Here is a 113,711-nt window from a genome sequence, read left to right as displayed (position 1 = left end):
TCGATTCTGCATCGTCTATGCCCCCATTGACAGAGCATGCTTTAGCGAATGCCGCGCATTTCCGCAATTACTAGCGTATAGATTGTGGAGGCTTCGCCTTCATGTTTGTGACATTGTGAAGGAAGCCGTCAATTTTTCTAGGATCCCTTCCATTGATGCTTGTTTTGACAGGTTTTGTCTATCGAAGCAGGAGGGGATTTCTATTGTCCAAACTATTGCGAAAGAGTCTTCGTTTGTGATTGACACTGCCATTTACTTTTTATGTTGCCGTGCCAACTCTTTATGCGACAATTACATGTATAGGTTGGTGCTGCTTCGTCGAGAGCGGCACGGTGTAGGGGAGTTGGTCAATGCGCTGGCAAGGCCGTAGGCAAAGTGACAATGTGGAAGATCAGCGCGGGGCGCAGGGCGGTGGCATAGGTGGCGGCTTCGGTCGCGGCGGGGGCCTTGGCGGTCCCGGCTTTCGAATCGTTCGCGGTGGCGGCATTTCCGGTATTCTCATTCTGGTGGTGATGTTCTTCGTGCTGCGTGCGGTTGGTATCGATCCGCTGCCGATCCTGTTCGGCGATGGCAGCATGGGGCCAAGCGTAACCCAGCAAGCCGGTCAATCCGGACGGACCGCTGCCGAGGGGGGCGCGGTTGCCAATGATGAGACAACGCAGTTCGCCCGCACCGTGCTGGCCGAGACGGAAGACGTCTGGAGCGGCATTTTCAAGTCACGCGGCCAGACCTACACGCCGCCGACCATGGTGCTCTTTTCCGGACAGGTTCGTTCGGCTTGCGGCTTTGCTTCCGCGGCGTCCGGGCCGTTTTATTGCCCCGGCGATCGCAAGCTCTACATCGATCTGAGTTTCTATAAGGAACTGGCAAACCGTTTTGGCGCTTCCGGCGATTTCGCACAGGCCTATGTCCTTGCGCATGAGGTCGGGCACCATATCCAGAACCTGCTTGGCATTCTGCCCAAGTTCAACCAGATGCGTCAGCAGATGAGCGAAGCGCAGGCCAACCAGATGTCGGTTCGTGTTGAGCTTCAGGCCGATTGCTTCGCCGGTGTATGGGGTTACTACACGGAGCAGAAGGGTATTCTGGAAGCAGGCGACCTTGAAGAAGCTCTGAATGCGGCACACCAGATCGGTGATGACACGCTGCAGCGCCGTAGTCAGGGTTATGTTGTTCCGGAAAGCTTCAATCATGGCACATCCGCCCAGCGCGCCAAGTGGTTCCAGCGCGGCTTCGATAGCGGCAAGCTGGAATCCTGCGATACATTCAGCGGTGATGTTTAAAGTCGTTCTGATACTGTAGAAAAAGGCGGTTTCGACCGCCTTTTTCTTTGTGGAGGAAAAACGCCCGTTCTTTTTGTCGAAAGCCTGCAATATTCGCCTTGTCGTGAAATAATTTTCCAGATAAATGCATTCGCACCGGCGCGGCCTTTTTCCGATTTGCAAGCGTGACGCTCAATTTTGAGCGGCGATGGCGCGCGAGTTCTCCAATCAACACAATTTATGAATGTTCCACCTTTTCAGTCGTGGAGCATATTTCAGGTGTCCCATGCATGATCCCCAGTTTGTACGGCGGGGCTTGTTACTCGTCTTTATGACACTGTTCCTCGACATTATCGGCATTGCGATCATCATGCCGGTTCTGCCGACTTTTCTCGAAGAGCTGACCGGCGCGGATATCAGCACTGCAGCCGTCGATGGTGGCTGGCTTTTGCTGGTCTATGCCGGAATGCAGTTCCTGTTCGCGCCGATGATCGGCAATCTGAGCGACCGTTTCGGGCGCCGGCCGGTGCTGCTCGCCTCGATTTTCACCTTCGCACTCGACAATCTGATCTGTGCGCTCGCAACCACCTATTGGATGCTGTTTGTCGGTCGTGTGCTGGCAGGCATCAGCGGAGCAAGCTTCGCGACGGCATCCGCCTACATTGCCGATGTCAGCGATGACAGCAATCGTGCGCGCAATTTCGGCCTGATCGGCATTGCTTTCGGTGTCGGCTTTGCGCTTGGTCCGGTGCTGGGCGGCTTGCTGGGGGAGTTCGGTCCGCGCGTTCCGTTCTACGGAGCGGCGTTCCTGTCGTTCATCAACTTCATCCTCGCCTATTTCCTGTTGCCGGAGACGTTGACGCGTGAAAACCGGCGCACCTTCCAGATCGCCCGCGCCAATCCGCTGGGCGCGCTCAAGCAGATGCGAAGCTATCCCGGCATCGGCTGGGTGGTGCTGGTCTTCTTCCTGTTCTGGCTGGCCCATGCCGTCTATCCGTCCGTCTGGGCCTTCGTCGGTGCTTATCGCTATAACTGGAGCGAAGCCCAGATAGGTCTGTCGCTGGGGCTTTTCGGTATCGGCGCGGCGTTCGTGATGGCGCTGGTTCTGCCAAGGGTCTTGCCGGTGCTTGGCGAGCGGCGCACAGCGATCACAGGCGTGCTGTTTTCCTGTCTTGGCATGATTGGATACGCCATCGCATGGGAAGGCTGGATGGTTTATGCCGTCATCTTCCTGACGGCGCTGGAAGGTCTGGCCGATCCGCCGCTGCGCAGTATTGCGGCAGGCAAGGTTCCGCCTTCCGCGCAAGGCGAATTGCAGGGTGCACTGACAAGCGTGTCGAGTATTACGACCATCATCGGCCCGCTCATCTTCACGCAGCTTTTCGCCGTGTTCACCGGCATGAATGCGCCGTTCGTCTTCGCTGGAATGCCCTATGCTGTGGGAGCCGGACTGGTTTTTCTGGCACTGGTCATCGTGGTGGCGCGGGTGCGTCCAACGCCCTTGGCCAAGCCCTCAGAGGTTTGATCGATACGGAAAATGAAAAGGCCGGAGTTTTTACTCCGGCCTTTTACTTCGATAATTCTTTTGGATGGCTTAGAGCGCGTTTCGATCTGATTGAATCAGATCGGCGCTCTAACTGTTTGTTTTGACGCGCATCTCTTCCGAAAACCGTTTCACACTTTTCGGGATGCGCTCTAAGCCGCCTGTTCGCGTTCCGGAAGCGGCGTTTCGCCCTTCTTTTCGCGGATCAGGTTGATGAAGCGGCGGAACAGATAGTGCGAATCCTGCGGGCCGGGCGATGCTTCCGGATGGTGCTGCACCGAGAATACCGGCTTGCCGACGACGCGCAGCCCGCAATTGGTGCCGTCGAAGAGCGACACATGCGTTTCCTCGACATTTTCCGGCAGCGAGTCTGAATCGACCGCGAAGCCGTGGTTCATCGATACGATCTCGACCTTGCCGGTCGTGTAGTCCTTCACCGGATGGTTGGCGCCGTGATGGCCCTGATGCATCTTCTCGGTGCGTCCGCCAAGGGCCAGCGCCAGCATCTGGTGGCCGAGGCAGATGCCGAAGACCGGAAGGTCGGTTTCGACAAGCTTCTTAATGGTTGGAACGGCATATGCGCCGGTCGCTGCCGGATCGCCAGGACCGTTGGACAGGAAGACACCATCCGGGTTGTGGGCCAGAACGTCCTCAGCCGTTGCCGTTGCCGGCAGCACGGTGACCTTTGCGCCGAGGCCGGTGAGCAGGCGCAGAATGTTACGTTTCACGCCGAAATCGAGCGCCACCACGTGATATTCCGGGGCGTCCTGTTCGCCATAGCCGTCTGCGAGCGTCCATGGCGTTTCTTTCCATGTGAGGCTCTGGCCAACCGTGACGTCCTTGGCGAGATCGAGATTTTCAAGACCGCTCCATGCGGCGGCGCGTGCCTTGAGTGCTTCGAGGTCGAACTTGCCGCTCGGATCATGAGCAATGACTGCGTTTTGTGCGCCGCGCTCGCGGATGAGCGAGGTCAACGCGCGCGTATCGATACCGGTCAGTGCAATGACGCCGCGGTGCTTCAGCCACGCATCCAGATCTTCCGTTGCGCGGAAATTCGATGGTGACGTGATGTCAGCCTTGAAGATCGCGCCGACTGCGCCGTGGCGATTGGCCGGCGTCAGGTCTTCAACGTCTTCGGCATTGGTGCCGACATTACCGATGTGCGGGAAGGTGAAGGTTACGATCTGACCGGCATAAGACGGGTCGGTCAGGATTTCTTCGTAACCGGTCAGCGCCGTGTTGAACACGACCTCGGCTTCAATCGCACCGATTGCACCGAGGCCTTTGCCTTCGATCACGGTTCCGTCTGCAAGTACGAGGATGGCGGTTCGCTTCTCAACAGTCCAGGGTGCTGTTTTCGGTGTGGTTTCTGTCATGGTCTGCACTCCTGATTGTTAGCCGCGCGCCAGCGTGTGCTGTCATTTCGTTGTCAGCTAGAGCGTCGAACTGATGGAATCAAATCGACGCTCTAACTGTTTGTTTTCGTGCATGCCGTTGTCCCAAAACCGGTTCCCACTTTTGGGCGGCATGCTTTATGCGGCACGCGTTCGTGTTTCAACCTGCCACCGGAAGGGTGGCTTGAAAGATGAAGCGTCAAGGGTCATATATGCGCCAAAAGGCAGCGGGGATTTTAAACCTCCCGCCGCGAGCACGTGCCGATGTCCTGCTAAGCCTTGAGCAATAGAGAAACTTGGACGCCGGGTCAATCGTCCGAGGCTATGCTTTCCTGAAATAATGACGATAATCGTCGTATTATTATTTCTCGGGATGGTGGTTCGGACAGCTCGGCGATTCTATTCGCTTGTTGTATAGATGCAGGAAACGAACAACAAAGAACTTACACCGTCAGGAGAGACGTTATGCTTCGCCAGGAGATTTCCCAGGCCCTCACGACCGCGCTGAAAGCACAGGAGAAGCGTCGCATGTCGACGCTGCGTTTGATCCTGGCTGCGGTAAAGGACCGAGATATCGCCAACCGTACTGCTGGCAAGGACCCGGTCGGGGATGAAGAATTGCTGGGTATTCTCGGCAAGATGGTCAAGCAGCGCGAAGAATCCGCCCGCATCTATGAAGAAGGCAGCCGTCTTGAGCTCGCTGAAGCGGAGCGGGAGGAAATCACGATCATTTCCGAATTTCTGCCGCAGCAGATGAGCGAGGATGAGGTCAAACAGGCCTGTGCGGATGTGATTGCCGAAATCGGTGCTCAAGGTCTGCGCGACATGGGCAAGTGCATGGCCGTTCTTAAAGAGCGCTATGCAGGCAAGATGGATTTCACCAAGGCCAGCGCCATCGTGAAATCGCTTCTGCAGTGAAAGCGTGAGGCATAAGTGCCTTTCGCTTTTGTTTCAGCCCCCGCTCTGACGGGGGCTTTCTATTGTTTGGCGCTATACTCAGCCCTGCTTGACGGCTTTCAGTCGCGTATCGCTGAGAAGGCCCTGTTCTTCGAGGACCGGATAGGCCATTGAAGCGAGAAGCGAGTTGATCTGCTTGAGGTCGCGGATCGTGTCGAGATGGATGCTGCTGGTCTCGATGCTGCGGGTGGCGCCTTCGCGCAGTCGGCTGAAATGGCGCATGCTGGTCTGCTTTTCCAGTTCACGCAGCTGGTCCTTTTCCTGCACGAGCTGACGGGCCGTACGGCCATCGCGTGAGACAATCACATTGAATGCCAAGTGCGCATTGGCCAGAACCATGGCGTGGAAATGGCTGAGTTCCTTCCAGCCTTCTTCGGTGAATTCCAGCTTGTGATCCATCTTCTTTTGAACATGCGCCAGCATGTTGCGCACGATGATGTCGCCGACCTGCTCAAGCTTCACACATGCGCCCAGCAATTCCTGCATGCGCAGCGACTCGAAATCGCTCAGCTCATGGGTTGCAAGCTTGGTCAGATAGAGCTTGATGGCAGCATGGCGCTTGTCCACGCGGTCATCGAGAGCTTCAAGTTCATCGATCCGCACCTGATCGGGCTTCTCATAAAGCTCGATGATCCGCCGCAGCATGACTTCGATCGTGTCGCAGACGCCGACCACTTCGCGGGTTGCATTGGCAAGCGCCTGCGAGGGCCGGTCGAGCACGGCAGTGTCGAGCGCGCTATATTGCTCGATCTCGATGGGCTGCTGCGAGGCGGGGCTGCCCTTGTCCGCATTGAGATTGACCAGAGCCTCGGTTGCGCGCAGCACGAGGCCAGAAAGCGGAATACCGGCAATCATCACGATGACATTGAACAGGATATGCGCATTGACCACCTGCGAAACCGGATCGGTGCCGAGAAAGGCGACCGATGGTTTGAAGGTCTGGTAAAGCACGAGCATGATGAGTGACCCGGCGCCGCGCATCAAAAGGTTGCCGAGTGGCACGACGCGGGTTTCAGGTGGCGCATGCCGGGTCAGGATCGGGGCGATGATCGAAGACCCCAGATTGACGCCGAGAACCATCACCACGGCGAGCTCTGGATGGATCAGCCCGCGCGAGGCAAAGGTGGTCAGCAGGATGACGGCGGCAACGCTGGAATGAAACAGCCATGTCATGAGTGCTGCGAGCAGATAGGCAGTGATCGGGTCGCTTGACAGATAGTCGACGATGACCGGCAGCAATTCGCTTTGCCGCAGCGGCTCGGTGGCCTGTCCGGTCATTTCCAGTGACATGATGAGCAGGCCGATACCGACCAGAATGCGTCCGATCTGCCGCCAGTCGCGGCGTTCGGTGGTCATGAAGATGCCTGTGCCGATGACAAGGCAGAGCGGTACCAGAAGCGTGAGGTCGTAGCTCAGGATCTTGACGACGAGGGCGGAGCCAAGCTCGCCGCCGCGCACGGCCATGAGGCCTGCAACGCCGCTTACGAAACCTGAACCGACAAATGAACCGACGAGAAGCGTAACCGCTGTCGAGCTTTGCAGGGCGACAGCAAGGGCAAGGCCGAAGGCGACGGAAAGCAGCGGGTTCTGCATCTGGTTGCGCAAGCGTCTGCGCAGCCGGTCGCCATAGGCACGCTCCACCCCGGTCCGGACCATGCGTGTCGCCCAAAGCAGGAGCGCAACTGCACCGGCCAGATGCAAAAGGACCAAAGAACCATTCACGGCAAAATCCCTTCGGGTTGGAGGTTGACATCTGTGATTGAGCTAACGCAACAAATGAAGAAAAAATATGTTCCGGCTAATCAATTCTTCAAGAGATATGGGCTTGTTCGCAATTAAAAGCAATCCATTCCCGCAGCGTCATGACGGATATATGACAGTTTTGTGACAGCGGGCTTGTTTGGCAGCGACATGTGATTAGCGGGGAGGGACATGCCTGCACGATGGACTGTCAGAACGGGCGCGCCTATATACTCTAAGGAATACACTCCCGCTGTCTGAACGAACTGAAAGTGAAATCTGTAATGCGTTTTCCGCCCTCCTTTCTCGATGAGATCAGAGACCGCGTCCCGATCTCGACGCTGATAGGAACGCGCGCTTCGTTCGACCGCAAGAAGAGCAATCCTCCGAAGGGTGATTTCTGGGCCTGTTGTCCGTTTCATGGCGAGAAGACACCAAGCTTTCACTGCGAAGATCGCAAGGGTCGCTATCATTGTTTCGGTTGCGGTGTGACCGGTGATCACTTCAAGTTTCTAACCGATCTTGAAGGCCTGAGTTTCCCGGAAGCAGTGGAGCGTGTGGCCGATATGGCAGGCGTTCCGATGCCTGCGCGCGATCCGGAAATGGAAAAGCGTGAGGCACAGCGCGCGACGCTTTATGATGTCATGGAGCTGGCTGCGCAGTTCTTCGAAAACCAGCTGCAAAGCGCCGTTGGAGCCAAGGCACGCGCCTATCTGCGGGATCGCGGACTTTCGACCGCAACGCAGCAGTCGTTCCGCATTGGCTATGCGCCAGAGTCGCGCAATGCCTTGAAGGAGTTTCTGGCTGGCAAAGGCGTGTCGCGCGAGCAGATCGAGGCGTGCGGCCTTGTTGTGCACGGCGAGGGGATTGCCGTTTCCTACGACCGTTTTCGCGATCGCGTCATGTTCCCGATCGAGGATTTGCGCGGGCGGATCATTGCTTTCGGCGGGCGTGCGCTTTCTGCGGACGCTCCGGCCAAATATCTGAACTCGCCGGAAACCGAACTCTTTCACAAGGGGCGGGTTCTCTATAACGGATTGCGGGCGCGCAAGGCCTGCCAGCCGCAAGCTGGAGAACCGGCCAAATCCATCATCGCTGTTGAAGGCTATATGGATGTGATCGCGCTTGCGCAGGCGGGTATCCATCAGGTGGTGGCTCCGCTCGGTACGGCGCTGACGGAAGAACAGCTCGAACTTCTCTGGCGCATCAGCCCTGAACCCGTTCTGTGCTTCGATGGCGATGGTGCGGGGCTTCGCGCTGCCTATCGCGCCGTCGATCTTGGATTGCCTGCCTTGCAGCCCGGCAAATCGCTGCGCTTTGCACTATTGCCGGAAGGGCAGGACCCGGACGATCTGGTCAAGGCGGAAGGCCCAGCCGCATTTCATGTGGTCCTGCGTGACGCCAGACCGCTGGTCGATATGGTGTGGACGCGGGAAACGACGGGCGGTGTGTTCGATACGCCGGAACGCCGCGCCGAACTGGAGGCGCGGCTGCGTGAAATTACCAGCCGCATCGCGAATGAGGATATCCGGCGCCACTACAGTCAGGATATGCGCGACCGGGCACAAGCCTTTTTTGGCCAGGGGCGTCAGGGGTATCAAGTCGGCGGACAGCGCAATTCGTCTTTCAACCGCAGGAATGATGGCGGACGGGGACGCGGCGGACCGGCGGGCGGCAATGGCCGCCTTGCGATTTCCGACAGTCTGGTGCGCTCCACGCTGGTAAAGGGCGGCAGGCCGGGCGCTGGATCACATGCCCCCTTGCGCGAAACTGCCATCGTGCTGACGCTTCTCAATCACCCACGGCTGATTGAAGAGGATTTCGAGACGCTGGCGGCACTCGATCTGGGACATGAGGCACTCAAGTCGCTGCATCTGGCCATGCTGGATGTGCTGGCTGCCGGCCATATGGAAGATGGTCACGCCATGCGGCACGCACTGGTCAATGCCGGTCATGGCGAGCAGATTGAAATGCTCGAACTCGTGGTGAAGGGTGCGAAACTCTGGACTGCGACGGCTCTGGCCGCAGAAGACGACGCGCGCGAAGCCCTTCGTCAGGCGCTTCACTTGCATCAGCGTGCGCGCACACTACATAAGGAGCTGCGGGCCGTTGAGGCCGCACTTGAAACAGACGAGACGGGCGAATTGTTTGCACGTCTCAGAGATATACAAAATCAGATTTTGAAAGCTGATGCGACTGAAGCTCTGATCGACGGTTTTGGACTGTCTTCGGGGCGCCCACCCGGCGGTTTCTGATTCGGATTTCCGAATCAGTTCTGCGAGAACAGCCGGAAATGCGGGGTTGCGATCCGGAAAACGTGCTCTATCTGGCCAACGAAGAGGTCGCGACAACAAATGATTCGCTTTTTAAGCCCGAATCATGTGAGTCGCTCTTGACGTGTGGCGTAAATGACGGAATCACGACAGTTCGAATAAGGAAAAGAACAGAAACCGGTGATATCCGATGCTGCAAGGCAGCAAGCCGGATTTGGGCCGGAAAAGTGGCCCGGAAAGTGGCGTTGTCTGGTTGACCGCCTGATCTGCCCACAAGAAATCGGAGATGAAGAAGCCCGATACCGATGGCAAGGTTAATCCGCCATTAACAGGAAATCGGCTACTCGCAGAATCAACTGACGGATTGCGACCTCGCAAAACTGTCCGAGAACTCTATATATCTTAGAAGCGACCGGGGTCGCCTGGAGAAGAACATATGGCAACGAAGGTTAAGGAAAACGAAGAAGCCGAAGTCGAGCGCGAAGGTGCTGCCGACGGTCCGCTTCTCGACCTTTCTGACGATGCTGTCAAGAAGATGATCAAACTCGCGAAGAAGCGCGGCTACGTCACCATGGACGAGCTGAACGCCGTGCTGCCTTCCGAGGAAGTGACATCCGAGCAGATCGAAGACACGATGTCGATGCTTTCCGATATGGGCATCAACGTCGTTGAAGATGACGAGCAGGACAACGACCGCGAAGAAAACAACGACGACGACTCGGAAGAGGGCGGCGATCTGGTCGAATCCGGCGGTACGGCTGTTGCCACCACCACGACCAAGAAAGAGCCGACCGACCGTACCGACGATCCGGTGCGCATGTATCTGCGCGAAATGGGGTCCGTCGAGCTTCTGTCGCGCGAAGGCGAAATCGCGATTGCAAAGCGCATCGAGGCTGGTCGCGAGACCATGATCGCCGGGCTTTGCGAAAGCCCGCTGACCTTCCAGGCGATCATCATCTGGCGTGACCAGCTGAACGATTCCAACATTCTGCTGCGCGAAATTATCGACCTCGAAACCACCTATGCCGGTCCGGAAGCCAAGCAGGCTCCGGTGATCGAGCGCGTGGAAGAGGAAAAGCCGCGTGACGACAAGCCTCAGCGCCGCCGTGACGACGACGACATTACCAATGTCGGCGGCGACATGCCCACGGAAGAAGAGGAAGAGGACGAAGACGAAGCCAACCTGTCGCTGGCGGCCATGGAAGCCGAACTGCGTCCGCAGGTCATGGAAACGCTCGACCTCATCGCCGATACCTACAAGAAGCTGCGCAAGCTGCAGGATCAGCAGGTCGAGGGCCGTCTGGCCGCGACGGGCGAACTGTCGTCGAGCCAGGAACGTCGCTACAAGGAACTGAAGGATCAGCTCATCAAGGCAGTGAAGTCGCTGTCGCTGAACCAGAACCGTATCGAACAGCTCGTCGAACAGCTTTACGACATCAACAAGCGTCTGGTTCAGAACGAAGGTAAGCTGCTGCGTCTGGCCGAATCCTTCGGTGTGCGTCGTGAGGAATTCCTGAAGGAGTATCAGGGCCACGAGCTGGACCCGAAATGGGTAGAGCGCGTGAGCACGCTTTCAGCCCGTGGCTGGAAGGAATTTGCAGCCAAGGAAGAGCGTGCCATCGACCGTCTGCGTTCTGAAATCCAGATGCTGGCGACCGAAACCGCGATTTCCATCGGTGAATTCCGCCGCATCGTCAATCAGGTGCAGAAGGGCGAACGCGAAGCAACTATCGCCAAGAAGGAAATGGTGGAAGCCAACCTTCGTCTCGTCATCTCGATTGCCAAGAAGTACACGAACCGTGGCTTGCAGTTCCTTGATCTCATTCAAGAAGGCAATATCGGTCTGATGAAGGCGGTCGACAAGTTCGAATATCGTCGTGGTTACAAGTTCTCGACCTATGCGACTTGGTGGATTCGTCAGGCAATCACCCGTTCGATTGCCGATCAGGCGCGCACCATCCGTATTCCGGTGCACATGATCGAAACGATCAACAAGATCGTCCGCACGTCGCGCCAGATGCTGCATGAAATCGGTCGTGAGCCGACGCCGGAAGAACTGGCTGAAAAGCTCGCCATGCCGCTCGAAAAAGTGCGCAAGGTGCTGAAGATCGCCAAGGAGCCGATCTCGCTCGAGACGCCGGTTGGCGACGAGGAAGATTCACATCTGGGCGATTTCATCGAGGACAAGAACGCGCTTCTGCCAATCGATGCAGCGATTCAGGCCAATCTGCGCGATACGACGACCCGTGTTCTGGCTTCGCTGACGCCGCGTGAAGAACGTGTTCTGCGTATGCGTTTCGGCATCGGTATGAACACCGACCACACGCTGGAAGAAGTCGGCCAGCAGTTCTCGGTTACCCGCGAACGTATCCGTCAGATCGAAGCCAAGGCGCTGCGCAAGCTGAAGCATCCGAGCCGTTCGCGCAAGCTGCGTTCGTTCCTCGATAGCTAGGGCCTGGATAGCTGAACTGAACAAAAACATACGGGAAGGGGAGGCGATATGTCTTTTTTGAAGCGTCTTTTCGGTGGAGGCTCTGCCTCCGAGACACCGGCAGAGCCGAAAGAGGCGGGTCGCCTTGAACACAAGGATTTTCTGATCATTGCCACGCCCTATAGCGAGGGCGGGCAGTATCAGGTCTGCGGCGTCATTTCCAAGACGATCGATGGCGAAGTGAAGGAATATCGCTTCGTTCGTGCCGACCGTTGCCCCGGCATCGAAGATGCCGCCAGCATTTCGCTGAACAAGGGACGGCAGATCGTGGATGAACAAGGCGAAGCTATTTTCCGCTGAGCCGCCTGCAAGAGAATTGAAAAAGCCGCGCATCAAGATGCGCGGCTTTTGCTTTTTTAGAGCATAATCCGACCGGAGTGAAACGAGGATCGATAAGATTATGCTTGAAATAGAAGACGTTAGAGTGCCGATCTGATCTTATCAAATCGAAACGCGCTCTAACTGTTAATGCGGGTCGCACACCATGGCGACCATTCTGCGCACGATGGGCAGAATGGCGAGGAGAACTGGAAAGGCGACCACCCACGAAAGGGCCCATGCCGACATCCAGCTGGATGCGAGATTGGGATGGGCAATGCCAAGGCTCTTGGCGGTTGCAATCAACGACACGATGAATGTCATCATGATCGATAGGATGAACGGCATCACAATAGATGCATAACGTGCAGGCAGCTTCCTGCGGCGTGCGCATTCAAACTGAGACATGTGTATTCCTGTATATTCTGCGGGGAAGGCGCAACGAAACATCAATGCGAATTGCCGTTCCCGGCGAGATTGATGCGTTGCCTAACGTAAGACGCTTACGGTCATGATGATGACGAGGGTCTAATAGCCCGATCCGGATCGAATATCAAGTGTTCTGAAATGGCGGCGATTTGTCCACGCCATTCCCGACATAATTCCATTATACGCTGCATTATGAACGACAAACCATTCTGGCGCACCAAGACCTTGAACCAGCTCACCCGCAGCGAGTGGGAGAGCCTGTGTGACGGTTGCGGCCAATGTTGCCTGCATAAATTGCAGGATGACGACACAAACGAGATTTACTGGACCAGCGTTGCCTGCACGCTGCTCAACCCGGACAGCTGCCAGTGCCGTGATTATCCGAACCGCAAGAAGACGGTGCCGGACTGCGTTTTTCTGACGCCGGAGATCGTTGACGAGGTGGACTGGCTGCCTGTGACGTGCGCCTACCGTCTGGTTGCAGAAGGTTCGGATCTCTATTGGTGGCATCCGCTGGTTTCGGGTTCACCCGACACGGTGCATGAGGCAGGTATTTCCGTTCGCGGCAAGGTGACGGCTTTCGATCACGATCTGGAAGATGACGACGATTATCTCGATCATATGGTGATGCCGAGCCACCGCTGATGGCTCGTTTGCGTTTTTCAAACATTGCGTAAATTTAATCTATGCTTCAAATATCGCAGTGTGGATTTTGTTTCCTTATAATACATTGAATTTATTCAGTTTATAAAATCAGTGAGCAGGCATCCCTTCTACTTCATATGAAGCTGAACGGCACATGAACGTTGGTTTTTCATTCTGTTCATCTATAGGGCGCTACTTCTCGGGTGCCTCAGGCAAGACCTGAAAACAAATCGAAGAGGTTCAAAGATGTCTGCTATTTCGCTCAAGTCGTTCGTCGTAACCGCTGCTCTTGGTGTTGCCGCCATCTTCACGACGGCAGCTTCCGCCAGCGCTGCCTCGCCGGTTGTCGCTCCAGCCATCAGCACGTCGGCAAGCTCTGCCATCGTGAATATCGATTACCGAGGCTACCACCATAGCCGTCCAGCTTATCGTGGTCGTGCCTGCTCCATCGAAGGCGCCAAGATGAAGGCTAATCGCATGGGCATCCGCAATGCGCGTGTCGTCTATCGCGGCAAGTCGGTTCAGGTTCGTGGCTTCCGTCATGGTCGCCCCGCCGGTGTCGTGTTCGCAAATGTTCGTGGTTGCCCGATCATTCGCTAAGGCGCACGGCTTAAGTTTCAAAAGCTCCGGCCTGAGTAAATCAGGCCGGAGCTTTTCTTTGTGGCGGGTAAAAGAAAAGGGGCGCTGGAGCGCCCCTTCGCAATTGCCAATTGGATTGCCGTTATTCCTTGATTTCGAAAACGACATTGACCGAAACGTTATAGCTGTTCTCGCCAGCTGCAACGGGCACGGCATCTTCCGGCGCTGCTGCGGCCATGGTCTTATACTGAGCACGAGCGATTGGCATCGGCATGGGTGGGCGGCTCTGCTCGTTGATCTCGACAACGCGGCCAATGCCTACACCGGCAGCATCGGCAAGGGTCTTTGCCTTGGCGATGGCGTCGGCAACGGCACGCTTGCGCGCTTCATTGATCGTGGCTGCCGGATTGTCGTTGACGAAACTCAGATCGCCACCCTGATTGACGCCGAGCGTGACGGATTCATCAAGCACATTGCCGACCTTGGCCAGATCGCGCACGCGTACAGTCAGGCTGTTCGAAACCGTATAGCCGGTAATGCTTGGTTCTTTCAGACCATTCTTGTCGTCCGGATAGACGTAGCGTGGCTGGATGTTGATGCCGCCGGTCTGAAGATCGCGATCTTCGATACCGGCTTTCTTCATGGCTTCGAGTACTTTCGCCATGGCTTCGTTGTTGGCGGTCATAGCTTCGCGAGCGGTCTTCGCCTCGCGCAATACGGAGAGATTGAGGATGGCCATATCGGGCGAGGCGGTCATGGTGCCTTCGCCAGTGACGGCGATACGCGCAGGCTGCTTCGTCATCTGATTCTCCTGTGCCAGAGCTGGCAGCGTCAGCGCGCCTGCGAGCATGATTGCAGAAAAGGAGGTTGCAAGAAGAGTGGTAGCGCGGTTGTTCATAAAATCTCCTGTAGAGAAAGTTGAGGCAGCTCTGGCAAAGCTGGTTGCACCGGAGCGGCTGGCCACTTTGCCTTTGAAATCGCTTATTTCTTAAGTTCCCTCTTATGTATGAAGCCGACGATATCAGATTCGAATTGCGTGCCAATTACAACTGCTGGTTCAAATCAGAAATACCGTGATTTTAGAGCGGTTCCAGTTAAAGCGGAGTCGCTGGAACCGCTCTAACTATCTGTTTCGTCGCATTATCCTAGGCAAAACCGCTTCGCACTTTTGCAGGAAATGCTCTAGGTTGTATGCATCGCAACTGAATATGTGCGCATTAGGGCAACTGATGCATTTGACAGCTTGTATCCCGGCTTTCTTTAGGGTAGGTCAACGTTGCGTGGGGCCTGTAGCTCAATTGGTTAGAGCCGGCGGCTCATAACCGCTTGGTTGGGGGTTCGAGTCCCTCCGGGCCCACCATTTTCTCCCTCAGTAATTTATTTGGCTTATCTTTGGCGAGTTCGCCGTTCTGTGCGTTCGTTTGCAACGCTAAACGAGGCTCAGCCGAACCATGTCCAGTTGGTACAAGTAAAGCGGCTATTCAAGTTGATATTTACAGCAATTAGTGTTTGCATATGATTGAGCATATTCAAGCTCCTTTAAAGAGTATTATGCTGGACTGATACGGATGCCGAATAATCGTTTTCGCTGATCCCGCAGATTCGTATGAGAAGCACTGATTTCGTTGAAACAGACAGATGAAACATCCGTTCTGATTAGCAAAGTGGCTTTGGGTGACAAAGACGCTTTCGCCTCACTTTATAAGGATACTAGCCCGAAACTATTCGCGATTTGCCTTCGTATATTGAAAGACAGATCGGAGGCAGAGGAAGCTCTTCAAGACGTCTATATCAAGATTTGGAAACGTTCGAGTACGTTTGGGATTGGTGAAAGCGTGGCTTCAGCTTGGTTGGCTACCATCGCCCGCAATCATTCAATAGACGTCATTCGAGCAAGAAAACCTGTTACGGAGGATCTTGACGAAATTCATGATCTGGCTGACGACGTCAATCCAAGCCCCGAGAAGGAGGTGTTGGCAAGAGACGAAGGACGCCGGATAGATGATTGCATGCGAGAGCTCGATCAAGTTCATGCGAAAGCGGTTCGGCAAGCTTATGTGGAAGGTCTCAGCTATCTTGAGCTCGCCCAGGAATTACAAGTGCCTTTGAATACTGTACGCACTTGGTTGCGACGCAGTCTATTGAAACTGAGAGAGTGCATGCAGCGATGACATCAAGCGAGCAAAATCATGGCAAACGCGGTCAGGATGACGTGCTGGCTGGTGAATACGTGCTCGGCGTTTTGTCAAATGAGAAGCGTCGCCAAGTAGAGCAAAGGATGCTTCATGACAAGGAATTCGCGTTACTAGTTGAGCGATGGCAGATCAGTTTCTCGCGTTTCAATGACGACTATCAAGAATTGCCAGTGAATGAAAATATATTCGGAGAGATAGAGAATCGATTGTTTGGATCGACACAGGATGCAGGGCATACTGTGTCGTTATGGAGTTCTGTTACCTTCTGGCGATGGGTTTCTTTGGCAACAACAATCGCTGCCGGTGTAGCGATTATCTTCGCTTTCGGCGGTAATCTAACATCTAAGAACAGCGGTCCTCTGGTTGCCGAACTGTCAGCAACAGACGTACGTGTGAATTTGCTCGCTTCCTATGATCCGGCCAGCGGATATCTTCAAGTCATCCCTGTTGCAGCTGGAGCCTCCGGCGAGAAATCGCTTGAACTTTGGTTGGTACTGCAAAAAGGCAACCCCGTTTCGCTGGGTATCTTTAAGCCAGGCAAACAAGGGGAACTTACCATTCCGCTTGAACTACGCGACGATATTACAGCGGGTACGACACTCGCCGTCAGTCTTGAACCATTTGGCGGGTCTCCAACCGGGGTACCATCTGGCCCAATCGTGGCTAGTGGTATTGTGCGCCCATTGTAAAGTGCCGCAAGTTTGGCTTGGCTCCTGAAACTTTTCTCTTTCTAATCTCGTCTTCCTCATTGGCTACCTTTTCAGGAGCTTCTGGGCAGGTGTTATCTCCCAGAATTGTTTGCTTTAGGAGGAGACAGACTATGAACCCCTTTACGTTCCGTGCACTTTCAGCAGCAACTGTAATGCTGGTTGCTGCCACATCTGCTTATGCCGAAAACCCCAATGTCGGCGGCTCGCCAATGTATGCGAACAAAAACATAGTTGAAAATGCGATGAACTCCAAAGACCACACTACATTGGTTGCAGCAGTAAAGGCCGCAGACCTTGTGGAAACGCTGAAAGGTAAGGGGCCATTTACAGTGTTTGCACCAACAAACGAAGCGTTTGCCGCACTTCCAAAAGGCACTGTTGATGATCTGCTTAAGCCTGAAAACAAGGCAAAGCTAACCAAGGTTTTGACTTGCCACGTCGTTGCAGCGGACGCGATGTCAAAGAACATCAAGAAGATGATTGCCGATGACAACGGCTCGCATGATGTGAAGACAGTCGGTGGTTGTATTCTCAAGGCAAAGGAAAGCGGCGCTAAGATTACGTTAACCGACGAGAATGGCAATGTTGCGAACGTAACCATTGCTGATGTGAAGCAGTCAAATGGCGTTATTCATGTAATTGATAAGGTCTTGCTGCCAAAGTTGTAATCAACGCGTAACATTGAGATATGCCGATCTACATATATACGTGGTCGGCATGTCTTCATGGACTTTTTTGAACTTAACTGTATTCGCAACTGTCGGGTGCCGCGTTATCCTGTGCAATGCAGGTAAAAACGGCAATGTGGTACCAGACCAAATATTTCGGGAGGTCCAAGGCGACTTCTTGGGGATTGCGATGTCTCCTTCAATCAATTTTGTCGCGATGCGCAATATTTCCATTGGAGCTGTTACCTTGTGCGGTATCCGGTCTGTTCCAACAGACCGGTGTTTTTGGTTTCCATCGCAAACTTTCAACAAATTTTAGCAGTTCGTTAAGAAAATAGTAACGCAATGAAACAATTTTTTAAGTGACGTGAACTGGCGACAAAATGGAGGTTTTGGGCGATGAGAAAAAATGCAACCACCGTTGCGCTGGCATTGGCAGGGTTGGTGGCGAGCTCTCTCGCGGCTTCAGCGAAGACGAGTTATTTGGGTGAATTCCGCGATTGGGGCGTTTACCAGAACACCGAGCTTGCGGGTAACAAATGCTATGCTTTGACTGTACCGATCAATTTTCAGCCGACCGGCGTGCAGCACGGTGATAATTTCGTGATTATTTCCAAGGCGGATGGCCAGTATAGCCCTCAATTGGTGATGGGATATCAGCTGAAAGCCAACAGTTCGGTCAATGTGATGGTGGATGGCGCGCGCTTTCCGTTCTTCAGCGAGGGCAATCGCGCCTGGGCGGAAAATGTTGCCGACGAAGCGAAGCTGATGCGGGCAATGCGCGCGGGCAAAACGCTCAATGTGCAGGCAACATCGGCACGCGGTACGCAGACCCGCTATACCTTCTCCCTGATGGGGCTTTCCGCCTCTCTGCAGCGCGTGGATGGCTGCCGGTGATAATTGAAAAAGCCCTGCCAATGGGCAGGGCTTTCTCTTGAAGGATGCGGCTTTATGAAAGCCAGGTCTGGCGATTGTACCAATCATCCAGTTCAGAACGTACGCGGTCTTTTTCTATGCCGTAGCGTTCCTGGATTTTGCCTTCCAACTGCTCGCGCCGGCCATTGATCTGGTCGAGATCGTCATCGGTGAGTTTACCCCACTGTTCCTTGATCTTGCCCTTGGCCTGTTTCCAGTTTCCTTCAACGCGATTCCAGTCCATTGGTTGGTCCTCCGTTCTGGGTTGGTTATGGATAACTAACGCAACGGAGCGTGATTGGTTCAGCAAAAAACTGTAGAACCAGCTCAAAGACCGAGGAACTTGAAGGGCTCGCTTTCCTTGAAACTGTCGTTGACGACGCCATTGAACGTGTTGGTCTGATTGACGCCGAGGTCGAGTTTCTTGACCTTGCCGGTTTCTGGCGAAAAGTCGATTTCCTTGAGATCAACCCAGAAGACATTGGGTGTCAAAGCCGATTCGAAGAAATACAGCATGCGCTTCTGGTCGGCCACCGTCCGCCAGCGTGTCGAGGAAATGTTCGGCTGGTCAGGTGTTGTCAGGCCGAAAGGCACCGAGGTGTTCCGGATGACGCTGAAAACACTGGCAATCGACTCAACAGGGTCGTCGGTTTTCGGGACGGCGTTTACATAGAACGATGCGCGCGCAAAACGGTCGGCGGCGCGATTGGTGCCCGGCAGCATGACAGTGCCGCCGATCTGGGTCCAATAGGAGTTGAGCGCAAGCTGCTCGTCGAATGTCGGCGAATTGGTCATCACCTGATATTGCTTGCCGTGATGGATCACCTGCTTGCCGTTGATATATTCGATGACCGCGCTGTCGCCGCTGGAATCGGATATGGCCAGATGCAACGTGGCCAGTCTGTCTTCACCGGGGACCTTGTCCGTCACGATGGTGAAAGGTTCTGCGCGCAGAGTTTTGACCGCCTCGTCGACTGTGGCAAAGTTATCAAGCACATATTGCGCCCAAGCCGCGATGCTGAGGCCCGGTGTGGTGCCGTCATATTTCGGATATTCCGATTCAACGAGCCACAATGCGCCAACGGAAAGTCCTGCTTCGTTCAGTCCATCTGTCGTGGAAATGTCGTAACCGGAGGCGATCACACTGCCATATTTGGATGTCCACTGAAGCGAGTTCTTGCCGGCCTCGCCGGAACGTTTCATGCCGCGTGGAAAGACCCAGAGATTGGTCGCAACATCCACTTTCCAATCCATGGATCGGGCGGTCATCACCTGATCGTTGGCCCCGTGATACACGAAACGTGTGCAAGCTTCGGCAATCGGTGCGGCGAGCATGCTGCCTGCAACGAGCGCTGTAGTGCAGATGCTGGAAAAAGACCGCTTCAAAATCGGCATAGATCGTCCCCTCTGTGATGCCCGGTAATCTCTAGGGCAGGATGCCCGTTCGCTATTGAGTGAATGCCCTTCGCAGGGCGATATAAGGCAGTGATTGTAAGTGGAAAGACGGGCGAACGGGTTTTAACGCTCGCCCATATAACCGCGCTGCTTCCATTGCTGCAGCGGCATGATGTCTGGCGGTCCGCCGCCTGCCTCATACCAGGAATCGACGGCCCATTTCTGGCCCTGCTTGTCTTCGACAACTGCCGTCCAGTGCGGATATCGTCCATCGAAGAAAGCGCCGCGGGACGTGCGTCGCGCGACAGTGTGGTGCTTCAGCCAGCCGCCTGATTGCAGGTAGCGCAGGAAGTTATCGGTATTGGTCGATTCATCGATGCAATCCATCTGGCCCTTGATTCGGGCCTTGCCGAATTGCATTCTCGGCTTGTCCCGGACGCCAATCGCTGCGGTGCCGCGCTGTTCGAAGATAGCAACTGCCGTTCGCAGTGCTTTCCGTTCGCCATCTGCGCTGCGACTGCCATTTTGCAGAAGGTTCCGGATACGCTGTTGGTCCTTCGCGGTCAGCGTAACCTTGGTCCGGTAATGGCATTCATAACCGTGGCAGACGCTGAAGGTTTGTGCAGAAGCCATTCCGACCGGGAAGGCCAAGCCTATGAGGGCGCCAGCGCCCAGCAGTTTCATCAAATCGCTGCTCCGCGTTCGATTGAGAAGATTTCCCTGCAATTTCAGCAGGATAAAATAAATCGAATCTTCAGCTATCTTAACCGTGCTTGTGGCTGGTGAAAAGCAGGGACGGTTCAAGGCGTTCCAGCCCCTGATAGGGATTGGCGTGGATTGCGAGAATCCAGAGGCAGAATGAGGCTGTCAGCGAATAAATGACGAGCGCCTTTACACCAGCTCGCACACGGTCCGCATGGGTCGCTGCAATGGTTATCGCCGTGAGGAATGTAAGAGAAAGCACGAGATACCATTTGTAATAGTCGATTGAGGTTGATCCGACAGCCAGACGGGTATTGCGCGCGTCCTGCAATTCATCGAAATCGTTGATGAGTTGGGAGATAACGGGTGACGGCACGTCGGCGCGTGCCAGATTGATGATCTCGCGCCGGATACTCTGCAACGCCGTTTCAACGGAAGCTGCTGGCTCGACATTGATCTTTTCGCGCCATTCGTCATCGATTACGGCAAGGCGATAGCCGGTGAGGGCGGCAGTAAGTTCAGGCGCATTCAATATCTCGGCCCTGGACGTTCCGATCAGACGGGAAATGGCCGAGCGTTCTTCACTGATCGCCTGATCTGCCCGGGAATTGACGCTCCAGATATCAGCGGCAACAAAACCGAGCGACAAGGCCCAGGCCGTCGCAATGGTGCTGATGAAAGCACCGATCGGAATGGACAGAACGTCGCTGGCTGCATGTTTGGACAGCATGTCGAGCGCGAAACGTCCAACCGCATAGAACACAATTCCAAGTACGGCGAAGGCCGTAAAAGAAAGATAGATCGGCAGCTCGAAGATATAGGTCATTCATTCCCCCACATTATTCCCCGCTTATTATTACCGGAAGTCGTTGAATTTTACTTAGAGCTGATCAAGGGGAGAGAATAGCAAAAAACCCGCCGGTTTTGCCGGCGGGTCAAACAACAGAAACTAATTTGTTGTGAACTAGAACGAGACGGAGAAACCAACGACTGGCCCATGCTGGGTCACGTCATACTTGAAATTCTCAACCGTATCGTTGTCCTTGTAGTCCTGATAAAGCGCCCGGTAGCCGACACGGAATGTCGTGGGAATATCGAAAACCATTGTTCGATATCCAAGATAGATTTGGCCATTGGCGCTGAGTTTGGTTCCAGCTCCGAAACCACCAATGTCGGCTTCTGCAAAAATGTTCCACCGGTCGTTGATGTCGTAGAAGACACGCGCGCCTACGAAAGGATCAGTCCATTCTACCTTGCGCGATCCGCTGTACGGACCGACTTCAAGTCCGGCTTCGAGCCTTGTCCAGCGAACGCCGAGGGTTGGTTCAATCGCGAAGATACGCTGGTTTCCGAAGAGCGTCGTTCCCTCGAGCTGCTGTTCATATACGCGATAATAAGCGCCAGCTGCCAAGGTGGTTGTCTTGATATCGAGGGCGAGTTCGTTGTCGCGGAGGTTTTCATCCTGACTGGTCTTGACGTACTGACCGTCGATGAAAAAACCAACCGTGCCGTTGCTGATATCGACATTGCCCATGAAAGTCATATCGAGATTATCGAAAATCTCGCGGAATGGGACGTTAACATCCGTGCTGCGGCCCAGCAGACCTGCAGTGCCGTTCAACGATGCGCCCCAGACATATGGGCTGAAAATCACGCGCCAGCGCTGCTGGTCCTGAATTTCTGGTTGTGGTGTCACGGCATCTGCCGCGAACGATGTCGCTGACATACCTATTAAAACAGTTGATGCTAATATAATACTTCTGGAAAATTTTAACAGTAAATTCCCGTTCTGGTTACGCGATCTTCCGTCTTTCACCGAAAAAACCCCCTGGATTATGTATTAGCAATTTCGATAATACATCAGATTTAAATCTTTCTCCATATATATGTTAATCATTCAGGGAAATAAACTGAAAATTGATACTTATATTAAGGTTTGTTCTGTTGACTTTCATCAGGTGCAACCATTTATTCGGAATGGGAGCGGCGCCTCTTTTCTCATTGAGGTGAGGCGAGGAAGTTATTTTGGCAATTCTTAATATGACAAATCGTGGAGTAACGAGGTCATCATGAAAACGAAACAATCTATCTGGAAGTCGTCTCGCCGGATGTTTGCGCGGGGCGCTGCAACCGCTCTCATCGCTGCAGCTCTGGTCGTTCCTCAGGCAGCTTTCGCCTGCACCAGCTTCGTTCTCCCGACGAGCGACGGTGGTATGGTCTATGCGCGCACGATGGAATTCGGGTTCGAACTCAAGTCCGATATGATCGTCGTTCCGCGAAACTATGCTTTCACGGCGACCGCCGCCGATGCGAAACCCGGCAAGCAATGGAAGAGCAAATATGCCGTGATCGGCATGAATGCATTCGGCATTCCGGCTCTCACGGATGGCATGAATGAGAAGGGACTTGCGGGCGGCATCCTCTATTTCCCGGATTACGCCAAGTTCCAGGATCCTTCCACGGCCAAGGCGGAAGACAGCCTTGCTCCTTGGGATGTTCTGAGCTGGGCCCTGACCAATTTCTCCACCGTGGCGGAAGTGAAGGCAGCTCTTGGCAGCATTGCCGTCATTGATGTCAAGCAACCCAATATGGGTTTCGCACCACCGGTGCATTATACGCTGCACGATGCGACGGGTGCATCGATTGTCATTGAACCCATCGACGGCAAGCTGAAGGTTTATGACAATCCGCTCGGAGTGATGACGAATTCGCCGTCCTTTGACTGGCACATGACCAATCTGCGCAATTATGTTCACCTGTCGCCGGACAATACCAAGCCGCTCAAGGTCAATGGCGCTACTTTCACGCCATTGGGTGAAGGATCGGGTATGCTGGGCGTGCCTGGAGACACGACGCCTCCATCAAGGTTTGTGCGCGCAACGGCTTTCGTTCTGTCGGCGGCAAAGGTGCCGAGCGGGCCGCAAAGCGTTCGTCTGGCCGAGCATATCGCCAACAACTTTGATATTCCCAAGGGCTGGATCGTGGACCCGGCAACGCCGCTCGAATACACGCAGTGGACGACCATTGCCGACATGAAGAACATGACTTACTACGTCAAGACCTATGACGATCAGGTTCTTCGCGGTGCTGCTTTCAAAGATTATAATCTTGAAGCCAAGGATCTGGTGACGATCAAGATGCAGGAGCGTCTGGATCCGCCGGCCCTGACTGACAAGTAAGTCTTTTCAGGAATTGAGAGTCTGGAGCGCCGATCTGATTGAACCGGGTCGGCGCTCCAACTATTTACGCGGTCGTTTTCAGGACGCGCTATCGAAAAGCCTGCGCTTGCTACGGCACCTCGTCGGAGGCAGTCGGGCCGCCCTCGTTCTCCAGATTGGCAATGCGTTTGGTCTCGGAGCGATTGAATTTCAGGCGTACCCCGACACCGCCACCATTTTCGGGAATGAATTGCGCTCCGGCTTTTTCCAGCGCATTGGCCAATGCCTGTATCTGTTCGCCTGTTGGCGTACCGAGCTTGCGCTCAAACTGCTCGATGGTCGCTGCTTCAATCCCCGATAGTTGGGCCAGACGGTCGCGTGAGAATTCCACAAGCGCTCTGGCTGCACGGCATTGAGGTCCGGTTATCATCATCTGTGTCTCCCCTTGCAGTCATGTATCGAAAGAAAATACTGGAAATGCGCTCTAAATGTTTGTTCTAACGCACATCTAATGATGGTCGGAGTTACCGACCTTTTTCCCAGCGCCATTGATAATCGTTTCGAGCAGCCAGGGCTTGTGGTCGATTATTTCGGAAAGCTCCTGCAGACCTATTTGCGAACCGGCTTCCTTCAGCAGTGCGTCGGCCACCGAGGCTGATCCGTTCTTGCCTTCCTGCGCTAAACGATGCGCCCGCCGGATCAGAAGTTCCGGTTGTGAAAAACTGCTCTCGGCAAGTCTTTTTTCTATTCGGCGCTGTAGCTCTTCCGGAGCAATCATCTGTTGAATTCCCTTATTCCTGAAAGGCCCGCAACCGGCAGCGGTGCGCAGCCCACATTATAAATCTATGTTGTGATGAAGTTTTTGCCACGTGATAATTCGTACAAATCTGACGTTCCGGCAGATTTTACTATGAGGGCGAGTAGGTGGAGCTGTGAGGCTGTTCTACTTTAGTATCACGGAATAGTAACGAAATATTTCAGCACATCAAATCCGCAAATTGGCCAAATTATTGCCACGCTTTCTCTTGTTTGCATCTGGCAAGCTACTTACATAGCCGGTACGCCTTGGCGGGAAGAGCAGTGGTCAGGTAGAGCGCGCGACGGGAAGCGGATTTCGCTTCACGGCAGTGTGCTGTAGCGGCCAGTGTCTGTTTCCGTTTGATAAACAATAAGAATTCAATGGTTTGAAATGGCCACTCTTCGTTACTTTATTTGGCCCATGGTTTTTACCGTACTGGGTCTCGCTGGTGCCGTTTGGCTCGGTTTCGAAATGACCGGCACTTTTGGGGGAATGGTCTCCGTCTTCATCATCTGTGCAGTTTTGAGCGTTCTCGAAATATCGCTTTCTTTCGATAACGCTATCGTCAATGCGCGCATCCTGCGCGACATGACGCCGGAATGGCAACATCGCTTCCTGACTTGGGGCATTATCATTGCCGTTTTCGGCATGCGCATCATCTTCCCGCTTGCCATTGTCGCCGTTGCCATGTGGACCGATCCGATCTCTGCATTGAAACTCGCGATCTGGCAGCCGGATGAATATGCTCGCGTGATCTCGGAATCCCATACAGGTATTGCTGCCTTTGGCGGTACATTTCTGCTGATGGTCGGCATGAAGTACTTCTTTGATGTCGAGAAGGACGTGCACTGGATCAAGGCCATCGAAAGCCGTATGTCGAAGTTTGCTTCGGTGCAGGGGGTCGAGATCGGTGTGGCAATCGCTCTGATCATCTTCTTCTCGTACCAGCTTGATGCCGAACATTCGCACACCTTCCTGATCGCAGCCCTGTTCGGTCTCCTGACCTTCCTCGCTGTCGAAGGACTGGGCGAGGTTCTGGATGCGACGCAGGAGCAGATGGATATGGTCCATCGCGGTGGTCTCGGCGCCTTCATCTATCTTGAAGTGCTGGATGCCAGCTTCTCGTTCGACGGTGTTATCGGTGCGTTCGCGCTGACCACGAACCTGTTCATCATCGCTATCGGTCTCGGTATTGGTGCATTCTATGTGCGTTCGCTCACTATCATGCTTGTCGAGCGCAAGACGCTGGGTCAGTACCGTTACCTCGAACATGGTGCTTTCTATGCGATCCTGGTTCTGGCGGTCATCATGTATGTCCAGACGCTGGTACATATTCCGGAAGTCATTACCGGCCTTATCGGCGCGGCTTTGATCGGTCTCTCGTTTATGTCTTCGCTGCGCTACAACCGGCTCAATCCGAACTGGCAGGAAGAAGCCGAAGAGGTGACAGGGCACTAGTTGGCCTTGTATCCCTGGATTAGAAGGGCAGCTTCGGCTGCCCTTTTTGTTGGCCTTGACCGAATCGCCGGAGTTGAGGACCATCACCGGACGCGACTGACATCGCGCTTTCATGCTGCAGATCGTTTTCAGGGGATCATGATCGGCGCGCTGCGGCTCATTCGGGGAAGGGGATTTCCATGATCGTAACACGTTTGAGCAAAACCGCCTTTGTGGCGGCTATAGCCTTTTTCGCAACGCTGGTTTCGTTCGGTAATATCACCGATTACGACACGAATTTCGGCTTCGTGCAGCACGTCCTGATGATGGATACCATCTTTCCCGATGCCACGATCAAGTATCGCGCCATCACTAATCCGATGCTGCACAATGCCGCCTATATTCTCATCATCGCGGCAGAGACGCTGACGGCGATCCTGTGCTGGATCGGGGCGTTTGCGATGCTCGGTCGTCTGACTGACCGGGCGGTCAGCTTCAACCGTTCGAAGAAATGGGCCATTGCCGGTCTTGCACTCGGTTTTCTGGTCTGGCAGGTCGGCTTCATGTCGGTTGGCGGCGAATGGTTCGGCATGTGGATGTCGCAAACCTGGAACGGGATCGAATCCGCGTTCCGGTTCTTCATCACCATCATCGCTGTGTTGATCTTCGTCGTGCTGCCGGACGGCGAACTGGTGGATTGAATTTGACGTTTGAATCCCGACTTCATGAGATGCTGTTTCAAACGCCAAATTCGAAAAATCCACTAGATACATGAAGTTACCAGTGGTCTTTGCGATTCCGACATTTGCTCAGCGCCTGTATCAGAGGGACGCAAATGTCGGAATCAGACCACTAGAGTAAATGTGATGCTGAAACAGGCTCGTCAATCAACTCGACACCAGCCTGTTTCATCTTCTGCAGCATGATGTCCATTGAGCCATTAAGGTTGATCCCGCGGCACGCATCCAGACGGACGCGCACCTGAAAGCCTTCTGCAATGGCGTCGAGCGCCGAATAGGCGACGCAGAAGTCGGTGGCCAGTCCCGCCAGAGTGAGCGAACCAATGTTACGTTCGCGTAAATACCCGCCAAGACCGGTCGGCGTACTGCGGTCGTTTTCGAAGAATGCAGAATAGCTGTCTATGCCGATGCGAAAGCCTTTGCGAATGACGAGTTGTGCCCGCGTCCACTGCAAGTTGGCGTGAAAATCTGCGCCATGACGACCCTGAACGCAATGGTCGGGCCAGAGCGTCTGCAGGCCATAGGCCATCTCGATCGTATCGAAAGGCTGGGCGTGGGCATGAGTCGAGGCGAAGCTTGAATGATTGGCCGGGTGCCAGTCCTGCGTGAGGATCACGTGTTCGCTTTCATCGATCAGCCGGTTGACGGTGGGAATGATTTCGTCACCGCGATCGACGGCTAGCGCACCGCCGGGGCAGAAATCATTCTGGATGTCGACAACCACAAGTGCATGACCGATCATAGAATACTCGCTTTGCTTATTCCGTAACCGACTATAGCCAGACAGGGTTCACGAGACCAGCAATAAGCCGCGTTCTGGTATAACATCGGCAAGAGTGCTACGGACGGCTCAAATCAGACACCAGACAGGAAACCATCATGACAGATGTTATCGTCCGCGACAGCAATGGAACTCAGTTGAATGACGGCGATTCCGTTACCTTGATCAAGGACCTGAAGGTCAAGGGAACCTCCACGACATTGAAGCGGGGAACACTGGTCAAGGGCATTCGCCTCACCGGGAACCCGGACGAAGTCGATTGCAGCACCAAGCAGGTCAAGGGACTGGTGCTGCGGACCGAGTTTCTGAAGAAAGCCTGATTTTCAGAGCGCGCATCTTATTCCAAAAACCGCTTCGCACTTTTCGGGATACGCTCTAAGCATCGATCTCCACGCGACCGCGTGGGCGGCTGCAGCAGGCGAGGATATAGCCCTCGGCAATTTCGTCGTCGCGAATGCCGCCATTGTGGTTCATCTCGGTCTCTCCGCCGAGGCACTTCACCTTGCAGGTGCCACAGATTCCGAACTCGCAGGCGCTCGGAATCTTGAGGCCGCCACTACGGGCGGCAAGCAGGATTGTGTCGTTTTCCGTACATTCGACTTCCACGCCGGAAAGGCTGAAGACGACGCTGGCTGCTGCCACGGCCGGGGCGATGGGTGCTGTCGCTGTGCTCGCCGGTTCGGAGAGCGTGGACGGCACCGGAACCGACGAAATCTCGCTGGCCGGATTAAAGCTCTCCTGATGATAGTTGGCCATGTTGAACCCGGCGTCTTCCAGCAGGCCACGTACACCGTTCATGAACGGCTCCGGTCCACAGCAGAAAACCTTGCGATGCAGGAAATCAGGTGCCAGCAGTTCAAGCCGGGCACGGTCTATTCGCCCGTGCAAGCCCGGCCAGACATGGCGTGCCGATGATTGCTCGACAATGAAGGCCAGATGCATTGCTTCCATGCGACCGGCAAGCAGCTCCAGTTCACGGCGGAAAATGATGTCGTCCGGCGTGCGTGCGCAATTGATGAACGCGACGTCGGTCGCAGGGGCACAGTCGAAGAGCCAGCGCGTCATGGAAACCATCGGCGTGATGCCGGAACCGGCAGAGACGAAAAGATACTTTTCGCCCGGATGATTGGCGAGTGAGAAATCGCCGTTCGGTCCGTAAGCCTTTATCTTCATCGGTGGACGCAGATTGTCGAGCATCCAGCGCGTGCCGATGCTGTCCTTCTGCGCCTTGACGGTGACGGAGACGTGGTAGGGGCGGGAAGGGGTCGAGGAAAGCGTATAGGTCCGCAGCACCGGGCCGAGGCCATCTGCCCGTTCAATCGGCAGTTCCAGAGTAACGAACTGGCCCGGCGTATAGCGGAACCAGTTGTCCTCGGCGGTCTTGAAGGAGAAGGTCATGACGTCTGGCGCTTCTTCGATGGCCGAGATGCATTCCAGCATCTGCAACCTGTCGTTCCACGGCAGCATCTCGTCCAGATATTTCAGAGGCTGCATGACCTTCTCACTTCTTCAACTGCATTTCAAAAATCAGGCGACGCGGCTGAGCTTTGCCGCTTCACCACGCAGGCGCGGCGTAATGGTGTTGGTGTACCATTCGAGGAACTGCATCACGCCGCCTTCATGTTCAACCGAGTAAGGGCCCGGCTGATAAGCGGGCGAGCGAATGCCCACCGCATTTTCTTCAACGATCTGCCGGTCCTGGTCATTGGTCTGGATCCACACATGGGTCAGTTCATCGAGATCATAGTCCACGCCTTCGACGGCATCCTTGTGGACGAGCCATTTGGTGGTGACAAGCGTTTCCTCGGCGCTGATCGGCAGAACGCGGAAGGAAATCGCATGATCTGCCATCAGGTGGTTCCAAGTTGATGGATAGTTGAACATCAACATTGCACCGATATTCGTGTTACCAGCTACCTGATCGCTCAAAGGCTTCTTGACAGCCGCCTTGCCAGACATGGTGTAGCTCACCGCGTCGCGCAGAAGTGGGATGCGGGTGATGCGATAGCGCCCATCTTCGGACATGTTGAATTCTGCAGGCAGACCGATGCTGGCGCAATTCTTCCAGAGCTGGTTGATCTCCGGATCTTCCATCACGCCCTGCACGCCGGTTGCCGACGGAGCTTCCGGATAGGTGCGGCAGAGTTCTGGATGGTTCGCGGCGCAGTGATAGCACTCGCGGTTGTTTTCCCAGACGAGCTTCCAGTTGCCCTTCTCGATGATCGAGCTTTCGAAGGCGACCTTTGCATCCTTGATATTGTGCGGTGCGAGATAAGGCTCGACCAGATTGCGGAATGCACCGAAATCGGGCGCTTCCTCGGCGACGCAGACATAGATATAGCCGGCGACGGTTTCGCAATGAACCGGCTTCAGGCCGTATTCGGCAGGCTTGAAGTCAGGGCCGACCTGACGCGCGAAAAGCAGACGCCCGTCCAGTTCATAGGTCCACTGGTGATAAGGGCAGACGAGCTTTGCGGCGGTTCCCTTTTCAGCCGCGCAAATGCGCGAGCCACGATGGCGACAGGAATTGTGGAAAGCACGAATGCCGCCCTGCGCATCGCGAACGATGACAACAGGATAAGCGCCGATTTGCACGGTCATATAGGAACCGGTCTTCGGCAGCTCGCAATCATGGCCGACAAACAGCCAGTCCTTGTAGAAAATGTTCTCCAGATCCAGCTTGTGATATTCTGGATCGGTGTAGAATTTCTGCTCCAGGCTGAAATTGGGGTCGCGCCCGGTCAACAGCCCCAGCATTTCGTTGCGAACGTCCATAGCCTCGAACCCTTGCTTTCCATCTTGGATCTGCCTTCTGCTGTTCTCCCAGCGACTATGGCTCGATCCGGTGTTCCCTTTGTCTTCCGGAAGCACGGCTTGTCCCGTTATCTCAATGGCTTGCTCACATCTCCCGAGGTCTGTGAACTAGCTTCCGTTATCCCGATTCAATCACTGAACTATTCTAAACGCGCATTGGGATGCGACATGGTTTTCGCGTAAAGACGACACGCCAAAATGTCGCTTTTGCGGCGTGATCAGATCGTCGCAAATATGTGTTACATCCGCCTTCGGAGCGTTTCCGGGATTGCAAATTGGTTTAAAAGCCAGTTACCACGTCAACCACATCCCAATCTGTTTCATTCCATGGGAGGCTCGGTGGCCATGAAACGTTCTGAAATCAACGAAATCATCCGCGAAAGCGACGCTTTCATCCGCTCTTTCGGCTATGTCATGCCGCCTTTCGCATATTGGTCGCCCGAGGAATTGAAGGCGCGGACCTCTTCGGATGCGCATGCCATTCGCGATGCGCGCCTTGGTTGGGATATTACGGACTACGGGCAGGGCAAGTTCGCCGATCTTGGCCTGTTCCTCTTCACCACGCGTAACGGCAACGCAGAAGACCTCAAGCGCGGCGGTGGCATGCTTTATGCCGAAAAGATCATGATCTCGCGCAAGAACCAGCTTTCTCCGATGCACCGGCATGTGGTGAAGGCCGAAGACATCATCAATCGTGGTGGGGGCACGCTGGTGCTGGAACTGTTCAACTCGCTGCCGGATGGCAGTGTGGATGAGCAAACCGACGTGACTGTTGCCACCGACGGACGCCTTGTGACGCAGAAGGCTGGTGCTCATCTGAAGCTGCAGCCGGGCGAAAGTGTGACGCTGCTGCCGGGCAATTGGCATGCTTTCTGGGGGGAAGGCGGCGATGTGCTGATCGGCGAGGTTTCGACCGTCAACGACGACCTGACCGACAATATTTTCCGCGAGCCGATTGGCCGTTTTTCGAATATCGATGAAAACGAGAAGCCGCTGCATCTTCTGGTATCCGACTACGACAAATGGCTGTGAGCCTACCGATATTTCGGTTCTAGCCGCCTGCAAATGGCGTTGTTTGACGTTTCCGGTCTGCATGTAACTTTAAGTGAACGATGCTCCGGTTCTCTAACGCTGCCATTTCCGGCAAACCGGGGCCGGAATCTCACGCGAAGCCAAACTGAAGGACTGAACATATGAAGCTGGCGATGATCGGAACGGGCTATGTGGGTCTGGTTTCAGGTGTGTGTTTTGCCGAATTTGGTTTTCACGTTACCTGCGTCGACAAAAACCCGTCGATCATCGAGCGGCTAAAGGCCGGGAAAGTCACCATCTTCGAGCCAGGGCTTGATGAGTTGATGACCCGCAATATTCGCGATGGTCGGCTGGAGTTCAGCACCGATCTTCCGGCAAGTATCGCCGATGCCGACGTCATCTTCATCGCTGTTGGCACGCCATCCCGTCGTGGTGATGGCGAGGCGGACCTGCAATATATCGAAGCAGCTGCGGATGAAATCGCCGCCGCCATGAAGCCGGGCGCCGTGGTCGTCATCAAGTCGACGGTCGTGGTTGGCACCAATGCGCGCATACGCGACCGTATCAAGGCTGCCAGTCCGGCTGTGTCGTTCTCGATGGTGTCCAATCCGGAATTCTTGCGGGAAGGCTCGGCAATAGAAGATTTCATGCGACCCGACCGTGTTGTTGTTGGGGTGGAAGACGAGCGCGGCAGGGCCGCGATGCAGCGCCTCTATCGTCCGCTTTACCTGCGTGAAACGCCGATGGTCGTCACGTCGCTGGAAAATGCGGAAATCATCAAATATGCGGCCAATGCTTTTCTGGCCATGAAGGTGACGTTCATCAACGAGGTTGCGGACCTTTGTGAGAAGACCGGCGGCAATGTGCAGGAAGTCGCGCGCGCCATCGGTATGGACAATCGCATCGGCTCGAAATTCCTGCATGCCGGTCCGGGCTTCGGCGGATCGTGCTTCCCGAAGGATACGCGGGCCTTTGCTGCGACGGGCAAGAAATATGATGCGCCGCAATCGCTGATCGAACAGGTCATTGCGGTCAATGAGACGCGCAAACAGTCGATGGCCGAACGGATCGTGACTGCGGCCAAGGAAAACGGTGCAGACACGGTTGCTGTCCTGGGCGTCGCCTTCAAGCCGAACACCGATGATATTCGCGAGTCTCCTGCGCTCGACATTATCGCGGCCATTCAGAAAGCCGGGATCAAGGTTCAGGCGCATGACCCTGAGGCCATGGACGCTGCCAGGGCGGTGCTTCCTGATGTTGTCTGGTGCAATTCAGCTTACGAAGCGGCGAAGGGCGCAGGCGTCGTTGCCCTGCTGACCGAATGGAACGCTTATCGTGCGCTGGATCTTAAGCGAGTGGCCAATGTCATGGCCGGAAATGTGCTGATTGATCTGCGCAATGTCTACAAGGCAGAAGATATTGCAGGCACCGGGCTAGATTATCGTTCGGTTGGGCGGACGCTTCGGGCCTGACTGGTGGTCTGATTCCGACATTTGCATCCCTCGGATATGAGCGCCGAGCAAATGTCGGAATCAAAAAAAACACTAGTAACTTTATGAATCTAGTGGATTTTTCGAATTTGACGTTTGAAACGGGATTTATATCGGACGGGTATCAAACGTCAAATTCAATCCACTAGAGCATTTCCAGCAAAAGTGGAAACCGGTTTTGCGTCCAGAAATGCTCTGGAAACGACCGGGGAGTTTACTCCCCGGCTGTCAGCCGCTTCTTCTCATTGGCGATGAGCCAGAGATTGCGAACATAGACGATGAGGCCAAGTCCTTGGCCAGCGATGAAGACCGGGTCTTTACGCTGGATCGCATAGATCAGCAGCAAAGTGCCACCGAAGAGTGAGAAGAACCAGAAGGCAACCGGCATGACGCTGCGTTTTGCCTTTTCGGAAGCCAACCACTGCACAACGAAGCGCATGGTGAAACAGGCCTGAGCGACGAAGCCCAGCACGATCCAGCCATCCCACTGGGCCACGAAAACCTCGTGCAGCCACTGTGACAGGCTGTTGAAAATATCAGTCATGGGTGATCTCTCTCACACGCGGAACGACCTTGCGGCGCTTCCGCAGCCACCAGACGCCATAAAGGTCCAGAATGCCACGCACTCCACGGTCTAGAATGCCGTAATTGGATTTGCCGTGGCGGCGTTCGCGGTCGACAACATCGACATGCACGACGTCGAAACCTTCGCGGATTGCCAAAGCAGGCAGATAGCGATGCCATCCGTCAAAGAAAGGCAGTTGCCGGAACAGGTCAGTGTGCAGCGCTTTCAGGCCGCAGCCGGAATCGCGGGTCTTGTCCTTGAGGATCGCGCCGCGCAGATTGTTGGCAAAGCGAGACGAAAGCTGCTTGAGTTTCGTATCCGTGCGCTTGAGGCGCTGTCCGGCTGCAATGCCGTAATCAGGCCCGGCCTTTAACAGTGCATCTGCCAGAACCGGGAGATAGGCGGGGTTGTTCTGTCCGTCGCCATCCATAGTCACGACGATCTTGCCGCGTGCCGCGAAAACACCGGAGCGCACAGCAGCGCTCTGGCCTGACGACCGGTCATGGCGCAGATGGCGGAGTGGCTTGCCGGCATGAATGCGGCCCGCGAGTACATCGCTGGTCGAGTCCGTCGAACCGTCGTCGACGACGATGACTTCGTATGCGCGGCCCTGCATGGCGGCATCGACTTCATCCAGCAAAAAGGCAAGATTGTCGGCTTCGTTGCGGCAGGGGATAACCACAGAAATCGTCGGTGTGTCCAAGCGGAGTGTTCCTTTATTCCTCGCGCTATCTGCTTAAGCTCGGCTTTCCTGCCCGGAAACCCGATAACGCGCAAGGCGCGCTCCATAGCATTGATTGGATGGCAAAGCCAAGACGGTTCAAGTAAACGTGAGTTCTGGCCCGGATAATAGCTTGATTGATCGGTTGACTGCCGTTTTTTAGCCGGACATTGCCGAATACGGAAGAGCCTCCGCCAGCCAGTCCAGAAAATTCTGTGTCACCTCGTCCCGGTTGATTTCATTGAGGCTCTCGTGGCGGGTGCCGGGCAGGATCGTGCAATTGATACGCTCGAAACCCATTTTCCGCATTCTGTCTGCCAGTCTGCGCACGGCGGCACCGTTCACCGTTGCAGGGTCTTCGGTCCCACCAACAAGATTGAAGGGCATGTTTCGCGGGATATTGGAAAAGTTCCGGTCGTCGGCGCCACGGCGGATCAAGCGGAAAATGTCGATCCATAACGCCACGCTGGCATCGAAGCCGCAAAGCGGATCTGCGACATAGGCGTCGACCTCTGCCGGGTCGTGCGAGAGCCAGTCGAATAGCGTGCGGTGGCCCTTTATGGATCGACCCCAGGCGCGGAAAGTCATCTTTGGCAGAATGGTACTCGGAACATCCGAGCCTTTCAGCATGCGCTCCATATAAAGAAGTGCGAGCGCTGCAGCGCTTTCCGCGCCACCATCGACATTGGCATTCCAGATCGCGGCGGCATCGACTGTGTCAGCGTAGTCCAGCACATAGTTCAGCGTGATCAGCCCGCCCATGGAATGTCCGAAAAGCACGACCGGAAGGCCCGGATGGTTCTCGTGAATATTCCGGTTAAGCGCCCGCACGTCCTCGATAGCCACGATATGGCCCTGCTTTTGTGCAAACATTCCTCTTGGCGCATGAGCGCCGATATTGGCGCCGTGGCCGCGATGGTCGTGGATATAGACGTGGTAGCCTGCTGCGACCAAGGCGGACGCGAAGCGTTCATAGCGTGCGGAATGTTCGGCAAGGCCGTGGCATATCTGGACAACGGCTCGCGGTGTCCCGGCGCGGACGGTGCGGAACGGGAGTTCTGATTTGTCTGAAACCGGCAGATGATGAATGGTTTTGAATGTCATTTCGCCATCTGATTTTATGCCGTGCAAATAGTCAATCTCCTCCGTTGCGGCGTCGCTTAAACAGGCACTGGAACGGAGTGTGAATGAATTTTAGGCAATTGCGTTTTTTGTGCAGATTCCGCTTGAAAAGCGCAAAAGCTTGGGCAAATCTAGCTTTGCAGACGGGGTTTTTGAAGGGCAATCAGGGGCGTTTTAAACGGGATTCCACGTCATAACTTGCAGGCCGTCCGATGAAAGGGAGGAAACTTTCGCGGACGGTGGCCAGAGGGGAAACCGGGTGACGGAAATATCCGCGCCCGGTTTCATTATTTATGGTTTTCATCAGAGTTTGATTTGCGGTTCCGGCTGCTTCCGTTTGGTGGGTTGCCGTTTGCGTCCGGGGCATATTTGGCCTACATACGCGTCAGCAATTTCCGCGCGGTTCGGCAATGTTAAGACCGATCGCGCTTCTCAACCTGCGGAGACGACGCGCTTTATGGCACGCCAGTTCATTTATCACATGTCCGGCCTCAATAAGGCCTATGGCAACAAGAAGATTCTGGAGAATATCCATCTCTCCTTCTATCCCGACGCGAAGATCGGCATTCTCGGCCCGAACGGCGCCGGTAAGTCGACCATCCTCAAGATCATGGCCGGTCTCGACAAGGAATATACCGGCGAGGCCTGGCTGGCCGATGGCGCGACCTGCGGTTATCTTGCCCAGGAACCGGAACTCGATCCTTCCAAGGACGTGCTCGGTAATGTGATGGAAGGTGTGGCCGCCAAGAAGGCGATCATCGACCGTTACAACGAACTGATGATGAACTATTCTGACGAAACTGCGGATGAAGGCGCGAAGCTTCAGGACATCATCGACAGCCAGAACCTCTGGGATCTCGAAAGCCAGGTTGAAATGGCCATGGAAGCGCTGCGTTGCCCTCCGGGCGATGCCGACGTGACCAAACTATCGGGCGGTGAAAAGCGCCGTGTGGCACTTTGCAAGCTTCTGCTTTCGAAGCCTGATCTGCTGCTTCTCGACGAACCGACCAACCATTTGGACGCCGAAACGACTGCATGGCTTGAAAAGCACCTGCGAGAATATCCGGGTTCAGTGCTGATCATCACCCACGATCGCTACTTCCTCGACAATGTGACGGGCTGGATTCTCGAGCTCGACCGTGGTCGCGGCATTCCTTATGAAGGCAATTATTCCGCCTATCTGGAAGCCAAGGCCAAGCGCATGCAGCAGGAAGGCCGCGAAGAGGCTGCCCGTGAAAAGGCGCTGTCGCGTGAACGTGAATGGATTTCTGCAAGCCCGAAGGCCCGTCAGGCCAAGTCCAAGGCGCGTATCAAGGCCTATGACGAACTGGTCAAGAGCGCGGAAGAACGCCGCCCCGGCGATGCGCAGATCATCATCCCGGTTGGTGAACGCCTCGGTCAGGTGGTCATCGAGGTCGAGGGTCTGTCGAAGGGCTATGGCGACCGTCTCCTGATCGACGATCTGAGCTTCAAGCTGCCAGCAGGCGGCATTGTCGGTGTGATCGGCCCGAACGGTGCCGGTAAATCGACGCTCTTCAAGATGCTGACGGAGCAGGAGCAGCCGGATAACGGTTCGGTTCGTATTGGCGATACGGTTCATCTTTCCTATGTGGACCAGAGCCGCGACGCGCTCGATGCCAACAAGACCGTCTGGGAAGAGATTTCCGGCGGCAATGACGTCATCAAGCTCGGCAAGTTTGAAATGAACTCCCGAGCCTATTGCGGTGCGTTCAACTTCAAGGGCGGCGACCAGCAGCAGAAGGTCGGCAATCTTTCCGGCGGCCAGCGCAATCGCGTTCACCTTGCCAAGATGCTGAAGTCCGGCGGCAATGTCCTGCTGCTCGACGAACCGACCAACGATCTCGATACGGAAACGCTCGGCGCGCTTGAAGATGCGCTGGAAAACTTCGCTGGCTGCGCCGTTATCATCAGCCACGATCGTATGTTCCTCGACCGTCTGGCAACACATATCCTCGCATTCGAAGGCGACAGCCATGTCGAATGGTTCGAAGGCAACTTCGAGGACTATGAAGCTGACAAGATCCGTCGTCTTGGACCGGATAGCGTCAACCCGAAACGGGTGACCTACAAGCCGCTCACACGGTAAGGTTCGAGATGTTCAGGCTCTGGCGGTCTGCAAATGGTGTGGTTCTGCGCTTCAGGTGCTCACGTACGCAAAGTACGCTCCGCTCCGGTTCTCGAACCTCACCATTTTCGTCTCGCCATAGCCAGAACCTCAATGAACCTTTGGCGCTTTAAAGTTAAGGCCGGTGCATTGCACCGGCCTTTTTATTTGATGAAGGGAAACATGATGAAAGATTGGTCTGCAAAGCAATATCTGAAGTTTGAAGACGAACGCAGCCGCCCGGCACGTGATCTTCTGGCCCAGATACCGGTCGATAAGCCGCGCAAGGTTGTCGATATCGGCTGTGGACCGGGTAACTCGACGGAGCTTCTGGTTGAGCGTTGGCCGGAAGCTGATGTTTCCGGCTTCGATACATCGCCAGACATGATCGAGAAGGCCAAGGTCCGCCTGCCGAAGGTGGATTTCACCATCGGCGATGTGGCGAGCTACGAGCCGGATGCGGAAACCGATGTCCTCTTCTCCAATGCCGTTTTCCAGTGGCTGCCGGATCACATCAAGCAGATGAAACGCCTCTTGTCGCTGCTTCGTCCCGGCGCGGTGCTGGCCGTCCAGATGCCTGACAATATGGGCGAGCAGACCCATGTCGGTATGCGTGACGTCGCAAAAACAGAGGCCTTTGCTGCCAAGATCGGCGCCAAGGGCAGGGGACCTCTGCCCCCGGTGATGGAATATTATAATGCGCTCGCCGGTCAGGCCGCCCGGCTCGATATATGGCACACGGTCTATAACCATCCGCTGGATGGCGTTGATGCGATTGTGGAATGGGTAAAGGCGACCGGATTGCGACCGTTTCTCGATCCGCTCGATGAACAGGAGCAGGCCGACTATCTGAAGGCTTACAAGGCGAGGATTGCGCCGCATTATCCGGTGGCAGTAGACGGGAAAGTCCTGCTGCGTTTTCCGCGTATTTTCTTGGTTGTTCAGAAGAGATAGTTGCCCGAAGATCGCTCTACACGGGGAATTGATCGATTGCCCGTGTAGGAAAATACAATTATTTTATAATTATTTCAATGTCTTATATTGGCAGCTCATCGCTCGGCAACGTCAATCGTTCATTTGAGCAATTTCTAATATTGGAATAGATTGCATGCAAACGATTTTGTTCCTATGGTCTGGCCGCGTCCTGAAACCGCTCTAAATATGAGCCGTCATGATCGTAACGCCGCGATGCGCGCCATCCCCGTTGCGATTTCGTTCAGGAGGCCGGTTTCGATGCTCTTGCTCCGTTTTTATTTTTCAATGGGAATGAACGCCGAGGCCGCCGGTTCAAGGACTGTTTCAGGCGTCTTTGCGTCTTCGCAATAGATCCAAGCAGCGTGATTTCGACCGGGAGGACATTTCAAATACGAGCCTGCTTTCGGGTTGAAATGCAGTTCGTAGTTTTATGTTTACGAAGTGAAACAATCGCCGATTTCGGTAATCCCTGCTTGGGGTCGGCGGCTTGCAGGCTGTTTGAGAACCGCCTGCTATCGGGAGTTTTCAGAATGAACAATGCAGAAATGCATGCTGACGCCAATGGCGAGGTCGAAGCGGCACATGATGCCCATGACACGCGCCGCCGCGTCTTTGCCATCGTGGCCAGCGCATCGGGTAATCTGGTGGAGTGGTACGATTTTTACGTCTATTCCTTCGGTGCGCTTTATTTCGCATCGCAGTTTTTCCCTGCGGAGGACCAGACCAGCCAGTTGCTGAATGCGGCTGCGATTTTTGCGGCTGGCTTCCTCATGCGCCCCATCGGTGGCTGGCTGTTTGGTCGCATTGCCGACAAGCTTGGTCGGCGCACATCCATGCTGATTTCGGTTACGATGATGTGCCTTGGCTCTTTCGCCATCGCCATTTTGCCGACCTATGAAACGATAGGTGTTCTGGCGCCATTCCTGCTGTTGATCGTGCGCCTCTTGCAGGGCCTTTCCGTGGGCGGCGAATACGGCACTACCGCTACCTATATGAGTGAGGTGGCGCTGGCCGGGCGCCGTGGCTTCTTCTCCTCGTTCCAGTATGTCACGCTGATTGGCGGGCAGTTGCTCGCTGTTCTTGTGATCGTGGTCCTGCAGTTCTTCCTGACATCGGACGAGCTTCATGCCTGGGGCTGGCGCATTCCATTCGCCATTGGCGGTGTTGCAGCCATCGTCGCGCTTTTTCTGCGGCGGACCCTTCACGAGACCTCGACGGAAGAAACCCGCAACAACAAGGCGGCGGGCAGCTTCGCCAATATCTGGAAGAACCATCGCAAGGCCTTCCTTGTCGTCGTCGGCTTCACGGCTGGCGGTTCGCTCGCCTTCTATACTTTCACCACGTATATGCAGAAATATCTGGTCAACACGGCTGGCATGAGCAAGGAAACGGCCAGCGAAACCATGACCTTCGTGCTGTTGGCCTATATGTTGATGCAGCCGCTTTTCGGCGCGTTGTCCGACAGGATCGGCCGCAAGACGATGATGATCGGCTTTGGCGGCATTTCAATCTTGACCACAATCCCGCTCATGACGTTGATCGGTTCGGTGCAGAGCTCGACCTGGGCATTCATCTATATCGTGATCGCTCTGGCGGTTGTCAGCATGTACACCTCCATCAGCGGCATCGTGAAAGCGGAATTGTTTCCGGCGGAAGTGCGGGCGCTGGGCGTCGGATTTTCCTACGCCATCGCCAATGCGATCTTTGGCGGCACGGCTGAATATGTGGCGCTCTGGTTCAAGCAGCAGGGCATGGAAAGCGGCTTCTTCTGGTATGTGACCGTGATGATGGTGATCGTCTTCGTCGTCAGCCTTGTCATGCCGAACCCGCGTGAACATGGATATCTGCAAGGCCACGGCACCGAATAGCCGGTGTTCTATCGCGTATCAAACGCCGCCTCCGGGCGGCGTTTTCACATCTCCACGGCTTCGTCGTCTTCGGGCGACAGAAGGCGCGTGGCGCGCCATTCGGTCAGCTTGGTGTTGATCGCATCCAGCACGAAGAAACGCGCTGAATCCTTGTCATATCCATCATCCCGCAGTGCATCGTAATCAGTATGCGTGTGGCGCACATGCGCGACTGTCGCCAGCCACACGGCAGTAGATGGTGGCAACGTCTTCATATGGGGGCTGAGCGCCGCAGCGCGGATCGGTTCTGAATCCGAATAGGGTACTGCCGGAAGCAGGAGCGTCAGCGATTTGGCGATTGCCTTCTGGCGCATTGTGCCTGCACGCATGGCTTATCCTTACAGTCAGTTATTGAGGCGAATCCTTCGTCTGCTTCATTGTGCCACGAAAATCGCTTGCGCAGGAATTACTTTTCATATAAACATATCTTTATATCTTTACGGATTGCCGCGATGGGCCGTAAATGAGGTGATGGATCAATCAAGAGCGGAAGGCATGACCGGTTTGCAACTGCAACTCGATCTGATGGTAGATGTGCTGAAGGCGGTGGCTGAACCAAGCCGCTTGCGTATTTTGGCGCTTCTTTCGCGCGGTGATCTCACCGTCTCCGACCTGACGACGATATTGGGGCAATCCCAGCCGCGGGTTTCGCGCCATCTGAAGCTGCTTGGAGAAGCCGATCTTATCGATCGCTATCAGGAAGGCGCGTGGGCCTATTTCCGTCTCGCCGACAATGCGATCAGTGGCGATCTTGCACGTGGGCTTTTGGCTCGTCTCGACAAGGCGGATGCGCTGGTTGAGCGCGACATGGAACGCCTGTCGCAAGTGAAGTCCAGCCGTCAGGAAAAGGCGGCCGCCTATTTCAGCGCCAATGCCGGCAGCTGGGATCAGATTCGCAGGCTGCATGTTTCCGAGAATGCGGTTGAAGTCGCGCTTAAGAAAGTTATCGGTGACAAGCCGTTTCAGGCGATGCTGGATGTCGGCACCGGCACGGGTCGGTTGCTGGAGCTTTTTGCCCCGCTTTACCTTCGTGGTGTCGGCATCGACATCAATCGTGACATGCTGTCTGTAGCGCGAGCCAATCTCGATCTTGCAGCCATCGGCAATGCGCAGGTTCGCCAAGGCGATGTCTATGCGCTGCCTGTAGAACGTGAGAGCTTCGATCTGGTGACTATTCATCAGGTTCTGCACTTCCTTGATGATCCGCTTGCAGCCATTCGTGAAGCGGCGCGGGCTTTGCGCCCCAACGGACGGTTGCTGATCGTCGATTTTGCGCCGCACAAGCTCGAATTCCTGCGTGAGGAACACGCCCATTTGCGGCTTGGATTCAGCGACGAGCAGATGCTGGGCTGGATGAGAGATGCCGGTCTTGAGCCGGAAAAGACACTGGAACTGGAGCCGAAGGCGGCCAATGGAGAAGAGGGGCTGACGGTGAAGCTATGGCTCGCCCGCGACCCACGCCTTCTCATTGCCGATCCGGCTTCGCATGTCTCCCAAAAGTGGGAACCGGTTTTGGGATAAAGACAATGCGACAAAAGCAGATAATGAGCATGACGGAGACAGTTTGATGGGTTTTTACGGTCTTTCCCGCCGACCGGATGTTGGCCAGACCACCCGGGTATCGTTCGAATTCTTCCCGCCCAAGTCGGAGGAAATGGAACAGCGTCTCTGGGATACGGTGACGCGGCTCGCTCCGCTACAGCCCGAATTCGTCTCCGTGACTTATGGTGCCGGTGGTTCCACGCGTGAACGTACGGCGCGTACCGTGGCGCGCATCCTTAAGGAAACCGATGTCAAACCAGCGGCGCACCTGACTTGCGTGGATGCGACACGCGAGGAAGTCGATCGTGTCGTGCGTGAATTCGCGGCTCTCGGTGTCAACCGCTTCGTGGCGCTGCGCGGCGATCCGGCGGCGGGTATTGGTGAGAAATATGTGCCGACGCCGGGTGGTTATCAGAATGGCGCTGAACTGGTTTCCGGTTTGCGCAATATTGCCGATTTCGACATTTCGGTTTCCGCCTATCCTGAAAAGCATCCGGAAAGCCCGGATTTTGCGACCGATATCGATATGCTGAAGCGCAAGGTCGATAATGGTGCGACGCGGGCCATCACGCAGTTCTTCTTCGAGAATGACCTTTACGAGCGTTATGTCGAGCGCGTGCGCCGTGCCGGTATTTACATCCCGATCGTTCCAGGTGTCCTGCCGGTGCATAATTTCAAGCAGGTCAAAAACTTCTGCGCGCGGTCGGCGACGCATATTCCGAGCTGGCTGGCGGAGCGTTTCGAAGGACTGGACAATGATCCGCAGACGCATCAGCTGGTCGCCGCGGCAATTGCCGCCGAGCAGGTGATGGATCTGATCGAACGCGGCGTGCAGGATTTCCATTTCTACACGATGAATCGCGCCGATCTGCCCTTTGCGATCTGTCACATGATCGGCATAAGGCCGAAGACGGAAGCAGCTCTGGAAGTTGCCTAAGATAAAGAAAGCCCGGCGGTGACGCCGGGCTTTTCATTTTCGTGCGGGTCGGCCTATCCTCAAAACCGAAGCCGCCGTAATGGTTTAGGCTAATTCCCCTAAGGGATGACGCCTGCTATCAACGCTGCAACAAATGCAAATGCCGCACAGATCATGAGGACATTCAAAGATCGCGTAAGTCCCATTGGTCTGTCTCCTTCATATGCGCCCGGGTGACCGGACGCGCGCTGGTAGGAAGCTGGAATCTAAGCGCAAAACGCCTCGAACAAAAGAAGATTTCGTGCTGCAATCTGGCGTGATGGAGAAATAAACCTATCGTTTACCACCTAAACTATTGAAATATTTGACTAGAAAAATTTGTTCACATTTCATGAAAAAGACACCGAACTGCCACGTTTGGTACTGTTTTCGCCGTAGTTGCCACCGGCTTTTGGCGATGTTTTTTGCGCTTTTTAGCGAATTAGCGCCAAATATGCCGACAAGGTGAGGATAGATATCACTGTCGAGTAGAGGATGACGTTGGAGGTTATCGCCGCCTCGCGACGATAATGCTCAGCCAGCATGAAGGGGCCCGTGCCGGTCGGAAGTGCGGCAAGAAGAGCAGCGCTTTGTGCGAGCAGGGGAGGCAGTCCGAATACATAGACCGCCAGCAGCCAGGTTGCGAGCGGCTGGACGATGAGCTTGACCGAAACAAGAAAAGCGATGGCATTGACGCTTTCGCGTTCGATCTTGCGCGGCTGGGCGAGGAACAGGCCAAGCGCCACCAGTGCGCAAGGAGATGCGGCACCACCGAGCATCTTCAGGAAGGTTTCGGCCGGGGCAGGGATGGTGAGTCCCAGAAAGGACACCAACGCGCCGAGCGCCGGAGCGACAAGCAGTGGATTGCGGATCAGGGACCGCATGACTTTCCAGATGAGATGAAGCGGCTTCTTCTCTGTCTGCAGGCCGATTTCGATCAGCACGATCGCAAAAGCAAACGTGACGCAGACGGTGATGATGATCGAAATGGTGGTTGCTGCCAAAACGCCTGACCCGAAGGCGATCATCGAAAGCGGAATGCCCATATAGCCGGTATTCGGGTAGGCGGCGTTCAGCCCGTCAAGCGCGGTATCCGCCAGAGGTAGCTTTCCACGCCGTCGCACCAGAAAGGGCAATGCGAAAGCAATGGCGCTCGAAAGCAGAAACACTGCGATGAAGCCCGGCTGCCAGAGTTCGCTGCCATGCGTATTGGCCATGATGTCGAAGAGAAGAGCAGGCAGCGCCAGATAGACGACGAAACGGTTCAGCTCCGCTATCGCATGAGGCCCGAGTATTTTCAGCTTGAAGGCACCCCAGCCGGAGAAAATCAGCGCAAAAACAGGAAGGACGACAATCAGCGTTGTGAGCATGGGGCGCATTTCACTTCAGGAAAAGAAAAGGCGCGGTTTTTTGAACCGCGCCTTGTCGAGTTAGAGCCTATCGAGAAGCTCTTGTGTCGGCCATGAATCGGCAGGCATTCCAAGGCGCATCTGTTCGGCGCGCACGGCATCGCGGGTCAGGAGACCGAACACGCCGTCGATCTTTTCGCCCATGTCGTAACCGCGGGCCTGGAGTTTGGTCTGAAGTTCCTTTAACTGGTCCTGTGTCAGACCCGGAACTGGATTACCCGGATCGAAGGCAGGTGCACCAGCCAGACGTGTTGCGAAATAAGCAGCCGTTGTGGCGTAGACGATGGACTTGTTCCATTCCACGAACACGTCGAAGTTGGGATAGGACAGGAAAGCCGGTCCCTTGCGGCCCAGCGGCAGTAGAAGCGACGCGTCGCCATCATCGGGGCCGAGTGGACCGTTGAGGCCCATCACACCTTGCTCAGCCCACCAGGAATGTGGCTTGCGGTTGGTGCGGATCGCTTCTTCCCAAGGCAGATCCTTGGTCAGGCGAACTTCCTCCAGCCAAGGTTGGCCACGCTTCCAGCCGAGTTCCGAAATCATGCGGCCTGCGGTCATCATGGCATCGGGAACGCTGCTCTTCAGATCGACCTTGCCATCGCCGTCGCCATCGACGCCACGTTCAAGATAATCCTTCGGCAGAAGTTGCATCATGCCGATTTCGCCAGCCCATGCGCCGGTTGTTGCTGCATCGACGACGCCTTGATCGAATAGCTTGAGAAGGGCAATCAACTGCGGGCGGAACAGATCCGGACGGCGGCAATCATAGGAGAGGGTGACAAGTGCATTCAGCGTGTCGAAATCACCCTGAATGGCGCCATAGTCGGTTTCAAGCCCCCAGAACGCGGCAAGGACTGGCCCCGGAACGCCATAGGTATCTTCAACCTTCTTGAAGACGTCGGCATATTTGGCCAGATTTTCACGACCCTTCTTCAAACGCGCTTCCGAGATGAGGCGCTTGGAAAACTCGGTGAAGGTCAGGTTGAAAACAGTCTGCTTGCGGTCGCGATCAAGCACCTTTTGCTCAAGCATGGCCTTGTGCAATTCGGCGATGCCCTTTTCGCCGACACCGGCGTCGCGGGCTTCCTTGGTCAGATTGTCCATCCACTGGCCGTAATCGATCTCGCATTCCGGCTTGGGAAGATTGACGGTGTTTTCAGTTGGCGTCGCAGCAGGCGCCGGAGACGCGGCGGCCTGTGCACCCGACATGGTTGTCGATGCAAGCAAGGCGGCTGCGATAACTGAAGCAAAAAACTTCATTGGTAACTCACACTAATAGATTGGGAGCAAAAGGCTCCCTTTCGGGGATTGTTTTAGCTATTGCCCCAACAAGCCCCGGAAATGAAGCAAAACTTGGTGTGAACTGCCAAACTGCGCCGTGTTAGCGGACCTTGTTGCTTTCCAGCCACTTTTTCCACGAGTTGGTATCGCCTGCGAAGACATTGATATCGGCGTCGCCCTTAATGCCGGGAATGGAGCCGGTGCCGGTATATTGCCAGAACGTCCACGGATGCGGGCCGTACTTCTCGTCCGGATGACCGGCAACGGAGCGCAGCCAGAACGGATAGTCTGCCATCTGCCGCAAGTCGTTGTCATCGAAGAAATCGACCGTCGTGTAAACAATCGGGCGTTTGCCGTAATGCTTTTCCAGCGCCTGCAGGAAGATGCGCATTTCCTTGCGCACAACGGCTGCGTTGGGGCGCAGCTTGCAGGTTGGCGATTGCGGGTTCCACTCCATATCGAGAACGGGTGGAAGCGCGCTCGGATCACGCGGCACGTTCTGGATATACCAGCGGGCCTGTTCGATGGCCGGGCGGCAGAAATAGTAGAAGTGATAGGCGCTCCGTGCGATGCCTGCCTGATGGGCGCCGTTCCAGTGTTCCTTGAAACGGTCGTCGACGCGGTCACCGCCCTCTGTCGCCTTGATGAAGGCGAAGGAAATGCCGCTGGCGCGCACGGCGCTCCAGTCAATGTTGGTCTGATATTTGGAAACGTCTGTGCCGTGAATCGGATAGTGCCAGGGCGTTTTGCCGGTCCAGTCGTGCGGGTCGCGATCACCGAAGCGCGGTGCCTTTACCGAGCCGGACGGCGGTGCGATCCGGGCCACCGAGCTGCCCGATTTCTTTACGTCGGAAAAGTCGTAATCCACCGTCGTGCAGGCGGAGAGAAGTAAAGCGCCGAGGGCGAGAATGCTGCAGCTGGCCAGACGGTTCATATAGTGGTTCCGTGTCGCGAATCAGTCCTCTAACGGTTACGCGATCCGGAGGCGGACGTCACCAGTCTGGCGGGCAAGTTTGGTGCTAATCTGTGGCAGAGGGTGGCATTGTCGAACGAACAACCGTTATCCAGGCAAAGCCGCGATAAAGAATGCGCTTCTCAACGACAGCACTGCGTTCCTGCGCAAGCTGGTCGCAAACCGCGAACAAGTCGCTGCGCGGTGTGACATGGAACCATTCCAGCCATTGGAAGAGTGCCTTTCCGAACCAGCGCGGCAGCCGGGCCTGATCGCCAAAATCGACGATATGCAATTCTCCGCCCGCATTGAGGTGCCGGATGCTTTCACGAATGACCGACTGCCATTGCGGTATCATCGATACGGCATAGGAAATGAAAATCCGGTCGAAGCCAGCTTGCCCGAACAGTCGTTCTGGATCGAACTGGGCCGCATCCGCACGATCAAGCCGGACGCGATCTTCGATGCCAGCGCGCTCCGCCGCCCGGCGTGCCGTATCCAGCATTTCTGCTGAAATATCGATGCCGAAGAGTTTTGCATCGGGGTAGTTTTCTGCAGCTTTTATCAGATTGCGGCCGGTGCCGCAGCCGATCTCCAGAACTGTGCCGTCCTTGGGTACGGACAGTCCTGCGATCATGGGGTCGCGACCCAGAAGATAGTATTTGCGGGTCGCGTCATAGAAGTGTCGCTGACGACGGTAGACCCGATCCATGAGGTTGGCATGGTCTATACCCTGAACGCTCCATGGGCTGCGCGACATGTCAGGCATCCTTCAGCGCATAAAGATGGAACCCGCCATAGATCGACGAGCGATCGCGGTCGTGCAGGGTGCGGGATTCGTCGGCTTGATATTCCCAGCGATCCAGAATCTGCGGTGCCACCCGTCCTGGAAGCAGGCTCGGTTCGGCTGCGGTACGAAAGATGACACGGGCATTTGGTGCTGCCGTACGGGTGATTTCACTCCAGAGGGCATTGAGCTGCTCGTCATTCATCCAGTCCTGCGCATCCAGCAGGATATAGCGGTCGACGGATGCCGCAGGCTTGGCAGCGAGAAAATCGGTATAGCTTGCGTTCTGTACGGTCATGCGATCAGCGCGTGTGCGTACTGTTTCAAAATTGGAGCGTGACAGATAGGGCGGGAGAGGCCCGGTTTCCTCATTGCCGCTATAGCCGCGCCCGAACGCCTGCCAGGCGAAATAATTGTCGGTAAGGGGGAAACCGCAAGCGAGTTTCTCAAGACGACTGCGCAGGACAAGCGCCATGTCGCCGTTTCCTGCAGTGGCAAGGGCATCATATTGCTGTGGCGGTATGCCCAGTCCGAAAAGGGATGATTTGCGGGCCGTGGCCCAGCGCACCATGCGTTTTTCAAAGAGCGGGGCAAGCGCCGTGTCGAAGAAGCTACGCTGCTCTTCCATTGTGCGCGCCTTCAAGATGTCGCGCGGATCGATCCCGTAGAGGCGCGCCACGCGATGGCCCATGCCGATGAAGACGCCAAGCAAGCCGTGGCGATAGAGGTCGCGCCAGAAAATGGAAATACGTTGGCGGCCATTCCATTTGCGTTTTTCCCAATAGTCGCGGCTTTCGCTGTCCAGATGCGGGCGGATGAAGCGCTTGTAGGCGGCAAGATTGGTCTTGTCGTCGGCTTTCCCGTAAAATCGGTAGAATGCATCGTAGTCGGGCAGGTTTTTGACAGCCGCAAGCTTCAGCCGGTTGAACGCGACGTGTGCCTGATTGAGATCGACCGCCTCCACACGTGCCGGATCGGCGGTCAGGTAGGACATGGCATTGCATCCGCCGGACGCGATGGTGACGATGCGATGGTCCGGCTCTATAGCCAGAGCTGCCATATCAACTTCCGGGTCTTCCCATATCTGCGGATAGACCAGCCCTTTGAACAGCCAGGCAAACAGCCTTTCAGAAAAGCCTGCCCGCGAGAGGGCGCTGTTCTGGGTCACGGCCTGCTTTAGAATTGTGTCGGCTGATGCTTGCTGTGTCATCAAAAATTCCCCTAATGCACGAATCCCGACTTTGATTTTGCCAAGTTAAACATCGTCCAATGACAGGGGCGTGACGAATTAATTGCGGGTTTTTAAACCAGATGAATGCGGCTATACGCCTGTAATACTGTCGCTTTATTACGGTCGGTAAGACTATTTGAGAGAACTTTTTCGCGCCGTTGCCGTTTTCTTGTGTGACGGTCCGAGTCGACGGGATTTCTGTGTCGATGAGTGACCGTAAAGGTGATTGGCCGGATCAACCGGTCACGCACGGAGAAAACAGAGAGAGGCGTTTGGCAATATTGCCATTTAATGCCTGAAACCAGGCCAACGAGCCTGATCTAGGAAGGAGAGCCAACGTGAAGAAGTTTCTGATTGCTTCTGTCGCCGCCGTATCGCTTCTCGGCCTTGCAGCGTGCAATGACAAGAAGGACGACACGAGCAACGCACCGGCACCATCCGCGCCGGCAGCGCCCTCGAACAATGACACGACGACGACGCCAGCCCCGGCAACTCCGGCACCGGCTACCCCGGCGCCAGGTACAGGGACAGCGCCTTCCAACTAAGGTTGGGAAGTCGTGATGCACTAGCATGCGGGTGGCGATCCGGTTTCCGGGTCGCCATTCGTGCCAATAGGCTTCGGTCAAAGGCTTTAGACCAATGGCTTTAAGCCAATGGTTTTAGGATTGAGATGAACGTTAAAGCAACCATGTCGGGAAAAGACGGGCATTCTGCGTTTTCCGTGTTTCAACGCAGGCTCGGTTCGGTTATGGCTTTTGTCATGAACCGTAACTTCCTGTTTTTCATCTCTGCGATTGTTCTTGTTGTGCTTGCCGCTTGCGGCAAAGGAGACGACGAGATTGCTGCCACTACGAATGGCAGCGAGCAGGGCGCCGCTGCTGTATCGCAGCCTGCCAAACCGGCAGAAAGTGGAAGCACGGAGAAAGGCCCCGATCTGGTCAAGTCGCTCCGCGACAGTTCCGGTGTGGTGAGCCCGGAAGAGAAGGCAGCAGCCATTGAACGCGCACGGACCAATGCCGTTGCCGCGGCAAAATCTGTCGGTCAAACGGATCAGCAGGCACAGACGGCTGGACAAGCAGCAGCCACGGCCGCACAGCGTTCCTTCGACGAACGCGAACCCCAGCAATAAGCGTTCGTTGCGGAACTCGGCAACAATCTAAGCCAATGTCCTGATATTCTTTCTAAATGTTTGTTTTTTAGACTTTCGCTCGCCTGGGCGGTTTTCAGTTCATTCGGAATTCTATAGAAAAGTCCCATGTCGATTTGGGTTCGCATCGGTGAGTTTGTCACTTACGTGGCGTCGAATGCCATTACTGGCGTTATCGAAGCCGTGCGCACCGTTTTCGAAGGTGACGCCGATACACGGCGCCGGGTGGCCTTCTCCATTGCGATGATCGCGCTTTCAGCCAAGATGGCCAAGGCCGACGGGGTCGTCACACAGGACGAAATCCGCGCCTTTCAGGATATATTCGCCGTGCCGAAGGAAGAGACGGCGCATGTTGCGCGGCTCTACGATCTCGCCAAGCAGGATGTCGCTGGCTATGAATCCTATGCGCGTCAGCTCGCCGGATTGTGTAGTGAAGGACAACCCGATTGCCATCTGCTTGAGGATATCCTCGACGGTCTTTTTCATATAGCCACCGCTGACGGCTATGTGCATGAAAAAGAGATGGCCTTCCTTGCAGGCGTTGCGGATATTTTCGGCTATGATGAAGTCGCTTTCGATCGTATCTCGATCCGGCATGTCCAGCGCGGTGCTGACGATCCTTATGCCATTCTGGGGCTGGAGCGCGGCGTTTCCTTCGAGATGGCCCGCAAGCGCTATCGTTCGCTGGTCAAGGAACATCATCCGGACCGGCTGGTGGCAGAGGGCTTGCCGCTTGAATTCATAACCATTGCCAACAGGCGTCTGGCAGCGATAAACGCTGCCTGGGCAAGCATTGAGAAGAATCTGGAGGCTGCATGAGCAGCGTGCGCGAAATCGAGAGCGAGTTGTTGCGGGAGCTGGCGCTTGACCGGCCCGATTTTGCCGGTGCAACGCTTGATCCGTCACCCAATTTCGGTCCGCGTCGCGACGGCAAGGTGCCCGCCTTTCTCATTCTCCATTATACCGGTCTGGCGACTGCCGAAGAGGCCGTGCAGGTTCTTAAATCGCCAGATATGGAAGTTTCCGCGCATTACCTTGTCCATGAAGACGGGCGGATCGTGCAGATGGTTTCGGAAAAGGCCCGTGCCTGGCATGCGGGCAAGAGCTTCTGGAAGGGCGAAACGGACATCAATTCGGCCTCCATCGGCATTGAGATCGTCAATCCGGGTAATCTTGAAGACTATCCGCCGTTCAAGGATGCGCAGATCGATGCGGTCATCCGCCTCTGCCGCGATATATGCGAGCGTTATACCATCAAGCCGGAAAATATTCTGGCCCACTCCGATATTGCACCTTCGCGCAAGACAGACCCGGGCCATAACTTCCCCTGGAAGCGGCTCCACGAGGCGGGTATCGGCCACTATATCGAGCCGACGTCGATCCGCGGCGGGCGGTTTCTGGCACGTGGCGAAAACGGCCAGCCGGTCGAGGCGTTGCAATCCATGCTGGCACTTTATGGCTACGAAATCGCCATCACTGGTGTCTTCGATGAAGGCACCGAGACTGTGATTAAGGCCTTTCAGCGACATTTTCGGACACAAAATGTGGACGGGGTGGCTGATGTATCTACTATAGATACCCTCTACAGGCTAATTTTTTCCCTGCAGAATGTTACCGCCTGACGAGATGCAGGCGGTTAATCTCTCTATCCAGCGTTGATTCGTATTTCTGTAATGATTTCATAAAAATAGATCGATCCAGCCCGGTTGCAGAAGGGTTGTGACGAAGGTTTACGCCGCGTTTGCGTGAATCACGAATGTTACAACCTGTAAGACTATTTTACTTTTACAACCAATCTTCGGCTGCATTTGCCCGGCACTTCATCGCTCAATCCCAGCGGACAAGGGCCTGACAACCCATATCGGGCGGGATCAAAAAACAGGACTGTTTTTACCCAAGACAGACAGTCTGAGAAAAGAAACGTTCCAAGACGGTAGGTTATGAAAATTAAATTTGTTGTTGTTTGCGCCCTTGTTGGCGCGATGAGTTCGTTTGGCCTGAATCCAGCACTGAGTGCCCCTTCAACTGAACCGACCAACCTCGCAGCTCTCCTCAAGGCACGCCAGCAGAACAAGACTGCCGAGGCGGAAAAGCCAACCAAAGCGCCGAAGAAGGCATCGGTCGTCAGCCGCCGTGCGGCTCCGACTGCCAAGAATTCTACGGGCAAGGGTTCTGCTGCTAAGCGTTCGCAGTCGAAGGACACGACTGCCCGTAACGCCAAGAGCGGCGGCGCTTATTCAAGCATCATCAATCGTTACGCATCGACCTATGGCGTGCCTTCCGCACTTGCCCATGCGGTTGTGCGTCACGAAAGCAATTTCCAGCCGAATGTGCGTGGCAAGGCCGGTGAAATCGGCCTGATGCAGATCAAGCTCTCGACCGCACGTGGCCTCGGCTACACGGGTTCAGCCAAGGGTCTCTATGAGCCTTCCACGAACATCCAGTTCGGCATGAAGTATCTGGCCCAGGCGCAGAAGCTCGGCGGCGGCAGCACTTGCGGCACGATCCTGAAGTACAATGCCGGTCACGGCGCAAAGCGTATGAACCCGACCTCGGCGAAATATTGCAGCTCGGTCAAGGCCTATATGCGCGCGCTCTGATGCATTTTCAGGATGCGAATGCAGATTTACGTCGGCGGTCGCGTAGAGTACAGGCCGCCTGATGTGAACGGAAAGCCGACAGTGGAGACACTGTCGGCTTTTCTGTTTCCGGTGACTGCAGATTTTTTCCGGAATCCGGTTCCACTGTTCCGCTATCGTTGCTATATGCGCGCTGTCAGTCGGTCGGGCAGCCGCGCTTGTCATATGCCGAAAGGCGGCAGGTGAGGAAAGTCCGGGCTCCATGGAAACACGATGCCGGGTAACGCCCGGCGGGGGTGACCCCAGGGAAAGTGCCACAGAAAGCAGACCGCCCCGTCTTCCGTACCGTTGCGCAACGAAACGGCAGGGATGACGGGGTAAGGGTGAAAGGGTGGGGTAAGAGCCCACCGCGTCTGCAGCAATGCAGACGGCACGGTAAACCCCATCGGGAGCAAAACCGAATAGGGACGGCGCGCTGGCTCGCAAGGGCCGGCAATCGGTTTCCGGATCAGCCGTCCGGGTGGGTTGCACGAGGCGGGTGGCGACATCCGTCCCAGATGAATGGCTGCCACGTCGGGCGAAAGCCCGGCCATACAGAACCCGGCTTACAGACCGACTGACAATTTTTTCTAGAGCGGCTTCTATTTTAAAAGAAGCGTTGGAACCGCTCCAACTGTTTGTGTTGTCGCATTGCCCTACGCAAAACCGTTTCATGTTTTTGCTGGAAATGCTCCTAATCGACTGCTTCAGCATTCAAACGCAAGAAACGGATAGTTGCGTTACTGCCGGGACTTTAATTGGGACCTCCACGAAATCACGGAGGTTCAGTATGTCCAGTTTGAAAGACAAGGTCGCAATCATCACCGGTGCATCGTCGGGAATAGGGCGGGCTGCTGCATTGCTTTTTGCCAGAGAGGGCGCAGCCATTGTGCTGAATGCTCGCGGACTTGCCGGTCTAGAACGTGTTGCGGAGGAGATCGCGGCGTTTGGCGGAAAGGCGCATTGTGTTGCTGGCGATGTCTCGGAAGCTGAAACGCATGAGGTACTTGCTGCGGCAGCGAAGGATACATTCGGCGGCCTTGATATAGCCGTCAACAATGCTGGCACGGTCGGCCCTATCGCGCCGCTTGCCGAAATCGCGCCCGATGATTGGGCGGGGGTGCTGGCAGGTAATCTGACCTCGGCGTTTATGGGAGCGAGATCACAAATCCCTCTGATGCTTGAAAGGGGTGGAGGCTCGATTGTCTTCACCTCGACATTTGTCGGCACGAGCGTCGGCATTCCGGGCATGTCGGTTTACGGAACCTCGAAGGCAGCTCTCATGGGTATGGTGAAGGGCATAACCGCCGATTACGGCGCCCGTGGTATCCGGGCAAATGCGCTCTTGCCGGGTGGTGTCGATACGCCGATGGGCGGAGATGAAAAGCACAAGGAATGGGCTGCAGGCCTGCATGCGATGAAACGGATCGCCCAGCCCGAAGAAATCGCTCAGGCCGCGCTGTTTCTGGCAGGCCCGATGTCGAGTTTTGTCGCGGGTTCGGCGCTTTACGCCGATGGCGGCAATGCGGCGGTGAAGTAAAAGAATGGGCGGCTTCAAGATACGGAGCCGCCCATTCGAAAAGCCTCGGGAGGGGCTTAAATTGGCACGCCGGACAGGAAATCGTAGATCAGCTTCATATTCAGCACGACGATGATTGCAGCGGTAATGGCAGCAAGCAACGTCACCCAGCGCGGCGCGACCAGCGATCCCATCTTCTTTTTCTCCGCCGTGAACATCACGAGTGGAATGACGGCAAAGGGTAGCTGAAGGCTCAACACGACCTGAGACAGGATCAGAAGCTCTGTCGTTCCCTGCGAACCGTACATGATCGTCACGACGGCAGCGGGAACAATGGCCACGAAGCGGGTGATCGCACGGCGCAGCCACGGCTTCAGGCGAATATCGATGAAGCCTTCCATGACGATCTGTCCGGCCATCGTCGCGGTGATGGTCGAGTTCAGGCCACAGCACAGAAGCGCAATCGCAAAAAGCGTTGGCGCAAGGGCTGATCCCAGCAGCGGGTTCAAAAGAGCATGGGCCTTGTCGAGATCTTCGACCGCAGTATTGCCGGTGGCGTTGAAGCTTGCAGCAGCCAGGATCAGGATTGATGCATTGACCAGCAGCGCGAATGTCAGCGCAATGGTGGAATCCCATGTCGCAAAGCGTATGGCTTCGCGCTTTTCAGCGGTCGTGTGGCCGTAATCGCGTGTCTGGATGATGCCCGAATGCAGATAGAGATTATGCGGCATGACCGTGGCGCCGATGATACCAAGGGCGATATAAAGCATGTCCGGATTGCGGATGATGTCGGTTGTTGGCGCAAAGCCCTTGATGACTGCGCCCCATTGCGGCTGCGCCATCAGAATCTGAATAAGGAAGCAGAGCGCAATCACGCCCAGAAGGGTGATGATGAGCGCCTCGACACGGCGAAATCCCTTGTTCTGGAGATAAAGAACCAGAAGCACATCGGCAGCAGTGATGATGACACCGATTTCCAGCGGAATGCCGAAGAGCAGGTTGAGGCCGATGGCGGTGCCGATGACTTCCGCCAGATCGGTGGCGCAGATTGCCAGTTCGGCCAGGAACCAGAGCGGCCATGCGAGAAAGCGCGGATAGGCATCGCGGCAAGCCTGTGCCAGATCGCGGCCGGTTGCGACGGCAAGACGTGCGCAAAGCGCCTGCAGGAGCACGGCCATAAGATTGGACAGCAGCACAACGGATAGCAACGTATAGCCGAAGCGAGAGCCACCAGCGAGCGAGGTGGCCCAATTGCCGGGGTCCATATAGCCAACGGCTACCAGATAGCCGGGACCGAAGAAGGAAAGTGCGCGACGGAACTTTGAACCTGAACGATTGACTCGGATCGAGCGGTGGACATCGGACATGGATGCTTCGCCGCGATCACGTCGCCAGCCTTCAAATGTTACTTCGCCAGCGCCGGAGGGGCCTGCTCCATGGGGTGCCATACTCAATGCCTTGGGTGTTTATGCAGTTGCAAACTATTTGCATTAAATATGCCAATGATGGGAGGGCGTCAACCGGGGGCGGGGCATCACAAATCATAAGCTTGTGATGCATAGTGTGTGGGTCCATCGCATTTGGATTGAAGCAAATGTCCGTTTTCGGGCAACTGCTGAGCGCAAACCGCCTTCAAAAAATCCCTGTTGAAAATTATGGGGCTGGCACAGTTCTGTAGAAGTGCTGAGCCAAAGGATAACGCTTCATTAAGCTTAATATCCGATAACTGACGAACGAATCCGCCATGTCGCCACGTTGACGGCAAATGGGCGGAATCCGCAAGCAAAACACGAAAGCATGTTTCCTGAAGTTGGGAACCGATTTTGGAACAAAACATGCGTGAAAACAAAAGATTGAAGCGCGAGACGCTTTAAAAACGGGCCAAGTACCCGGGAAAGGATCGGAATGATGGCAAGCCTCGGCGGAGACAATTCTCAAGCCGAAGGGGCTGAAGTCCGTCACGTTCCGGTGCTGATCGCCGAAGTGATCGACGCCCTGAAGCCTGTATCTGGCGCAGTGATTGTCGATGGGACATTCGGTGCTGGCGGGTATACGCGTCGCATACTGGAAGCGGGAGCGGACGTGATCGCGATTGACCGCGATCCGACCGCAATCGAAGCCGGGCGGGCGATGGAAAAGCAGTTTCCGGGCCGGCTCGATCTGGTCGAGTCCCGGTTCTCTGCTCTTGATGAAGCAGTCTCGAAGGTTAAGGGAGCAGGCAGCAAGGTGGACGGCGTTGTGCTCGATATTGGCGTATCGTCGATGCAGATCGATGAGGCCGAGCGCGGCTTTTCCTTCCAGAAGGATGGTCCGCTCGACATGCGCATGTCGAAAAAAGGACCAAGCGCTGCCGATGTGGTGAACCGTCTCAAGACCGGTGATCTTGCCCGCATCTTCAATTTTCTGGGCGAAGAGCGCCATGCAGGCCGCATTGCACGCATGATCGACAAGCGCCGGACCGCACAGCCTTTCACGCGTACGCTCGATCTTGCCAATGCCATCGAAACGCTGGTGGGACGCAATCCGAAGGATCGCATCCATCCGGCGACGCGGGTTTTTCAGGCGCTGCGGGTCTATGTGAATGACGAGTTGGGCGAACTGGCGCGGGCGTTGCTTGCTGCCGAACGCATCCTGAAACCGGGCGGCCGGCTGGTTGTCGTGACCTTCCATTCGCTCGAAGACCGCATGGTGAAGCGCTATTTCGCTGACCGCGCCGGCGGTAGTGCCGGATCGCGTCATCTGCCGGAAACACATGTCCGTCTGCCGAGCTTTACGCCCGCGGTCAAGGGCGCTGTTGGCCCGACCGCAGAGGAAGAAGAACGAAATCCACGTGCGCGCTCGGCGAAGCTGCGCGCTGGAATAAGGACGGAAAATCCGCCACTGGAAGACGATTTATCGCTTTTCGGACTGCCCAAACTGCCCGAGACGAACGAACTGGCCCGGAGTTGAACGAGTGCTGCGTACTTTCGACATCATCATGATAGCGGCGATGCTGGTGGCGGCGACCGTCACCTACACGATCAAATATGACGCGGAAAAGCAGATCGCGGTGATCGCCAAGCTGAAGCGACAGATCGACTCCGAAAAGGACACGATCACGCTCTTGCGCGCCGACTGGGCATTGATGACCCAGCCTGGTCGCCTGCAAAGTCTCGTTGGTGTCTACGAAAAGGAACTCAACCTCCAGCCGATCGAAGCCGAACAGCTTGTGCTGGGTGTCCACGAAATTCCGGAACGTCCGGTTGACGATATCCAGAAGATCATCTCCGGCAGCGACGAACTGCTTGCAAGCGGCGTGCTTGAAAAGGATGCCATCACGACCGGCAGCGTCAAGAAAAGCGGGGCGAGGCACTGATCATGCGGCTGAGACTTTTCGGGAAAAAGAATATGCAGGCAGATGACGGTGTTGAGCCGGTTGGCGATGAAAAGCTGGCCGGCAACATGGCGTTTGTCGGCTCGCGCAAAAAGCATGGCAACCGCGCGCGCAATCGTCTCTGGATGGCGATCGCCTGCTTTGTCGGCATCTATGGTGTGATGGGTGGCAAGCTCATCTATTTCGGTGTCATCGGCGGCGAAAATGAGGATAATGCAGGCCCGGCGGTTCACCAGCTCGCGTCGCGCCCGGATATTCTCGACCGTAACGGCGAAATCCTCGCGACCGACATCAAGACTGCTTCGCTCTATGCGGAGCCGCGCAAGATCGTCGATCCCGACGAAACCATCGAAATGCTGTCGACGGTGCTGCCCGATCTTGATTGGGAAGCGACATATAAGCGTTTGAAAAGTGGCGCCGGTTTCGTCTGGATCAAGCGTGGACTGACGCCCCGCCAGCAGAGCCAGATCATGGCGCTCGGCGTGCCGGGCATCGGCTTCCGTACGGAAAAGCGCCGCTTCTATCCGGGTGGCCCGACCGCGTCGCATATCCTCGGTCTCGTCAATGTCGACAATCAGGGCATTGCGGGCATGGAGAAATATATCGACAGTCAGGGGCTGACCGATCTGCGTTCTGTCGGCCTTGCGACCGGACAGTCGCTGGAGCCGGTGCGCCTCTCGATCGATATTCGTGTACAGCACATCATGCGTGACGTACTCGTCAAGGCCATGGAACGCTACCGGGCAATTGCTGCCGGTGCTGTGGTGCTGAACGTCAAGACCGGCGAAGTGATCGCCATGGCATCGGTGCCGGATTTTGATCCGAACAACCCGGTCCATGCTCTGGACAAGGACCGCCTGAACCGCATGTCGGCAGGCACCTATGAAATGGGTTCGACCATCAAGAGCTTTACCACGGCGATGGCGCTCGATTCCGGTAAGTTCAACCTGCAGTCGAAACTCGATGCCAGCCGTCCGCTGGTGTTCGGTCGCCAGACGATCCGTGACTTCCACGGCAAGGGCCGCTGGTTGACGCTGCCGGAAGTCTTCATCTTCTCGTCTAATATCGGTTCGGGCCGCGAGGCGGATGCCGTTGGCATTGAAGGCCATCGCGCATTCCTGAAGAAGATCGGCCTTCTCGACCGCATGCAGACGGAGTTGCCGGAAGTGGCGCGTCCCGTTGAACCGCGTGTGTGGAAGAAGGTCCATTCGATGACCATTTCGTTCGGCCACGGCATGATGACGACGCCGTTGCAGACGGCGGTCGGTGCGGCTGCGCTGATGAATGGCGGCAAGCTGATGGAGCCGACTTTCCTGATGCGCACGCAGGCTCAGGCTGATCAGGTGGCCAAGCAGGTCATTCATCCACAGGTTTCTGCGGATATGCGTTACCTCTATCGCCTCAATGCGACCGCCCAGGGCGGCTCCGGCAAGCGGGCCACTGTTCCGGGCTATCGCGTCGGCGGCAAGACCGGTACGGCGGAAAAGGTGGTGCATGGCCGCTATTCGAAGGATGTGCGCTTCAACGCATTTCTGGCGTCATTTCCGATGGATGATCCGACCTATGTCGTGCTGACCATCATCGACGAGCCGAAGCCGGAAGAAGGCAAGTTCAGCGCAACCGCGGGTCTCAATGCAGCACCGATGGTTTCGGAGATCATCCGCCGGTCTGCTTCGTTCCTCGGCGTGAAGCCCGATTTCCAACTCGAAGCCCAGCCAGCAATGGTTAGCAATTTAAGCGGCAAGCCTGATTTTCAACAGGAAGTGCCGCCAGCAATGGTTTCCAACGAATACGACTGATTCGCATAAAGCAGCCCTTGCAGCGAAACGCGCACAACTGAATCTGGATTTGGTATGACCATGAAACTGAAGGAAATCGCTCTCTTTAAGGAACTGGCCTCCGGCGATGCCGGTGAGGTGGAGATCACCGGCGTCACGTCGGACTCCCGCAAGGTCGAACGCGGTTTTCTTTTCGCAGCGTTGAAAGGCGTGAAAGCAGACGGTGCGGCTTTTGTCGCCGATGCCGTCAAGCGCGGCGCCAGCGCCATCATCGCAGGCAAGGATACGGCTATCGCTGACGCAGGCGTCCCGGTTCTTCATGTCGATGATCCCCGCCTTGCATTGGCAGTAGCTGCGGCGCAGTTCTATGGCAAGCAGCCACAAGTTATGGTTGCAGTTACAGGCACCAGCGGCAAGACTTCCGTCGCGTCCTTTACCCGGCAGATTTGGGCCTATGCCGGTTTTCCGGCGGCGAATATCGGCACGACCGGCGTGTTTTCGCCGACGCGCAGCGACTATAATTCGCTGACAACACCCGATCCGGTGGAGTTGCATCGTGTTCTGGCAGAGCTTGCCGATGAAGGCGTGACCCATGCGGCCATGGAAGCCTCATCGCATGGCCTTGATCAGCGTCGTCTCGATGGTGTCAAGCTCGCTGCCGGTGCGTTTACCAATCTCGGTCGTGACCATATGGATTATCACGCGACCATCGAGGAATATCTTGGCGCGAAGATGCGTCTCTTCAACACGCTTTTGCCGAAGGGTGCGCCAGCCATCATCTTCTCCGACGATCATTTCTCGGCGCAGGCCATCGAGGCGGCGACGCTTGCTGGATGCGACGTGAAGACGGTCGGACGAAAAGGCAATTTCATTGCTCTCAAGCGGGTCGAGCACGAGCGTTTCCGCCAGCATGTCGAAGTGCGCATCGGCGATGAGATTTTTGAGATCGAACTGCCGCTCGCCGGAGATTTTCAGGTCGCAAATGCGCTGGTTGCCGCAGGGCTTGCCATGGTTACGGGCGTTCCGGCTGCGGCTGCAATGCGTGCCTTGGCGCTCCTCAAAGGCGCACCGGGACGGCTCGATCTCGTCGGTGCGACGGAAGATGGCGCTCCAGCCTATGTCGATTACGCCCATAAGCCTGAGGCGTTGGAAAATGTTCTGACTTCGGTGCGTCCGTTCACGACGGGCCGGGTGATCGTGGTCTTCGGTTGTGGCGGCGACCGCGACAAGGGAAAGCGTCCGATCATGGGCGAAATCGCCTCGCGACTGGCGGATGTGGCAATCGTCACGGACGACAATCCGCGCTCGGAGGTTCCAGCCCAAATCCGCTCGGAAATCATGGCAGCAGCGCCGGGCGCGACCGAAATTGGTGATCGTCGAGAGGCTATCTTTACCGCTGTTTCCATGATGCAGGCGGGCGATACGCTGGTCGTTGCAGGCAAGGGGCATGAAGAGGGCCAGATTGTCGGCAGCATTACCTTGCCGTTCTCTGATCATGCGGAAGTTGCAGCAGCACTTGCTGCCCGCCTTGAGGAGCGCTCGGAATGAGTGACTGGCTCTGGACATCCAACGATATGGTTGAAGCCATGGAAGGCAGGCCCTTTGGCAACCTTCCCGGCGGCATAACCGGCATCTCAATCGACAGCCGTTCGCTGAAACCGGGCGAGGCTTTTTTCGCCATCAAGGGCGAACAGTTCGACGGGCATGATTTCGTAACCAGCGCCATGGCCGCTGGTGCGGGTCTTCTTGTGGTGGCCGAGCATCGTCTGCCCGCATTCGGCAATTCCAAAGTACCGATGATCGTGGTCGAGGATGTGCTTGAGGCCCTGACCAAGCTTGGCATTGCCTCGCGGGCACGCTCGAAGGCGCAGATCATCGCGGTGACGGGTTCCGTCGGCAAGACGACGACCAAGGAAGCCCTGCGTCACGTTCTTTCGGAAGTCGGCAAGGTCCATGCTTCTGTGGCGTCGTTCAACAATCATTGGGGTGTGCCGCTGACGCTTGCGCGCATGCCTGCCGATACGGATTACGGCGTTTTCGAAATCGGCATGAACCATCACGACGAAATTCGTCCGCTGGTGAAGATGGTGCGCCCGCATGTGGCGCTGATCACGCTGATTGCACCGGCACATCTTGGTCATTTCGCCAATCTGGAAGAAATCGCCGTTGCCAAGGCGGAGATTTTCGAAGGCATAGTTCCAGGCGGCTATGCGCTTCTCAATCGTGATGACAAGCGCTTCAAACAGCTGGAAGAACTGGCCGAAAAGGCTGGTGTCGAACACATTGCCACATTCGGCGAGAACGCCCGGTCCGACTATCGTCTGCGCGAAGTGAAGCTGCACCCAACCTGCTCTTGCATGACGGTCAAAATCGGAACGCATGAAGCAGCCGTGAAGGTTGGTATGCCGGGCCGTCATATTGTGCAGAACATGCTCGCCGTTCTTGGGGCCGCTGATCTGGTCGGAGCTGATATCGCCAAGGTGATGATGGCCATGGCGACGCTTTCTGCCGAAGGCGGTCGCGGCGCGCGCCATGTGCTTCAGCATCCTGAAGGAACCTTCACGCTGATTGATGAGAGCTACAACGCCAATCCGACCTCGATGCGCGCAGCCCTGTCGTTGTTGCATTCGACCACACCGGAAGGCTCGCGTGGTCGTCGCATCGCAGTTCTGGGGGACATGCTGGAGCTTGGCCGTCAATCGGGCAAACTTCATGCCGATCTCGCGCGCCCGATCGTGGATGCTGAAGTGAACACGCTTTTTATCGGTGGACCGGACATGTCGGCGCTGAAAAATGCCTTGCCGGTTGAAATTCAGACCGAGTACAGGCAAAGCACCGACGAATTGTTGCCGCTGGTGATCAAGGCGGTCCGTCCGGGCGATGTCATCATGGTGAAATCGTCGAAGGGGATCGGCTTTTCCAAAATCGTCAAGACGTTGATCAGCCAGTTTCCGCCGGTGGAACCCGCGGAGTAAGCGGTATTTGAGGGATTTTTCTCTACATGTTGATGCTTCTCACCTTCTTCGCCGAACATATGACACCGCTCAATGTGTTCCGCTACATTACCTTCCGCACCGGCGGCGCGATGATTACATCGGCGCTGATCGTGTTCCTGTTCGGCCCGTCGATCATCAACTCGCTCCGGGTGCGTCAGGGGAAAGGCCAGCCGATCCGCGCTGACGGTCCGCAGACCCATTTCAAGAAGGCCGGTACGCCCACCATGGGCGGTCTTATGATCATGACCGGCATTCTTGTGTCGTGCCTGCTCTGGGCCAATCTGGCCAGCGTCTATGTCTGGGTCGTTCTGCTGGTTACGGTGGGTTTCGGCGCCATCGGCTTCTATGATGATTATCTCAAGGTGACGAAGCAGTCTGACAAGGGCTTTTCCGGCAAGGCGCGTCTTGGCATCGAATTCCTGATCGCCGCTGTTGCCGCTTTTGTCATCATGCGGGCAGGGCAGGAGCCGTTCTCCTCTTCGCTGACATTTCCGTTTGCCAAGCAGTTCGTCGTCAATCTGAGCTGGTTCTTCATTCCGTTTGCAGCCTTCGTCATGGTTGGCGCAGGCAATGCCGTAAACCTGACAGATGGTCTCGACGGGCTTGCAATTGTACCGGTCATGGTGGCCGCGGCGTCTTTCGGCTTCATTGCCTATCTTTCCGGCAACGCGATCTTCGCTGACTATCTGCAAATTCATTTCGTGCCGGGCACAGGTGAACTTGCTGTGGTTCTTGGCGCTGTTATCGGCGCGGGCCTCGGCTTCCTGTGGTTCAATGCGCCTCCCGCCGCTATCTTCATGGGCGATACGGGTTCGCTGGCGCTGGGTGGTATGCTGGGCACCGTTGCGGTTGCAACGAAGCATGAAATCGTTCTCGCCATCATCGGTGGCCTGTTCGTCGTCGAAGCGCTTTCCGTCATCATTCAGGTTGGCTCCTTCAAGCTGACCGGCAAGCGTGTCTTCCTCATGGCGCCTATTCACCACCATTTCGAAAAGAAGGGCTGGACCGAGAGCCAGGTCGTGATCCGGTTCTGGATCGTTGCGATCATTCTCGCGATGATCGGTCTTTCCACCCTGAAGCTCAGATAACAGGCATATCGAATGATCCCGATCACCGCCCTCAAGGATAAGACAGTCGCCCTTTTCGGACTGGGCGGGTCGGGTATCGCGACCGCCAAGGCCATTCTTGCGGGCGGCGCAAAGATCATTGCCTGGGATGACAATCCCGACAGTGTTGCCCGTGCCCAGAGCGCGGGCATTGCCACAGGCGATCTGCGGCAGGCTGACTGGTCGCAATTTGCGGCTTTCGTGCTTTCGCCGGGCGTTCCGCTGACCCATCCAAAGCCACACTGGACTGTCGATCTGGCTCATGCCGCAGGTGTCGAAATCATCGGCGACGTGGAGCTGTTTGTCCGCGAGCGCAATCACATTGCTCCCGATTGCCCGTTCATCGCCATCACCGGCACCAACGGCAAATCGACGACGACCGCTTTGATCGCCCATATCATCAAGGCTTCCGGTCGGGATATGCAGCTTGGCGGCAATATCGGCACCGCAATCCTGACGCTGGAGCCGCCGCAGGCAAATCGCTTCTATGTGGTCGAATGTTCATCCTATCAGATCGATTTGGCGCCATCGCTGAACCCGACGGCGGGCATTCTGCTCAATCTGACACCGGATCATCTCGACCGTCATGGTTCGATGGAAAACTATGCCGCGATCAAGGAACGTCTGGTGGCGGCGAGCGACACGGCAATTGTCGGCGTTGATGATGATTATTGCGAAGCCATTGCGGACCGGCTTTATCGCGATGGTGTACACGTCGTGCGAATTTCCAAGGAAAGGCACCTCGGCAAAGGCTATTTCGCTGACGGCGCAAAGCTGCTCTGGTCGCAGGACGGGGAAATTGACGAAATCGCTTCCCTGGAAGGTATCGGTTCGCTGCGCGGCGCGCATAATGCGCAGAACGCGCTTGCGGCTGTCGTCGCGTGCCTGTCAGTGGGCTTAAGCCTTGAAGAAATCGATGCGGGATTGAAGAGCTTTCCCGGCCTGGCCCATCGCATGGAACAGGTTGGGCATCGCGGAAAAGTACTGTTCGTCAACGATTCCAAAGCAACCAATGCGGAAGCAACGGCTCCGGCATTGTCGTCCTTTCTGCAGAACATCTACTGGATTGCAGGTGGTGTGCCGAAAGCTGGCGGAATTGCTTCGCTGGCCGGGTTCTTCCCGCGGATTGCCAAGGCCTATCTGATCGGCGAAGCCGCAGCACAGTTTGCTGCAACGCTTGGCGATGCGGCGCCGTTCGAGATTTCCGACACGCTTGCAGTCGCTGTCGAGCACGCTGCCCGCGATGCCGGTAACGATGCTGCTCCCGAACCGGTTGTGCTGCTGTCGCCTGCTTGCGCGAGCTTCGACCAGTTCCAGAATTTTGAAAAACGCGGCGATGCATTCCGCAGCGCTGTTCTGGCGCTTCCGGGTGTTGAACCTATAGGAGGAAAAAGCTGATGGTAAGCCGTGTCGATCGCGGTCCTGTCGCCAATTGGTGGTGGACAATAGACCGCTTCTTCCTCGCTGCATGTCTGGCCCTGATGGGGCTTGGCATTCTGCTGTCATTTGCTGCAAGTCCTGCCGTGGCCCAGCGTATTGGCCTCGACGGGTTCCATTTTGTCGAGCGCCAGATTTTCTTCATGCTGCCGGCAGTTGGCGTCATGATCGGCGTGTCGTTTCTGTCGCCGCGCCAGATCAGGCGATTTGCTTTGATCCTGCTCGGCATTTCGCTTGTATTGATGGTTGCCGCACTGTTCTTCGGTATCGAAGTGAAAGGTGCGCGGCGCTGGGTCAATCTGGCGGGTATCTCTATCCAGCCGTCGGAATTCATGAAGCCTGCTTTCGTGGTGGTTTGCGCCTGGCTGTTCTCGGAGCGTGAACGCGGTGGCGAAATGCCCGGCAATTTTCTTGCCATGCTGCTGTTCGGCACCGTTGCTGCTTTGCTCGTCCTTCAGCCTGACCTTGGCCAGACAATGCTGACCACAGGCACATGGGGTGCCATGTTCTTCCTCGCCGGTCTGCCGATGTTCTGGATTCTGGTTCTTGGCGGTCTTGCGGTTTGCGGCGGCATCTCAGCCTATTTCATGTTCGATCACGTGGCGGGTCGTATCAATCGGTTCATGACAGGCGAGGGCGATACGTTCCAGGTCGATGCCGGACGCGAAGCGATTCTGCGTGGCGGCTGGTTCGGACAAGGTCCGGGCGAAGGCACCATCAAGCGCATCATCCCGGACAGCCATACCGATTTCATTTTCTCGGTTGCAGCAGAAGAATACGGCATCATCCTGTGCATGATCATCATGCTGCTGTTCGCATTCATCGTCGTGCGCGGCCTTTCGATTGCGCTGCGCGAGCGTGATCCGTTCACCCGTCTGGCCGTCTCGGGGATTGTCATTCTGTTCGGCTTCCAGTCGATCATCAACATGGCCGTGAACCTGCATCTCATGCCTGCAAAGGGCATGACCCTGCCGTTCATTTCCTATGGCGGTTCCTCGCTCATCGCCATTGCCATCACGATGGGCATCCTTCTGGCTCTGACGCGCCGCCGTCCGGAAGCCCGCATGACCCATACGGTCGGCAGCGGTGTCGACATGGGCAAACGCATTCCTGCGCTGTGAGGGGTCGATGGTAAAAGGCGTAATTGTACTGGCCGCCGGTGGAACGGGCGGTCATCTTTTTCCGGCGGAAGCGCTGGCGCATGAACTGAAGGCGCGTGGTTGGGACGTTCATCTGGCGACCGATGCGCGCGCGCAGCGTTTCGCGGGTGCCTTCGCGGAAGATCATGTTCATGTCATTCGTTCGGCAACAATTGCAGGCCGCAACCCGATAGCGCTCCTGAAGACGTTCTGGTCACTATGGCAGGGCAATCTCGATTCCCGTAAATTGTTCCGCCGGCTGAAGCCCAAACTCGTCGCGGGCTTTGGTGGCTATCCAACACTGCCGCCGCTCTATGCCGCGAGCAACATGAATATCCCGACGATGGTGCACGAGCAGAATGCCGTCATGGGCCGCGCCAACAAAGGGCTTGCTGGCCGCGTGAAAGCGATTGCAGGCGGTTTTCTGCCCGAGACCGGCGGGGTCTATGCCGAAAAAACGGTCACGACCGGCAATCCTGTGCGTCCTCCAGTTCTGGCCGCGGCTGAGACTTCTTACAAGCCGGTCAAGGCGGATGAACGTTTCCGCCTGCTGGTTTTTGGCGGTAGCCAGGGCGCACAGTTCTTTTCGACAGCCATTCCCGCTGCCGTGGCCTTGCTGCCGGATAGGGACCGGGCGCGGCTGCTGATCACCCAGCAGGCCCGCAAGGAAGACGAAGCCGCTGTGCGCGAAGCTTACAAGAAGCTTGGTGTTCCCGCTGATGTTGCGCCGTTTTTCAACGATATGCCAGCACGCATGGCGGATGCCCAGTTCGTGATTTCGCGGTCCGGTGCTTCGACCGTTTCTGAGATCACCGTGATCGGTCGTCCGGCGATGTTGGTGCCGTTTCCGCACGCGCTCGATCATGATCAGGCAGCGAATGCGGCAGCGCTCGCGGCTGTCGGCGGTGGCGAGGTTGTTCGCCAGTCGGAATTGTCGCCAGAACGCCTTGCCGAGATACTCCAGGCTGCGATGAATGAGCCACAGCGCCTCGAAGCACAAGCAAAAGCTGCAAAAAGCGTTGGTAAGCCGGATGCAGCGCGGTTGCTTGCTGATCTGGCAGAGGCTATTGCAGCAGGTAAATCTGTTCAGGAATTCAAAGAAGGAACTCGGCCATGAAAATGCCGCTGAATATCGGGCTTGTCCATTTCATCGGAATTGGCGGCATCGGCATGAGCGGTATTGCCGAAGTGCTGCACAATCTCGGCTATCATGTGCAGGGCTCGGACCAGTCCGACAGTGCCAATGTGCAGCGCCTGCGTGAAAAAGGCATTGAGGTCTTTGTCGGCCACAAGGCTGAAAATATCGGCGATGCCGAAGTGGTTGTCGTTTCGACGGCGATCAAGAAGAACAATCCCGAGCTGGTTGCTGCACGCGAAAAGCTGCTGCCTATCGTGCGCCGCGCCGAAATGCTGGCCGAGTTGATGCGCTTCCGTCATGCGGTTGCGATTGGCGGTACGCATGGTAAGACCACCACGACCTCAATGGTTGCGGCTTTGCTCGATGCCGGGCACCTCGATCCAACGGTTATCAATGGCGGTATCATCAACGCCTATGGCACCAATGCCCGCATGGGCGATGGTGACTGGATGGTGGTGGAAGCGGATGAAAGCGACGGTACGTTCCTCAAGCTTCCTGCCGATATTGCGGTCGTCACCAATATCGACCCGGAACATCTCGACCATTACGGCAATTTCGAAAATGTGCGCGCGGCTTTCGCGCAGTTTGTCGAGAATGTTCCATTCTATGGCTTCGGCGTGATGTGCCTTGACCATCCTGAAGTGCAGGCTCTGGTGAGCCGCATCGAAGACCGCCGTATTGTGACTTATGGCCAGAACCCGCAGGCTGACGTGCGTTTTGTCAATCACCGCATGGATGGCGCGGCGAGCCTGTTCGATGTCGTGATCCGCTCCCGCAAGGGCGAGGCGACCGAGATCAAGGATCTGCGTCTGCCGATGCCGGGCCAGCACAACGTATCCAATGCGACGGCAGCAATCGCTGTCGCGCATGAGCTGGGTATCTCTGCCGACGATATTCGTCGCGGTCTCGGCTCGTTCGGCGGCGTGAAGCGTCGCTTTACCCATACGGGCACATGGAACGGCGTCGAGATATTCGACGATTACGGCCATCACCCGGTTGAAATCCGCGCCGTGCTGAAAGCTGCACGCGAAGCCACGAAAGGTCGTGTTGTCGCCATCGTGCAGCCGCACCGCTATACGCGTCTGGCAAGCCTGTTCGACGAATTCGCGGCATGTTTCAACGATGCCGATACGGTCATCGTGACGCCGGTCTATACGGCAGGCGAAGACCCGATCGAAGGCGTCAATTCCGAAGCGCTCGTATCACGCATCAAGACCGCAGGTCATCGCGATGCGCGCTATGCCAGTGGCCCCGAGGCGCTGGCGCCGTTGGTCGCGTCGATTGCAGAGCCGGGCGATTTCGTAGTCTGCCTCGGCGCAGGCAATATTACGCAGTGGGCATATGCACTGCCGAAAGAACTGGCAGAACAGGGTAAGAAGTAAGATGGAAAGCGGCGAGACGCTTCTGAAGAAGCTCGACGGCAAATTGTCGGGCTTGCGTGGTCGGCTGACGCCCGATACCGGCATGGACAAGATCACCTGGTTCCGCGCTGGCGGACCGGCACAGGTTCTGTTTCAGCCTGCCGATGAAGAAGACCTCTCCTCATTTCTGAAGGCTGTGCCGGAAGAGGTACCGATTCTCGTGGTTGGCATCGGCTCCAATCTGCTGGTGCGTGATGGCGGTGTTCCAGGCTTTGTCGTGCGGCTTTCCGCAAAAGGCTTCGGCGAAGTCGATCAGGTTTCTGAGACGCAACTGCGGGCAGGCGCGGCGACGCCTGACAAGCGTGTGGCCGCAGCGGCGCTGGAAGCGGGGCTGGCTGGCTTCCACTTCTACCATGGCATACCCGGCGGCATGGGCGGGGCTTTGCGCATGAATGCAGGCGCCAACGGCGTGGAAACGCGCGAGCGCGTCGTGGAGGTTCGCGCCCTTGATCGCAAGGGCGAGGTGCATGTGCTTTCCAATGCGGATATGGGCTACGCGTATCGGCATTCCTCAGCATCGTCGGATCTGATTTTTACCTCTGTCTTGTTCGAGGGAACTCCCGGCGAGCATGAAGCGATCAAACAAGCCATGGACGAGGTGCAGCATCATCGCGAGACGGTGCAGCCTGTACGCGAAAAGACAGGCGGCTCGACCTTCAAGAATCCGGAAGGCACATCGGCCTGGAAGGAAATCGACAAGGCAGGTTGCCGCGGTTTGCGCGTCGGCGGCGCGCAGATGTCCGAAATGCACTGCAATTTTATGATCAATACAGGCACCGCAACGGGGCTCGATCTGGAGACTTTGGGCGAAACGGTTCGCGCCAGAGTTTTTGAAAATTCGGGTATTCGCCTTCATTGGGAAATCAAACGTCTCGGTTTGTTCCGCGAGGGCGAGGCGGTAGAAGAGTTTCTTGGAAAATTTTGATAAAAAAGTTGCCCGGATTTTCTACCTGATATTCCGGGCTTTTTTGCCTTCACAAGCGACGCGTAAGGTTCGTCCCTTTCTATAGGGTCTTGTCACGGAATCAATCCTCTGATTCTTTAGGGTTAACCACACAGTGATTTGATTCGGCAGGATTTTCCTGCCGCGGGTGCCTGCGGCCTTTGCTGCTGGGTTACTCGGATTCTGTTTAATTGATGCGCAGGGGATTGCGCAGAGGGGATGCTAACATGACGGGAAAGCACGTCGCCGTTTTGATGGGCGGTTTCTCTTCGGAGCGCCCGGTCAGCTTGTCCTCCGGAACGGCTTGCGCTGCGACCCTTGAAGAGCGCGGCTATTGCGTGACGCGTATTGATGTGGATCGCAATGTTGCCAGCGTTCTTGCCGAACTGAAGCCCGACGTTGCGTTCAATGCGCTGCATGGCCCTTTCGGTGAGGATGGCGCTATTCAGGGCGTTCTCGAATATCTCCAGATTCCCTACACGCATTCGGGTGTGCTCGCATCGGCGCTCGCCATGGACAAGGACCGCGCCAAGAAGGTTGCGGCTGCTGCCGGTGTTGCTGTTGCTTCCTCGCTTCTGCTCAACCGTTTTGAGATCGGCACTGAGCATCCGATGGAGCCGCCTTACGTGGTCAAGCCTGTTCGCGAAGGTTCGAGCTTTGGCGTCGTGATCGTCAAGGAGGATCAGACGCATCCGCCGCAAATCATCAGTTCGGCTGAGTGGAACTACGGTGCCGAGGTTCTGGTCGAAAAATACATTCCCGGCCGGGAATTGACCTGTGCCGTGATGGGTGACCGCGTCATGGACGTGTGTGAGATCATTCCGGTCGGTCATCAGTTCTACGATTATGATTCAAAATATGTTGCAGGCGCGTCATCTCACGTGTGTCCGGCAAAAATTTTACCAAATATTTACCAAAAAATACAAACAATGGCCCTTACGGCGCATCGGGCAATCGGGTGTCGGGGCGTAAGCCGGTCAGACTTCCGTTTCGACGATCGTTTCTCTGATGATGGCGAAGTTATCTGGCTGGAAATCAATACCCAGCCGGGGATGACTCCTACCTCGCTCGTGCCTGATATCGCCAAAGCGGCTGGTATCTCTTTCGGTGAATTGTTGAGTTGGATGGTGGAGGACGCGTCTTGTTTGCGTTGAACGGAAAATCGGACGGATATGGGCGCTCGGGCTCGATGCGGGATGCATCGGGAGCGACGGGTGCTGCTTTTGTCCTGCCGCGTTTCCTGCGCAAGCCGTTTCGCTTTGCTGCTCGCCTTTTCCAAGGCAATGTAAATATTCCGCGCCATGCAGGCACTGTCGGCATGCTGGGTTTCCTTGGTGCTACCGGCCTTTATGGCATGGCGGTTGGCGGTCACACGCCGGAGGTGGTCAAGGCGACTGCTTCCACACTCGGTTTCGCAATTGAGGATATAAAGGTCGTCGGCAACAACGAGACGTCCGATATCGATATTCTGGGTCAGCTCGATCTCGATGGCGAGACATCTCTCGTCGGTCTGAGCGCTGAAGAAGCGCGCCAATCCATCGACAAGCTGCCATGGGTTGAAAGCGCAGAAGTTCGCAAGGTTTATCCTGGTACGGTTCTTGTCTCGTTGCATGAACGCAAGGCGTTCGCCATCTGGCAAAACGACAAGGATTTGGCGCTGATCGACGCCGCCGGCGATACCATCGTTCCGTTCCGTCCGGGCCGTTACAATTCGTTGCCGCTCGTCGTGGGCGAGGGCGCGGAAAAGAAGGTCAAGGGCTTCGTTGATGAAATCGCTGCCTATCCGGGTCTGGCCGGAAAGGTTCGCGCCTACATCCGTGTCGGCGACCGTCGCTGGGATCTGCTTCTGGATAATGGCGTGCGCATCATGCTGCCGGAAACCGATCCGCTGAAGGCGCTCGCGCAGGTCGAGAAGCTCGATCAGGACCAGCATCTTCTGTCGCGCGATATCGCTGCGGTCGATCTTCGTCTCGATGATCGCGTGACTGTTCAATTGACTGCGAGTGGCATGGAGCAGCGCCAGAAGTTTCTGGCAGAGCGTAAAAAAGAACTATCCCGCACGGGGAAGCGCGTATGAGTATTCTGGGCGGCAAGGGATCATCACAAGGCGGAGCTGCAGGGCGCAAGGTGCGCCTGTTAACGGTTCTGGATGTTGGATCGAGCAAGGTTTCCTGCGTCATCGCACGGTTGCGTCCGCATGAAGGCGGCGCACTGCTGCCAGGTCGCACGCACCGTATGGAAGTGCTCGGCATCGGCCATCAGCGTTCACGCGGCGTCAAGTCGGGCGTCATCATTGATCTGGATGCGGCAGAGCAGTCGATCCGCCTTGCGGTCGATGCAGCTGAGCGCATGGCTGGTCTGACCGTCGATAGCCTGATCGTCAATATTTCAGCCGGTCGCCTCAAGAGCGAAACCTTCACGGCAAGCGTTAATCTGGGCGGCCATGAAGTCGAGCAGACCGATATTCGCCGCGTACTGGCTGCCGGTGCCAAGCAGGCGCTCGCAGCCGAGCGTCACCTCGTTCATTCGCTTCCGGTCGGCTATACGCTCGATGGCGAACGCGGTATTCGCGATCCGCTCGGCATGCTGGGCGACAGCCTTGGCGTCGATATGCATGTGCTGACTGCCGATGCAGCGCCACTGCGCAATCTGGAGCTTTGCATCAATCGCTGCCATTTGTCGGTGGAAGCCATCGTTGCAACGCCTTATGCCAGCGGTCTTGCCGCTCTGGTCGGCGACGAAGCTGAAATGGGCGCGGCCTGCATCGATATGGGCGGCGGCACGACGACGATCTCCGTCTTCTCCGAAGGCAAGTTCATTCACGCCGATGCAGTGGCAATCGGCGGCAATCACGTGACGATGGATGTGGCTCGCGGCTTTTCCACCCGGATGGAAGATGCCGAACGTCTGAAGGTTATGTATGGCTCCGCTCTGCCGAGCGCTGCCGATGACCGCGATCTCATCTCCGTTCCGCCCATCGGCGACGATGAGCGTGATGTACCCAATCAATATCCGCGCTCGGTGCTGACGCGGATTATCCGTGCAAGAGTGGAAGAGACGCTGGAACTGGTGCGCGACAGGCTTAACCAGTCAGGTCTTGGACATATTGTCGGCAAGCGTGTGGTTCTGACCGGCGGCGCAAGCCAGCTGCCAGGAATGCCAGAGGCAGCCAGGCGAATCCTTGCAAGAAATGTACGAATCGGGCGTCCTCTAGGAATAGCGGGATTGCCTGAGGCGGCTAAGGGGGCAGCTTTTGCCGCGACCGTTGGACTTCTGATTTACCCGCAGGTGGCCGGGATAGAAGAGCGGTCGGTGAAAGCGGCTTCCTCCGGTCTCATGACCGGTACGGGTGGGCGCATTCAACGTGTCAGCCAATGGCTGAAAGAGAGTTTCTGAGTAGTAAGTATTGTGTAAGCTGTTGAAATAGCGTGTTGAATTATTGGGGCGTGACCATCTGGGTAACAACCAATCCACACCGCGGCGGCGAAGCGGTGGTAAGGCTTAAGAGGAACAAGGACCTATGACTATCAATCTGCAAAAGCCGGATATCACCGAGCTGAAGCCCCGCATCACCGTATTCGGTGTCGGCGGCGGCGGCGGCAATGCGGTCAACAACATGATCAATGCCGGTCTGCGCGGCGTGGATTTCGTCGTGGCCAACACCGACGCTCAGGCTTTGACGATGTCGAAGTCCGAACGCATGATCCAGCTCGGCGCTGCCGTTACAGAGGGTCTTGGTGCTGGTTCCCAGCCAGAAGTTGGCCGTGCGGCTGCTGAGGAGTGCATCGACGAAATCGTCGATCACCTGAATGGCACGCATATGTGCTTCGTGACCGCCGGTATGGGCGGCGGCACCGGCACCGGCGCTGCTCCGGTCGTGGCGCGCGCTGCCCGTGAACGGGGCATCCTCACCGTTGGCGTCGTGACCAAGCCTTTTCATTTCGAAGGCGCCCGCCGCATGAAGACTGCCGATCTCGGCATCGAAGAACTGCAGAAGAACGTCGATACGCTTATCGTCATTCCGAACCAGAACCTCTTCCGCATTGCCAACGACAAGACCACCTTCGCCGATGCTTTCGCAATGGCTGACCAGGTGCTTTATTCGGGCGTTGCCTGCATCACCGACCTGATGGTCAAGGAAGGCCTCATCAATCTCGACTTCGCTGACGTTCGTTCGGTGATGCGCGAAATGGGCAAGGCCATGATGGGTACGGGCGAAGCTTCCGGCGAAGGCCGTGCAATGGCTGCTGCCGAAGCTGCAATCGCTAACCCGCTGCTCGACGAAACCTCGATGCGCGGCGCGAAGGGCCTCCTGATCTCGATCACCGGTGGTCGCGACATGACCCTGTTCGAAGTCGACGAAGCTGCTACGCGTATTCGCGAAGAAGTCGATCCGGATGCGAACATCATCCTTGGCGCAACCTTCGACGAAGGCCTCGAAGGCGTCATCCGCGTTTCTGTCGTCGCTACCGGTATCGATAAGCAGTTAGGAGACGCGGCGCCTGCGCCGCTGGAATTTCGCCAGCCGGTAAAGCAGACTGCACAGGCGAAGCCAATGGCTCCGCATGGCGCACTTCGTCCTCCAGTTGTTGAACAGCCGCGTCAGGTCGATCCGATTGCCCAGGCGATCCAGTCTGCCGAAGCTGAAATTCCAGCCGCACCGGCAGCTCCTGCGGCTTCTGCTGAGCCGGAATTCCGTCCGCAGAGCCGCATTTTCCAGGCTCCGGCACCGGAGTCCTTCGAACGCGCTCCGGTTGCCCGTGCACCGATGCCGCAGGCACCGGCAGGTCATCAGGCAGCACAGCCACAGGCCTACCAGCAGCCGCAGATGCATGAACAGCCGGTTCGTGAACCGCGTCCTGCTCCGCGCATGCCTGCCGTTTCGGATTTTCCGCCGGTTGCACAGGCTGAAATCAATGCCCGTCGTGCTCCGCAGCAGCCTGCACAGGAAGAGCCGCGCGGCCCGATGAGCCTCCTGAAGCGCCTGACTCATGGTCTGTCGCGTCGTGAGGAAGATCAGCCTGCAGCCCGTCTGGAACCGGCTCAGCACCGTGAACCTGGCATGCGTCCGGCTGAACGTCGCGCTCCGCAGCAGGACTCGTCCATCTACGCACCGCGTCGCGGCCAGCTTGATGATCAGGGTCGTCCGCAGCCGCGTGCAGCTTCGGAAGAAGATCAGCTCGAAATCCCGGCCTTCCTGCGCCGTCAGTCGAACTGAGCCATTTCGGTGAGTGAATAGGAAAGCCGCGGGTAACCCCCGCGGCTTTTTCGTTTCAGTAAACAAAATCAAAACATTCGTAAGAAAGCGTGATTTTGTTCAAGTCACGCAAATTATTATTTTAATTGTAACGGGGTATGGTTCGGGCAGCACGAGTTTGTGAACCCTCTGTATTTCCTGTCGCAATTTTAGCTATATCTATCCATATAGACGCAAAGAATTGCGAAATGGGCTGTGTTGAAATTCCGTTTAAACGGCCTGTATTCATTTTATTCAGCAGATTGGAACTCTCTTGAGCGCTTATCAAAAGACAATTGGTCGTGCGGTTACGCTTTCGGGCGTCGGCGTTCATGGCGGAGCTCCAGCTTCGGCGACGTTTTTCCCGGCCGATGCCGATACGGGAATCGTATTCCAGCGTTCAGATCTGAAGGGAAAGGCGCCGGAAGTGCGCGCCCATGTCTCACAGATTGGCGCAACAGACCTCTGCACGTCGCTCGGACCGAAAGAATCCAAGATTGACACAGTCGAGCACCTGATGGCGGCGGTCGCTGCGCTGGGCATTGATAACCTTGTCGTTGAAATTGATGGTCCTGAAGTTCCCATTCTCGACGGCACTTCTGCTCGTTTCATCGAAGCTTTCGATGAGGCAGGTATCGTCACGCAGGAAGCGAAGCGCCGCTTTATCCGTATTCTGAAAACGGTTCGCGTCGAAGCTGGCGGTTCCTGGGGTGAATTCCGCCCCTTCGCCGGTACGCGGTTTGAAGTCGAGATCGACTTCGAATGCCCGCTGATCGGTCGGCAGAAATTTGCAGACGACGTGGACGAAGCGACTTTCCGCAAGGAGCTTTCCACCGCGCGGACGTTCGGTTTCATGAAGGATGTGGAACGTCTTTGGGCCTCCGGCCATGCGCTTGGCTCGTCGCTCGACAATTCGCTTGTCATTGGTGACGACAATTCTGTCATCAATCCGGGCGGGCTGCGTTTCAAGGACGAATTCGTTCGTCACAAGACGCTCGATGCCGTCGGCGATCTGGCACTTGCCGGTCTGCCGTTCATTGGCTGTTTCCGGTCCTACCGCAGTGGTCACAGGCTGAATGCGGAAACGGTGAAGGCGCTGCTGTCGGACAAGACGGCGTTCGATATCGTCGAGGCTTCGGGTGTTCGCCAGAACTCGAGAGCATCGGATTTCGTTGCTGTGAAGCCGAATATAGCGGCTCCATGGGCGCTCTAAATTTAGCCAAGAAATAGTATGTATCGGCGCATGGCCTTAATTGAGCCGTGTTCGCCGGTTCACCTCACAATTGAGTCGGTGCGCCGTTCTACGGTGGATTGATCGGGGAGCAACTACCCATACGGGTAGCCAATACCGGGGACAATTCACACTGGTTACGCGTTTCGATACGCCGTCCGGCGGATTCAGACCACTAGACGATTGCCGATTTCGCCTGCATGTGGTTTATGGACGGCCAAAACAGCGTCAGCTATGTTCGTACATTCGCTGAAGCTGAATGATTTGTATGGATGGAGCTGCCGTGCAGTGCTAGAAGCACGCAACTCCAAACAGGAATGACGCTGTCAGAAGGCCGGAGACCGCATGACGAGTTTCAAATTCAAGGGTGTGACGAAAACCGCGCTGCTGACTGGCGCTATCGCCGTTCTTATCCCGCTCGCCGGTTGTGCCAGCAAGGACGACGACATCGATCTCACCAAGTATGTCGAGACGATTGATCCTGCCGACAAAACCTACAATGAAGGTCTCGCCAATCTGGACGCAGGTCGCCTTGATGAAGCTGCGAAGAAGTTCGCCGCCGTCGATCGCCAGCATCCCTACACGGAATGGGCACGCAAGTCGCTCGTGATGGCTGCCTTCACCAACTACCGCAAGGGCAATTACGAAGAAGCGATCTCGATGGCGAAGCGTTACAACACGCTTTACCCGACTTCGCCTGAATCGGCCTATGCCTATTACATCATCGGTCTTTCCTACTTCCGCCAGATTCCGGACGTGACCCGCGATCAGGCTGCAAGCCGTCGCGCAATCGCTGCGATGCAGGAAGTGGTCGATCGTTTCCCGGATTCCGAATATACGGATGATGCCAAGGCCAAGATCCGTTTCGCCCGCGACCAGCTCGCTGGCAAGGAAATGCAGGTTGGCCGCTATTATCTGGAACGCAAGGAATACCTTGCCTCTATCAAGCGCTTCCGCGGCGTTGTGGAGGAATATTCCAATACCCGTCAGGTGGAAGAAGCACTGGCTCGTCTCGTCGAAGCCTACTATGCGCTTGGCTTGACGTCGGAAGCCCAGATGGCCGCTTCGGTTCTCGGCAAGAACTATCCGGACAGCCCGTGGTACAAGGACAGCTACAAGCTTCTGCAGAGCGGTGGTCTTGAGCCACGCGAAAACGGTAATTCGTGGCTGGCCAAGGCTTCGTCGCTCATCACCGGCGGCGGCTCATAAGCTGATTCTCACATGCTGTCGCACCTGTCGATCCGCGATATTGTTCTGATTGAAAGGCTCGACATCGAGTTCAAGACAGGCTTGTCCGTACTTACCGGTGAAACCGGGGCGGGCAAGTCTATTTTGCTTGATTCGCTTTCTCTGGCGCTTGGCGCGCGTGGCGACGCCTCGTTGGTGCGTCATGGTGCCGATCAAGGGCAGGTGACTGCAGTGTTCGATGTGCCGGGCGCACATTCTGCCCGGGTTTTTCTGCGCGATAACGGTTTTGACGATGATGGCGACATCATTCTGCGCCGCCTGCAGATGGGCGATGGTCGCACGCGTGTCTTCATCAACGATCAGGCGGCGAGCGTCGCGCTCCTTCGTGATCTCGGACGCAGGCTGGTGGAAATCCATGGCCAGCATGACGACCGCGCGCTGATCGATACCGATCTTCACCGTACATTGCTGGATGCTTTTGGCGGTCTCGAGCCAGAGGCCGCAGTGGTTCGCGAGCGTCACAAGGCTTGGCGCGATGCGGAAACAGCACTTGCCAAGCATCGTGCCCGCGTCGAGCAGGCCGAGCGTGAAGGCGATTACCTGCGCTCTTCGGTTGAAGAACTGACCAAGCTCGATCCGCAACCCGGCGAGGAAGAAGAACTCGCCGAGCGCCGTGCGATCATGATGAAATCCGAAAAGATCGCCGGTGACGTGAACGAAGCTGGCGAGTTGCTCTCGGGGCAGGGATCACCTGTACCGACGCTGGCGAGCCTTGTGCGCCGTCTGGAGCGCAAGATTCCGGAAGCACCGCATCTGCTGGAGCCGGTTTGCAGGGCAATCGATGAGGCGCTTAACAGTCTGGCTCTTGCGCAGGACGGCATAGATCATGCCATGCGCGAGATCGATTTCGATCCGCGCGTGCTGGAACAGGTCGAGGAACGGCTTTTTGCTTTGCGCGCTGCCGCACGCAAATATTCTGTCGCGGTGGAGGGATTGCCTGCGCTGCGCGACAAGATGGATGCTGATCTCGCCGACCTGGACGCTGGAGCGGAAAAGCTGATCCAGCTTGAAGGTCAGGCGAGCGAAATGCGGGCGGCCTATGACACTGCGGCGGCTAAGCTTTCCGGTTTGCGCAAGGAGACGGCGGAGCATCTGAAGGCTGCCGTAATGGCTGAACTGCCTGCACTGAAGCTTGAGCGTGCTGAATTCATCGTTGAAATGTCAACTGATGCGCAAGCGCGGGCGGCGGAAGGCATCGATACGGTTGAATACTGGGTGCGCACCAATCCGGGCACGCGGGCCGGGCCGATGATGAAGGTCGCTTCGGGTGGTGAGCTTTCACGTTTCCTGTTGGCACTGAAGGTGGCGCTTGCGGATCGCGGTTCTGCTCCGACGCTCGTATTCGATGAAATTGATACCGGCGTGGGCGGTGCGGTGGCAGATGCCATCGGGCAGCGCCTTGCACGGCTTTCCGGGCGCGTGCAGGTGCTTTCGGTCACACATGCGCCGCAGGTGGCGGCGCGTGCTTCCACGCATTTCCTGATTGCCAAGTCTGCGACCAATGAAGACCGTATGTCTACCTCGATCCGTTCCATCGGGGTGGATGAGCGGCAGGAAGAGATTGCCCGCATGCTGGCCGGTGCCAGCATTACCGACGAAGCGCGCGCAGCAGCAGAACGCCTGCTGGCCGAGAATTGAGCATTTCCAGCAAAAGTGCGAAGCGTCTACGCGGGGAAATCAGTCCACTGGACTGATTTCTGATTCCGCTTCGATGCGTCGGATAATGCGTACAAACAAAGAGATAGTGCGCTCGTCTCCTGACATGACGCTGTCAGGGGATATGCATGTTCGTAATGTCGGGTCGGTGTAGGCGCGATGCCATTTCTTGGCTATGTTGAGCAAAATTGAATCAGCAGGTTTTGCTCCGCTTATGACCGATACTCCCGTCGAAAAACTGACTGAACCTGAAGCCGCTTCAGAACTGGAACGGCTGGCGCTTGAAATTGCGCATCACGATGAGCTTTATCATGCCAATGACCGGCCAGAGATTTCGGATGCCGAGTATGATGCGCTAAAGCGGCGTAACGATGCGATTGAAGCGCGCTTCCCGCATCTGGTGCGGACAGACAGCCCGTCCTTGCGTGTTGGTACAGCACCTGTTTCCAAATTTGCGCAGGTTGTTCATGCACGCCCGATGCTTTCGCTCGGCAATGCGTTTTCAGACGATGACGTCCGCGATTTCGTGGGCAGTGTCTATCGCTTCCTGGGGCCGCTGCCGGATAATTCCATTGCATTTACCGCTGAACCGAAGATCGATGGGCTTTCCATGTCGATCCGTTACGAGAATGGAATTCTGATTAGCGGCGCGACGCGCGGTGACGGCACAACCGGCGAGAATGTCACGACGAATATCCGCACCATTGCCGAAATTCCGAACCGGCTTCCGGCTGGAGCGCCTTCCGTCGTTGAAGTACGCGGTGAGGTCTATATGGCCAAAAGTGACTTCCTCGCGCTCAACGAACAGATGGCCGCTGAAGGCAAGCAGACTTATGTGAACCCGCGCAACACGGCAGCAGGTTCCCTGCGCCAGCTCGATGCCAAGGTGACGGCGAGCCGCAAACTGAAATTCTTTGCCTATGCCTGGGGCGAAATGTCGGACATGCCTGCCGATACGCAGATGGGCATGGTCGAGATTTTCCGCGAATGGGGTTTCCCGGTCAATCCGCTGACGAAGCGGCTTCACGGTGCAGACGAATTGCTCGCGCATTACCGCGCCATCGGTCTTGAGCGCGCTCAGCTCGACTACGACATTGACGGTGTCGTCTATAAGGTTGATCGGCTCGATCTGCAGACGCGGCTCGGTTTCCGCTCGCGCAGCCCACGATGGGCCATTGCGCACAAGTTTCCGGCAGAACAGGCTACGACGATCTTGCGCGGCATCGACATTCAGGTCGGGCGCACCGGCGCGCTGACGCCAGTGGCGCGGCTGGAGCCAATCACCGTCGGTGGTGTGGTCGTCACCAATGCGACGCTGCACAACGAGGACTATATCAAGGGTATCGGACTCAAGGGTGAGCGTATTCGTGCTGATGAGCATGATATTCGCGTCGGCGATACGGTCATCGTGCAGCGCGCAGGCGATGTGATCCCACAGATTGTCGATGTCGTGTTGGAGAAGCGCAAAGCCGATGCAACGCCGTTTGTGTTCCCGCATGAATGCCCGGTCTGTCACAGTCATGCCGTGCGCGAAGAGGGCGAGGCGGTCTATCGCTGCACCGGCGGCCTGACCTGTGCTGCGCAGGCGGTCGAGCGCATTCGTCATTTCGTATCGCGCAATGCGTTCGATATTGAAGGCCTTGGCGAAAAGCAGGTCGAATTCTTCTTCCATGCCGAAGATGACAAACTGAAGATCAAATCGCCTGCGGATATCTTCACGCTGCAACAGCGACAGGCTGAATCGCCTCTCAAGAAACTGGAGAACATTGAAGGTTTCGGCGCGACTTCCGTGAAGAAGCTTTATGATGCGATCAATGATCGGCGCGAGATTGCCCTGCATCGCTTTCTGTTCGGCCTTGGTATCCGTCATGTTGGTGAGGTGAATGCCAAGCGCTTTGCGCGCGCCTATCTGTCTTATGCTGCCTTTGAAGAAGCTGCTCTGGAAGCAGTTCCGCCAAAAGAGGGTGACCGCACCGACAAGGGCAATGAAGCCTGGCAGGAACTGATTGCCGTTGAGGGCATCGGTTCCATCGTTGCTGAAGCTGTCGTGGATTTTTATGCGGAGCCGCATAATCGCGAAGTATTGGACAACTTGTTCAAAGCAGGAGTGACTCCTGTAGACGAAGTTGCACTCGTATCGACCGGTTCGCCGGTCGAAGGCAAGACGGTGGTATTTACCGGCAGTCTGGAACGTATGTCGCGCGATGAGGCAAAGGCCATGGCTGAGCGCTACGGAGCAAAGACGGCTGGATCGGTTTCGAAAAAGACCGATCTTGTGGTGGCCGGACCGGGGGCGGGTTCCAAACTCGCCAAGGCATCCGAGTTGGGAATCGAAGTCATTGATGAAGACGCCTGGTTTACACTGGTCGGAGAAGAATAATGGCCCCGTTCAGCGGTTTTGGTGAAAAAGCGATCCCGTTTCTGAAAGCTCTGGATTTTCACCAGAATCGCGAATGGTTCGTCGAGAACAAGGATATTTTCGAGCAGCAATTGAAGGAACCGCTTGGCGATCTTGTCGAGGAATTGACGGGTCGTTTTGAAAAAGCCGGTTTGCCGTTCAAGGGCGACCGTGTGAAATCGCAGTTCCGCATCAAACGGGATACGCGGTTTTCCAAGGACAAGGCCCCCTATAACCGTCACCTGTCTGCGCTGCTGTCGCAATCGGGTACCAAATGGGACGAGAGTGGCTGCTTCTATGTCTGCATCGGCCTGCCAGGTGTCCGCGACTGTTACGCCTGTGTGGCTTGGTGGGGCCTAAAGAAGGAACTGCTTCTGGCTATACGCACGGCCATTGCAGAGAAGCCGGAAGAATTCCGCGCCATGGTCGCGAAACTCAAGAAAAATGGTTTGAAAATCAGCGATTACGACCGGCTGAAACGCACGCCACGTGGTTTCGAGGCCGTGACCGATGATGATTTGCTGGAAGCAATTCGCAATCGGCATTTCTCGGTGCGGATAGAAATCGACCCTGAAACGATTACCCGTGCCGATCTGGCGGATCGTCTTGTCGACTTCACCGAACGGGCTCGTCCGCTCGTAGACTGGATGCACAAAATCGAAAAGACCGTTCCACAACAATCATAATCGTTCATGAATGCATCAGCCGGATTTATGAGTGATGCGCAAATGCGGCATTGCTGTTTAATAGTATGATTTTTTGGGAAATCATATTCCAACGGGCCGCAGAATTTCCTAACTACTCTTCATTCGGAGGAGTGAATATTCGTGGATCAGACTTTTCGGCCCGTAAGGGCTTCAGCGCGCGCCGATATTATTGACGGTGTCCGGCGCGGACTTCCGCTTGTCGTTGTCGGCGCGCCCTTTGGCCTGCTGTTCGGTGCGCTTGCTGTCGATAACGGATTGTCGCTCGCCGAAGCGGTGTTCATGAGTTCCATCATCTATGCCGGTGCCAGCCAGATGGTCGGGCTCGATCTTTTCGGCCAGAACATTGCGCCGTGGATGATCGTCATGTCGATCTTCGCCGTCAATTTCCGGCACGTGCTTTACTCGGCGAGCACAGGTCGGCGTATCCGTCACTTCAAGCCATGGCAGAAGGCACTGGCCTTTTTCGTACTGGTAGACATCCAGTATGCGGAAGTTGAACAACGAGCGGAAGCCGGTAAGCCGGTCACCTTCGTCTGGTATATGGCCATCGGGCTCACATTCTATCTGACCTGGGTTCTCGAAGCGCTGATTGGCGGGCTGTTCGGCAATCTGATCACGAATCCCTACGCCTTCGGCATCGATTTTTTGTTGCCGATCTATTTTCTCGGCATGGTGATGAGTTTCCGCCATCGGCAGAACTGGTTGCCGGTCGTGATCGTCAGTGCGATTTCAGCCGTGGCAGCCTACAAGTTCGTGGGGTCGCCGTGGCATGTTTCGCTGGGTGCACTCGGCGGCATTGTTCTTGCGGCGATTATTGCCAAGCCACGCGAAGGGGAGGCGTAAATGTCCACCACGATTTGGATCATTCTCGTAGGCGCGCTCTGCACCTATCTCACCCGTATTGGCGGGCATCTGGTCCTGTCACGCTTCAGCCGTGTGCATTACCGGGTGGAAGCGGCGCTCAACGCCGTGCCTGCAGCCGTTCTGACGGCCATCGTGGCCGCGCCTGCTTCGGATCATGGCTGGCGGGAACTGCTCGTGCTCGCGGTTTGCATCGTGCTTTCGTTGCGGCTCAGCATGATGACCATGTTCTTTGCGGGCGTAGCGCTTTTGATCGCGCTACGCCATTTCACGGTGTGAATGCATTATCAAAGCGGCGCGGTTGCCGCTTCAAGCCATTTGCGTTCAGTGTCCTTGAGGTGGCCGGACAGCTTCTCGCGCACGCTGGCATGATAGCGGTTCAGCCAGTCGATTTCCTCCTGCGTGAAAAGCGACTTGTCGATCAGACGACGGTCGATAGGGCAGAACGTCAGTGTTTCGAAGCCCATCATCGCAATGTCGCCGCCTTCCGGCACTTCCGGTTCGGTAACGATGATAAGGTTTTCGATGCGGATGCCGAATGAACCGGGTTTGTAATAGCCCGGTTCATTGGAAAGGATCATGCCTGGCAGCAGTTCCTGCGCGCCCTTTTTCGAAATGCTCTGTGGGCCTTCGTGCACTGACAGGTAGGAGCCGACGCCGTGGCCGGTTCCGTGCGCATAGTCGAAACCATGCTTCCATAATGCGATGCGCGCCAGAACGTCGATATCCTGCCCGCGTGTGCCTTTCGGGAAGCGAGCCGTCGTGATCGCAATCACACCTTTCAACACGAGCGTGAATGCCTTGATCGTATCTGGCGTTACCTTGCCGATGGGGACGGTGCGGGTGATATCGGTAGTTCCGTCGCGATATTGTGCGCCGGAATCGACCAGATATAGCTCGCCATCTTCAAGCGTTCTGTTGGTGTCGGTATTGACGCGATAATGGATGATTGCGCCGTTCGGCCCCGCACCGGAGATCGTGTCGAAGGATATGTCTTCCAGCGGCATTTGGAAGTCGCGCCCGGCATCGGCACGCGATTCTTCCAGCTTCTGCGCTGCGCTGATTTCATCGATTGTGCCGGGCTTCTGGCCGTCGACCCATGAGAGGAAATTGACCATAGCCACACCGTCGCGCTCATGGGCGGCGCGTGAGCCATCAAGTTCAGCCTTGTTCTTGATTGCGCGTGGAATACGGGCAGGGTCTTTGCCTTCGATCACACTGCCGCCTGCGCTGGTGACAACGAGGCGGAGCTGCTCAGCCGCAAGAGTCGGGTCTAGAAGAATAGCTTCTGCCTTGGCCGCGAGAGCACTGAGATGCCCTTCCAGATCGCTCGGTGCCGAGAGCTTGGCGAGCTGGGTCAGATAGGCGCGCGGTTCAATGGCAAGTTTGCGTTCATCGATGAAAAGCTCTGGCTCACCCTTCGCAGGAATGATGGCAAAGCTTAGCGGAAGCGGCGTGTTGGATACGTCCTTGCCGCGGATATTAAACACCCATGCGACTGATGACGGGTCAGTCAGGACAGTTGCGCTGGCGCCGCTTGCGGTAACGGCTGCCTGTATTTCCTTGATCTTGTCTTCCGCTTCATGTCCTGCGAAACGGGCCGGCTGAATTGTGACCTCTGCCGTTGGCACTTCAGGCTGATCGTCCCATACGGCGTCGACAAGATTGGTTTCGACCGGGACCAGCTGACCGCCCTGAGCCTCCAGTGCTTCACGTAAATTGCGGGCTTCGGAAATGGTATGGAGCCAAGGATCGAAGCCGATATGCAGGCCCTTGCCGTTTTCTGCCAGCCAGGAAGCCGGCGGATTTGTAACGAGGCTTTCATAGGAGAAGACCTTGGGGTCCGTCTGGGCGCGGACCTGCAGTTCATAACGCCCATCGACGAAGATATAGGCGCTATTCTTGAGGACGAGCGCGGCACCGGCCGATCCGGTGAAGCCGGTCAGCCAGGCAAGGCGCTGCGCATGGGGCGGAACATATTCACCCTGATGCTCGTCTGCGCGAGGAACCAGAAATCCGTCAAGGCCAAGTTCGGCCATTTTCGCGCGCAGCTTCGCAACGCGTGGGCCGCCATTGGCCGGATTTGTGGTGACGTCGAAACTCTGAAAAGCCATAGGTTTAACTCGCTCAAAACAGGAATACGCCGTGGTTCAAACGGCCTGTTATTTCAGATGAATTGCTACCCAGCCTTCGCGATGCAGCGTCTTTTGGTGGGTGAGTCCCTGTGCCTGATAGGCAGCGAGCACTGCATCGTGTTGACTGTCAAGTATTCCGGAAAGAACGATGGAACCGCCGGATGCCAGATGCTCCTTGAGGGAAGGTGCCAGCTCGATAAGCGGATTGGCAAGAATGTTGGCGACGATCAGGTCGAATGGCGAATAGGAACGGAAGATCGGGTGGCCGAAGCCTTCCGCCGTTGCCGTAACGATATGTTCTGCCACACCGTTCTTGGCGGCATTCTCTGCGGCGACGGTGACGGCGACAGGATCGATATCGGTAGCCAGTACAGGAATGGGAGCGAGCTTGGCTATGGCGATGGCAAGAACAGCGCTGCCGGTGCCAAGGTCGAGCGCATTGGTCGGATGTTCGCCGTTGACAGTTTCCTCGATCAGTTCAAGGCATCCTGCCGTCGTTCCGTGATGGCCGGTGCCGAAGGCAAGACCAGCATCGATTTCAATGGGGATGTCGCCTGCTTCGATCTTGTCGCGGTCGTGCGAGCCATGGACAAAGAAATGCCCGGCTCTGACAGGCTTCAGACCTTCCAGCGAATGCGTGACCCAGTCGATGTCGGGCAGTTCTTCAACGGAGAAAATGTCCGCACCCACCAACGCATCGATCCGCTTGGCGACATCTTCGGCATCGTCCTCGACATAAACCGACACCTCGAAAATCTGCCGGTCTTCATCGATTTCGGTGATAGCGATGGGGAAGCCGTCTTCCTCGAAAGCCTGTTCGAGAATGTTGTAGACGCGCTCGGCTTCTGCCTTATCCGCCGAAAAGAAAAGTCGTGACTGGGCCATGAAGTAATAAAGCTCTCTATCTTTGAGAGTCTGTACCAAAAGCCGACCTGTATGGTTGCAAATGGCAATTTTTCTGCGTTCCGGTGCTCATGTAGCTTTCTCTGGTGCATAGTCTTATCCGTAAAGTCTGCAACTTTTCGGGACCATGCTCAGAAGTACATTGCGCTCCGGTACTCGAAAATCACCATTTTCGCACACACATGCCGCTTTTTGATTCAGGCTCTGACGCATTTCCGATGGAAATGCTTCGTAGATTCTATTTAGCTCTTTGCAGCGCCTTTGGCCAGATTCTTCAACTTTTCCAGAGCCGTATCCGGGTTTTCCTGATAGGCGATTGTGCTGCGGAAGCGACCGCCTTTGTCGAGCAGAAATACCGATGCTGTATGATCCATCGTATATTCGCCGTCTTCGCCCGGAACCTTCTTGGCATAGACGTGGTAGGATTTGACCATATCAGCAATATTCTGTGGTGTACCGGTGATGCCAATGATGCGGTCGGAAACGTTACCGACATAGGTCTTCATGACTTCCTGCGTGTCGCGTTCCGGATCAACGGTGATGAAATAAGCCTTGATGTCACTGGCTTCCGGCCCAAGCTGCTTCAGCCAGCCATCAAGCTCATAGAGCGTGGTGGGGCAGACGTCCGGGCAATGGGTGAAGCCGAAAAAGATTGCTGCTGGCGCAGCGCGCAGGTCATTCTCGGTGAAAGGCGTGCCATCCATGGTCACAAGGTTAAGCGGACCGCCGAAGGGTTCTTTAGCCGCTTCCTTGTCTCGGAAAAGATTGAGACCCGCAGCGCCGACGATAACGACGATGAAGGCGATGATGAAGATGGGCAGGAATTTTTTCATGTCCAGTCAGCCTTGAATTTCCGTACGCGCCTTGATGCGCTGATCAACAATCTATCTTTTCTTTATGCGCTGCAGAACGGTCGATATAGCCGCATCCTGCATCATGAAGAGCATGGCGGTAATGTACGGCCATTTGCTCAATTTTCAATAATTTCTGAAACTTTTGACTATTTGTCGCGCGGTGGATAATGGCTCTTCGCACAGTTTGGCTCCTGTCTCATCCGCGTGACCAAAGTTGAACAGCTTCTTCGTTCTTTCTTTTTGCAAGGTTGATCGAACTGATATATTTCGGTCATAAAATTGCAATTTCTTGTGAGGGCAATATTGGAAGTCGATTACGTAATCGCTTGGGTTGACGGGCAGGATCCCGCGCATATGGCTGCCAGAAAAAGGTTCGCGCCAAATTCTGATCGCACGCATTTCGAAGCCGTTACAAACGAACGTTATCTCGATAATGGCGAGATTTATTATAACATCGCTTCCGTCATCAAATTCGCCCCGTTCATCAAGCGCATTTTCATCATCACCGATCATCAGAAGCCCCGTTTCCTCGATGCATTCAAGCATGAGGGCAAATGTGATGCTTCTTTTATCCAGATCGTATCACATGATGATATTTTTGATGGTTTGCCGGCTGCTCGCCCTTCGTTCAACGCCCGCGCTATTGAAGGTGCGATGTGGCGGATACCCGGGCTGTCGGAGCATTTTATTTATTCCAACGACGATTTCTTCGTGAATGCTCCGCTGACAGTATCCGATCTTTATGAGAACGAGCGCCCTGTTCTTCATGGCGATTGGGTGCGACCTGAAAACACACGCTGGAAGTACAAGCTGCGCCATTTGCTTGGCAAGATATCGCGGTATGAATATACGTTTCCGAAATTCCGCATGGCGCAATGGAAAGGCGCTGTCACTGCTGGCATGAAGGATCGATTCATGTCGATCCATCATCACCCACATCCGTTGCGGCGCAGCACGCTGGCGGCTTTTTTCACCGAACGTCCCGATGTTCTGAATCGGCAGGTCGGTTTTCGATATCGCGATATCGAACAGTTCAATACGGTTGCTCTCGCCAATCATCTGGAGATTTTGCGGCACAAAGCTTCTGTTCGTCCGGCGAGAGAACTGGCTTATCTGGATTTTGTCCAGGAAAAACATTGGGCGGAAGAACTTGAGGCGATCGAGGCCGGTTCAGCGCCCTTCGGCTGCGTGCAGGGTTTTGAGCGTTTCGAGCCCGCTTTTCGAGCCCAAATTCACCAGGCCCTCATTGCGAAGTTTGACGATGTTCTGCCGAATGTTATCAAGGATTATCTTTCCGGCGAGCAAGATAGTTCGCAGGAAGCGGCTTAAGCAGTTCGTTCCAGAGCTGACTGCGCTGCAGGGAAGCTTGAGGTGAGTTTGCAATGATGTCGTCAGATGATCTCCGTTTCCAGAACAGCGAACCCCGCATTCATTCGACGGCTCAGCTGAAATCCGTCAAGCTGGGACGGTATGCCGATATTGGCGAGCGTGTGATTCTTCGTGAAGTCACGGTCGGCGACTTCACTTATTTCGAGCGGAACGGCGAGGGAATCTATGCCGAGATCGGCAAGTTTTGTTCAATTGCTGCGAATGTTCGCATCAATGCTCTCGAACACCCGATGGAGCGGCTCACGACTCATAAAGTCAGTTATCGACCGAATGAATATTTTCGTTATCTGGGCGTTGATGGCGAGTTCCGGGCAAGCCGTCAGGAGCAGCGCGTGATCATCGGTAACGATGTATGGATCGGCCACGGCGCGGTCATCACACCGGGCGTTCAGATTGGCCACGGTGCCGTGATTGGCGCGAATGCGGTCGTGACGAAGAATTTGCCACCCTATCATGTGGTCGGCGGTGTTCCCGCTCGTTTCATCCGCAAACGCTTCGATAATGCTGTCATAGACCGACTGCTCGAACTCGAATGGTGGAACTGGTCGGTGGAAAAGCTCTATGAAGCGGTTCCAGACATCCAGACGCTCGAAATCGAGGCGTTTCTGGAAAAGTGGAGCGGCTGAATTCCGGCTCTTGCAAAGCCGCAATTGTTTACCCACCTTGGCATCACAACAGTTCTGGAGGCTGGAAGATATGGTCGGACTGAAGCGTTTTGCCGGGTTGTTGCTTGCTCCCATGTTGGTCGTTGCGGCTTCGGCCGCTCCGGCTGAAGAAGTTGGCAAGGTTGGCGTCGACTGGCTTGGAAACGATATCGTCATCGATGCGGTACAGGACCCGAAAGTGCAGGGCGTAACCTGTCATCTGGCGTCGTTTTCGCGCGGCATGATCGACCGGCTGCAGAAAGGCAACTGGTTTGAGGACCCGTCCAATGCGTCCATCTCTTGCGAGCAGACAGGGCCGATCACTATCGCAGATATCGATCTCGGTAAGGGCGGGGAACGGGTGTTCTCCGAGCGTACAAGCTTGATCTGGAAGAAGCTTGTCATCACGCGCATATACGACAAGACAAACAATACTCTGCTCTATCTCGCCCATGCGACACAGGTTCAGGACGGTTCAGCGAAAACGTCGCTTTCAACCGTGCCGCTTTACAAGGGTGACGTCACATGGGCAAAGGGCAAGCCGGAATAATCCGGCTGCCCTGATCCTTCATCTGTGATGGAAACTAGATCGGCTGGACGAAACTATCGAGAACGCGCTTCTGTCCGGCCTTGTCGAAATCGATGGTCAGCTTGTTGCCGTCAATAAGCGAAATCGTTCCGTTGCCGAACTTGATATGGAACACGCGGTCGCCCGCCTTGAAGGCCGATGGCTTGTCGGCCACTGACTTAGCCACCAGTTCACCGTCAATCGTGCGTCCCTTGATGGAGCCACGACCAGCTCCAAAACCGGAATCGGTCTCGCCATAGCCGATGCGTTCCACTTTGCTGCCCGAACGAGAACCCCAGTTGTTACGGGTGGCATCGGAGCGATTCTGCTGCGCGCGCTGCCAGCCGGGTGTCGAATAGGAATTCTGGAATGGATCAGCCTTGTCGAAGCGGGACTGTCCATAGCCTCCGCCATAACCGCCGTAATTGCCTTCCAGTTCGGCCACTTCCACATGCGCTTCCGGTAGTTCTTCCAGAAAACGGGAAGGAATGGTCGATTGCCACATGCCGTGGATGCGTCGGTTGGAAACGAACCAGATATGCAGGTTTTTCTTGGCGCGGGTCACGCCGACATAGGCGAGGCGGCGCTCTTCCTCAAGGCCGGAACGTCCGCCTTCATCAAGCGCGCGCTGGTGCGGAAACAGGCCTTCTTCCCAGCCGGGAAGAAAGACGGTTTCAAACTCCAGACCCTTGGCCGAATGCAGCGTCATGATGTTGACGGCATCCAGATCCTCGTTCTGTTCGGCGTCCATGACGAGTGCGACATGCTCAAGGAATCCACGCAGGCTCTCATATTCCTCCATGGAACGGATCAGTTCCTTGAGGTTTTCAAGCCGGCCCGGTGCTTCTGCCGATTTGTCATTCTGCCACATGGCCGTATAGCCGGATTCATCCAGAATGGTTTCGGCCAGTTCCGTATGCGGCGTGTTGTCGATCAGGGACTGCCAGCGCAGGAAATTCTCGACCACTTCGCGCAGTGCGGAGCGTGGTTTCGGCTTCAATTCCTCGGTTTCAATGAGATCGCAGGCCGCGGAAAACATCGAAATATCGCGTGCACGTGCATAGTCATGGATCTGGCGGATCGCGGCTTCGCCCAGACCACGCTTAGGCGTGTTGATGATGCGTTCCAGCGCCAGATCGTCTGCCGGTTGTGCAACGACACGCAGATATGCCATCGCATCACGGATTTCGAGCCGCTCGTAGAAGCGCGGGCCGCCGATGACGCGGTAATTAAGGCCGAGCGTGACAAAACGGTCTTCGAATTCACGCATCTGGAAAGAAGCGCGGACGAGGATCGCCATGTTGTTGAGGAGATGCCCCTGACGCTGGGCCTGCTCAATGGCTTCGCCGACAGCACGAGCTTCCTCTTCCGAGTCCCAGGCCGCATGAACTTTGACCCGTGGATCGTCTGGATTGGGTGCTTCGGTAAACAGCGTTTTGCCTAGGCGACCCTCGTTATGTGCGATCAGGTGGGCGGCTGCACCGAGGATATGCGCTGTGGAGCGGTAATTGCGCTCAAGCTTGATGACGACTGCGCCCGGAAAATCCTTTTCGAAGCGAAGAATATTGTCCACTTCTGCTCCGCGCCAGCCGTAAATCGACTGATCGTCGTCGCCGACGCAGCACAGGTTTACCTGTGCTGATTTGTTTGCGCTCACGCTGTCGCCGCTGCGCGGCTCGCTCCGCGGGGGCGCGCCATCAGGCGCGACGCCCGGTCGGGCTTGCCGACCTTCGGTCGGAATAGGCGCTGGTGCTGTGTTACGTGTCTGCGGCCTTTGCGCCAACAGACGCAGCCACAAATATTGCGCCGTATTCGTATCCTGATATTCGTCCACCAGAATGTAGCGGAACTTCGCGTGATATTCGCGCAGGATATCCGGATGATTGCGGAAGATACGGATCGGATGCAGCAGAAGATCGCCGAAATCGCAGGCGTTCAATGTGCGCAGGCGCTCCTGATAGGCCTGATAAAGCTCGCGGCCACGACCGTTGCCGAACGAGCGCGCATCGCCTTCCGGAATATCGGATGGCCCGAATCCCTTGTTCTTCCAGCCATCGATCATGTTGGCGAAGGTGCGGGCAGGCCAGCGCTTGTCATCAAGCCCTTCAGCCTGAATGAGCTGCTTGATAAGCCGGATCACGTCGTCGGTGTCGAGGATCGTGAAATCCGATGTCAGATTTGCAAGCTCCGCATGGCGACGCAAAAGCTTGACACCGATCGAGTGGAACGTGCCGAGCCACGGCATGCCTTCGACTGCGCCTCCGACCAGATGACCGATACGCTCCTTCATTTCGCGCGCGGCCTTGTTCGTGAAAGTCACGGCGAGAATCTGGCTTGGATAGGCAAGGCCGGTGGTCAGAATATGTGCAATACGCGTTGTCAGAACGCGCGTTTTTCCCGTGCCCGCACCGGCAAGCACCAGAACAGGACCTTCCGTCGTCAGGACTGCCTGACGTTGCTCGGGGTTCAACCCTTTCAGGTAATCAGGCTCGCCACGCTGCTGGTTGCGTGCTGCCATGGCACGTGCGGCAATGCCACCGGGAGCAGGCGTGCGGCCTGCCGGAGCGTCGTCATCGCCGAAAAACGGCATATCGTCGGGAAAGTCAGACATTTGACCCGAATGTAATGATTCGTGGCTGAAAGACCAGCGAAAGGGTTAAAATATTCGACTACTCTAATTGAGTGACGCGACGATCCGTAAAGTTCAGGCGATGCGAGGCCAGTGCTTCCACAAGTCCGCGCAGTTCCGGTTCGCGCTGCAACAGATCATCGAGTTCCGTCATCTGGTTCATCGCGATCAGCCGCAGAATGTCGTCCCGGATGGTCCCGTCAGCGCGCCGGGGCAGATGGGCAACCGGCTGGATCAGTTCAACCTTCTGGCCTTTCAAGCGCGCGCGCAGGCTTTTTTCGTCGGCGTTGAGAGTCTCCACGAAAGCATAGATGCCGACGCCCTTGGCTGGCAGCGAATAAAGCGCGAGAGCTACATCCGAGACACGCGGATCAGATTTGAGGGCCGCCTGAATTGCAGGACCTTCATTGTCGATCCGGTCACCGGTGCCTTCGCCGTCCGACCAGCTGAAAATGCCGCGCGTGATGAAGTTGTAGACTTTCTTGCCTGTCGCCAGCCAGATGCGCGACGGCAGCGAACGGCGCGCCAGAATGCGCTTTTCCGTTGGTGTCATCATGTCCTTTGCGAAAGCACGCTTCTGCTTGATGAGGTGGCGAAAATCCTCATAGGCCATCAGGCGATAGAGCGCGCCACGACGACGATGCACGCTTGCAAGCTGGAAATCGATGACTGCAGCTTCACCTTCAGGCGTCATCAGCCAGTTTTGCGGTTTGGCGAGGTCGTTGTGGGTAACGCCAAGACGGCGCATATCGCGCAGGATGCGGTGCGCGGTGCGATACCATTTCGGATCGGACGGGCGCGCAAGATGCAGCGGTGTGCCTTCCGTCCAGGATCGATACAGCCCGTCCTTATCGACGGCGAGGAGCTGCGGGACACCTTCAATGCCGCGTACAGTCTTGAGGCCACGGATTTCGCGCCGGGCCAATATCCATGCCAGCGGCTTCGACCACCAGGGAGCAGCGCTTACGACACGACGGATGATACGGGTATCGGGATCGCCTACGAAATAACCGGCATGGGTTTCCGAGAACACGTCGCGCTTGAACACGGCGGTTTCGACAAAATCCGGTATTTGATCGCCTTTCAGGGGCACATCTATATTGGGGTTCTGAACCATAAGGCTCCACTAGTGGATTGCATCCGATCAATCAAGTTTGATGGCGGACAACCCTTATTGCAATCACGTGATCGAAGGCGCACAAGGAACGCACAGATTTCGTGCGGCTCATCGGGGAAATGCAGAGAATGGCACAGGGCGACGACAGCAAGCAGGCGATTGCGCAGATCATCCGGCAGGAACAGGCGCTTATTTTTCCGTCATTTGACGAGAATGAAGCATTCGCGCTTGGTCATCGCATTCGCGATATCGCCGTGAAGGAAAAGCTCGGCATTGCCACCGAAATTTCCCTGTGGGACCGGCAATTGTTTTATGCGACGACCGCCGGAAGCACAGTGGACAATCAGGAATGGTTGCGCCGCAAGTTCAATGTCGTGCGCCGCTTTCATGCTTCGACCTATCGTCTTGTTCTGGAACAGAATCGCGACGATCGCATGTTTGCTCTCCATAAAGCATTGAATGTCGAAGATTACGCGCTGGCGGGCGGCGGATTTCCGATCCGCGTTGCAGGGGCAGGCGTAATCGGCGCAGTAATCGTATCGGGGCTGCCGCAGCGCGAGGACCATAATCTGGTGATCCGCGCCGTTGCCGAGCATCTTGGACAAGACCCGGTCGCATTGGCGTTGCCTGCCGTTTGACTATGAATTTCGGAGAATGAACGATGTCGCTTGAAAATGTTGTCGCGCTTGCACGCAATGAGAACGGTATTGCAGCAGCAGTGGGTATTCTCAAGCAGCGTTTCGGTGAGCGTGCGCAGACCGGTCAGGCTATCCGCGAGCAGCACGGTCACACGACGACCTATGTACCGACACAGGCGCCGGACATCGTCATCTTTGCGGAGACTGCGCAGGAGGTGCAGGATGTTGTGCGTATCTGCGCCGAACATCGCGTTCCGGTTATCGCCTTCGGCGCCGGTTCGTCGCTCGAAGGGCAGGTGAATGCGCCCGCTGGTGGTGTCTCTCTTGACCTCACGCGCATGAACAGGGTGATTGCGGTGCACGCGGAAGATCTGGATTGCGTGGTGGAACCGGGCATTACGCGCCGGGAACTGAATGAATATCTGCGCGATACGGGACTGTTCTTTCCGATTGATCCGGGTGCCAATGCCACGCTGGGCGGCATGGCTTCCACCCGTGCGTCCGGTACGAATGCAGTGCGTTATGGGACCATGCGCGAGAATGTGCTGGCGCTGAAAGCCGTGATGCCCGATGGGCGGTTGATCGAGACTTCCAAGCGCGTGAAGAAGACGGCTGCGGGTTACGATCTCACGAGGCTGCTTGTCGGAGCCGAGGGAACACTTGGCATCATCACCGAACTGACATTGAAACTACAGGGGATACCGCAGGCGATCTCCGGTGGTATCTGTCCTTTCCCGGATGTGGATTCGGCTTGCCGCACGGTGATTGAAACCATCCAGATGGGTATCCCCGTTGCACGTATCGAGCTTGTAAACACGCTTCAGATGCAGGCGCTGATCCTCCATTCCAAACTGCCTTATGAGGCACAGCCCTATCTGTTTGTCGAGTTCCACGGCACGGAAAGCGGCGTTGCCGAACAGGCGGAATTGTTTGGAGAAATTGCTGCAGGCAATGGTGGGGGCAATTTCCAGTGGACCCACGATGCTGAGGAACGCGACCGGCTATGGCGGGCGCGTCACGACGCCTATCTTGCGTCCTTTCTGCTGAGGCCCGGTTGCAAGGGCGTTTCCACCGATGTCTGCGTGCCGATTTCACGTCTTGCAGACTGCATCGGCGAGACGGAAAAGGACCTTGCCGAAACAGGTCTTATAGCGCCGATTGTCGGGCATGTGGGAGATGGTAATTTCCACCTTCTCCTGCTTCTCGATACAGAAGATGCCAGCGAGATGGAGCGTGCCGAAGCTTTCATGGATCGGCTGACCAAGCGCGCCATTGCCATGGAGGGAACCTGTACCGGCGAGCATGGCATCGGGCAGGGCAAGATGAAGTATCTGGCCATGGAGCTGGGCGAAGCCACGGACTACATGCGAACCATCAAGAAAGCGCTCGATCCCGACAACATCATGAATCCGGGTAAAATACTGATTTCCTGATTCAAATCAGCCGTTTGGACGGGTTTGCCAAGAGTTTGATTCAGGCAGGCGTGCATATCGATGTGGCTGTGATGCAATTTGCCTTGTTGTCGCCGGATCGATGCCGTTATGTTGCGCAGATAAAGACAGCGTGATTCACTCTTTGTTTCGCGCTAACTTGCAATCTGTTTGACCGGAGCTGGTTCTTGGGCCGCATATTCGTCATCGTCGGCGGGCTTTTCGTGCTGCTGTTGACGGCAGCACTTGTCGTGCCGCCTTTTGTTGACTGGAGCGGCTATCGTGCCGATTTCGAGCGCGAGGCCAGCCGTGTTTTGGGGCGCCCTGTCAAGGTCGCTGGTGACGTCAGCGCACGGCTTTTGCCGTTTCCTTCCGTCGCGTTCTCTGATGTGCGTGTTGGGCCTGATGCAGCTCATCCGGTGATGACCGTCGATACGTTTTCGATGGACGCCGAGCTGATGCCGTTTCTGCGCGGCCAGCTTCTGATTTTCGATATGCGTGTGGATCGTCCACAGGTTACAATTTCTCTCGACAAAAGCGGCAAGGTTGATTGGGCAATCCGCCCGTCGACGCCGCTCGATCCGACGAAAATCAGGCTGGAACGGCTTTCCGTCAGTGACGGAACAATTACCCTTCGCGAAGAGGCAAGCGGTCGCAGTCATACAGCTACCGAACTTGATGCTGTGATCTCCGCAAACAGTCTTGCAGGTCCATGGCAGGCAAACGGAAGTCTCGTTCTTCAGGGCGAAAAGCTGGCAATCGACCTAACGAGTGGCGAGGCAAAGCCGGACGGGTCGCTGCGCGTTCGCGCACGTATTTCGCCAAAAGCAATCCCGGCTACTTTCGAGACCGATGGCGATGTGACCGTGACTGAAGGTCGGCTCGACTATGCCGGTGACTTTTCGCTCCGCTCTTCCGATATGGTTGCCAAGACGACTAAGGATCAGAAAACGCCGACGGAAACACCCTTCTTCAGTGGTGTGCGCGTAACCGGTCAATTCAAGGCGGATCGCAATCGCTTCGATGCCAGCGAATTTCGGATGGAGCAGGGGCCTGCCGACAATCCTTATGTGGTGAATGGCAAGGCATTCATCGATTATGGCGACAAGCCGCGTTTCGAGGTCAGCGCCGATGGGCAGCAGCTTTTCTGGGGGCCGAATGAAGCCGCCAGTGAAGAACAATCCGGTTCCGTAATGCCGGTGGCTGATCGTATTGCGATAGCGCGTCGTGTTCTCGAACAACTGCCCATTCCGACTATACCCGGCAATGTGGATTTGCGTCTGCCTGCCGTCATTGCAGGTGGTACAACGATACGCTCAGTCACAGTGAGCGCGGAGCCTGACGGAAAGAACTGGAATATTCGTCAGTTCGCTGCTGATCTTCCGGGGCGAACCAAGGTGGAAGCCAAGGGCACGCTCTCGGTTGGCAAGGATTTTGGCTTTAAGGGTGATATGCTTGTTGCGTCGCGTCAGCCGTCCGGTCTCGCAAGCTGGCTGAACGAGACAGTTGACGATTCTGTGCGCAAACTCGAAGGCGCGGGTTTTTCAGGACAGGTCGATCTTCGCGACGGAATGCAGCGGATCGATAATCTCGAAATTGCGTTGGGAAAAACCACACTCAAAGGCTCGTTTGTTCGCGAAGTGAAAGGGTTGGCACAGCCTTCAATTACGCTGACGCTCAATGGCGGAGCGGTGGAAAGCGAAGCGCTGCAAGCTTTTACGGCCTTTTTCTCCAGTGGTGACGGGCTGGGTTTTCTCGATGGCCAATCGCTGAACCTGGCATTCAAGGCAGGGCCTGTCCGCTATCAGGACATGGAAGCGGCCAATGTCGACATGGCGCTCCGGCTGCATGACGGGCGCTTCGATTTCGACCGGCTGCTGGTTGGCGATGTAGCGGGCACGACGCTTACTGCAACAGGCACCTACGAACCCTTCTCCAATACGCCTTCCGGCTCGCTCGATGCGACGATACTGTCTGGAGATCTTTCGCGTTTCCTCTCGCTGATGGCCAACCGCTATCCCCAGCTACCGCTGTTTCATGCGCTTTCGTTGCGTGCGGCGAATTTCCCTGGGCTGTTCGAGGATAGCGAGATCAATGTCATCGCCAATGCGGTGGCGCCGTCCGTGCCTGTGGCGAACAAGACACCTGCTAAAGGCGCGGCATCCAAGGGTAAGAGTGCCCGGCCTGCTGAGGCAAACACCAAAAGTGCTCCCGGTGTCGGGGAGTTTTCGTTCAGTGTTACCGGGAAAACAGGCGGCATGAAGCTGGACCTGTCGGGCACGGCGAGCGGTGGCGAGGGTGAGGGCGAGCCGTTGCAGATGCAATTGAACGGCACGGCAACATCAGAGCAAGGCGAGGCGGTACTCGCATTGATCGGCTTGCCTGCCTTGCCGCTTGGGCTTGCTGGTGAACTTACCGCCGACCTGAGCATGCAGGGTGCGCCGAGTGCAGGCATGCGGACATTGCTCAAGCTCACGGCACCAGACGGCTTGGCGACTGCAGACGGTGTGATTTCGCTTGTCGGCGGGGATATCGCTGCCAGCGGCAAAGCCCAGTTGAAGTCTGCGGACCTGCAGCCTTTCATCGCAACGGCTGGTTTCGCGCTGCCCGGATTTGGTGAAGGGCTTTCAGCAGACCTTGCCAGCGATTTTCAGTTCGCAAAGGGTATCTTGCGGTTTCCCAATCTGACAGGAAAGCTGGATGGAGAAGATGTTTCCGCGCGGCTGGAGGCCAATTTTGCCGATAGCGGCCTGCCGCAGTTGAAGGGTGAGGCAAAGCTCGCGACGCTCGAGGTTGATAGTCTTGCTGCTATCATGCTTGGGCAGGATGCATTTGAGCCGGCCAAGCCCACCACGAAGACAATCTGGCCGCGTGGTGCATTCGCGGTCCGTCCGTCCCTGCCGTTATTGCTGGATATGAAGCTCAACGTGGCGCAAGCTCATATGGAAGGGTTCGGGACCGCTACGGAGTTTTCAACGCGGCTTCTGAAGACCATGGATAGTCTTCAGTTGAACGAATTGACCGGCAACTGGGCAGGTGGATATCTGGTTGGAAACGTTTCTCTGAGCAATAGCGACAAGAATGCACTCCTCTCGACAGAGCTCAAATGGAGTGGCGCAAAGCTCAAGGATTTTTACCAGCTAGAGAACGGTTCTGCACCGCTGGGCGGTGTGGTGAAAGCTGCCGTCAATCTGAATGGTAGCGGCGAGAGCGTTGCGGCGCTGGTCGGATCGCTGGCGGGAGCGGCAAGTTTTGACGTGGAGAATTTCACCGTCGACGGTCTGGATGGGGCGGCATTGCCTGCAATGATAGCGGCGGCCGATGCAACGGGCGATCAGTTCTCCGGTTCCGACAAGCTTGCTTCCAAGCAATTTGTCGGCATTGCCGACAAGGCAACCGGGCAGGGCACATTTGCGCCAGGCAACGCGCGGTTTGACTTTACGATCAGCGGCGGTGTCGCACGTATGGCTGCGGCAAATCTGAGCGATGGAAATGCTGCTCTTCTCAGCGATCTGCAATTCGACCTGTCGACACTAGGAATTGGCGGAAACGGTACTTTGACGTTCCAGAACGGGGATGGCGCCGATACAGGTATTTCTCCGCAGGTGGCCTTTTCTCTCGGCGGTAGTTATAGCGCGCCGGAGGTGTCATTCGACAGGCAGCCGCTTGTTCAGTTCCTGACCCAGCGTGCGCTTGAACGCGAACAGGAACGTGTTGAATCCATGCAGGCGAGTTTGATGGAGAAGCAGCGCCTCCGTCGTCAGCTTGGGCTGTTCGAAGCAGATGAAGTGGAACGTGATCGTTCGCAGCGTGAGGACGAGGCGAGACGCCGTGCCGAAGCCAGTGCGCGCGAAGCGGCTCGGAAAACCGCCGCGGAAGCTCAACGGCTTGAGGCTGAGAAGCCGCAAGGCGGACCGGCAGGTGGATCGAAAGATCCTCTGGCATCGCCGGAAGGTGGTCAATCCCTCAACGAATTCCTGAAAAGTCTGGAAACGACGCCTGTGGTGCCTGTACCTCAGCCTTGAATTATTCTGGATTTGAGCCAATCCAGAACATGAAGTCTAAGTGCGGAAGACAGATTGATTGATCTGTCACGCTTGCTGTCGACTTCTGCGATCAGGGCCGCTACGGAAAGCTCTCGTGTGGCCGCAATTTCCTCAACCAGTTCGAAAAACGGGTCTTCAAGCGTATAGCTGGTTGCGTGCCCGCGAATACTGACGGAATGTTTGCGTAAACCTCCTGACGAGTTCACTTTGTCCCGTCCGGCTTATCGTTTTTTTCCAGACGGTTCTGATCCAGAAAACGTTCCGCTTTTGTCGTCTCCGTGCGAGCGAAAGCTTTTTCGGTCTTCGTACGCCCGAATTGAATGCGGTTCTGGTCAGCCTGCTTTTCTTTTTCAGCGCGGGCTTTCTGCTTTTTGAACTGTCTGAGATTGACGATATCGCTCATGGAACCACGCGGAAATGTTGAAGGCTCCTGAAAAATTACCGCGTTTCGGCCCGGTCTCGCAAGCTCGTAATAGGCTGGCTCTACTTCTGCGGATCTTTGGGGTTGGTGAACCACCAGATGGCCAAGGACGCCAGAATCAGAAGTATAAGCCCAACTGTCATCTGCAGAAGCGGAAAGTTGGGTTCGTCTTTTGCCACGAAGAAAGCCGCGACAATGCCGCTTACCCACAATACTGCCTGAGCAATTGCACGAATCATCGAACTCAATCCTGAACTGGTTGCCGTCAGAACAGAGTATAAAGCGCCGGTTTGCTTTTCACCATTGATCACGATCAACAGTGAAACGGAACTGTCCAATCAAACAAACGGACGAAACCAATCGGAGTTCTGGCCCATTATTCACATGAGGATGGTGTGTGCGGAATTACTTTTTCCGGAAAGCATCCAGTGAAACAACATCGGCAGAAGGTTTGGCTTCCTTGTCGGTGCCATCATCTGCATTGTTGTCTTTGGCCGCAGCGGCTTCTTTTTCGGCTGCAGTCTTGCGCGACTTCGATTTAGGCTTTTCTGCCTTCTCGACCGGTGCTTCCGTGGGGAGGATTTCGATAGGCGCTACATTGCCGCCTTCGTCATTGTCGCTTTCTGGCTGTGCGATCGCGACATCGAATTCGAGTTCGAAATTGACCGAAGGGTCGTAGAAACCACGGACGGCAGAAAAAGGTACAGTCAGCTTTTCAGGAATATCACCGAAAGACAGGCCAACTTCGAATAGTTGATCCGTAACGAGCATGTCCCAGAACTGATGCTGTAAAACGATTGTCATCTGTTCGGGATATTTTTCCTTCAGGCGCGAGGAAATTCGCACACCGGGCGCTCCAGTCAGGAACGTGATGAAGAAATGATGGTTGCCTGGCAAGCCGGCCTTGGCCACTTCCGCAAGAACCTTGCGAATGACGCCGCGTAGGGCTTCCTGAGCGAGAATATCGTAACGGATTAGGTCCTGTACCATGGTTTGCTTATCCCACGGATTCGGAGGTCGATGTCAAGTTCGTTCTCGCCGGAACGGATGATATATGATCTGAAAAAGCAATAGGACGACGCCTGTGGCGGAAAGATGTGCAATTTTTGAACGCAATAGGGTGCGCTTGCCTCTATCGACTTCCGAAGGCCATCAGGAACGTGCGTACTCCGTTGACGGCGCTCTTTTCGATGATTGCATCGTCCACACCCTGACCGGTTAGCATATGGTAGTGCGTGTCGGCATTGATGAGCGCCATGAAATGGCGTGCGGCAAGGTCCGGATCGTCGACGCGCAGATGACCATCCATGGCGAGGCGCGCCAGACGGGCTGCTATGGCCGGGATGGCTTGTGCCGGGCCTTTGGTGCTGCAAATATTGGCTGCAAGCGGCAGGTTGGTCTCATTGGCCTGCATTACCTTGCGCAGAAACGCACCGGACGAATCGTATATGCAATTCCGGCTCATGCGGATCGAGAAAGCCACCAGATCGTGCTCCAGATTTTCGCCAGTCTGGGGGAAAGTGGCCAGAACTGCGAACAGGCTCGCGTTCATACGTGCAAGCGCATCCTCGACGACGGCAGCAAGCAAAGCTTCCTTATCGCGATAGTGATTATAGATGGTTTGACGTGACACGCCCGCTTCGTTGGCAATGAGGTCTATGCTCGCGCCTTGAAATCCGTCGCGATTGAAAACACGCGCAGCAGAACACAAAATGAAGTCGCGCTTCATGCACTGTCCGGGCTTTATCACCGCGGAATTCAGGCCCTTTTCGGATACAGCACGCTTCTCGGGCAGGGCGGCCATGTCGATAATGTCAGTAGGCTTCATAACTCCAACATAAGATAGCTTGACGTTTTGGACAATGGTGTCTAATTTGACATCAGTGTCAAATCTGTTTTGACGATGCGTATAGAATGCCTTTCGCTACAGAGTTTTCAAGTGTCGGCCGTAATGGAAAACAGGTCGATATCGTCAAGATGGAACGAAAACCGGTAGCGAATACAAATATTTATCTGTCCTGTACCGATTTTGCGAGCCCGATGGCGCCATCCTCCCAAGCAAAACCGGAGATTCGAAATCGGTGCGGGAACCTCACGAAACATTGATGAAAGCGCGTCCCCCATGGCTTCCAGTCTTGTGCGCAATGCCATTGTTCTTGGCCTTCTTTCCGCCATTGGCCCATTTGCGATCGATATGTATCTGCCAGCTCTGCCCACCATTGCCGCCGATTTGCACGCGGAAACTGGTGCGGTGCAGATGAGCCTTCTGGCCTTTTTCATTGCTCTCGCGGTTGCGCAGCTTTTCTGCGGGCCGCTGTCGGATATGGTCGGGCGTAAACTTCCGCTTTATGGCGGTCTGGTCTTGTTCGGTATCGGCAGCATTGGCTCCGCCGTCGCGACCGATATAGATGTGCTCGTGCTTTTCCGCTTCGTTCAGGGGCTGGGTGCAGCGGCCGGTATGGTCATCCCGCGCGCTGTCGTGCGAGACCTTCACACAGGTATCGAGGCAGCGCGTCTGATGTCGCTTCTGATGCTGGTTTTCTCCATTTCGCCGATTCTGGCGCCGCTGACCGGTTCCGTCATCATCAGCTTCTTTGGCTGGCGTGGTGTTTTCTGGGCGGTTCTGGTCGCTGCCGTTATTGGTATCATCCTGGTGGCCACTGCACAGAAAGAGACGCGGACGGCAGAGGCCCGGCTTGAAAGCAATCTGGGCAGCGCCTTGCGCGGCTACGGTCGTCTGCTTAAGGATCGCTATTTCCTCGGACTGGTCTTTGTTGGCGGCTTTGGCATCGCGTCCTTTTTCGTCTATCTCGCCAACTCGTCCTTCGTGCTTATCGACCATTACGGCCTGACGCCGACGCAATATGCCATCGCGTTTTCGGCCAATGCAGTATCGTTCTTCGGCGTTTCGCAGTTGAACGGCTGGTTGGGGGCACGCTTCGGGCTTCGCCGCGTCATGCGATTCGCCGTTTCCGGATTTGCAGCGGCAATGCTCGCCATGTTCGCCGCCGCACTCATGGGGCATCAGTCGCTCTGGTTGATCGCAGGCTTCCTGTTCGTAGGCTATGGTTTCCTTGGCCTTGTCATCCCAACAACGGCGGTGCTGGCTCTGGAAGACCACGGCGAGATTGCAGGAACTGCTTCTGCGCTGATGGGTACGCTGCATTTCGTGATTGGCGGCGTTGCCATTGGGGTGACAGGCTCGTTCTTTGACGGAACGGCTGTGCCGATGGTCGGCGGAATTGCCGGTTGTGCGCTCACGGCCTTCGTGCTGACGCAGATCGTTCTTTCGCGCAAGGCAAGTGAACTCGATACGGAAGCCGCCGCTGCATAAGTAATGTGAAAGGGAAAGTGGAGGCTTCTGTTGCCAGGTGCCTCCGAACCCCGCCTTAAGGGGCTAACCCTAAGGACTTTAGAGTGGGTTTCCCGCACCGCCATTAGGCAGCGAGAGCATAACCCTGAGCTTTGTTGTCATTTGCAACTACTCAATTGACCCGATAACGGTGGTATCATGCCGAGTAAAAGAGCGATCTTTACACCCTTGTCGATCCTGTTTCGCCCCCGCCACAATACAAACCGATAGGCTGATTTGTATTCTGGTGGAGGCGCCGGGTACCGCCCCCGGGTCCAATGGGTTTATTACACCGTCCATTTATCACCATAGTCAGCTTGCGCCGACACGCCGTATATAGGCGCGGTTGATCATGATTGGAAGAGGGTGCGTAGTTTTTAACGGGTTTTGCCAATAGGCTCCCGACAACCAGCCCTTGTGTTCATTTTTCATTGACAGCCTGCATTTGCTGGTCAATCCTCGCAACATATCGGGGTCGGCAAGTAAATTCTTATATAGCCGGATTCCGTGGCTGAAACGGGGTGCTGATACCCCATTCGAAGGAGAGTGGATATATGAGTGAATATCTCGCGGATGTCCGTCGCTACGATGCCGGTGCCGATGAAGCTGTAGTCGACAAGATCGTCAAGCATCTGGGTATTGCGCTGCGCAATCGCGATTCCTCGCTCGTTTCGGCAACGGACCCGGAAGAATTGAAGCGCGTCCGCACCAATTGGGTTGCCAAGAAACTCGGCGTTGATGACGAAGCTAAGGGTGACGAAGTCGTCGCGCATGTTGCGGAAGTCATGAAGGGTGATCGCAACAAGAATCGCGTTACCTTCTATTATCTGGTCGCCAAGCAGCTCGGAAAACTCGGCGGCCTTTGATCCACAGCGATCTGGTGAATCCGAAGCCCCGGTGCCTTACACCGGGGTTTTTCTTTATAGTGGCTTAAACGAATCGGATTCTGGATCATCCCCCATGCGCACCTATCTCGATCTTCTTCAACATGTGCTGGATAACGGCACCGACCGTGGTGACCGCACGGGTACAGGTACGCGATCGGTTTTCGGATATCAGATGCGCTTCAATCTCGAAGAGGGGTTTCCGGTTCTCACGACCAAGAAGCTGCATCTTCGCTCGATCATCCATGAGCTGCTCTGGTTTCTGAAAGGTGATACGAACATCGCCTATCTGAAGGAAAATGGCGTCTCGATCTGGGATGAATGGGCAGACAAGAATGGCGACTTGGGCCCGGTTTATGGTTATCAGTGGCGCTCATGGCCAGCGCCGGATGGCCGCCATATCGATCAGATCGCGAATCTTCTCAAGATGCTGCATGGAAATCCCAATTCGCGGCGCCTGATCGTATCGGCGTGGAACCCGGCGCTGGTCGATGAAATGGCTTTGCCGCCATGCCACTGTCTTTTCCAGTTCTATGTCGCCGATGGAAAACTCTCCTGCCAGCTTTATCAACGCTCTGCGGACATATTTCTGGGCGTGCCGTTCAATATCGCTTCCTATGCGTTGTTGACGATGATGATCGCGCAGGTTGCCGGTCTGAAACCGGGAGAGTTCATCCATACGCTCGGGGATGCGCATATTTACGCCAATCATTTCGATCAGGCGCGCCTGCAGCTTACCCGAATACCAAAGAAATTGCCGACAATGTGGATCAATCCGGATGTGAAGGACCTCTTTGCTTTCCGTTTTGAGGACTTCCAGCTTGAGGGCTATGAGGCCGATCCGACGATCAAAGCGCCGATTGCTGTCTGAGGCATTCCATGTCCGTACAAGAACCGATTGTTTCAATCATTGTTGCTGCCGCCGAAAACGGCGTCATTGGGCGCGACAATGATATGCCGTGGCGGCTCTCAACCGATCTCAAACGCTTCAAGGCCCTGACGCTCGGCAAGCCGGTTATCATGGGGCGGCGGACTTGGGAATCTATTGGGCGCCCCTTGCCGGGACGGCCCAATATTGTCGTGACGAGGGACAACGGATTTCAGGCTGAAGGTGCAAGTGCTATCGGTTCTCTCGAAGAGGCAATTGCGCTCGGACAAAAACTGGCCGCTGACCTGGGTGTCGGAGAGGTTTGCGTCATAGGCGGTGGGAAAATTTATGCGCAGGCTTTGCCTCTCGCGGACCATATTCACCTGACCCGCGTGCTGGCCGAGATCGATGGAGATACGCATTTTCCAGAAATCGACCTCCAAATCTGGCGCGTCGTTTCGCAGGAGGATGTGCCCGCTGGTGACAAGGATAGTCACCCAACGCGCTATTTTGTGTACGAAAAACGTGCTGTGTAAAGCATAGTTCACGAATTTTGTCGTCTTCGCGTTGAAAGCGGACCTCCCGATGCCTATAAAACGGAAACATTAGTTGATGACGGGAGTGGGCAGCTCGCTTTCCCGTCGCCTGGACGAGAGGTGAGGATGCCCTGGAGTAATCAGAATGGTGGCGGCGGCCCATGGGGTGGCGGCGGCGATAATAACAATAACAACAATAATGGCGGTCCTTGGGGACAAGGGCCAAAGGCCCCACGTGGCGGCGGCCAGAACACACCACCTGATCTCGAAGATATTCTGCGCAAAGGACAAGATCGTCTGAAGCAGGTCTTCCCCGGTGGTGGTGGCAAGGGCGGCAGCAATCGCGGCGTTCTTTTCCTTATTGGCGCGGCAGTTGTCGGCTTCTGGCTCTTCCAGTCCGTCTATACCGTGCAGCCGGACGAACTTGCCGTCGAATTGCGCTTCGGCAAGCCGAAGGAAGAAGTGTCCGAACCGGGACTGCATTTCCATTGGTGGCCGATTGAAACCTATGAAAAGGCGCAGATCGTCGAAAAGCAGATCAATATCGGTGGGCAGGGCAACCGAAGTGCGACGCAGGGCCTGATGCTGACGGGCGACCAGAACATCGTCAACGTTCAGTTCTCGGTTTTGTATCGCGTTTCCGATCCGCAAGCCTATCTGTTTAACGTCGATAATCCGGATGCGATGGTGCAGCAGGTTTCTGAAAGCGCGATCCGTGAAATCGTTGGCCGTCGACCGGCTCAGGACGTTTTCCGCGACAACCGTTCGGCAATCGCATCCAGTGTTCGCGATATTGTTCAGCAGACGCTCGATACCTACAAAACGGGTATCCAGATCAACGCCGTTTCCATCGAAGATGCAGCACCGCCGCGTGAAGTGGCTGATGCCTTCGATGAAGTGCAGCGTGCCGAACAGGACGAAGACCGTTTCGTGGAAGAATCGAACCAGTATTCGAACCAGAAGCTCGGTCAGGCTCGTGGTGAAGCAGCCCAGCTTCGCGAAGAAGCAGCCGCTTACAAGAACCGTGTCGTTCAGGACGCGGAAGGTGAGGCTCAGCGTTTCAGCTCCGTTCTGGGTGAATACCAGAAGGCGCCGGAAGTGACGCGTAACCGTCTGTTCCTCGAAACCATGGAACAGGTGCTGAAGAGCACCAAGAAAGTTATTGTCGAACCTGGAAAGGATGTCGTGCCTTATCTGCCGCTGAACGAACTCATGCGCCAGCAGCCACGCCCAGGCGTGAATGCGACCACGACGACCCCGAGCGGAGGTAACCAGTAATGGCTCAGAACAGGCTCCCAATCATTGGCGGCATTATCGCCGTCATCGCTTTCCTGATCTACTCCGCCACGTTCATCGTATCCGAGCGTCAGCAGGCTATCGTGCTTCGCTTCGGTCAGATCGTTGATGTGAAGACGGAACCGGGCATCTACTTCAAACTACCTTTTGGCTTCCTTGATGCAGATACTGTGCAGTTGATCGATGATCGCCTGCTGCGCTTCGATCTGGACGATATCCGCGTTCAGGTTTCGGGCGGCAAGTTCTATGACGTCGATGCGTTCCTCGTTTATCGCATTACCGATGCGCGCAAGTTCCGTGAAACCGTTTCGGGCAGCACGCTGCTTGCCGAGCAGCGTCTTCGCACGCGTCTTGATGCTGCATTGCGTAGCGTTTACGGCCAGCGCGGATTCGAAGCGGCACTTTCGGAAGAGCGTGGCGACATGATGCGCGAAGTGCGTGACCAGCTTCGTCCCGATGCAACGTCGCTTGGCTTGACCATCGCCGATGTGCGTATCCGTCGTACCGATCTGACGGCTGAAGTTTCGCAGCAGACCTATGACCGCATGAAGGCAGAGCGTCTTGCCGAAGCAGAGCGCCTGCGTGCCCGTGGCCGTGAAGCTGCCCAGCGCATCCGCGCTGTCGCGGATCGTCAGGTCGTCGAAACGATTGCAGAAGCACGCAAGGAATCGGAAATCCTTCGTGGTGAAGGCGATGCGCAGCGCAGTGAGATCTTCGCAGGCTCTGCAGGCAAGGACCCTGGTTTCTTCGCCTTCTACCGCTCGATGTCTGCTTATCGTGAAGCCCTTGAGACCCCGGATACAACGCTGGTTCTCTCGCCGGACTCGGAGTTCTTCAAGTTCTTCCGTGATGCTGGCGGCAAGCTGGCAACGCCTGCCCAGTAACAACCGGGTCAAACGCTCATGAGCGATTTTTTAGCCGCCGTAGGTCTTCTCTTCGTTCTCGAAGGGCTGCTCTACGGCGGCTTTCCTTCCTTGGCGAAGAAGCTTGCTCGTGAAGCGAGTGAGACGCCGGAGAACATGTTGCGCATTGCCGGGATTGCAGCGCTCGCAATCGGCGTCGGCATTGTTTGGCTTGTCAGGGGATAAGCCGCTTTCCTTCCGTTATTTATTGTCTGTAGTCTATGCGGGGCCGTAAACAGGCCGTATTTTGCAGCGATCAAGCCTTAGTACATCTATCGCTAATCAAACGACTGCAAGCAAACAGGAACGGAGCAGGGCTTCATGGCAATTGCACCAAAGGCGGGATTTGCTCGCACCCTTTTCGCAACCGTGGCATTGGGGGCGATGACCGTCGCTGGCACTCTTTCGGTAGGGACACCTCCGGCAATCGCGGCTCAGGGACCGGCTTCCGTTGCCGATCTGGCCGAAGGGCTGCTGGATGCAGTGGTGAACATCTCGACCTCACAGACCGTCAAGGAAGATGGCGAAGGTGACGGTGCGGTTCCGATGCCGCAGGTGCCGGAAGGCTCTCCATTCCAGGAATATTTTAAGGACTTCTTCGGTGACAAGGGCGGCGCGCAAGGCGACGAGTCGCGCAAGGTCCAGTCGCTGGGTTCCGGCTTCGTCATCGATGCCGAAAAGGGCTTCATCGTAACGAATAATCACGTCATCGCCGATGCGGATGAGATCGAAGTCAATTTCAACGATGGGTCCAAGCTGAAAGCGGAACTGGTCGGAAAAGACATTAAGACCGATCTGGCGATCCTCAAGGTGGATCCGTCCAAGCACAAGCTGAAGGCCGTAGAATTCGGTAATTCGGAAAAGGCGCGTATCGGCGACTGGGTCCTTGCGATTGGCAATCCCTTCGGTCTTGGTGGAACGGTGACTGCGGGCATTATTTCGGCCCGCAAGCGAGATATCAATTCCGGTCCCTATGATGACTTCATCCAGACCGATGCGGCCATCAACCGTGGCAATTCCGGTGGGCCGCTGTTCGATATGGATGGCAAGGTGATCGGTATCAACACTGCAATCATCTCGCCCTCGGGCGGCTCTATCGGTATCGGCTTTGCCATCCCTGCGGAAATGGCTGTGGGTGTTATCGACCAGCTCAAGGAGTTCGGTGAAGTTCGCCGTGGCTGGCTTGGTGTACGTATCCAGCCTGTTACCGAGGATATCGCTCAGAGCCTTGGACTGAAGGAAGCCAAGGGCGCGCTGATTGCCGGGCTGATCGAAAATTCCGGCGTCGACAACAAGGCCATTGAAGCCGGAGATGTCGTGATCCGCTACGAAGGCAAGCCGGTCGACACCGCCCGCGATCTACCGCGACTGGTTGCGGAAACCCCGGTCGGCAAGGACGTCGAGATCGTCGTGGTTCGTCAGGGTGAGGAAAAGACGGTGAAGGTCAAGCTCGGACGTCTGGTCGAGGATGACAAGAGCACCGAAGCTGCGACGGAAGATCAGGCTCCGCTGCCCGAGGGCGAGGGCGGTGATGAAGGTGCGGAAACGCCGGATACGTCAAAAAAAGAACAGAAGAGTGACGCTGCCCCGAGCGTTCTTGGAATGAAGCTCAGCGAGCTGAATGACGATGTTCGCGGAGAATTTGGCATTGCCGAAGATGTAGAAGGCGTTGCTGTTCTTTACGTCGCTCCTGGTTCAGCTGCTGGCGAGAAGCGTATCGAAACCGGCGATGTTATCGTCGATATCGGGCAGGTGAACGTGAAGACGCCGGAAGACGTGAAGAAGCGCATTGATGCGCTGCGCCGCGAAGGACGCAAGAATGCACTTATGATGCTGGCTTCTCGTTCGGGGGAACTGCGTTTCGTGACTGTCCGGATCAATTGATCCTCAATTGAATGTACTGCTGAAGCGGCATTGCAGGGAAATCTGCAATGCCGTTTTGTTTTGCGGTTTGAATCACTTGGCGCCAGAACCGTACAAAGAGATTCGAGTACTTCCTTATTTGTCGTTCGAAATGGCAGAGCCTTCTGTTTCATTCGCCTCCGGTATGCTATGGACCGGCGCCATTCGGAGTAGGGTGAGTTGGAAACAGTCGATATTGTGGTCATAGGCGCTGGCGCGGCAGGCATGATGTGTGCCATCGAGGCGGCCAAACGCGGGCGTTCCGTGCTGGTCGTGGATCACGCAAAGGCAGCAGGTGAGAAAATCCGTATATCGGGCGGTGGTCGCTGCAATTTCACCAATCTTCATGCAAGTCCGAAAAATTATCTCTCACAGAACCCGCATTTTTGTATCTCTGCTATGAGCCGCTACACGCAGCGCGACTTCATTGCGCTCGTGGAACGTCATCGTATCGCCTATCACGAGAAGACACTCGGGCAGCTCTTCTGTGATGGCTCGGCGTTGCAGATAATTGAAATGTTGCTGGGGGAAATGAAGCGCCATGGCGCGCGACTAAAGCTTGGTTGCAGTGTCAGTTCGGTCGAAAAATCCGCACATGGTTTTACGCTTCAGCTAACGGATGGACCTGTTCGCTGTCGATCACTGGTCGTGGCCTGTGGCGGGAAATCTATCCCGAAGATGGGAGCTACAAGCTTCGGCTACGATATCGCGACACAATTTGGATTGCGGATTGTCGAAACACGACCGGCACTGGTGCCATTGACGTTTGAACCCAACACACTTGAGCGGCTGAAACCGCTGGCCGGTGTTGCCGTCGATGCCGTTGTCTCCTGCGGCAAAACGAAATTTGCCGAAGCGATGCTTTTTACGCATCGTGGCATTAGTGGCCCTTCGATCCTGCAGATTTCTTCCTACTGGCGTGAAGGAGATGAAATCCGCATTGCGATGCTACCGGAGACGGACATTTTCGAAGCCCTGCGTGAGCAGCGCAAACAGAACGGCAAGCAGGCATTGCAGACCGCACTGGCGCTTTATCTTCCGAGGAAACTTGCGCAAACCATAGCCGAGGAAATTGGTGCGACCGGTCATCTGGCGGATATGTCGGACAAGATGTTTCGCCGTGTTGAGGCCGCGATAAACGACTGGCGCATCAAGCCCGCCGGCTCGGAAGGCTATCGTACGGCGGAGGTTACGCTTGGAGGGGTCGATACGCGCGATCTCGACTCCAAGACCATGGAAGCCAAATCCGTTCCCGGCCTTTTTTTCATCGGCGAGGTTGTCGATGTTACCGGCTGGCTCGGCGGCTATAATTTCCAGTGGGCATGGTCTTCGGGCTGGGTGGCTGGTCAGGCTGCCTGAATGCGGTAGACGGAATGAAGCTTCAAATGCGGAGTTTTATCCGGCACGCGCGGATGGTTGAAATCGCTCGACGGGTCGCCGGTCATGCCGATGCGACGCATGACGGCCGTAGACCGCTCATTATTATGGACGGCGAAGGAAACCACTTCGGTGAGGCCAAGGGTGCCGAAAGCATATTCGATCAGCGCTTTGCCCGCTTCGGTCACATAGCCTTTGCCCCAAAAGGGAGGGGCCAGCCGCCAGCCGATTTCAACGGTGCCATCCGGTAAATAAGGTTCAAGGTCAGTGCGGGCGAGACCGGCGAAACCGATGCACTGACCTTCTTCTTTTTCTTCCAGCGCATAGAAACCGAGACCCGTTTCAGAAATCATCTTCCGGAGGTGGTCGAACAGTTCATCCGATTGCGAGCGATTTCTACGAAAGGGAAAGAAACGCATGACTTCTTCATCTGAATTGATGACATGGAACAGGTCGCGGTCGTGATCTTCCCAGTTCCGGATGATGAGGCGTGGCGTTTCCAGAATGATCATTGAACGAAATCCGTCTTTCGATAGCCCTGAATATAGAGGAGGGCGGTCAGGTCGCCATGGTCAACCCGCATTCTGGCCTGCGCTGCCACAGTCGGCTTTGCGTGGAGTGCGACGCCAGTGCCTGCAAGCTGGATCATGCCGAGATCGTTCGCCCCGTCACCTACTGCGATTGCATCATCTGGTGTGAGACCAAGGCGCTCGGCGATTTCCTCGAGTTTCTCGACCTTGGCTTCCCGGCCGAGAATTGGTTCTGTGACCAGCCCGGTCAGATGCAAACCATCGTCGATCAGCCTGTTCGCACGTTCTTCGTTGAAGCCGATCATTTCGGCGATACGCTGGGTGAATGAGGTGAAACCGCCGGACACCAGCGCCGTGTAAGCGCCATGTTTACGCATGGTGCGCACGAGTTCCGGGCCGCCGGGCATCAGTGTAATGCGGGTTGAAATGACCTTGTCGATTACGTTGAGCGGCAGACCTTTCAACAAGGCGACCCGCTCGCGCAAGGCTGGTTCGAAAGCGATCTCGCCGTTCATGGCGCGCGCGGTGATTGCAGCCACATGCTCGCGCAGCCCGGCTTCCTCTGCCAGTTCATCGATGCACTCTTGCTGGATCATCGTGGAATCCATGTCGGCAATCAGAATTTTCTTGCGTCGGTGCTCCTGTTCCTGCACCACCACGTCGACCGGCGCGCCATCAAGCGAATGGCGCAGCAGGGTTTCGGCTTCGTCACTGCTGATCCCCGATGGAAGCGCAATGTCGCAGGCAATGTTGTCGGCCAGCCAGTAGAGTCCAGTTGCGTTCACTGCCGCTGAGGCTTTAATCCCAAGCGCTGATGCAAGCGAGGCCTTGGCCGGATTGGCAATCAAAGTGGCGACGAGAGAAACCTGTTGGGACATGGAGAGCAATTCCGACGATGAATGAGGGTGCGATCACGAATGCAATCCTGATAGCTGGCCCGACGGCCAGCGGCAAGTCGGCACTTGCCATTCGCATGGCTCATGAGACCGGCGGTTTCATCGTGAACACCGATTCCATGCAGGTTTACGATGTTCTTGACCTTCTGACTGCGCGGCCGAACAAAGCGGATCTGGCTGCGGCAGAACATCATCTCTATGGACACGTCGCGCCATCGATGTCCTATTCGACCGGACGATGGCTGGACGATGTAGCTGACCTGCTAACGCAACCTGCCATGAAGCACAGGACCCCGATCTTTGTTGGCGGGACGGGGCTTTATTTCAGAGCGCTTCTCGGTGGACTGTCGCAGATGCCAGAGGTGCCGGGTGATGTTCGCGCCTATTGGCGAGGACGGATGGAGATGGACGGTCCAGAAAATCTTCACCGGCTTCTCAGCGAACGTGACCCGGAGATGGCCGCAACCCTTCAACCTTTCGACAGCCAGCGCATCGTTCGGGCGCTGGAGGTTTTTGAAGGCACTGGAAAGTCGCTTCTTGTATGGCAACAGACGAAAGGGCAGGCACTGGTAGACGATCATAGCGCCCGCAAGATCGTCTTGCTGCCGGACCGGACATGGCTTTCAGAGCGTATTGCCCGGCGGTTTGCCCTGATGTGGGACAATGGTGCGATTGACGAAGTAAAGGCATTGCTGGTGCTTGATCTCGACCCGGCATTGCCTGCAATGAAGGCCATCGGTGTGCGTGAAATCACGGCATTTTTGCAAGGCTCGATGTCGCGGGAAGAAGCCATTGAACGTTCGGTTATCGCCACCCGGCAATATGCAAAGCGTCAGTCGACCTGGTTTCGAAATCAGCTTGATGATAGCTGGTGCACGCACGCAAATTCCGATGATGCCTTCGCTCAATTAACGACAACGAAATAACTCGCTGGCACTCTCTGAAACAGGAGAGGTGGGCGCGGGCTATGCGGTTTCATAAATCGGAACGGGCATTTTTTATTCTGATTGTTCTGATGTTCGGTATCGGGCTGTTGCTTTATCAAGCTCGTGTCGACATCGGACAATTGCAGACATTGCCTCTTGATGCGGGCGCCTATGAACTGGTTTCGAGACTCGACCAGCTGAACCACGTCACAATCTGGGTGCTGATTGCGACAATCGCTTGCGGGTTGTTCCTGATCTATCCCCAAATTCGCACCGATGCGCTGGACCACGGCAAACTGCAGGTCATCACGCAGGATCTTTCCGAACGGTCGCAGACCCTCGAACATGCTGCGTTGACGGACAGCCTGACTGGTATGCAGAACCGGCGCTATTTCGACGAGGCGCTAAAGGAATATCTGGTCCAGTTTGACCGTATACAGCGGCCTGTCGGACTGATGATTATCGATCTCGATCACTTTAAGGCCGTGAACGATACCTACGGACATGACATTGGCGATGTCGTGCTGCAGGAGGTGGCGCGGTGTCTCAAGGACTATACACGGTATCATGATGTTGTCGCCCGGCTTGGTGGCGAGGAGTTCGCAGTCCTTGCGCCGAACATGGACGCGGAATTGATGATCAAGCTTGCTAATCGTATTCGCAAGGCCATATCGACGCTCGAAATCGATCTTGGCGATGAAAAGCTTGGCGTTACCGTCAGTATCGGTCTTGCGATATGGGATCGGCGCGAGACCTCGAAAGATCTCTATCGTCGCGCTGACAAGATGCTCTATGCCGCGAAGAATATGGGCCGTAACCGCGTCTGCGCCTAGCTTCAGGCTGATAGGATTTTCGGATTCGCTACACTATCTAGCGCTCGCGATCCTTGCGAAAGCTGCGCACCAGTTCGCCCATCTTCTCAATACTCTGTTTTGTGTCGAGACTGAGTGATGTTTGTGGCCTCGGCGAAGAAGATGAGCGATGGTAAGCTTCGTCGGTAGGCGCTTGGTCACGGCGACTGGTAGAGACTGGGCTGCCCCACAGATTATCCTCGTCTCCGAGTTGGTCCACCGGTTCCGTCTGTGAACTGTTCTCAAAAGCACGTAATTTTTCAACGATACGGTCGAGGGATATCTTTTCGTCGTTGCGCCAGCTGGAAAGAGCGCTCTCGCTTTTGCTGCGTCCGGGAAGCTGATGAGGTGGGATGGTTTCGAATGTGAGACGCATCGGTGTTGAGAACGCTTCGCCGAAGGCTATCGCTTCGCGGTTGGCGATGGATGACAGGAAGCCTGCCATGCTCTGTGCGCCGCCGCGAATGGCACCTTTGATGATTTCCTGATCACGTTCATTACCGAGCCGCATCGCAAAAATCGAATTGCACTGTGAGAGGATCGTTGGATCAAGCTCGCCGGGGCGCTGGCTTATAACTCCGAGATAGGAACCGTATTTTCGACCTTCTTTGGCAATTCGGGATATT

105 protein-coding genes, 1 tRNA gene, 2 other RNA genes and 2 pseudogenes (2 of these 110 running past the window's edge) are annotated in these 113,711 nt (G+C 55.9%); 71 read left to right on the top strand and 39 right to left on the bottom strand.

Annotation, left to right across the window (positions count from 1 at the left end; genetic code table 11):
- On the bottom strand, positions 1-12 hold the start of the coding sequence (locus KWJ32_RS13515; protein ID WP_012091699.1) for an acyltransferase. The gene continues 1,071 nt to the left of window position 1, outside the view; the window shows 12 of its 1,083 coding nt (coding positions 1-12); its start codon is at positions 10-12; the stop codon falls past the left edge of the window.
- Between the two features lie 116 nt (positions 13-128).
- Here KWJ32_RS13515 and KWJ32_RS13510 point away from each other — a divergent pair.
- Together KWJ32_RS13510 and KWJ32_RS13505 are read left to right on the top strand one after the other, a co-directional pair.
- Positions 129-239: pseudogene (locus KWJ32_RS13510) on the top strand (DUF2306 domain-containing protein); the annotation flags it as partial.
- Between the two features lie 111 nt (positions 240-350).
- A complete protein-coding gene (locus KWJ32_RS13505; RefSeq protein WP_010659667.1) occupies positions 351-1,283 on the top strand; it encodes a neutral zinc metallopeptidase in 933 nt (310 codons plus the stop codon).
- On the opposite strand, the gene KWJ32_RS13500 is transcribed toward KWJ32_RS13505, so the two are convergent.
- Positions 1,267-1,497 carry a hypothetical protein gene (locus KWJ32_RS13500; protein ID WP_181834049.1) on the bottom strand — a complete coding sequence of 77 codons (231 nt, stop codon included), beginning with the start codon at positions 1,495-1,497 and terminating at the stop codon, positions 1,267-1,269. The two genes, KWJ32_RS13505 and KWJ32_RS13500, sit on opposite strands and share 17 nt — an antisense overlap.
- A 51-nt stretch (positions 1,498-1,548) precedes the next feature.
- Here KWJ32_RS13500 and KWJ32_RS13495 point away from each other — a divergent pair, with 51 nt between their 5' ends.
- Complete coding sequence (locus KWJ32_RS13495) at positions 1,549-2,787, top strand: tetracycline resistance MFS efflux pump (RefSeq protein ID WP_012091700.1); 1,239 nt, start codon at positions 1,549-1,551, stop codon at positions 2,785-2,787.
- Positions 2,788-2,957: 170 nt separating this feature from the next.
- On the opposite strand, the gene carA is transcribed toward KWJ32_RS13495, so the two are convergent.
- The gene (carA, locus tag KWJ32_RS13490) at positions 2,958-4,181 is read right to left on the bottom strand and encodes a glutamine-hydrolyzing carbamoyl-phosphate synthase small subunit (protein WP_151610221.1); all 1,224 of its coding nucleotides are present in this window, start codon (positions 4,179-4,181) and stop codon (positions 2,958-2,960) included.
- A 483-nt stretch (positions 4,182-4,664) separates the two neighbouring features.
- On the opposite strand from carA, the gene KWJ32_RS13485 reads away from it, so the two are divergent.
- The gene (locus KWJ32_RS13485; RefSeq protein ID WP_010659670.1) at positions 4,665-5,117 is read left to right on the top strand and encodes a GatB/YqeY domain-containing protein; all 453 of its coding nucleotides are present in this window, start codon (positions 4,665-4,667) and stop codon (positions 5,115-5,117) included.
- Positions 5,118-5,195: 78 nt separating this feature from the next.
- On the opposite strand, the gene KWJ32_RS13480 is transcribed toward KWJ32_RS13485, so the two are convergent.
- The gene (locus tag KWJ32_RS13480; protein WP_151610220.1) at positions 5,196-6,878 is read right to left on the bottom strand and encodes a Na/Pi cotransporter family protein; all 1,683 of its coding nucleotides are present in this window, start codon (positions 6,876-6,878) and stop codon (positions 5,196-5,198) included.
- Positions 6,879-7,180: 302 nt separating this feature from the next.
- On the opposite strand from KWJ32_RS13480, the gene dnaG reads away from it, so the two are divergent.
- From dnaG to KWJ32_RS13465, 3 genes are all read left to right on the top strand, one after another.
- A complete protein-coding gene (gene dnaG / locus KWJ32_RS13475; protein WP_012091704.1) occupies positions 7,181-9,151 on the top strand; it encodes a DNA primase in 1,971 nt (656 codons plus the stop codon).
- A gap of 454 nt (positions 9,152-9,605) precedes the next feature.
- Positions 9,606-11,621, top strand: coding sequence for an RNA polymerase sigma factor RpoD (gene rpoD / locus KWJ32_RS13470; RefSeq protein WP_012091706.1), 2,016 nt, complete (start codon positions 9,606-9,608; stop codon positions 11,619-11,621).
- A 48-nt stretch (positions 11,622-11,669) separates the two neighbouring features.
- Entirely contained in the window at positions 11,670-11,960 is a 291-nt protein-coding gene (locus tag KWJ32_RS13465; RefSeq protein WP_010659675.1) for an HlyU family transcriptional regulator, read from the top strand.
- A gap of 165 nt (positions 11,961-12,125) precedes the next feature.
- Here KWJ32_RS13465 and KWJ32_RS13460 read toward each other — a convergent pair whose 3' ends face one another.
- The gene (locus KWJ32_RS13460) at positions 12,126-12,386 is read right to left on the bottom strand and encodes a DUF2798 domain-containing protein (protein ID WP_040129169.1); all 261 of its coding nucleotides are present in this window, start codon (positions 12,384-12,386) and stop codon (positions 12,126-12,128) included.
- Positions 12,387-12,599: 213 nt separating this feature from the next.
- Between KWJ32_RS13460 and KWJ32_RS13455 the strand changes: the two genes are divergently transcribed.
- Together KWJ32_RS13455 and KWJ32_RS13450 are read left to right on the top strand one after the other, a co-directional pair.
- Positions 12,600-13,052 (top strand): YcgN family cysteine cluster protein, encoded by a 453-nt coding sequence (locus KWJ32_RS13455; protein WP_040129171.1) that lies wholly within the window; start codon positions 12,600-12,602, stop codon positions 13,050-13,052.
- A gap of 246 nt (positions 13,053-13,298) precedes the next feature.
- A complete protein-coding gene (locus tag KWJ32_RS13450) occupies positions 13,299-13,652 on the top strand; it encodes an antifreeze protein (RefSeq protein ID WP_125334491.1) in 354 nt (117 codons plus the stop codon).
- Between the two features lie 121 nt (positions 13,653-13,773).
- Here KWJ32_RS13450 and KWJ32_RS13445 read toward each other — a convergent pair whose 3' ends face one another.
- Positions 13,774-14,529: an SIMPL domain-containing protein gene (locus tag KWJ32_RS13445; protein WP_010659679.1), complete on the bottom strand. Its 756-nt coding sequence runs from the start codon at positions 14,527-14,529 to the stop codon at positions 13,774-13,776.
- 385 nt (positions 14,530-14,914) lie between these two features.
- Here KWJ32_RS13445 and KWJ32_RS13440 point away from each other — a divergent pair.
- The 5 genes from KWJ32_RS13440 (at position 14,915) to KWJ32_RS13420 (ending at position 18,101) form a co-directional block, all read left to right on the top strand.
- Positions 14,915-14,991 (top strand) — tRNA-Ile (locus KWJ32_RS13440).
- 265 nt (positions 14,992-15,256) lie between these two features.
- Entirely contained in the window at positions 15,257-15,802 is a 546-nt protein-coding gene (locus tag KWJ32_RS13435) for a sigma-70 family RNA polymerase sigma factor (RefSeq protein WP_012091710.1), read from the top strand.
- Positions 15,799-16,515, top strand: a complete 717-nt coding sequence (locus KWJ32_RS13430) for an anti-sigma factor (protein WP_012091711.1) — start codon at positions 15,799-15,801, stop codon at positions 16,513-16,515. Before KWJ32_RS13435 ends, KWJ32_RS13430 begins: the two co-directional genes overlap by 4 nt.
- Positions 16,516-16,646: 131 nt before the next feature.
- The gene (locus KWJ32_RS13425; protein WP_012091712.1) at positions 16,647-17,204 is read left to right on the top strand and encodes a fasciclin domain-containing protein; all 558 of its coding nucleotides are present in this window, start codon (positions 16,647-16,649) and stop codon (positions 17,202-17,204) included.
- 399 nt (positions 17,205-17,603) lie between these two features.
- Positions 17,604-18,101 (top strand): invasion associated locus B family protein, encoded by a 498-nt coding sequence (locus KWJ32_RS13420; RefSeq protein ID WP_012091713.1) that lies wholly within the window; start codon positions 17,604-17,606, stop codon positions 18,099-18,101.
- A 52-nt stretch (positions 18,102-18,153) separates the two neighbouring features.
- Here the strand turns inward: KWJ32_RS13420 and KWJ32_RS13415 are convergent, their stop codons facing one another.
- From KWJ32_RS13415 to KWJ32_RS13395, 5 genes are all read right to left on the bottom strand, one after another.
- Entirely contained in the window at positions 18,154-18,363 is a 210-nt protein-coding gene (locus tag KWJ32_RS13415) for a CsbD family protein (RefSeq protein WP_006467262.1), read from the bottom strand.
- A gap of 83 nt (positions 18,364-18,446) precedes the next feature.
- Positions 18,447-19,514, bottom strand: coding sequence for a linear amide C-N hydrolase (locus tag KWJ32_RS13410; RefSeq protein WP_010659684.1), 1,068 nt, complete (start codon positions 19,512-19,514; stop codon positions 18,447-18,449).
- Positions 19,515-19,637: 123 nt separating this feature from the next.
- Positions 19,638-20,198, bottom strand: a complete 561-nt coding sequence (locus KWJ32_RS13405; protein WP_151610678.1) for a hypothetical protein — start codon at positions 20,196-20,198, stop codon at positions 19,638-19,640.
- Positions 20,199-20,277: 79 nt separating this feature from the next.
- On the bottom strand, positions 20,278-21,042 hold the full coding sequence (locus KWJ32_RS13400) for a DUF4239 domain-containing protein (RefSeq protein ID WP_012091715.1): 765 nt from the start codon (positions 21,040-21,042) through the stop codon (positions 20,278-20,280).
- Positions 21,043-21,180: 138 nt separating this feature from the next.
- Positions 21,181-21,942 carry a hypothetical protein gene (locus tag KWJ32_RS13395; RefSeq protein WP_231771193.1) on the bottom strand — a complete coding sequence of 254 codons (762 nt, stop codon included), beginning with the start codon at positions 21,940-21,942 and terminating at the stop codon, positions 21,181-21,183.
- Between the two features lie 343 nt (positions 21,943-22,285).
- Between KWJ32_RS13395 and KWJ32_RS13390 the strand changes: the two genes are divergently transcribed.
- Positions 22,286-23,395 carry a choloylglycine hydrolase family protein gene (locus tag KWJ32_RS13390; RefSeq protein WP_125300084.1) on the top strand — a complete coding sequence of 370 codons (1,110 nt, stop codon included), beginning with the start codon at positions 22,286-22,288 and terminating at the stop codon, positions 23,393-23,395.
- Between the two features lie 109 nt (positions 23,396-23,504).
- Here the strand turns inward: KWJ32_RS13390 and KWJ32_RS13385 are convergent, their stop codons facing one another.
- Both KWJ32_RS13385 and KWJ32_RS13380 read right to left on the bottom strand, forming a co-directional pair.
- On the bottom strand, positions 23,505-23,807 hold the full coding sequence (locus tag KWJ32_RS13385) for a helix-turn-helix domain-containing protein (RefSeq protein WP_010659689.1): 303 nt from the start codon (positions 23,805-23,807) through the stop codon (positions 23,505-23,507).
- 75 nt (positions 23,808-23,882) lie between these two features.
- A complete protein-coding gene (locus KWJ32_RS13380; protein WP_010659690.1) occupies positions 23,883-24,152 on the bottom strand; it encodes a hypothetical protein in 270 nt (89 codons plus the stop codon).
- A gap of 411 nt (positions 24,153-24,563) precedes the next feature.
- Between KWJ32_RS13380 and KWJ32_RS13375 the strand changes: the two genes are divergently transcribed.
- Both KWJ32_RS13375 and KWJ32_RS13370 read left to right on the top strand, forming a co-directional pair.
- Positions 24,564-25,631, top strand: coding sequence for a DUF475 domain-containing protein (locus KWJ32_RS13375; RefSeq protein ID WP_012091719.1), 1,068 nt, complete (start codon positions 24,564-24,566; stop codon positions 25,629-25,631).
- A 179-nt stretch (positions 25,632-25,810) separates the two neighbouring features.
- Complete coding sequence (locus KWJ32_RS13370; RefSeq protein WP_010659692.1) at positions 25,811-26,311, top strand: DUF2165 domain-containing protein; 501 nt, start codon at positions 25,811-25,813, stop codon at positions 26,309-26,311.
- A 151-nt stretch (positions 26,312-26,462) separates the two neighbouring features.
- Here KWJ32_RS13370 and pncA read toward each other — a convergent pair whose 3' ends face one another.
- Positions 26,463-27,092, bottom strand: a complete 630-nt coding sequence (gene pncA, locus KWJ32_RS13365; protein ID WP_012091720.1) for a bifunctional nicotinamidase/pyrazinamidase — start codon at positions 27,090-27,092, stop codon at positions 26,463-26,465.
- Positions 27,093-27,229: 137 nt separating this feature from the next.
- On the opposite strand from pncA, the gene KWJ32_RS13360 reads away from it, so the two are divergent.
- Positions 27,230-27,451: an alkylphosphonate utilization protein gene (locus tag KWJ32_RS13360; protein ID WP_010659694.1), complete on the top strand. Its 222-nt coding sequence runs from the start codon at positions 27,230-27,232 to the stop codon at positions 27,449-27,451.
- A 55-nt stretch (positions 27,452-27,506) separates the two neighbouring features.
- Here the strand turns inward: KWJ32_RS13360 and KWJ32_RS13355 are convergent, their stop codons facing one another.
- Positions 27,507-28,625: a hybrid-cluster NAD(P)-dependent oxidoreductase gene (locus KWJ32_RS13355; RefSeq protein WP_012091721.1), complete on the bottom strand. Its 1,119-nt coding sequence runs from the start codon at positions 28,623-28,625 to the stop codon at positions 27,507-27,509.
- Between the two features lie 33 nt (positions 28,626-28,658).
- Complete coding sequence (locus KWJ32_RS13350; RefSeq protein ID WP_012091722.1) at positions 28,659-29,906, bottom strand: aromatic ring-hydroxylating dioxygenase subunit alpha; 1,248 nt, start codon at positions 29,904-29,906, stop codon at positions 28,659-28,661.
- Positions 29,907-30,290: 384 nt separating this feature from the next.
- Between KWJ32_RS13350 and KWJ32_RS13345 the strand changes: the two genes are divergently transcribed.
- A complete protein-coding gene (locus KWJ32_RS13345) occupies positions 30,291-30,977 on the top strand; it encodes a D-lyxose/D-mannose family sugar isomerase (RefSeq protein ID WP_012091723.1) in 687 nt (228 codons plus the stop codon).
- A gap of 161 nt (positions 30,978-31,138) precedes the next feature.
- Positions 31,139-32,449: a UDP-glucose/GDP-mannose dehydrogenase family protein gene (locus tag KWJ32_RS13340; protein ID WP_012091724.1), complete on the top strand. Its 1,311-nt coding sequence runs from the start codon at positions 31,139-31,141 to the stop codon at positions 32,447-32,449.
- 232 nt (positions 32,450-32,681) lie between these two features.
- On the opposite strand, the gene KWJ32_RS13335 is transcribed toward KWJ32_RS13340, so the two are convergent.
- The 3 genes from KWJ32_RS13335 to KWJ32_RS13325 all read right to left on the bottom strand — a co-directional run bounded on the left by KWJ32_RS13335 (position 32,682) and on the right by KWJ32_RS13325 (position 34,857).
- Entirely contained in the window at positions 32,682-33,011 is a 330-nt protein-coding gene (locus KWJ32_RS13335) for a lipid-A-disaccharide synthase N-terminal domain-containing protein (protein ID WP_012091725.1), read from the bottom strand.
- Positions 33,004-33,735 carry a glycosyltransferase family 2 protein gene (locus KWJ32_RS13330; RefSeq protein WP_010659700.1) on the bottom strand — a complete coding sequence of 244 codons (732 nt, stop codon included), beginning with the start codon at positions 33,733-33,735 and terminating at the stop codon, positions 33,004-33,006. Before KWJ32_RS13330 ends, KWJ32_RS13335 begins: the two co-directional genes overlap by 8 nt.
- Before the next feature lie 177 nt (positions 33,736-33,912).
- Positions 33,913-34,857, bottom strand: a complete 945-nt coding sequence (locus tag KWJ32_RS13325) for an alpha/beta hydrolase (RefSeq protein WP_012091726.1) — start codon at positions 34,855-34,857, stop codon at positions 33,913-33,915.
- A 475-nt stretch (positions 34,858-35,332) separates the two neighbouring features.
- Between KWJ32_RS13325 and ettA the strand changes: the two genes are divergently transcribed.
- The 3 genes from ettA to KWJ32_RS13310 all read left to right on the top strand — a co-directional run bounded on the left by ettA (position 35,333) and on the right by KWJ32_RS13310 (position 39,843).
- Positions 35,333-36,982 (top strand): energy-dependent translational throttle protein EttA, encoded by a 1,650-nt coding sequence (ettA, locus tag KWJ32_RS13320; RefSeq protein WP_012091727.1) that lies wholly within the window; start codon positions 35,333-35,335, stop codon positions 36,980-36,982.
- Positions 36,983-37,186: 204 nt separating this feature from the next.
- Positions 37,187-37,954, top strand: coding sequence for a trans-aconitate 2-methyltransferase (tam, locus tag KWJ32_RS13315; RefSeq protein ID WP_012091728.1), 768 nt, complete (start codon positions 37,187-37,189; stop codon positions 37,952-37,954).
- A gap of 551 nt (positions 37,955-38,505) precedes the next feature.
- Complete coding sequence (locus KWJ32_RS13310; protein ID WP_012091729.1) at positions 38,506-39,843, top strand: MFS family transporter; 1,338 nt, start codon at positions 38,506-38,508, stop codon at positions 39,841-39,843.
- A gap of 44 nt (positions 39,844-39,887) precedes the next feature.
- Here KWJ32_RS13310 and KWJ32_RS13305 read toward each other — a convergent pair whose 3' ends face one another.
- Complete coding sequence (locus tag KWJ32_RS13305; RefSeq protein WP_010659706.1) at positions 39,888-40,211, bottom strand: DUF2293 domain-containing protein; 324 nt, start codon at positions 40,209-40,211, stop codon at positions 39,888-39,890.
- 166 nt (positions 40,212-40,377) lie between these two features.
- Between KWJ32_RS13305 and KWJ32_RS13300 the strand changes: the two genes are divergently transcribed.
- Together KWJ32_RS13300 and metF are read left to right on the top strand one after the other, a co-directional pair.
- A complete protein-coding gene (locus tag KWJ32_RS13300) occupies positions 40,378-41,403 on the top strand; it encodes a metalloregulator ArsR/SmtB family transcription factor (protein ID WP_010659707.1) in 1,026 nt (341 codons plus the stop codon).
- A 46-nt stretch (positions 41,404-41,449) separates the two neighbouring features.
- Positions 41,450-42,361, top strand: coding sequence for a methylenetetrahydrofolate reductase [NAD(P)H] (gene metF, locus KWJ32_RS13295; protein WP_012091731.1), 912 nt, complete (start codon positions 41,450-41,452; stop codon positions 42,359-42,361).
- Between the two features lie 452 nt (positions 42,362-42,813).
- On the opposite strand, the gene KWJ32_RS13290 is transcribed toward metF, so the two are convergent.
- The 5 genes from KWJ32_RS13290 to KWJ32_RS13270 all read right to left on the bottom strand — a co-directional run bounded on the left by KWJ32_RS13290 (position 42,814) and on the right by KWJ32_RS13270 (position 48,018).
- The gene (locus tag KWJ32_RS13290) at positions 42,814-43,749 is read right to left on the bottom strand and encodes an AEC family transporter (RefSeq protein ID WP_012091732.1); all 936 of its coding nucleotides are present in this window, start codon (positions 43,747-43,749) and stop codon (positions 42,814-42,816) included.
- A 60-nt stretch (positions 43,750-43,809) separates the two neighbouring features.
- Positions 43,810-45,048 carry a lytic murein transglycosylase gene (locus tag KWJ32_RS13285; protein ID WP_151610095.1) on the bottom strand — a complete coding sequence of 413 codons (1,239 nt, stop codon included), beginning with the start codon at positions 45,046-45,048 and terminating at the stop codon, positions 43,810-43,812.
- A gap of 121 nt (positions 45,049-45,169) precedes the next feature.
- On the bottom strand, positions 45,170-46,003 hold the full coding sequence (locus KWJ32_RS13280; protein WP_151610093.1) for a GH25 family lysozyme: 834 nt from the start codon (positions 46,001-46,003) through the stop codon (positions 45,170-45,172).
- An 85-nt stretch (positions 46,004-46,088) separates the two neighbouring features.
- Positions 46,089-46,781 (bottom strand): class I SAM-dependent methyltransferase, encoded by a 693-nt coding sequence (locus KWJ32_RS13275; protein WP_010659711.1) that lies wholly within the window; start codon positions 46,779-46,781, stop codon positions 46,089-46,091.
- A gap of 1 nt (position 46,782) precedes the next feature.
- Positions 46,783-48,018: a DUF3419 family protein gene (locus KWJ32_RS13270; protein ID WP_094513927.1), complete on the bottom strand. Its 1,236-nt coding sequence runs from the start codon at positions 48,016-48,018 to the stop codon at positions 46,783-46,785.
- 359 nt (positions 48,019-48,377) lie between these two features.
- Between KWJ32_RS13270 and KWJ32_RS13265 the strand changes: the two genes are divergently transcribed.
- The 7 genes and pseudogenes from KWJ32_RS13265 to KWJ32_RS13235 all read left to right on the top strand — a co-directional run bounded on the left by KWJ32_RS13265 (position 48,378) and on the right by KWJ32_RS13235 (position 53,344).
- Positions 48,378-48,584 carry a hypothetical protein gene (locus tag KWJ32_RS13265; RefSeq protein ID WP_010659713.1) on the top strand — a complete coding sequence of 69 codons (207 nt, stop codon included), beginning with the start codon at positions 48,378-48,380 and terminating at the stop codon, positions 48,582-48,584.
- 165 nt (positions 48,585-48,749) lie between these two features.
- A pseudogene (locus KWJ32_RS13260) lies at positions 48,750-49,168 on the top strand (hypothetical protein).
- 126 nt (positions 49,169-49,294) lie between these two features.
- Entirely contained in the window at positions 49,295-50,005 is a 711-nt protein-coding gene (locus KWJ32_RS13255) for a DnaJ family molecular chaperone (protein WP_012091738.1), read from the top strand.
- A complete protein-coding gene (locus KWJ32_RS13250) occupies positions 50,002-50,808 on the top strand; it encodes an N-acetylmuramoyl-L-alanine amidase (RefSeq protein ID WP_012091739.1) in 807 nt (268 codons plus the stop codon). Before KWJ32_RS13255 ends, KWJ32_RS13250 begins: the two co-directional genes overlap by 4 nt.
- 318 nt (positions 50,809-51,126) lie before the next feature.
- The gene (locus tag KWJ32_RS13245) at positions 51,127-51,786 is read left to right on the top strand and encodes a transglycosylase SLT domain-containing protein (protein WP_010659717.1); all 660 of its coding nucleotides are present in this window, start codon (positions 51,127-51,129) and stop codon (positions 51,784-51,786) included.
- 175 nt (positions 51,787-51,961) lie between these two features.
- Positions 51,962-52,389, top strand: an RNA gene (gene rnpB / locus KWJ32_RS13240) — RNase P RNA component class A.
- A gap of 205 nt (positions 52,390-52,594) precedes the next feature.
- Positions 52,595-53,344, top strand: coding sequence for an SDR family oxidoreductase (locus KWJ32_RS13235; protein ID WP_012091740.1), 750 nt, complete (start codon positions 52,595-52,597; stop codon positions 53,342-53,344).
- 56 nt (positions 53,345-53,400) lie between these two features.
- Here the strand turns inward: KWJ32_RS13235 and KWJ32_RS13230 are convergent, their stop codons facing one another.
- A complete protein-coding gene (locus KWJ32_RS13230) occupies positions 53,401-54,771 on the bottom strand; it encodes an Nramp family divalent metal transporter (RefSeq protein WP_012091741.1) in 1,371 nt (456 codons plus the stop codon).
- Between the two features lie 457 nt (positions 54,772-55,228).
- On the opposite strand from KWJ32_RS13230, the gene rsmH reads away from it, so the two are divergent.
- The 22 genes from rsmH to KWJ32_RS13120 all read left to right on the top strand — a co-directional run bounded on the left by rsmH (position 55,229) and on the right by KWJ32_RS13120 (position 82,270).
- The gene (gene rsmH / locus KWJ32_RS13225; protein ID WP_012091742.1) at positions 55,229-56,272 is read left to right on the top strand and encodes a 16S rRNA (cytosine(1402)-N(4))-methyltransferase RsmH; all 1,044 of its coding nucleotides are present in this window, start codon (positions 55,229-55,231) and stop codon (positions 56,270-56,272) included.
- A 4-nt stretch (positions 56,273-56,276) separates the two neighbouring features.
- Positions 56,277-56,678 carry a hypothetical protein gene (locus tag KWJ32_RS13220; RefSeq protein WP_010659722.1) on the top strand — a complete coding sequence of 134 codons (402 nt, stop codon included), beginning with the start codon at positions 56,277-56,279 and terminating at the stop codon, positions 56,676-56,678.
- 2 nt (positions 56,679-56,680) lie between these two features.
- Positions 56,681-58,495 carry a penicillin-binding protein 2 gene (locus KWJ32_RS13215; RefSeq protein ID WP_040129181.1) on the top strand — a complete coding sequence of 605 codons (1,815 nt, stop codon included), beginning with the start codon at positions 56,681-56,683 and terminating at the stop codon, positions 58,493-58,495.
- Between the two features lie 54 nt (positions 58,496-58,549).
- The gene (locus KWJ32_RS13210) at positions 58,550-60,022 is read left to right on the top strand and encodes a UDP-N-acetylmuramoyl-L-alanyl-D-glutamate--2,6-diaminopimelate ligase (protein ID WP_012091744.1); all 1,473 of its coding nucleotides are present in this window, start codon (positions 58,550-58,552) and stop codon (positions 60,020-60,022) included.
- On the top strand, positions 60,019-61,449 hold the full coding sequence (locus KWJ32_RS13205; RefSeq protein ID WP_010659725.1) for a UDP-N-acetylmuramoylalanyl-D-glutamyl-2,6-diaminopimelate--D-alanyl-D-alanine ligase: 1,431 nt from the start codon (positions 60,019-60,021) through the stop codon (positions 61,447-61,449). The genes KWJ32_RS13210 and KWJ32_RS13205 overlap by 4 nt, the downstream gene beginning before the upstream one ends.
- A 26-nt stretch (positions 61,450-61,475) precedes the next feature.
- On the top strand, positions 61,476-62,558 hold the full coding sequence (mraY, locus tag KWJ32_RS13200) for a phospho-N-acetylmuramoyl-pentapeptide-transferase (RefSeq protein WP_012091745.1): 1,083 nt from the start codon (positions 61,476-61,478) through the stop codon (positions 62,556-62,558).
- Between the two features lie 12 nt (positions 62,559-62,570).
- Entirely contained in the window at positions 62,571-63,974 is a 1,404-nt protein-coding gene (gene murD / locus KWJ32_RS13195) for a UDP-N-acetylmuramoyl-L-alanine--D-glutamate ligase (protein ID WP_012091746.1), read from the top strand.
- Positions 63,974-65,134 carry a putative lipid II flippase FtsW gene (ftsW, locus tag KWJ32_RS13190; RefSeq protein ID WP_012091747.1) on the top strand — a complete coding sequence of 387 codons (1,161 nt, stop codon included), beginning with the start codon at positions 63,974-63,976 and terminating at the stop codon, positions 65,132-65,134. The genes murD and ftsW overlap by 1 nt, the downstream gene beginning before the upstream one ends.
- A 7-nt stretch (positions 65,135-65,141) precedes the next feature.
- Positions 65,142-66,269 carry an undecaprenyldiphospho-muramoylpentapeptide beta-N-acetylglucosaminyltransferase gene (murG, locus tag KWJ32_RS13185; RefSeq protein WP_012091748.1) on the top strand — a complete coding sequence of 376 codons (1,128 nt, stop codon included), beginning with the start codon at positions 65,142-65,144 and terminating at the stop codon, positions 66,267-66,269.
- Positions 66,266-67,672: a UDP-N-acetylmuramate--L-alanine ligase gene (gene murC / locus KWJ32_RS13180; RefSeq protein WP_012091749.1), complete on the top strand. Its 1,407-nt coding sequence runs from the start codon at positions 66,266-66,268 to the stop codon at positions 67,670-67,672. Before murG ends, murC begins: the two co-directional genes overlap by 4 nt.
- A 1-nt stretch (position 67,673) precedes the next feature.
- Positions 67,674-68,636, top strand: a complete 963-nt coding sequence (gene murB / locus KWJ32_RS13175; protein WP_012091750.1) for a UDP-N-acetylmuramate dehydrogenase — start codon at positions 67,674-67,676, stop codon at positions 68,634-68,636.
- Between the two features lie 245 nt (positions 68,637-68,881).
- Positions 68,882-69,808, top strand: a complete 927-nt coding sequence (locus KWJ32_RS13170; protein WP_012091751.1) for a D-alanine--D-alanine ligase — start codon at positions 68,882-68,884, stop codon at positions 69,806-69,808.
- Entirely contained in the window at positions 69,796-70,731 is a 936-nt protein-coding gene (locus KWJ32_RS13165; RefSeq protein WP_040129183.1) for a cell division protein FtsQ/DivIB, read from the top strand. The genes KWJ32_RS13170 and KWJ32_RS13165 overlap by 13 nt, the downstream gene beginning before the upstream one ends.
- Positions 70,728-72,050, top strand: a complete 1,323-nt coding sequence (gene ftsA, locus KWJ32_RS13160; RefSeq protein WP_012091753.1) for a cell division protein FtsA — start codon at positions 70,728-70,730, stop codon at positions 72,048-72,050. The genes KWJ32_RS13165 and ftsA overlap by 4 nt, the downstream gene beginning before the upstream one ends.
- A 124-nt stretch (positions 72,051-72,174) precedes the next feature.
- Positions 72,175-73,872, top strand: a complete 1,698-nt coding sequence (ftsZ, locus tag KWJ32_RS13155; RefSeq protein WP_012091754.1) for a cell division protein FtsZ — start codon at positions 72,175-72,177, stop codon at positions 73,870-73,872.
- A 292-nt stretch (positions 73,873-74,164) separates the two neighbouring features.
- Entirely contained in the window at positions 74,165-75,103 is a 939-nt protein-coding gene (gene lpxC / locus KWJ32_RS13150; RefSeq protein WP_012091755.1) for a UDP-3-O-acyl-N-acetylglucosamine deacetylase, read from the top strand.
- A 363-nt stretch (positions 75,104-75,466) separates the two neighbouring features.
- The gene (locus KWJ32_RS13145) at positions 75,467-76,330 is read left to right on the top strand and encodes an outer membrane protein assembly factor BamD (RefSeq protein ID WP_010659737.1); all 864 of its coding nucleotides are present in this window, start codon (positions 75,467-75,469) and stop codon (positions 76,328-76,330) included.
- Between the two features lie 12 nt (positions 76,331-76,342).
- Positions 76,343-78,007, top strand: coding sequence for a DNA repair protein RecN (gene recN / locus KWJ32_RS13140; protein WP_094513915.1), 1,665 nt, complete (start codon positions 76,343-76,345; stop codon positions 78,005-78,007).
- A gap of 232 nt (positions 78,008-78,239) precedes the next feature.
- Positions 78,240-80,405 (top strand): NAD-dependent DNA ligase LigA, encoded by a 2,166-nt coding sequence (gene ligA, locus KWJ32_RS13135; RefSeq protein ID WP_151610091.1) that lies wholly within the window; start codon positions 78,240-78,242, stop codon positions 80,403-80,405.
- On the top strand, positions 80,405-81,109 hold the full coding sequence (locus tag KWJ32_RS13130) for a TIGR02453 family protein (protein ID WP_151610090.1): 705 nt from the start codon (positions 80,405-80,407) through the stop codon (positions 81,107-81,109). Before ligA ends, KWJ32_RS13130 begins: the two co-directional genes overlap by 1 nt.
- A gap of 141 nt (positions 81,110-81,250) precedes the next feature.
- On the top strand, positions 81,251-81,973 hold the full coding sequence (locus tag KWJ32_RS13125; protein ID WP_012091760.1) for an AzlC family ABC transporter permease: 723 nt from the start codon (positions 81,251-81,253) through the stop codon (positions 81,971-81,973).
- Positions 81,974-82,270: an AzlD domain-containing protein gene (locus KWJ32_RS13120; protein ID WP_012091761.1), complete on the top strand. Its 297-nt coding sequence runs from the start codon at positions 81,974-81,976 to the stop codon at positions 82,268-82,270. It abuts the gene before it with no gap.
- 8 nt (positions 82,271-82,278) lie between these two features.
- Here the strand turns inward: KWJ32_RS13120 and KWJ32_RS13115 are convergent, their stop codons facing one another.
- The 3 genes from KWJ32_RS13115 to KWJ32_RS13105 form a co-directional block, all read right to left on the bottom strand.
- Entirely contained in the window at positions 82,279-84,105 is a 1,827-nt protein-coding gene (locus tag KWJ32_RS13115) for an aminopeptidase P family protein (protein ID WP_012091762.1), read from the bottom strand.
- A 48-nt stretch (positions 84,106-84,153) separates the two neighbouring features.
- Positions 84,154-85,011 (bottom strand): 50S ribosomal protein L11 methyltransferase, encoded by an 858-nt coding sequence (locus tag KWJ32_RS13110; protein WP_029929026.1) that lies wholly within the window; start codon positions 85,009-85,011, stop codon positions 84,154-84,156.
- Between the two features lie 260 nt (positions 85,012-85,271).
- The gene (locus KWJ32_RS13105; protein ID WP_010659745.1) at positions 85,272-85,862 is read right to left on the bottom strand and encodes an SCO family protein; all 591 of its coding nucleotides are present in this window, start codon (positions 85,860-85,862) and stop codon (positions 85,272-85,274) included.
- A 375-nt stretch (positions 85,863-86,237) separates the two neighbouring features.
- Between KWJ32_RS13105 and KWJ32_RS13100 the strand changes: the two genes are divergently transcribed.
- The 3 genes from KWJ32_RS13100 (at position 86,238) to KWJ32_RS13090 (ending at position 88,466) form a co-directional block, all read left to right on the top strand.
- On the top strand, positions 86,238-87,212 hold the full coding sequence (locus KWJ32_RS13100) for a hypothetical protein (RefSeq protein WP_012091764.1): 975 nt from the start codon (positions 86,238-86,240) through the stop codon (positions 87,210-87,212).
- Positions 87,213-87,265: 53 nt separating this feature from the next.
- Complete coding sequence (locus KWJ32_RS13095) at positions 87,266-87,898, top strand: DapH/DapD/GlmU-related protein (RefSeq protein ID WP_012091765.1); 633 nt, start codon at positions 87,266-87,268, stop codon at positions 87,896-87,898.
- Positions 87,899-87,968: 70 nt separating this feature from the next.
- Entirely contained in the window at positions 87,969-88,466 is a 498-nt protein-coding gene (locus KWJ32_RS13090) for a CreA family protein (RefSeq protein ID WP_010659748.1), read from the top strand.
- A 34-nt stretch (positions 88,467-88,500) separates the two neighbouring features.
- Here KWJ32_RS13090 and KWJ32_RS13085 read toward each other — a convergent pair whose 3' ends face one another.
- Together KWJ32_RS13085 and KWJ32_RS13080 are read right to left on the bottom strand one after the other, a co-directional pair.
- Positions 88,501-91,095 carry a UvrD-helicase domain-containing protein gene (locus tag KWJ32_RS13085; protein WP_012091766.1) on the bottom strand — a complete coding sequence of 865 codons (2,595 nt, stop codon included), beginning with the start codon at positions 91,093-91,095 and terminating at the stop codon, positions 88,501-88,503.
- A 58-nt stretch (positions 91,096-91,153) separates the two neighbouring features.
- The gene (locus tag KWJ32_RS13080; protein ID WP_012091767.1) at positions 91,154-92,230 is read right to left on the bottom strand and encodes a serine/threonine protein kinase; all 1,077 of its coding nucleotides are present in this window, start codon (positions 92,228-92,230) and stop codon (positions 91,154-91,156) included.
- Positions 92,231-92,358: 128 nt separating this feature from the next.
- Between KWJ32_RS13080 and KWJ32_RS13075 the strand changes: the two genes are divergently transcribed.
- From KWJ32_RS13075 to KWJ32_RS13065, 3 genes are all read left to right on the top strand, one after another.
- Positions 92,359-92,868 (top strand): heme-degrading domain-containing protein, encoded by a 510-nt coding sequence (locus KWJ32_RS13075; RefSeq protein ID WP_012091768.1) that lies wholly within the window; start codon positions 92,359-92,361, stop codon positions 92,866-92,868.
- A 23-nt stretch (positions 92,869-92,891) separates the two neighbouring features.
- Positions 92,892-94,301, top strand: a complete 1,410-nt coding sequence (locus tag KWJ32_RS13070; RefSeq protein ID WP_012091769.1) for an FAD-linked oxidase C-terminal domain-containing protein — start codon at positions 92,892-92,894, stop codon at positions 94,299-94,301.
- 185 nt (positions 94,302-94,486) lie between these two features.
- Complete coding sequence (locus KWJ32_RS13065; protein ID WP_012091771.1) at positions 94,487-98,323, top strand: AsmA family protein; 3,837 nt, start codon at positions 94,487-94,489, stop codon at positions 98,321-98,323.
- On the opposite strand, the gene KWJ32_RS13060 is transcribed toward KWJ32_RS13065, so the two are convergent.
- The 4 genes from KWJ32_RS13060 to KWJ32_RS13045 all read right to left on the bottom strand — a co-directional run bounded on the left by KWJ32_RS13060 (position 98,314) and on the right by KWJ32_RS13045 (position 100,593).
- Positions 98,314-98,550: a ribbon-helix-helix domain-containing protein gene (locus KWJ32_RS13060; protein ID WP_012091772.1), complete on the bottom strand. Its 237-nt coding sequence runs from the start codon at positions 98,548-98,550 to the stop codon at positions 98,314-98,316. The two genes, KWJ32_RS13065 and KWJ32_RS13060, sit on opposite strands and share 10 nt — an antisense overlap.
- On the bottom strand, positions 98,547-98,747 hold the full coding sequence (locus KWJ32_RS13055; RefSeq protein WP_012091773.1) for a DUF4169 family protein: 201 nt from the start codon (positions 98,745-98,747) through the stop codon (positions 98,547-98,549). The genes KWJ32_RS13060 and KWJ32_RS13055 overlap by 4 nt, the downstream gene beginning before the upstream one ends.
- A gap of 423 nt (positions 98,748-99,170) precedes the next feature.
- Positions 99,171-99,755 carry an SspB family protein gene (locus KWJ32_RS13050; protein ID WP_012091774.1) on the bottom strand — a complete coding sequence of 195 codons (585 nt, stop codon included), beginning with the start codon at positions 99,753-99,755 and terminating at the stop codon, positions 99,171-99,173.
- 142 nt (positions 99,756-99,897) lie between these two features.
- Positions 99,898-100,593, bottom strand: coding sequence for a TetR/AcrR family transcriptional regulator (locus KWJ32_RS13045; protein WP_012091775.1), 696 nt, complete (start codon positions 100,591-100,593; stop codon positions 99,898-99,900).
- 294 nt (positions 100,594-100,887) lie between these two features.
- On the opposite strand from KWJ32_RS13045, the gene KWJ32_RS13040 reads away from it, so the two are divergent.
- Entirely contained in the window at positions 100,888-102,099 is a 1,212-nt protein-coding gene (locus tag KWJ32_RS13040) for a multidrug effflux MFS transporter (protein WP_010659759.1), read from the top strand.
- Positions 102,100-102,115: 16 nt separating this feature from the next.
- On the opposite strand, the gene ssrA is transcribed toward KWJ32_RS13040, so the two are convergent.
- Positions 102,116-102,483, bottom strand: a transfer-messenger RNA (tmRNA) gene (gene ssrA, locus KWJ32_RS13035).
- A 188-nt stretch (positions 102,484-102,671) separates the two neighbouring features.
- Here ssrA and KWJ32_RS13030 point away from each other — a divergent pair.
- The 8 genes from KWJ32_RS13030 to KWJ32_RS12995 all read left to right on the top strand — a co-directional run bounded on the left by KWJ32_RS13030 (position 102,672) and on the right by KWJ32_RS12995 (position 109,864).
- Complete coding sequence (locus KWJ32_RS13030) at positions 102,672-102,983, top strand: DUF2853 family protein (RefSeq protein ID WP_010659760.1); 312 nt, start codon at positions 102,672-102,674, stop codon at positions 102,981-102,983.
- Positions 102,984-103,077: 94 nt separating this feature from the next.
- Positions 103,078-103,872, top strand: coding sequence for a thymidylate synthase (locus tag KWJ32_RS13025; RefSeq protein WP_012091790.1), 795 nt, complete (start codon positions 103,078-103,080; stop codon positions 103,870-103,872).
- An 8-nt stretch (positions 103,873-103,880) separates the two neighbouring features.
- A complete protein-coding gene (locus KWJ32_RS13020; protein ID WP_010659762.1) occupies positions 103,881-104,405 on the top strand; it encodes a dihydrofolate reductase in 525 nt (174 codons plus the stop codon).
- Between the two features lie 126 nt (positions 104,406-104,531).
- Complete coding sequence (gene hflK / locus KWJ32_RS13015) at positions 104,532-105,683, top strand: FtsH protease activity modulator HflK (RefSeq protein WP_012091791.1); 1,152 nt, start codon at positions 104,532-104,534, stop codon at positions 105,681-105,683.
- Complete coding sequence (locus KWJ32_RS13010) at positions 105,683-106,585, top strand: protease modulator HflC (RefSeq protein WP_010659764.1); 903 nt, start codon at positions 105,683-105,685, stop codon at positions 106,583-106,585. The genes hflK and KWJ32_RS13010 overlap by 1 nt, the downstream gene beginning before the upstream one ends.
- 18 nt (positions 106,586-106,603) lie before the next feature.
- Positions 106,604-106,789 carry a DUF2065 domain-containing protein gene (locus KWJ32_RS13005; protein ID WP_006467185.1) on the top strand — a complete coding sequence of 62 codons (186 nt, stop codon included), beginning with the start codon at positions 106,604-106,606 and terminating at the stop codon, positions 106,787-106,789.
- Positions 106,790-106,924: 135 nt separating this feature from the next.
- Positions 106,925-108,487, top strand: coding sequence for a Do family serine endopeptidase (locus tag KWJ32_RS13000; RefSeq protein ID WP_012091792.1), 1,563 nt, complete (start codon positions 106,925-106,927; stop codon positions 108,485-108,487).
- A gap of 198 nt (positions 108,488-108,685) precedes the next feature.
- Complete coding sequence (locus KWJ32_RS12995; protein ID WP_012091793.1) at positions 108,686-109,864, top strand: NAD(P)/FAD-dependent oxidoreductase; 1,179 nt, start codon at positions 108,686-108,688, stop codon at positions 109,862-109,864.
- Here the strand turns inward: KWJ32_RS12995 and KWJ32_RS12990 are convergent.
- Positions 109,852-110,394, bottom strand: coding sequence for a GNAT family N-acetyltransferase (locus KWJ32_RS12990; RefSeq protein ID WP_012091794.1), 543 nt, complete (start codon positions 110,392-110,394; stop codon positions 109,852-109,854). The two genes, KWJ32_RS12995 and KWJ32_RS12990, sit on opposite strands and share 13 nt — an antisense overlap.
- Complete coding sequence (gene serB, locus KWJ32_RS12985; protein WP_094513884.1) at positions 110,391-111,290, bottom strand: phosphoserine phosphatase SerB; 900 nt, start codon at positions 111,288-111,290, stop codon at positions 110,391-110,393. The genes KWJ32_RS12990 and serB overlap by 4 nt, the downstream gene beginning before the upstream one ends.
- 17 nt (positions 111,291-111,307) lie before the next feature.
- Between serB and miaA the strand changes: the two genes are divergently transcribed.
- Both miaA and KWJ32_RS12975 read left to right on the top strand, forming a co-directional pair.
- Entirely contained in the window at positions 111,308-112,234 is a 927-nt protein-coding gene (gene miaA / locus KWJ32_RS12980) for a tRNA (adenosine(37)-N6)-dimethylallyltransferase MiaA (RefSeq protein ID WP_012091796.1), read from the top strand.
- Between the two features lie 41 nt (positions 112,235-112,275).
- A complete protein-coding gene (locus KWJ32_RS12975) occupies positions 112,276-113,067 on the top strand; it encodes a GGDEF domain-containing protein (RefSeq protein ID WP_012091797.1) in 792 nt (263 codons plus the stop codon).
- A gap of 37 nt (positions 113,068-113,104) precedes the next feature.
- On the opposite strand, the gene KWJ32_RS12970 is transcribed toward KWJ32_RS12975, so the two are convergent.
- Positions 113,105-113,711: the 3' portion of an ATP-binding protein gene (locus tag KWJ32_RS12970; RefSeq protein WP_010659771.1), read on the bottom strand. The gene runs 1,274 nt beyond the window's last position; 607 of the gene's 1,881 nt are visible here — the last part of the coding sequence; its start codon lies off the right edge, out of view; it ends in the stop codon at positions 113,105-113,107.

This window comes from Ochrobactrum sp. BTU2 (assembly GCF_024539785.1).
Taxonomy (GTDB): Bacteria; Pseudomonadota; Alphaproteobacteria; order Rhizobiales; family Rhizobiaceae; genus Brucella; species Brucella anthropi.
Note: the sequence above shows the minus strand (reverse complement) of the source record. Positions and strands in the feature narration are given on the sequence as shown.

What these genes read in the sequence shown, in the direction of transcription:
- KWJ32_RS13505 (WP_010659667.1), top strand. Translation starts at nt 351, where the DNA reads ATGCGCTGGCAAGGCCGTAGGCAAAGTGACAATGTGGAAGATCAGCGC.
- KWJ32_RS13495 (WP_012091700.1), top strand. Translation starts at nt 1,549, where the DNA reads ATGCATGATCCCCAGTTTGTACGGCGGGGCTTGTTACTCGTCTTTATG.
- carA (WP_151610221.1), bottom strand. Translation starts at nt 4,181, where the DNA reads ATGACAGAAACCACACCGAAAACAGCACCCTGGACTGTTGAGAAGCGA.
- KWJ32_RS13485 (WP_010659670.1), top strand. Translation starts at nt 4,665, where the DNA reads ATGCTTCGCCAGGAGATTTCCCAGGCCCTCACGACCGCGCTGAAAGCA.
- dnaG (WP_012091704.1), top strand. Translation starts at nt 7,181, where the DNA reads ATGCGTTTTCCGCCCTCCTTTCTCGATGAGATCAGAGACCGCGTCCCG.
- rpoD (WP_012091706.1), top strand. Translation starts at nt 9,606, where the DNA reads ATGGCAACGAAGGTTAAGGAAAACGAAGAAGCCGAAGTCGAGCGCGAA.
- KWJ32_RS13465 (WP_010659675.1), top strand. Translation starts at nt 11,670, where the DNA reads ATGTCTTTTTTGAAGCGTCTTTTCGGTGGAGGCTCTGCCTCCGAGACA.
- KWJ32_RS13460 (WP_040129169.1), bottom strand. Translation starts at nt 12,386, where the DNA reads ATGTCTCAGTTTGAATGCGCACGCCGCAGGAAGCTGCCTGCACGTTAT.
- KWJ32_RS13455 (WP_040129171.1), top strand. Translation starts at nt 12,600, where the DNA reads ATGAACGACAAACCATTCTGGCGCACCAAGACCTTGAACCAGCTCACC.
- KWJ32_RS13450 (WP_125334491.1), top strand. Translation starts at nt 13,299, where the DNA reads ATGTCTGCTATTTCGCTCAAGTCGTTCGTCGTAACCGCTGCTCTTGGT.
- KWJ32_RS13445 (WP_010659679.1), bottom strand. Translation starts at nt 14,529, where the DNA reads ATGAACAACCGCGCTACCACTCTTCTTGCAACCTCCTTTTCTGCAATC.
- KWJ32_RS13430 (WP_012091711.1), top strand. Translation starts at nt 15,799, where the DNA reads ATGACATCAAGCGAGCAAAATCATGGCAAACGCGGTCAGGATGACGTG.
- KWJ32_RS13425 (WP_012091712.1), top strand. Translation starts at nt 16,647, where the DNA reads ATGAACCCCTTTACGTTCCGTGCACTTTCAGCAGCAACTGTAATGCTG.
- KWJ32_RS13420 (WP_012091713.1), top strand. Translation starts at nt 17,604, where the DNA reads ATGAGAAAAAATGCAACCACCGTTGCGCTGGCATTGGCAGGGTTGGTG.
- KWJ32_RS13415 (WP_006467262.1), bottom strand. Translation starts at nt 18,363, where the DNA reads ATGGACTGGAATCGCGTTGAAGGAAACTGGAAACAGGCCAAGGGCAAG.
- KWJ32_RS13410 (WP_010659684.1), bottom strand. Translation starts at nt 19,514, where the DNA reads ATGCCGATTTTGAAGCGGTCTTTTTCCAGCATCTGCACTACAGCGCTC.
- KWJ32_RS13405 (WP_151610678.1), bottom strand. Translation starts at nt 20,198, where the DNA reads ATGAAACTGCTGGGCGCTGGCGCCCTCATAGGCTTGGCCTTCCCGGTC.
- KWJ32_RS13400 (WP_012091715.1), bottom strand. Translation starts at nt 21,042, where the DNA reads ATGACCTATATCTTCGAGCTGCCGATCTATCTTTCTTTTACGGCCTTC.
- KWJ32_RS13395 (WP_231771193.1), bottom strand. Translation starts at nt 21,942, where the DNA reads ATGTCAGCGACATCGTTCGCGGCAGATGCCGTGACACCACAACCAGAA.
- KWJ32_RS13390 (WP_125300084.1), top strand. Translation starts at nt 22,286, where the DNA reads ATGAAAACGAAACAATCTATCTGGAAGTCGTCTCGCCGGATGTTTGCG.
- KWJ32_RS13385 (WP_010659689.1), bottom strand. Translation starts at nt 23,807, where the DNA reads ATGATGATAACCGGACCTCAATGCCGTGCAGCCAGAGCGCTTGTGGAA.
- KWJ32_RS13380 (WP_010659690.1), bottom strand. Translation starts at nt 24,152, where the DNA reads ATGATTGCTCCGGAAGAGCTACAGCGCCGAATAGAAAAAAGACTTGCC.
- KWJ32_RS13375 (WP_012091719.1), top strand. Translation starts at nt 24,564, where the DNA reads ATGGCCACTCTTCGTTACTTTATTTGGCCCATGGTTTTTACCGTACTG.
- KWJ32_RS13370 (WP_010659692.1), top strand. Translation starts at nt 25,811, where the DNA reads ATGATCGTAACACGTTTGAGCAAAACCGCCTTTGTGGCGGCTATAGCC.
- pncA (WP_012091720.1), bottom strand. Translation starts at nt 27,092, where the DNA reads ATGATCGGTCATGCACTTGTGGTTGTCGACATCCAGAATGATTTCTGC.
- KWJ32_RS13360 (WP_010659694.1), top strand. Translation starts at nt 27,230, where the DNA reads ATGACAGATGTTATCGTCCGCGACAGCAATGGAACTCAGTTGAATGAC.
- KWJ32_RS13355 (WP_012091721.1), bottom strand. Translation starts at nt 28,625, where the DNA reads ATGCAGCCTCTGAAATATCTGGACGAGATGCTGCCGTGGAACGACAGG.
- KWJ32_RS13350 (WP_012091722.1), bottom strand. Translation starts at nt 29,906, where the DNA reads ATGGACGTTCGCAACGAAATGCTGGGGCTGTTGACCGGGCGCGACCCC.
- KWJ32_RS13345 (WP_012091723.1), top strand. Translation starts at nt 30,291, where the DNA reads ATGAAACGTTCTGAAATCAACGAAATCATCCGCGAAAGCGACGCTTTC.
- KWJ32_RS13340 (WP_012091724.1), top strand. Translation starts at nt 31,139, where the DNA reads ATGAAGCTGGCGATGATCGGAACGGGCTATGTGGGTCTGGTTTCAGGT.
- KWJ32_RS13335 (WP_012091725.1), bottom strand. Translation starts at nt 33,011, where the DNA reads ATGACTGATATTTTCAACAGCCTGTCACAGTGGCTGCACGAGGTTTTC.
- KWJ32_RS13325 (WP_012091726.1), bottom strand. Translation starts at nt 34,857, where the DNA reads ATGACATTCAAAACCATTCATCATCTGCCGGTTTCAGACAAATCAGAA.
- ettA (WP_012091727.1), top strand. Translation starts at nt 35,333, where the DNA reads ATGGCACGCCAGTTCATTTATCACATGTCCGGCCTCAATAAGGCCTAT.
- tam (WP_012091728.1), top strand. Translation starts at nt 37,187, where the DNA reads ATGAAAGATTGGTCTGCAAAGCAATATCTGAAGTTTGAAGACGAACGC.
- KWJ32_RS13310 (WP_012091729.1), top strand. Translation starts at nt 38,506, where the DNA reads ATGAACAATGCAGAAATGCATGCTGACGCCAATGGCGAGGTCGAAGCG.
- KWJ32_RS13305 (WP_010659706.1), bottom strand. Translation starts at nt 40,211, where the DNA reads ATGCGTGCAGGCACAATGCGCCAGAAGGCAATCGCCAAATCGCTGACG.
- KWJ32_RS13300 (WP_010659707.1), top strand. Translation starts at nt 40,378, where the DNA reads ATGACCGGTTTGCAACTGCAACTCGATCTGATGGTAGATGTGCTGAAG.
- metF (WP_012091731.1), top strand. Translation starts at nt 41,450, where the DNA reads ATGGGTTTTTACGGTCTTTCCCGCCGACCGGATGTTGGCCAGACCACC.
- KWJ32_RS13290 (WP_012091732.1), bottom strand. Translation starts at nt 43,749, where the DNA reads ATGCTCACAACGCTGATTGTCGTCCTTCCTGTTTTTGCGCTGATTTTC.
- KWJ32_RS13285 (WP_151610095.1), bottom strand. Translation starts at nt 45,048, where the DNA reads ATGAAGTTTTTTGCTTCAGTTATCGCAGCCGCCTTGCTTGCATCGACA.
- KWJ32_RS13280 (WP_151610093.1), bottom strand. Translation starts at nt 46,003, where the DNA reads ATGAACCGTCTGGCCAGCTGCAGCATTCTCGCCCTCGGCGCTTTACTT.
- KWJ32_RS13275 (WP_010659711.1), bottom strand. Translation starts at nt 46,781, where the DNA reads ATGTCGCGCAGCCCATGGAGCGTTCAGGGTATAGACCATGCCAACCTC.
- KWJ32_RS13270 (WP_094513927.1), bottom strand. Translation starts at nt 48,018, where the DNA reads ATGACACAGCAAGCATCAGCCGACACAATTCTAAAGCAGGCCGTGACC.
- KWJ32_RS13255 (WP_012091738.1), top strand. Translation starts at nt 49,295, where the DNA reads ATGTCGATTTGGGTTCGCATCGGTGAGTTTGTCACTTACGTGGCGTCG.
- KWJ32_RS13250 (WP_012091739.1), top strand. Translation starts at nt 50,002, where the DNA reads ATGAGCAGCGTGCGCGAAATCGAGAGCGAGTTGTTGCGGGAGCTGGCG.
- KWJ32_RS13245 (WP_010659717.1), top strand. Translation starts at nt 51,127, where the DNA reads ATGAAAATTAAATTTGTTGTTGTTTGCGCCCTTGTTGGCGCGATGAGT.
- KWJ32_RS13235 (WP_012091740.1), top strand. Translation starts at nt 52,595, where the DNA reads ATGTCCAGTTTGAAAGACAAGGTCGCAATCATCACCGGTGCATCGTCG.
- KWJ32_RS13230 (WP_012091741.1), bottom strand. Translation starts at nt 54,771, where the DNA reads ATGGCACCCCATGGAGCAGGCCCCTCCGGCGCTGGCGAAGTAACATTT.
- rsmH (WP_012091742.1), top strand. Translation starts at nt 55,229, where the DNA reads ATGATGGCAAGCCTCGGCGGAGACAATTCTCAAGCCGAAGGGGCTGAA.
- KWJ32_RS13215 (WP_040129181.1), top strand. Translation starts at nt 56,681, where the DNA reads ATGCGGCTGAGACTTTTCGGGAAAAAGAATATGCAGGCAGATGACGGT.
- KWJ32_RS13210 (WP_012091744.1), top strand. Translation starts at nt 58,550, where the DNA reads ATGACCATGAAACTGAAGGAAATCGCTCTCTTTAAGGAACTGGCCTCC.
- KWJ32_RS13205 (WP_010659725.1), top strand. Translation starts at nt 60,019, where the DNA reads ATGAGTGACTGGCTCTGGACATCCAACGATATGGTTGAAGCCATGGAA.
- mraY (WP_012091745.1), top strand. Translation starts at nt 61,476, where the DNA reads ATGTTGATGCTTCTCACCTTCTTCGCCGAACATATGACACCGCTCAAT.
- murD (WP_012091746.1), top strand. Translation starts at nt 62,571, where the DNA reads ATGATCCCGATCACCGCCCTCAAGGATAAGACAGTCGCCCTTTTCGGA.
- ftsW (WP_012091747.1), top strand. Translation starts at nt 63,974, where the DNA reads ATGGTAAGCCGTGTCGATCGCGGTCCTGTCGCCAATTGGTGGTGGACA.
- murG (WP_012091748.1), top strand. Translation starts at nt 65,142, where the DNA reads ATGGTAAAAGGCGTAATTGTACTGGCCGCCGGTGGAACGGGCGGTCAT.
- murC (WP_012091749.1), top strand. Translation starts at nt 66,266, where the DNA reads ATGAAAATGCCGCTGAATATCGGGCTTGTCCATTTCATCGGAATTGGC.
- murB (WP_012091750.1), top strand. Translation starts at nt 67,674, where the DNA reads ATGGAAAGCGGCGAGACGCTTCTGAAGAAGCTCGACGGCAAATTGTCG.
- KWJ32_RS13170 (WP_012091751.1), top strand. Translation starts at nt 68,882, where the DNA reads ATGACGGGAAAGCACGTCGCCGTTTTGATGGGCGGTTTCTCTTCGGAG.
- ftsA (WP_012091753.1), top strand. Translation starts at nt 70,728, where the DNA reads ATGAGTATTCTGGGCGGCAAGGGATCATCACAAGGCGGAGCTGCAGGG.
- ftsZ (WP_012091754.1), top strand. Translation starts at nt 72,175, where the DNA reads ATGACTATCAATCTGCAAAAGCCGGATATCACCGAGCTGAAGCCCCGC.
- KWJ32_RS13145 (WP_010659737.1), top strand. Translation starts at nt 75,467, where the DNA reads ATGACGAGTTTCAAATTCAAGGGTGTGACGAAAACCGCGCTGCTGACT.
- recN (WP_094513915.1), top strand. Translation starts at nt 76,343, where the DNA reads ATGCTGTCGCACCTGTCGATCCGCGATATTGTTCTGATTGAAAGGCTC.
- ligA (WP_151610091.1), top strand. Translation starts at nt 78,240, where the DNA reads ATGACCGATACTCCCGTCGAAAAACTGACTGAACCTGAAGCCGCTTCA.
- KWJ32_RS13130 (WP_151610090.1), top strand. Translation starts at nt 80,405, where the DNA reads ATGGCCCCGTTCAGCGGTTTTGGTGAAAAAGCGATCCCGTTTCTGAAA.
- KWJ32_RS13120 (WP_012091761.1), top strand. Translation starts at nt 81,974, where the DNA reads ATGTCCACCACGATTTGGATCATTCTCGTAGGCGCGCTCTGCACCTAT.
- KWJ32_RS13115 (WP_012091762.1), bottom strand. Translation starts at nt 84,105, where the DNA reads ATGGCTTTTCAGAGTTTCGACGTCACCACAAATCCGGCCAATGGCGGC.
- KWJ32_RS13110 (WP_029929026.1), bottom strand. Translation starts at nt 85,011, where the DNA reads ATGGCCCAGTCACGACTTTTCTTTTCGGCGGATAAGGCAGAAGCCGAG.
- KWJ32_RS13105 (WP_010659745.1), bottom strand. Translation starts at nt 85,862, where the DNA reads ATGAAAAAATTCCTGCCCATCTTCATCATCGCCTTCATCGTCGTTATC.
- KWJ32_RS13100 (WP_012091764.1), top strand. Translation starts at nt 86,238, where the DNA reads ATGGCTGCCAGAAAAAGGTTCGCGCCAAATTCTGATCGCACGCATTTC.
- KWJ32_RS13095 (WP_012091765.1), top strand. Translation starts at nt 87,266, where the DNA reads ATGATGTCGTCAGATGATCTCCGTTTCCAGAACAGCGAACCCCGCATT.
- KWJ32_RS13090 (WP_010659748.1), top strand. Translation starts at nt 87,969, where the DNA reads ATGGTCGGACTGAAGCGTTTTGCCGGGTTGTTGCTTGCTCCCATGTTG.
- KWJ32_RS13085 (WP_012091766.1), bottom strand. Translation starts at nt 91,095, where the DNA reads ATGTCTGACTTTCCCGACGATATGCCGTTTTTCGGCGATGACGACGCT.
- KWJ32_RS13080 (WP_012091767.1), bottom strand. Translation starts at nt 92,230, where the DNA reads ATGGTTCAGAACCCCAATATAGATGTGCCCCTGAAAGGCGATCAAATA.
- KWJ32_RS13075 (WP_012091768.1), top strand. Translation starts at nt 92,359, where the DNA reads ATGGCACAGGGCGACGACAGCAAGCAGGCGATTGCGCAGATCATCCGG.
- KWJ32_RS13070 (WP_012091769.1), top strand. Translation starts at nt 92,892, where the DNA reads ATGTCGCTTGAAAATGTTGTCGCGCTTGCACGCAATGAGAACGGTATT.
- KWJ32_RS13055 (WP_012091773.1), bottom strand. Translation starts at nt 98,747, where the DNA reads ATGAGCGATATCGTCAATCTCAGACAGTTCAAAAAGCAGAAAGCCCGC.
- KWJ32_RS13050 (WP_012091774.1), bottom strand. Translation starts at nt 99,755, where the DNA reads ATGGTACAGGACCTAATCCGTTACGATATTCTCGCTCAGGAAGCCCTA.
- KWJ32_RS13045 (WP_012091775.1), bottom strand. Translation starts at nt 100,593, where the DNA reads ATGAAGCCTACTGACATTATCGACATGGCCGCCCTGCCCGAGAAGCGT.
- KWJ32_RS13040 (WP_010659759.1), top strand. Translation starts at nt 100,888, where the DNA reads ATGGCTTCCAGTCTTGTGCGCAATGCCATTGTTCTTGGCCTTCTTTCC.
- KWJ32_RS13030 (WP_010659760.1), top strand. Translation starts at nt 102,672, where the DNA reads ATGAGTGAATATCTCGCGGATGTCCGTCGCTACGATGCCGGTGCCGAT.
- KWJ32_RS13025 (WP_012091790.1), top strand. Translation starts at nt 103,078, where the DNA reads ATGCGCACCTATCTCGATCTTCTTCAACATGTGCTGGATAACGGCACC.
- KWJ32_RS13020 (WP_010659762.1), top strand. Translation starts at nt 103,881, where the DNA reads ATGTCCGTACAAGAACCGATTGTTTCAATCATTGTTGCTGCCGCCGAA.
- hflK (WP_012091791.1), top strand. Translation starts at nt 104,532, where the DNA reads ATGCCCTGGAGTAATCAGAATGGTGGCGGCGGCCCATGGGGTGGCGGC.
- KWJ32_RS13010 (WP_010659764.1), top strand. Translation starts at nt 105,683, where the DNA reads ATGGCTCAGAACAGGCTCCCAATCATTGGCGGCATTATCGCCGTCATC.
- KWJ32_RS13005 (WP_006467185.1), top strand. Translation starts at nt 106,604, where the DNA reads ATGAGCGATTTTTTAGCCGCCGTAGGTCTTCTCTTCGTTCTCGAAGGG.
- KWJ32_RS13000 (WP_012091792.1), top strand. Translation starts at nt 106,925, where the DNA reads ATGGCAATTGCACCAAAGGCGGGATTTGCTCGCACCCTTTTCGCAACC.
- KWJ32_RS12990 (WP_012091794.1), bottom strand. Translation starts at nt 110,394, where the DNA reads ATGATCATTCTGGAAACGCCACGCCTCATCATCCGGAACTGGGAAGAT.
- serB (WP_094513884.1), bottom strand. Translation starts at nt 111,290, where the DNA reads ATGTCCCAACAGGTTTCTCTCGTCGCCACTTTGATTGCCAATCCGGCC.
- miaA (WP_012091796.1), top strand. Translation starts at nt 111,308, where the DNA reads ATGAATGAGGGTGCGATCACGAATGCAATCCTGATAGCTGGCCCGACG.
- KWJ32_RS12975 (WP_012091797.1), top strand. Translation starts at nt 112,276, where the DNA reads ATGCGGTTTCATAAATCGGAACGGGCATTTTTTATTCTGATTGTTCTG.